The following is a 115,343-nucleotide window of genomic DNA, read 5'->3' on the forward strand; positions in this document are numbered from 1 at the left end:
TGGGAGAAGGGGTTAGGGGATGAGGGCTATCAAGGTTTTTGCACATTTGGGATGCTCCCAACAGTCACTTACTACCAATCAACTACGTCGCGATCTCAAAATTCCCAGGGGCGATGTTTTTCTGACGACTTCACCGAGTAGTCATCTCGTGAAAAAGAATGTAGAGACGTTGCATTGCAACGTCTCTACAATGCCAAAAAAAATATTTAAGAAAATACGGTAATGTGTCAGGATTACCGTATTTTAATCTTATACAATGCTCAAATAGCATTATTACTTGTTTGTATAATTGGAAACTAAAATAACTGCTGATGTCTGAACAATATCGTTTTGAAACCCTGCAAGTTCATGCTGGACAAGAACCGGCTCCCGGAACTAATGCCCGTGCTGTACCCATTTACCAAACGACTTCCTACGTTTTTGACGACACCGAACATGGAGCGCGGTTATTTGCTCTTCAGGAATTTGGCAACGTTTACACCCGGATCTCAAACCCAACGACGGATGTATTTGAAAAGCGGATTGCTGCACTAGAAGGGGGTGTAGCAGCATTAGCAACAGCTAGTGGTCAGGCGGCGCAATTCTTGGCAATCAGTACCATCGCTCAGGCTGGGGATAATATCGTTTCCACTAGTTTTTTGTATGGGGGAACATATAACCAGTTTAAAGTATCCTTACCACGTTTAGGCATTAATGTCAAGTTTGTCGAGGGAGATGAGCCAGAAAGTTTCCGTCAGGCGATCGACGATCGCACCAAAGCATTATACGTTGAAACCATTGGCAATCCGCAATTCAACATTCCTGACTTTGCTGCGTTAGCTGAAATTGCCCACGAAAACGGCATACCTTTAATTGTGGATAATACCTTCGGTGCTGGTGGGTATCTAGCTCGACCAATTGAACATGGTGCAGACATTGTAGTGGAATCTGCAACTAAATGGATTGGTGGTCATGGTACTTCCATCGGTGGCGTAATAGTCGATTCGGGTAAATTTGACTGGGGTAACGGCAAGTTTCCCTTGTTTACTGAGCCAGCACCCGGCTATCATGGGCTGAATTTTCAAGAAGTGTTTGGCCCTGGCGGTTCCTTTGGTAACATTGCCTTTATTATCCGCGCCAGAGTTGAGGGGTTACGGGATTTTGGCCCGTGTTTGAGTCCATTTAACGCCTTTCTTTTACTGCAAGGATTAGAGACTCTTTCTTTACGTGTAGATCGGCATGTGAGTAATGCCCTAGAATTGTCTCAGTGGCTAGAGCAGCAAGAGCAAGTATTATGGGTTAATTATCCCGGACTTGCCAATCACCCATATCACGAACGAGCGAAAAAATATCTCCAACATGGCTTTGGGGGAGTTTTAAACTTTGGCATCAAAGGTGGATTGGAGGCAGGTAAAGCTTTTATTAATCATGTGAAGTTAGCGAGTCATTTAGCAAATGTTGGTGATGCTAAAACCCTCGTGATTCATCCCGCTTCCACAACCCATCAACAGCTAAGTAATGACGAACAGCTTTCAGCAGGCGTGACACCCGATTTAGTGCGGGTATCAGTGGGAATTGAACATATTGACGATATTAGAGAGGATTTTCAGCAGGCATTCCGGCAAGTTAGGATTTAGTTCTTAATTGGGCATTGGGCATTGGGCATTGGGAATTGGGAATTGGGAATGGGGCATTGGGAATTGGGCACAAGAGGCAGAGGTGCAAAGGAGCAGAGGGGCAGAGGGGAAAATACTTACTGCAACTTCTCCCCTGCTCCCCTGCTCCCCTGCTCCCTCATCTCCCTCATCTCCCTTGTCTCCCTCATCCCCCTCATCCCCCTCATCCCCCTCATCCCCCTCATCCCCCTCATCCCCCTCATCCTCCTCATCTCCCTCATCTCCCTCATCCCCCTCATCCCCCCACTCCCCACTCCCAGATATGATCTACTCAGATTTCATCTCACCACAAACCCAGTTTTACCAGCTTACAGTCCCATTTCAACTTGAAAGCGGCGAAGTATTAATTGGGGTTCAGGTTGCTTATCGCACCTGGGGACAGTTAAATGCTCAAGGCGATAATGGAGTACTAATTTGTCATGCCTTAACTGGTTCGGCTGACGCTGATGATTGGTGGGAACCTTTGTTTGGTTCAGGGAAAGCCTTCAATCCCGATCGCAATTTTATTGTGTGCAGCAACATTTTGGGAAGTTGTTACGGTACAACAGGGCCAACTACTATCAACCCAACAACCAGAAAGCCTTATGGTGTATCCTTCCCTAAGATTACAATCCGAGATATGGTTCGCCTGCAAGCTGTACTACTAGAATACCTGGGTGTTCAATCTCTGCGGTTCGTAATTGGTGGTTCACTGGGTGGAATGCAAGCACTGGAGTGGGCATTATTATATCCCGAAAAGGTGAAAGGGATTGCACCTATCGCTGTTTCTGGCAGACATTCCGCTTGGTGTATTGGATTAAGTGAAGCCCAAAGACAGGCAATTTATGCCGATCCAAATTGGCAAGGAGGGAACTACACCCTGGATGCGCCTCCAAACCAAGGACTAGCAGTAGCGAGAATGATGGCGATGTCTACCTACCGTTCTTGGGATAGTTTTACAACCCGCTTTGGACGGCAGTATGATGCATCTGAGAAGTTTGCTATAGCGAGTTACTTACAGCATCAGGGTCAAAAGCTGACAGAACGATTTGATGCTAACACTTATATCACCCTCACCCATGCAATGGATGGCCACGATATTGCACGCGATCGCACAGATCCTAATTTATCAGATTATGAATCTGTTCTGGGAAGCATCCAGCAACCAACTCTAGTTGTCGCCATTGACTCTGATATTCTCTATCCGCCAGTAGAACAACAAGAATTAGCAAATTTAATCCCTAATGCTCAACTGTCGTGGTTAAAATCAACCCACGGACATGATGCATTTTTAATTGATATGGCTGCATTGAATGAAATTATTCAACAGAACCATGAGTTTGTTCTTTTTTGAACCGTCGGAACCCCTTTTTTCCTGGCTTACCTTTCTTGCAACAATAACCAATCGTTATGCAGATGTTCGGTATGTCCGAGATAGCGATTCTCCGAAGGAAAGTGCCAAGGGTGAACCGATGAGTTGAGCAACTCGAAAGGCAGATGCGATCGCTCCTTCATGCAATCCATCTCCTAGATAAGCGCCCGCATAGTAGGTATTGTTCTCTCCATTGGTAGCAACTACTTCGTCTCTATATCGAAAAGATTCAGTGGTATACAACGGAGTGTGATGTTCTTGAGTGTGAATAATCCGATCTTTGCCAATCAATCCTTCTAGTTGAAACGATAAAAAATAATTCTGTGGCGATGAGATGCCGCAAAGCTGATTTAAGTAACTGTTATATCCCCATCGGGTGTCTGTCTGGAAGAAATCAAATTCCGAGGGATGCCGGATGTCATAATTTTCATACATGGAAGTATCCGTATGAACTGTAGTGGTTATATAATTGGCTTTCCAAGCACAGAAGCGTTTAATTTCAGCCTCGGTTGGGTCAGCTAACAGAGCCATCACTTGGTCGGGTGGTGTAGCAAACACGACTTTATCAAACTCTTGGATCTCACCCTGCGATAGCGAAGCGCTGCCGCCAGAGGCAGATCGCTCTATTTTCACACCATCTGGACTTCTGGAAATATTGGCAATCTCCACATTCAAAAAGACTTCACCCTTAAATCGCTCCAAAATTTTTTCAATATAGGAATATACACCACCTTCAATCCTGAGCCATTTGACTGCGAGGTAGTCGCGTAACATCGGAATTGCCATCTCTGCGGGAAAGTTGTCAATGAGTTCAAAGGGCATTGAGTAGCTATACATCGTCAGCAACTTTAGCCAGGTATTGCTCATACTATGGTTATTCAAATATTGAGACAGTGGGCGATCGTAAAAATCTTTCATCTGGGCAAATCGGGTTTCCAGCCATAATCCAACGGAACGGGTATGGAGGATATCGAACCGCAGATATTCAATCAGGCGGTGGATACCTGTATAGTTATTCTCAATCGTTACCCCCGATAAAAAGCGATTACCATCTTTGGGGAATAAAGCTGAACCTACACGGATGGGTTCTAGTTTCACTCCTAGTTCTTGCATGAGAGCAACAAAGTGATGAAATACGGTAGGAAATTCTAGCACTCCAGTTTCCAACATTTCATTGCAATCGGATTGGTTAGGCTTCACATTCTTATTGAGTGTGCGAATATGTCCGCCTAACATGGGCTGCCGTTCAAACACGGTGACATGATGCCCTTGTTTATCAAGTAGGTAAGCTGTAGCCATACCACTGGCTCCACCACCGATAATTGCAATTCTCATAACTGACCTCTCAGTTGTTGAATATGAGTAATATGTATGACTGTTTGTTTAGCTATTGCCTAAAAGCACGTCACCAGATAATCTTTGATACAACAATGCTCCAGTCCAGAATGTGGGAGCAAAGCCCGGATAGCCTGATGAAGCATTGCAGAAATAGAAATGGTTGAGTGAGGTTTCGTGATTCAACCGTCCCAAACCCATGTTGCGCGGTGTGAGACTGGAGCCGTAGGAATTCCCGTTGGGACACCAGCAAAACCGTTCATTGGTGGTGGGGCTACCCGTGATCTGAAAGACTATATGCTTTCTAAAATTCGGCACATATTCTTTTTCCACGATATCCAGGATAGAATCTAAGATTTCTTGCTTTTTCTGGTTGTAGGTTTTGCGTTCGCTTTGTCGCAATTGCTTAAAGTAGTCGTAATTAGCAACGGTAAGGAATTCGACAATTTGGCAATCTTCTGGACAATCCCGACTCGCTTGTGTCAATAAAGTGGGCGTTGTCATGGCAAAGCTGGGATTGGAAAAGTCATTGCGTTCATACATCTGAGCAAAGGCTTCATTCAAATCCTGATGACCTGTGTGGAAGAGATTCCACTTGCCAAATCCATAGTCTCGGAGGTTGAGGTCTTTGACGACGCAATAAACCATGTAGTTGGATGCAGAATACTCATAGTTGAGTTTTCGGCGCACGGTTTTAGAGAACTTTGACTCACCAATCATTTTGGCGGCTTTTTTGGGGTCAATGTTACAAATCACGGTATCACCTGTAAATTCGTGAGTTTGATGGGTGTTTAAATCCATCGCCTCAACGCCCGTAACCGTTTTGTCTATGACTCTAAAATTCGTGACTTCATGGTTTAGCAGTACCTGCCCTCCGTGTGATTCAATCACTTTAACTAACGAATTGATGACATGCTCAAAATGCTGGGTTGGATAAAATGCACCTGCTTGATAGCCCTTGAATAAAGCGACCCAGGCATAAAACGAGAGTTGATTTGGAGGCAGTAAAAAATCAGGCCATTGCAGAGCTAATAAGGTTTGGGCGGCTTGGGGTAGCTGAAATTTATCGAATACATCCTGAAGTGTGCTGTTGAGATATTGGACAGTACAAAACACTTCATCTGCATGTTTTAGCAGTTCAATTGGCTTAACTGGAGGAGCTAGTCTTTTCAAACCTGCGCCCGTTTTTTCAACATCGTTAACAAATTGGCGAATGCAATGGCTATATGCAGGAAAGAGCGCTGATAATCGTTGGATCAGTTCCTCTGGTTCCGAAGGAATATCCAACGCATACCCCGGCATTCGCATGTGGTCAAAACCATCAGGCTCGTACCGCTCAAAAGTTACTTCCCGATCCAAGCCCAATTTTTTGAGTACCCGATTCACCGTTTGTCCTTCACCACAATCCCAAACATAGTGGAATTGGGCATTAAACGTGTATTTTTTAGCCATCGTAAACGTGTGACCAAAGCCGCCTGGATGCTCATGGGCTTCGAGTATTTGCACGGTCTTGCGGTCGTTTGCCATCAAAGCGCCAAAGACCAATGCTGATAAACCACTGCCTACAATTAGGTAATCCGGTTTCATAGGAGGTTTCCTCAAACAATAAATGTCTTTCGATCGATAATAATTTTTTCTATGCTTCAACCCGTGCCACAATGGTTGGATGGTAATCTAAGTGGTTCGGCAAACAAAATTAAATATATATTCGTGATTGTAAATTGAGTCAAGCAGGTTGATATCGATCTTGCTTTCATTTACACTATTTCGACGACTTTATCTTAATTGCCGTAATTTCTCATCCCTCTACAGGATGGGGAGCGTCAATTAACAATTCGTAATTCGTAATTACTAATTCGTAATTCCGTTATGGATAGGAATTTAGAACCCAAACATAACGGGGCGACCTGTAGAGGCCTCTTACTCTGACCCGTTTTTTAATTACGAATTACGAATTATTTGTTGAGTTACCCCAATATCGGGGGTTGTGTCTTACCAAATTTCCAGGTAAGGAGCGATCGCAAGCCCAACAGACTCACAACAAACACCACAATTCCGCCCACAATGCCGGATTCACCATCAACTCAGGAGTGGAATCAATGGAATACCAATTAGATTGTAACTAAATCGCTCCTATTTACTCAAAAACAGTTGCACTATGCGGTTTTGGGTTAGACGTTCGCGTTGTCCGACCTGGCTCATCACATTTCCTGCATTGTCTGAATCACGGATTGATATGGATTACTAGATTACACGGTTGATTAAAATGAAGTAGATAGGTTATTGATGAGATTCTTTGGTGTGCAAGTTTTTTCAGTGTCATCCTTTAATCTGTCTAATCCGTGTTCTACATTACAAGCCTTTTGAAGGTTAGGCTTTTGCTACCAAAGTTTATCAGTAATCCAACTTCTAATTTATAGGCTTTTAAATAGTTGAGGGCTTGAGCTAGGTGGACATCTTCGAGTTGGATGACTGCTTTTAGTTCTACGAGTATTTTGTTTTCAACTACAAAGTCGGCTCTGCGTGTACCAATAGGTTCGGGTAGGTTTTTATAATAAATCTGCTGTTCTATTTCGCGGGCAAATTCTAGTCTTGCTTGACGCATCTCGTGGGCTAGGGCTCGTTGGTAGATGACTTCTTGGAAGCCGTTACCTAAAAATTTATGGACTTCAAAGGAAGCTCCGATAATTTTTTGGGTGATGTCAGCGTATTTTAGGCTATTCATTGTCTGAATCACAGATTTTCACGGATTCAAGGATGGCACAGATTCTAACTCCGTGTCATCCTTTAATCTGTCTAATCCGTGATTCAGACGTTTGAGGGATTACTGGAACAATCACGTCTCACAATATTTCGCCGCTACCCTTCATGGCTCCAAATGCTGGGCGCTGGTGTTGAGCGGTGGCGGGATCGGACAATAATTATTTAAAAATGATTTGATTGCTGAAAGCCTCGAAAATACGTAACTTCTGCCCCTGAACTTGGAAAAAGTGGACATTAATTCTTTAAAATAGACAAAAATTATTTAATGGACAAATGGAGAATAACGGATTTGAACCGATGGCCTCTGCGGTGCGATCGCAGCGCTCTACCAACTGAGCTAATTCCCCAAAATCTGTGCTAAGTCAAGAGTAATATTACTCATTAACTCAATACACTATCACCATAGAGTATTTTAACATTCAGTTGCCGATGGTTGAGGCTCTTTTTGAGAATAAATCTTCTGCACGCGTTCGAGTTCTAAATCACTGAGATAATCAACAGTCCAGTTACAGCAGCGTTGAAGCATGTGGAATGGGTAAGTATTGGCTACACCAACAACTTGCATTTGCGATCGCTTCGCTGCGGCAATACCTGCTGGGGTATCTTCAATTGCCAGACACTCGTGTGGTTGAAGGTTTAATTCCGGATATTCTTTATTTAGGCGTTTTACTGCCAGTAAATAACCATCAGGTTCTGGCTTACTGGTGGTTATGTCATCACCCGCAACGATAATTTTAAAATGTTGAGCTAGTTTGGCGCGATGGAGTACCAATTCTATTTCTTGGCGAATAGCGCCACTGACTAATCCTAATTTCAGATTCCGCGATCGCACCTGATATATTAAGTCTTCTACACCTGGATATAAAGGCAGTTTCTCTATTTTCTCTAATTCCACCGTATAAGCTTGGGCTTTGCGGTACAACAACTGAGTTAAATAGTTTTCGTTAGCTACTCTACCACGATTAGCGAGTAGTTGCCCAAAACAAATGCGATCGCTGCGTCCAAGAGAAGCTTGACGCTCACTCACCTTTTGGGGTTGGAGATTTTCTTGAATGAGAATCTCATCGATCAGTTGTAGGTGGATTGGCTCATCGTTAATAATGACACCATTGAAATCAAAGAGAACTGCCTTTAAACTCATGCGATTATGCCAAATGCTGGAGATCCAAGTCCCTCCAAATCATTATTATCTACTGATGTGGGAGTATAATGACGGACATTTTCAGTTGCGATCGGTTTAACGCCGCTAGTTACCTGATTTATCCACCATACATCCTGCGATCGCACAGCTTCAAATCCGGCTGTACCCATATTCGCATCTATACTACCAGCAGCATACTCACGAATATATGGCTCTTCAAAAACATCATTAAGCCATTCTAGCTGCCGCAGAGTCTTCTGATTCCCATCTAGAATTAGTACTTGCCCTCCAGTTACTAGCAACCGAAAGCTTTCCCGCAAAATTGCTAAGGATACTGCATCCGGTGTTTCGTGGAATAGCAAAGAAGCTGTCACCAAATCAAATGTTGCATCTCTGAAACTGCTTTTTTCAGCATTTCCATGTCGCCAGACTATCTCTAAACCAGCATTTCTAGCTTTATCTTCTGCCCTTACCAGCATATAGGGTGATAAATCCAAACCAATGACTTCCGCTTCGGGGAAAGCCCGCTTTAACATCAAAGTAGTGGAACCTGTGCCACAACCTAAATCAAGTATGCGTCGTGGTTTTACCTTAACGGCATCAACTAAAGCCTGACGGACAATAGTTTCATTCGGTGGCACAACATATTGGGTAATCGGATCGTAACTAACTGCGGCACCAGCATTGAGATATCCGCCTGTAATCCCGTGAAAGTTTTGACTGCTGTAGTACGAGGGAATTATGACATCATCTCGTCGATAGCGATCGCTCTCTTTCTCCCAGTCAATACTATCAGCGTAACGCCGTAACCCGTCTTCATCAATCAAAAGACGCACTACAGGGGATAAAAAACGTTCCCAGATTGTATCTTGACGGACTGTCATATTGTGTCAAATTAAGGGGTTATTTAAGCAGAGTGATTTTCTTTACAAATTTTAATATATCTAGTAAACATCTGCTTACTCTCTGTGGTGTGAACTTGACGTTTGTAATCATTTAGGTTACAGTCGTAATACACCTATCTACTCCTTAAAAGTAGTTATTCAGCTTCACGAAGACTGAACGAGTCAAATGAAAGACAATAAACATTTAAATTGCTACAACTAACTAGTAGTATGTCAAGTTTAAATTCATGGGTAAACAAGTTAGAAAATAAGGACTAAAGTCCTGACTACAAACCCTGAAAAAGTACTAGATAAATTATCAGTGCCATAGACCCAATCCAAAATCGTTCGACTGAGAGACTTGTACTGAGCAAAGTCGAAGTAAGTCTAAGTCTAAAATTTAAAATCCAAAATAAATTATGCCCTACGAAAAGTTAGAAATTACCACACCAGCACCTGTTTTATCTTGGGCAAATCACTCATTGGGCCCAGAAGAAACCAAGATGGCAAAAAATGTTGCATCATTACCATTTGTGTTTAAGCACGTGGCATTAATGCCAGATGTTCACTTAGGAAAAGGTGCTTTAGTTGGTTCTGTAATTGCGACCAAAGAGGCAATTATCCCTGCTGCTGTCGGTGTGGATATCGGTTGTGGGATGAGTGCTATCAAAACATCATTTACCGCCGAACAACTAGAAGGTAAACTGAAGAAAATCCGCCTAGATATTGAAGCAGCAATCCCTACTGGATTCAACGAAAACAAAGACATTGAAAAATCTGTTATCAACTGGCAACACTGGGATGATTTTAAAGACTTGCATCGCGGCGTGCAAGACCTACAAACTAAAGCCATGAAACAAATGGGTTCTCTTGGTGGAGGAAACCACTTTATTGAAGTGTGCCTTGATACAGAAAATCAAGTTTGGCTGATGCTGCATTCTGGTTCGCGTAACATCGGCAATAAACTTGCCCAATGTCATATTCACACAGCTAAAGAATTAGCAAAAATGGCAGGTAATAAATTGCCTGACCCTGATTTGGCTCACTTTGTAGCTGGTACGCCAGAATTCCAAGCATACTGGCACGATTTGCAATGGTCACAAAACTATGCGCGTGTCAACCGCGATGTGATGATGGCGCGTTTTAAGCACATAATTGAGAAGCATTTAGTAGGTGGGAAGGCAACTAAACCTTTATTGCAAGTTAATTGTCATCACAATTACGCCGAAAAAGAAGTGCATTTTGACGAGGATGTATACGTTACTCGTAAAGGTGCAGTCCGCGCTCAGACTGAAGATTATGGGATTATTCCTGGTTCAATGGGGGCAAAGTCTTTCATTGTTAAGGGTAAAGGTAATGCCCATAGCTTCTGTTCTTGTTCTCACGGTGCAGGACGTTTGCTGTCTAGAAATAAGGCTAAAAATGTCTACACACTTGATGATTTGATAGAGCAAACAAATGGTGTAGAATGCCGCAAAGATGAGGGCGTGTTAGATGAGATTCCTGGTGCTTATAAGCCGATAGAGCAAGTTATGGAAAATCAAGCGGATTTGGTTGAAGTTGTGGCAACACTCAAGCAAGTTCTTTGTGTGAAAGGATAAATTAGGTAGGTGGGCAATGCTCACCTATTTTATTTTTTAAACGCTGAGGTAAAGCGAATAGGTATTGCACCAATAAGACCCAGACCGGATTGATTTACTCTTGCTGCGGCTGGTGCAATGTCGTTTTGGAAGATGCCAGCAGATAGTCTAGGGAAAGCGTGTCTGTATTTCATTATTGAGTCTGCGGCTGGTCTTGATACTACTCGGTTAAGAAGATTTGTAGTGGCATAGCAAGACTAAAATAGTGCATTAGACGTAGGTTTGGTGAAGCGGAGCGCAACCCAACATATATCAGAATGTTGGGTTTCGTTCCTCAACCCAACCTACCCTGGAGTGGTTTTTTAGGCATAACCTACTGGCGCGACAAGGCTAAAGTAGTGCATTAGCTTTCCTCTTGTGGTGTAGGCATCTTGCCCGTCCGGTGCAGGCAAGATGCCTACACCACAAGAAAATTTAATGCAACATTTTAGCCTTGCCACGCTACTACGCAGTATTAGAATTGAACTTAATTTTGAAGTGGCGCAGTCCATTTAATAAAGAAAATTGGGAGAGATGGGGGCGACCATTTGGGTAGAAGAAAGTAAAGTTTAGTTTCAAAGAAAATACCCTCTGCTGACAAAGTGATAACTTATTAATTGAAGCCTTATAGCTTCCCTGGCAGATTTAACAGCCAATATTCAATTTAGTTAAGAGGTGAAGACGCTGTTGGATCTCAATCTGTCTCGTAAAATAACAGCAGCACCCACCTCGAAAATTAATATTTCCTCTTAGTACAACGCGGCATAAATAAGCCACCCATTTGAAAGATGTGGAACGCTTGAAAAAACGTAATTACTTTCGCGGAGCGTGCCGGAGGCTCTATTACGAATTAAGGTTTGCGGTACTAGTGTGTAACCTAATGATTTGGTATTGTTCCTACCAAACTGTAATTTGTGGGATATCAAAATTCAGGTTTAATTGTTTGACATATTTTGCAAAATTGCCATTTACTCAAAATAGCATTAATAAGAGCCTGAGATGATTTATTGCTCTAACGTATCCGTTTTTGGTGTGCAGTTCGCAAGGCTATAGATATTTCTGAAAAACGTTAGACAACTATTAAAGTATTAAGCTGTTCCGCATTTAATTTGTATAATTAGGGCGGGCCAGATGCCCACCCCACAAGACTTTTATTTAATTTGATTATTCAACTTAGATGCTTTGCAGCTTACCAATAAACCCCTCAACAGGGTCAATCTTCATGCAAAACTGGTGTCGCTATGAGGCGACACAAAGTCTGCCAATATTGACAGCTTTCGGCAAATCATTAGTGCATTACAATAGCACTAAATGCCAATTAAAAACTTGAAAACTGTATAAAACTTTGATTTAAAGGGAGCCAAACTTATGGCAATTATCAAGGGAACAGATAACAAAAATTACATTGATTTTCTTTATGGTGGCAATGAGAATGATACTATCATAGGATTTGCAGGAGACGACAACCTCTATGGAGGTCTAGGTGATGACTATCTTTATGGTGGTGAGGATAATGACAAACTCTATGGAGGTTTAGGTAATGACTATCTTTATGGTGGTGAGGGTAATGACTATTTAAACGGAGAAGAGGGTAATAATAGTCTATACGGAGAAGCAGGTAATGATTCCTTCTATGCCGCCAACTCATCTGGGAACAACCTTTTAGATGGTGGAGCGGGAAATGATGAACTTTATGTTTATAGCTCGACTGGAAATAACACCCTCAAGGGTGGAAGTGGAAACGATACCTTAGATATTTCTTTCTCTTATGGAAAAAATATCTTAGATGGTGGTTCTGGGGATGATAGTCTTTCTGCTCGCTATGCCGTAGGAAACAATACACTTCGGGGTGGAACCGGAAATGATTATATTGGAGCTAATTTGTCTGCTGGTAATAATGTTCTCGACGGAGGTGATGGAAATGACATCCTTGACATTAATTATCAATGGAAAGGCAAAAATATAGTTTCAGGTGGAAACGAAGCAGATACTTTTTATGCCTATGGAGTTCAGGGTGCTAACACTCTCAATGGTGATAGTGGTGACGACTCTTTCTATATTAGTAGCCCAGAAACTGTTCTCTATTCTTTGGTAACTCAAACAGTTGATGGAGGGACAGGTAATGATTACTTGTACATTGACTATAGTAATGCGATCGCAGGCATCACCTCAACGTACAACCCTACCACTAACCAAGGTTTAATTACTGCTGACACAAATCAAGTCCGCTACAAAAATATTGAACGATTAGAGGTCAAAGGTACAGCCTATGACGACAATATTGTAGGCAGCAATGGCGACGATACACTCAACGGCGGTAATGGTGGCAATGACACCCTCAATGGCGGTGCAGGTAACGATCTCTTACGTATTAGCGACAATTCACGTAATAATAATACCGTCTATGGTGGTATAGGTAACGACTCTTTATATGCAGAAGCTACAGGTGGAACGAGCCTACTAGATGGTGGCGATGGCAATGATTATTTATCCATTGCTAATAGCTACTCCGGCTTCTTTGGCAGGAGTAATACCCTGAATGGTGGTGTAGGGAATGACACCTTAAATGCTAAATCTACCTATGGTGGTAACTTCCTGAATGGCGGTGCAGGTAACGATCTTATTTACGCAGACTATTCGTCTGGTACGAATATACTCGATGGTGGCGATGGAGATGATTATCTATCTGCTACTGGCGCTACCTTCCACTTCGATAACACCTTTTTTACTTTGAAGGGCGGTACAGGTAATGATACCTTAAATGCTAACTCTTCATTTAGTACCAATACACTAGATGGTGGCACAGGTAGCGATCGCTTGACTGTTGAGAATTCATATAAGAATAACTTGCTAAATGGCGGCGATGGTAATGACTATCTATCTGCCTTTGGTGGTGATGGTAGTAGTACTCTCAACGGTGGTAATGATAATGATACTCTAATTGGTGGTGATGGGAGTGATGTATTGATTGGTGGTGGTGGTAATGATTTCCTGACTGGTGGTGCAAATCAAGATACCTTTGTTTTCAATAGTTATAATCAAGGGCTTGATATTATCTACGACTTCAGTACCATTGACTACATTCAAGTATCTGCTGCGGGTTTCGGTGGCGGTTTATCACCAAGTTCAATCGTTCCTAGTCAGTTTACCCTTGGTACAACTGCAACAACAACAGCTCAACGATTTATTTTCGATAGTAGCTCAGGGGCGCTTTACTTCGACCAAGATGGCAGCGATAGCCGATTTACTCAGATAAAATTCGCACAATTAGATGGTGTATCTTCACTAAGCGTCAGCAACTTTGTAGTTGTTTAATCAAGGGTTAAATCAAGGAGGCAGGAGGAAACCTCTTCCCTTTATGGGAAGAGGTTTAAGTAATGACGTATCTTTTCTCGTGCTATGCATCTCGAAAAGAATCAACTCGTAAGGGTTGCTTTGTATCCCAAAATCTTTGTAGAAGTGAGAATGTCACTCTACAATTGACTAATGACTATTGAACCATTTGCACCACTTGTAGGACAACAGCAAGCTATAGAATTACTCACTCAGGCTGTCAGACAAAGCCGGGTTGCTCCAGCGTATTTATTTGTGGGGCCAGATGGTGTAGGAAGAAGTTTAGCAGCAAAGTGCTTTGTAGAATTGCTGTTTTCTAATGAGATGGGAGTCACTGCGGCTTTACAAAACCGTTTGCGTCAGGGGAACCATCCAGCTTTGTTGTGGGTGCGACCAACGTACCAATACCAAGGACAACGATTAACAGCAGCAGAAGCGGCTGAAAAAGGACTGAAGCGTAAAGCACCACCTGTAATTCGGCTAGAGCAAATTCGGGAAATTACCGAGTTTTTAAGTCGTCCACCCTTGGAAGCGCCAAGGAATGTGGTAGTGCTGGAAGAAGCCCAAACAATGGCAGAAGCCGCAGCTAATGCTTTACTTAAAACTTTGGAAGAACCGGGACAGGCGACGTTAATTTTAATTGCACCTACACCTGAGTCCGTTTTGCCAACTTTGGTGTCACGCTGTCAGCGCATTCCTTTTTATCGCTTAGATGCACAGTCTTTGGCTGTTGTACTCACACAAACAAATCATCAAGAAATTTTGCAAAATCAGGCAGTGCTGAGTATAGCATCTGGCAGTGCTGGAAGTGCGATCGCATCTTATGAGCAATTACAAACTATTCCCCCGGAGTTACTCGAAGATTTGAAAAAAGCTCCTGCTTCCTACCGCAAAGCCTTGGAGTTAGCCAAGAAAATTGATAAGGATTTAGATATAGAAGCTCAACTGTGGTTAGTTGATTACCTTCAGCAATTCTACTGGCAGCGTTGGCATCAATCCAGTATTATTAACCAGCTAGAACAATCTCGTAAATACTTGCTTGCTTACGCTCAACCAAGGCTAGTTTGGGAATGCCTGCTTTTATCTATATGTCAAAAATAAAAAATGTCCGAAAACTGATGCAACAATTCTCTCTATTTCTCCTCTCTCTGTATTCTCTGCGTCTGGAGTGGTTAGTTTATTTGGATAATTTTTTGGAAATCCCTTATCCACAGCTTTGAGACTGCTGGTAGCGACGTAAAACAGATTGGATATTTTTTTTACAAACCTCTTCACCAACTACCTGAGAAAGCGATCGCCACAACTGAGAACCCACTTGTTTGATATAGTCGTGTTCATAACTTATCTGCTCCGCAATTTCCGCATAGGTGCGTCCCAGCCAACTTTCCAGCAAAACCGCAGATTGAAGATCATTGAGTCTTTGCCCAAAGGTAGAGCATAAAAGAGTATCGACTAGATTCAGCGCCTCTTGTGCCGTCATGGGTGAGCCTGCTTTATTCATTCGTTGAACTTATGAGATTTCTCCTTAAAATGAGATATTTACGTAAAACGTTACATTTGTTTACAGTAATAACTCACTTTATCTCACCGACAGAGCGCTTATATTTAGGCTAATAATTAATACAGTGTAATTAAATTATGCTTACCTCTCAAAGTATAAAAAGGAAATCAGCAAGATGAAATTTGGTATTGATATGGGGCATAATTGCCCTCCAGATACAGGAGCAACAGGCATCAAACAAGAAGATGCTTTAACTAAAGCAGTTGGTACACAATTGATACAAAAACTCAGAGCAGCAAATCATACCGCCATCGATTGCACTCCTACGAGCGCTAGCAGTGTAACCGATTCTCTGAGACAACGAACTAATAAGGCGAATGCTAATAACGTTAATGTTTATGTTTCGATTCACTTTAATAAATTTAACGGTATAGCTCATGGCACAGAAGTTTACGCTATTAGTAATGCATCACAAGGTATTGCTGAATCAGTTCTCAAAGAAATTGTTCAACTTGGTTTTTATAATAGAGGAGTGAAAGATACAGGTTTCTTTGTTCTGAAAAATACTCAAATGCCAGCTATTTTAATTGAGTGCTGCTTTTGTGATGCCAAAGTAGATATGGATCTATTCGATGTTGAAAAAATGGCGGAAGCAATTAAAGATGGATTAATAGGTCAGCCAAAACCCAAGGAACTTAAATCTGATAAGAAATACGTTTTGGAAATTACAACGAAAACCTTCTTAAAGCCTTCTACAGAGCAGGCATCAGACTTACCAAAAGATTCTATATTTGAGATTGAACCAGGAGATTACCCAATTTTGGATGTCCGTTTTGAAGAAAACCATTATTGGGTTAAGTGGCCTGATAAAAGTCAAGGAAACCGAAACGAGCATTTTGTTTATGCTGGACATGCCAAGGTTATAGAAAAAGATTAACTAATTCGTAATTCGTAATTCGTAATTACGTTTTGTGAGGGGGATTTAGACATCGAAACAAAACTTTCTGCATGTAGAGGCTCTTTACTTAAACCCCCAAACTTTGTTAACTAATTCTATTTCAATCATTTGTTAACATCTTTAACCCCGACTTATCTGATAAATCGGGGTTATGCAAATAGTTTTTAATAGGAAAAACCCATGCCATTACTAGATGATTTAGTAAACAGTTATTCTAACAAAGATTTAGTAAAAATATTTACACAAGTGGGTCTTGAAAGTGCAAAAATTACCGATATAAATCGGCAAATTTTAAAAGAAGTTACCCTCGCTCAATGGTTACTAGAGTCTACCAGAGCTAAAAGCGATCTTGCTGTCAATGCTAATAATTTTGCGGGATTAAAATGGCGAATTCCTGATATGAAAGGGTTCGCCGAACCATTGAAAATCAAGGTTCCTTCTGAGCTAGAAGAAGTTGAGTTCTGTAAATTTGCAGATATAGACGCTTTTATTATTGGTTATTGGAAGTTTTTAACTCGCACTCCGTATAAAGGTTTAGAGGAATATACCAATACACCAGAAAATTTCCTTGGCTTTCTCAAGGCTAAAGGCTATTCATCCGATCCTAAATATGTCAGTAAAGTTGTAGACTTGCTTCCAGAGGCACAAAAGTTACTGGCTAATGCAGGTGGAGTTACCATTCCCGCTTCAGTGGAACAACTTCAGTTAATTCGTGTGCCAAAAGAAGTTGAATTAGGGCAAAATTTTAGGGTTGAAGGTGTAGCACCTTTAACCGACAGTGGCAAAGTTTTGTCGATTATAATCGACGATAAATTTCCAGTCCCAAGTGTAGCAATTAGTCAGGATGGCAAATGGCAATTTGATTTCGTTTTTAAGCAAGAAGGCGATCGCCGCATCATCATTGCTGTTGACGATCAAACTCTAGAGATCCCCATTAAAGTTGTTGTTCCTTTTGATCACAAGGACGATGAGAACACTCAACAACCTACAGCATCCAGCTTACCAGGAGCGAAGGTAATTAAACTCGATGGTAGTGTGGGAATTGGCGGAGTCAATAAAGCTGACGATGTTAAGGCTATTAAGGCGCGATTGTATGAGCTAGGCTACAAATGGGTGGGCGATCCTGACAGTGCAGACAGAGACAGAGGACTATTTGACGCGATCAAACTATTTCAATCAATTATCGCTGGTCGCAGTACTCTTAATGGTGATGGTCGAGTTGATGTTGGTGGAATAACTCATCGATGGTTGCAAGCAGCTAATGCACCACGGTGGGAGTTGATGCCAAAAAGTGACCCTAATAATGGTTTAGTTAATGGTGAATTGGAAGATACTCAAGATAACCACGATTTTGGCACACATTGGTTAGCTGATGTGATTAAAAAAATTGCCCAAAATTATCAAAACAGTTATCGTAACACTCACCCCTTAGCTGCTCCATTCGCAATTAACGATGTTAGTCTTCCTCATGGAGGCGATACTCCCGATCATCATGGACATGAAACTGGCATGATGTGCGATATTTACTTACCCCAAAAAAATGGAAATTTTGGTGGTATTGTTTGGTCAAGTTCTAACTACGATCGAGATGCTGCACGAGCTATTCTCAAGTCTATTACTAATCAAAAGCTGGTACGGGCAATCTTTTTCAACGATCAACAGCTAATCAATGAAGGACTTTGTGTTTCTCTAAATGGTCACGACAATCATATTCATTTTGAAATTAACCCACCAGTCAGGAGCTAAGGGACTTCCAAATAAATAACTGTCCTATCGCTTTTAAGGCAGGGGAGCAGGGAGCAGGGAGCAGGGGGAGAGAAAGTCGTTTTGAGTCGGTGAAATTGGATAATTTATTTCTTGGAGTTCCCTAATTTTTGGTGAGTTAGATGCCTTGGATTTTACAACTTCTGCCCGGCGTAAATCGATCGCACTTCACCGTTTCGGCGGATGACTGCTTCGCCATTACTAACCTCTACCAGTGTCCAACCGCTTTGGCCAATGCTTTCACCCATATTGATGCGGCGAGTTACGCCGTCAATTTTAAACAAAGCGGCAGATTTGTTACCTAACTCTAGCAATCCTTCTAGGGTATTACTCGGAGCAACTGCGATCGCAGTTGGCGGATATACTTGTTCTTGGGTAATAGTTGGTTCTGACTCTGGCGCAAGTGCTGCACGTAATGGAACCACTGGTAATGCAGGGAGAGGCTTAGGTGTTTGCCGCACGGTAATAGGTGCAGTTCGTCCAGCCACAGGTTTAAGTTCTGCTCGGACAGCCGCCGCTAACATATTTACGGTTACAGGCTTGGCAGCTTGTCGCACCGTATTTAGGGCACTTTTCACCACATTAGGTTGAGATGCCTGCAATGCACTGGCAACTCGTGGTAGAAGTGCGGGACTACCAGGAATTGCTGGCAGTGCGTAGCGCATTGGCGACGGCGCTTGATAAACAGGAACATATATCCGCTCAACAACGCTTCCAGAACGGTTGGGGGCTGGTGGTGTATTATTTGCCAGAAGTGGCAGTGGTGGTAAATTACCAGTTGTTTGCCCGCTACCAAGGGCTATTTGATTAGTATTTGTCTGATTGGAGAATCTCGAAATGAAAGACTTTTGATTGCTTTTTAATTCTTGCTTGTCTATAACTGCCAGCGCTCCCAGCATATAGTCAACCAAATCTGCCTCAATTTCTGTTTTTACAGGTAACTGTGATTGTGGCACTAGAAAAGCTTGCTGGGTCAAGTTGGGATTTAAAAGATATACGACTCCAGATTGTACCAAGTAGATAATACCAGCGATCGCCACGCCTAAAGTTGTTCCGACAATTAGCAGTTTGCCCAAAGTCCGACTGCTTTTTTGCCGCTTTCTACTAGCTGGTTTAATGGTGGCGTTATCAAAGACAACGGTACTCAAGTGCTTGTGGTTATCTTGAGTAACTGACTGTCCGTTTGGTAAGATAATCTGCGGTATAGTAACTGTTTGCAGAGGCACGTATTCTGGAGGCGAGTGGCGTTGAGCTTGGAAAGACTGGTTCGATTTGTTCTGCCTACCATACCTAACGGTTTGAGAAGGCAGATTATCACTAACATCCAGAATGTAGTCGATATCGGCAAAGAGTTCATCCATTAGACCATCAGCATAGTTTTCTATCGACCAAGGCTCGTTGGCGATTAAGTCTTCTGATGGTTCTGGTACTATAAGACGGGTACTGGCTTCTTGTAACATAGACGTTCTGGGTTATTGCTAGGACGAGGAAACGCCGCGCCTACTGCCTGGGAGTTAGGATTACAGATGAGATATCCAATCCGCCGTCTTATTGAGACGAGTTGGTTGAGCGTTGGTATTAAAATCAACTTGAATCTGGGAATTGATGATGATAACAGTACTAATATTTATGTCATCTATCATACCAATCTCCCTCCCTACTACTATACTCAGTCTTTATCAAGTTTGTGTTAAGCTAACGCCGGAAACTCATGCTGGCTCTTGGTTCTACGCAATTCTAAATATAATAATAAAGCGTTGATATCGGCTGGGTTTACACCACCTATACGTGCAGCTTGCCCAAGAGTGAGTGGTTTTACGTAATTCAGTTTTTCCCGCGCCTCTTTGGAAAGGGTATCAATTGTTGTATAGTCCAAATCCGCAGGTAACTGGCGGTGGGCTTGGCGGGCAATTTGGTCAATCTGATTTTGTTGCCTAGCGAGATAGCCAGAATACTTGATGTCAATTTCTGCGCCTTCTTTCTCGGCGCGGTTGAGGTTGGGGTTTCCTAGTCCGAACCTGTCGAGGTCAACGTAATGAAATCCCGGACGGCGCAGTAAGTCGTTGAGGGTAATTGAACCTTTAATTGCTTGTTGGGTATCAGATGCGATCGCTATTCCCATTTCATCATGTTCTTTGACTCGTGTAGCTTGCAATCTTTGTTTTTCTGTGATAATATTCGCTTGTTTTTGGGTAAATAGATCCCATCTGCGATCGTCAATTAAACCAATCTCTCGTCCCAAGGCTGTCAAACGTTGGTCGGCATTGTCAGAACGCAATAATAAACGGTACTCTGACCTACTGGTAAGCATCCGATAAGGTTCCCGTAAATCCTTGGTACACAGGTCATCAAGTAGCGTTCCAATGTAACTTTGCTCGCGGGCAAACACAATCATTTCTTGAGAACGAACAAATCGAGCGGCATTAATTCCCGCCACCAGTCCTTGGGCTGCCGCTTCTTCATAACCTGTAGTGCCGTTAATTTGCCCAGCACAAAACAGTCCGGCAACCTTTTTGGTCATCAGTGTGGGGTAACACTGAGTTGCAGGTAAATAGTCATATTCCACAGCATAAGCCGGACGCAGCATCACACATTTTTCTAAACCGGGGAGAGTCCGTAACATTTGCAACTGCAAATTTTCTGGCAACCCTGTAGAAAACCCTTGGATATAAAGTTCGGGTATATCTCGTCCTTCTGGTTCAATAAAAATTTGATGGCTTTCCTTATCGGCAAAGCGCACAATTTTATCTTCAATACTAGGACAATAGCGCGGCCCTTTCGCTTCCACCCAACCGCCATAAACTGGCGACAGGTGCAAATTATCTTGAATTAGACGATGGGTTTCGGCGGTGGTGCGGGTGATGTAGCAAGGTATTTGTTCTCGTTCTATCCACGCCTCTGGGTCAAAGCTAAACCAGCGTACATCCTCATCCCCTGGCTGGATTAGCATTTTACTATAATCCACCGATCGCTTGTCTACTCGTGCCGGAGTTCCAGTTTTAAGCCTTCCGGTTTCAAATCCCAGGCGATTTAGGGTTTGTGTCAATCCCTCAGCCGCAAATTCTCCAGCACGTCCGGCTGGCATTGATTTGTTACCAACCCAAATTTTGCCCCCCAAGAAAGTGCCAGTTGTCAAGATGACAGCTTTACATTGGAACCCGACACCAAAATAAGTTTCAACACCGATGACTTCATCATTAGCACCCAGCACCAAATCTGTCACCATACTTTCGCGGATTGTCAAGTTTTCTTGGTTCTCGACAATATTCTTCATCACTGCTGCATATTCGCGCTTGTCCGTTTGGGCGCGTAATGCCCAAACAGCAGGCCCCCGTGAAGAGTTGAGGATACGTTTTTGCAGGTAGGTGCGGTCTGCTACTTTACCGATTTCCCCGCCGAGAGCATCTACCTCATGAGTCAACTGAGATTTGGCCGGGCCACCCACTGCTGGATTACAGGGTTGCCAAGCGATTCTATCCAAGTTGAGCGTCAATAGCAGGGTACGACAACCGAGGCGTGCAGAGGCAAGAGCCGCTTCGCAACCGGAGTGACCTGCACCGACGACTATGACATCAAAAGCGTCTTGGAATTCAACGGAATTGTGCATGGTCATACTTACAGGATCGGCAAGCTTAGAGTTCTTTTCAATTTTAGCTGTTCCAGTGGTTTCAGGGATGTAACTTTCTAATAAAAAAGTTATCAAATTTACTAGTACTCAATCAGAGACAAGTTTCTATTTTTAAACTTGAGTATTCAATAAAAAATATTATATTTTTTAAAATTTGTGACAACACTCCGGGTTGTTTATTACAGCTATTGTTCACATAGTTAGCCATTAACACTAATTATTTCCTTGTTTATATATATTAAATACTTTGCGTAAATGTATAAAAATATAGTTCGACTCTAATAAATTGTTTGTAGTTTTAACTCAATACGGTTCAGTTAAGAAAATTGTAGGTTGGGTTAAGCAAAGCGCAACCCAACAAAGTCCCAGAAATGTTGGGTTTCGTTCCTCAACCCAACATACATAGATTAAGATTTTTGGCGCTAACTGAACTGTATTGGATTTTAACTCATCAATAGTAGATATTTAAATAAGGCTGTTATGTTTAGATTTGAATCAACTAAGTAATTATTTAAAAATGAAACTTACTATCAGAAATCAAAAAAATATTACTAGATTTATTAAAAAGGCAAGTTTCATCAGTATAGTTATCGGGATAATTTTTGTCTTAGTAGCTAGTAATGAGATTACCCACCACCAATTTGCTAGAACTTCCCAACCATTAAATGTATGCTCTACTACTGTTTCATTACCTTGTATAGATACCTCTAAAGAGATAACATCAAAACCATTTATTCCCAATCCAGAATTAAATAGTAAACAGCGTTTTTTATCTGCGATTAGCCAGAAATTACCTACAATCCCCCAGCCTGGTACTTATGAATATACTTTGCTGCGAACTTATGGTGCAGTCTTTGTAAATCAAGATATCGGAATTAAACTGCCGCCAAAAGATATCTTTGCTAATGAACAAGAAACCCAAGAATTTCAAGCTACTTTAACAATGGGTCATGTTGATGGCACTAACGATTGTTATTTACAAAAGTCGGCGGCTGATGCTTTAAATAAAGCGCGAATTCAACAACATATTCCGCTAAAATCTGGTTATGGTTCTGGTGATTGTACCCGCACTTTCAATACGAATTTAAGATTTTGGCAAAAATATGCTAATAATCAAATTTTAGCTAAAGTTCAACAGGGTAAAGAAACCAAAATTCTCGGTTTAGTTGCACCTCCCGGAACTTCACAACATCTCTGGGGATTAGCAATTGATTTACGGGTAGGTAATAAAGAACAAAGAAAAGCTCTTAATCAAAATGGTTGGTTTCAAACTGTAGAAAATGATATTCCACATTGGACTTACGTGGGCTTAACTGAAGATAATTTACCTCTGTTTGGTTTTAAGAAACAAGTTGTTAGGGGTATTACTTATTGGATTACACCACTTTAATTGTTATACAGTATAGAAAATTGGGAATACTAACTTAAAAGATGTATTGTCAGGGATTTAGCTATGCCAAATGAAGCTGCTAACCAGGAGCAAAACTTCCTAATTGATTTATTAAGAGCAACTTATCAAAATCAGGAAGTATATCCAATTCTGCAACATAACTTAAGTAAACTCAACGATGATTTAGCTTTAATATTGCGAAAATGGGTAAGCGATCGCTTTGCTAAAGAACCTGCCATTGCTATTAATTTAGCGAGAGTCATTATCAAACTGAGTACTATTATTCAAGAGTTTGAACAAGGGAACCTTACGAGTAATTTGGAAATTGCCATTGCAGGTTATGAAACAGTTCTACCGATTGTTACCCATGAGGCTTTTCCCAAAGAATGGGATATTGTTCAGCAAGCTTTGGTAACAGCTTATCAGCAACGCCAGCAAATTTTCTCCAGAACCATTGGTGAACTGCGAGAGCAGACTGTCCAAACCCAGAGTCAGATTAATACATTAACTGAGCAATTACAAGAAGAATTAAAACAAGCAAAACTACAAGTTAATGACTTAAAAACAACAATTACACAGTTAAAACAGGAAGTAAGCAGCTCCAAGTCAACGCAAGAGATAACGTCTTTAATAGCTGAGTTACAAGAGTTAAAGCAGCGTCAGATTCGTGTAGAGCAGTTTACTAGCACGGCTCATATATCACCTAAAACCGAACAGTTTAATACAGCTATAAAGAGATTGTAATAGCTGGTAAATCTTAGTACTAATTATTTGTGAAGCTTTATAAAATAAAGCTTTTTGAGACAAGAAGTTTAAGCCCCTTATTTAATACTTTTAAGTCAAAGACAGAGCAGCTTGTTATTAGACATCGCAACCTAAATATCAGAAATTACGCAACAATAGCAAAAACATTAATTTTCAGGTAGGAGCAATTCATGAATTGCCCCTACCGCATGTAGTTTTGCTTCTCTGGTTTTAGCAAAATATTAATTGAAAGGTCGATTTAGTATTACTTCACTTCGCTGGGTTCAAACTTTGTCACTTTACCTTTCTTAATCGCTACAATCACATCGTAGTGAGAACAGTAAGCGAATGTGACATCATTGGCTTTATTATAAAGGTTAACTACATGACCTGCACCACCTAACTGGATACCAATTGGCTCCAAGTCAGCAAAAAAGAAACGACGCAGTTGATCGCCACTACCAATCTGACCCTTACTCTTGGTAAGCAAATCTAGTTTCTGCGCTACAGACATCTCTTCGGCTGCTGATGCCTGCACTAATGAGGGATTGATCGCTTTTAATGGTACGTCCCAAACTGTGAAAAAACCAACCAAAGCAAAACTTGTAAGTAAGGGTGCGAGTTTCATTTGTGACTTCTCTTTTTTGTTTTATCCTGAACATCTAAAGCATCTCAGGTGGGAGTGAGAACTTATTGAAACTAAGCCACTATTTTCATGAATTTATCCTTTGAGAAAACTTAGTTGATTCTCAGCACTTTCTCAGACAATGATGGTAACTCTAAGTCACAGCATAATTTAAGTATTTTCTCAACAAAACCTCATTTTGAACTGCGTGACGGCAACTTATAATGAGCAATGCTTTTATTGCAGTGGTGTTAGTGTGAGTAGACCCAAAAAACCACATCGCTTAATCCATAGAGTTTCAGGACAAACATATCTCTGGCTAGCAATGCTAATTTTTGCTGCATCTGGCGCAGTTACTCGGAAGCTAACAGAAATCGGTGCTGAACATTTTATCGGCGATCGCAATCCGATTTCTTTGTGTAATGTTTTATTTGTAGGAAACCTTTGCGCCTTGATACTTCTGATCCTCATTTATGGGCGACAGTGGAACAAAGCTACTTTGAAACAACTATCAAGGACGGATTGGGTTAGTCTAACAGCAGTAGCTATTTTATCGGGAGCATTGGCCCCTGGCTTAGTTTTCCAGGCGCTTGCACTCACACAGGTAAATAATGTCATCTTGGTAGGACGCTTGGAACCACCTCTAACTCTGGCTTTATCTGTCTGGTTATTGAAGGAACGGGTAAATATTTGGGAATTTACCGGAGCGATCGCAGCCTTTATCGGTGTTATCCTAACTATCACCCTTCAGCCTGCAACAGATACGATGATAAATATGGGAGGTTTCAGTTTAGGCATAGGTGAACTGTTAGCAGCAGTAGCATCTATAGCTGGAAGCGCTTCCACGATTGTTGGTAAGAAATACCTTTCGCAGATCCCTTTGGGAATCTATAGCATCTTTCGCACTGCACTAGGAACTGTAATCTTTTTCTTCATTGCTTTAATCCTCTATGGCAAAGATCATTTTGCTGATGTCCTCTCACCATTCTTGTGGCAGTGGATGTTTTTCTATGGTGGGTTGATAGTGGTAGTAGGTCAGTCTTTTTGGATTAAAGGCTTGAAAACTTCTACAGTCTCTACAGCTTCCTTAGTTAGCTCATTTAGCCCAATTGTGGGCATCATAGCAGCCTATTTAATTTTGGGTGAGACCCCTACTGTACCTCAATATATTGGCGGTAGCTTGATTTTAGTAGGCGTATTCTTTAGCCAAGTTGGAATTTGGCGTGAAACTTCTAGAATTGCATCTAGCAAAGCAAGTTCTATTCCGGCACAGCAACAGGTAGAAACTGGTATGGGATTTAAGGGGATTTGAAAAAGGCGGAAGAATTTTAGATTTTGGATTGAACTTCTATTACCGCAAATCAAAAATTGAAGGGTGGGGGACAGTAGGGAAGAAAGCTTATGCCCTAAGCTTTTGGGTTATTTTTAACTGTACAGTTATTATTGCCCTGCTGCACTAGTATGTCAAAATAAAAATACAGATATATCAAGGTGAGCGATCGCTCCCAAAGCTAGATTAAAGGATTGACCTGAGCAATGGCAGACCCAACCAATCACAATCAAGCGGGAGAAGTAGCTCCCAGCAGTGTTGACCAGCAAGCTCCCAGTGTGGCTGAAGAACACGCTCCTAGTACAGACTCACCCGAAGCTACAGACATTCCTACTGCCAACACGCCAGATCCGAAAGCTGCTAAACCAGCTGCTGCATCACCGAAGCGAGAAAAACCCGCCGCCGCCGCAACAGAAGAAAAACCCGCAGCCGCAGCTAAAGCCGCCAAAAAGGAAAAAGCTCCATCTGTTGAAGATAAGCCATTTGTAGAGTTCATCGAGCAAGACTACTTGCCAGCTTTACAAAAAGCGATCGCTCAACAAGGTGTGCAAGATTTACAGGTGTCTTTTGCCAAGCAGAAATTGCCAATTACTGGCTTTGAATCTGCTGAGGAATGCTGGCAAATTATTGGCAGTTGGAAAGAAAAAGGTGTGCGTCAGTTTAACCTGTATTTCCCCGAAGAAGATATTCAAGGAAAAAAGGGATTTTCCTGTAATGAAGGCAAAAAACCTAGCACTCTTGAGTCATTCTTAATCGATGAGCGCAAAATTACACTTGATTTGTTAGTATTTGGCTTAGTTCAGCGCTTGGACGGTCAAAAGTGGCTAGGTATAAATTAGTCATTAGTCATTAGTCATTGGTCATTGGTTTTTAACAAAGGACAAATGACCAATGACAAAGGACAAATGACAATTGAATGATTGTTGCAACTCTTAATCTTTTGCTTACAAATTTCTCACCCGCACCTTGGTAGACTGAACTTTATACAATTGGATTATTGTGGGCTGTTACGTTTTAACAGAACATTACCCTTGGCTTTCTGGTGAGGCAGCCGCTCAGGGGGGCTTTCCCCCATAAGTAACTGCGGAACCCGAAGGGTCTACTTAAGATAATAAAGACGAAAGAGCAATCAAGACATGGTAGATTCCCTCAAAAAACCAGGCTTTGAAGAGATCCGGCCAGGAATTAAAGTCCCGGCAAAAGAAACCCTGTTAACACCTCGGTTTTATACTACCGATTTTGATGAAATGGCGCGGATGGATATCTCCGTCAATGAAGACGAGTTACAAGCCATTCTCGAAGAGTTCCGCACGGACTACAACCGCCATCACTTTGTTCGGGATGCCGAGTTTGACCAATCCTGGGATCATATTGACGGGGAAACTCGCAAGTTGTTCGTTGAGTTTCTAGAACGTTCTTGTACAGCAGAGTTTTCTGGCTTTTTGCTATATAAAGAACTTGGCCGTCGCTTGAAAGGCAAAAGCCCTGTCTTGGCAGAGTGCTTTAACCTGATGTCACGGGATGAAGCACGTCACGCTGGCTTTTTGAACAAAGCTTTGTCGGACTTTAATCTGTCCCTAGATTTAGGGTTTTTGACTAAGAGTCGCAATTATACCTTCTTTAAACCGAAATTCATCTTTTACGCTACTTATCTTTCTGAGAAGATCGGTTATTGGCGCTACATCACTATTTATCGCCATTTAGAAGCACATCCCGAAGATCGGGTTTATCCAATCTTCCGGTTCTTTGAGAACTGGTGTCAGGATGAAAACCGTCACGGCGATTTCTTTGATGCCATCATGAAATCTCAGCCGCAAATATTGAATGATTGGAAAGCACGGCTGTGGAGTCGGTTCTTCCTGTTGTCGGTATTTGCGACAATGTATCTCAATGACATCCAACGCAAGGACTTTTACGCCACCCTGGGATTGGATGCACGAGAATACGACATCCATGTAATTCAGAAGACTAACGAAAACGCCGGTCGGGTTTTCCCTCTGATGCTGGATGTAGAGAATCCTGAGTTTTATCAGCGATTGGATACTTGTATCAGCAATAATGAGAAGCTGGGAGCGATCGCTAATTCCAACACTCCCAAATTCCTGCAATTCTTCCAAAAACTGCCACTTTACATCTCCAATGGCTGGCAGTTATTGCGGCTGTATCTGATGAAACCCATTGATACTGTTTCTGCTCAAGGGGCAGTTCGTTAATTTATAACAAGTTTGCGAAAGCTTTAGTGGTTCTGCTGATGGCAGAGCCACTTTTTTTGTCCTAAATATTAGAGGTTAGCCGATTAGTACTGCGATCGCTAAGTTGCTAGCAGGCAAAAATCGTAGCTGAGAAAGAAATTAGCTTAATAATTTTATCTTTTGAGTATGCTGTTACTCCCAATATGTCTTTGTCTACAAATATTCAAAACTCAGAATGGAAGACAGCATAAAGATAGTTGGGTAGGTGTAGTTTTGTATTAGATACCTTGAGTTAAGCTGATTTTTCCATTCTGATTACATCCGGGGTGAATGTTTAATGCTTGGCTGCTTCTGTTTCGTAACATCTGAGAATCAATGGTGTCAGCTTATCGAAATCACTAATGGAGGAAATAATTACTTTTGATGCAGCATCCCCCAGAGAAGCTGTTACTTCCTGCACTTCAAAGTTTGAAACTAGAGACTTTACTTCATCTAGACTTAGCCGAGTAATCAAACTTTTTTTCTGCGAAGACAGATACAGTCGCAAAAACCACCAATTACTTTTGCCAAGATTGATACCAAAGTATGAAGCTGTATCCTTATATTGGAGTTCAAAATTGTAACTCATTAAAGTTTTCGTAATTGCTTTAATTTTTTCAAAAGCTTCGATTTCTTCAGCCGTTGTTACTATTTTAGATTCTTGATATTCTTGTTGTTTTTCCTCTTCTTCAATCTCTTGTTCTACTTCAATTTCAACAGGCTGAGTTATTTCTTGGCTAAGTGAGCGAGTCATTAACTCTACTAAACTTCCCTGAATTGACTTTTTAACAATTGGTCTGAATTTATCAATAACTTTACCAGTAATTCGACCTTGAATTTCATAACTAGGAGCAACAGTACCGAGTTCAGCCACTAAAAAGCGAACAAATTCTTCAGAAGGAGAACGTAAAAGATTTCCTAGAAGCTGAGTCATACCTTTTACATAAACCATTTCTTCAGCATGGTTGGTAATAGCTGTAACCTCAAAATTATCACGATGAAAAAATTTGAGGTTATCAATATCTTTGGAATCATATTCAAGGATGTTAAAAGTAAAAAATGGCTCCTTGTCCATGATATTTTTATCACGCAAGTCTGTAAAGAAACGGTACTCAATCCCATTAGTGACAATAGCTACTTTTGTTGTCAAAAGTGCATTAAAGTATTTGCTCAATTGCCCATCATGTGCCTCAGCTTTTTGACCACGGGCTTTTGCCTCTACGAGCATAACTTTAGTACCGTTAATAGCTAAGGCGTAATCTACTTTTTCAAACTGTCCCGCTCTTCTAGTAGCAAAATCTGCTACATATTCTGGCATGACTTCGCTAGGATCATAGACATCATAGCCAAGAGCGCTCAAAAAAGGAACAATCAACGCCATCTTAGTAGCTTCTTCGCCAACAACTTGGTCAAATCGCTTACGCACTTGTTCAGACAGCTTGACAATATCTTCAGTAAATCCCATCTTAGTTAGTCCTGGTAGATTAGTGAGTATTGATACGTCTTTTTTGTAAGATAGGAGTGGTTATAAGGTGATATAGTACATTTGAATTAAAAGTGTTAGCGCGATCGCCTTCCTTATCACTCCTAATTCAGAGTATTCCCAAATAAGTACCAGCCTGTAACACTCATAACCTGTATACAAGTGCAATGGCATTAGAAATTTATCGCATCTGAGTATGGCAAAGCAAGACGCTCCACTCACAGGAGAAGCGCTGATTAAAGAAGTCTGTCGGCGGATTCGGGTAGCCCGTAGCTATTGGGATGCTCACAACAACGCTGCTTGTCGGGGTGAACGCGATCGCGCATTAGCCCTTTATAATACCCTGAGCAAAGAACAAAAAGAGCAGATTCCGCAAGTGTTGCGGGTGTGGTTGCGCTATCGCAGTGAGAAGTACTTTGGCGCACACCGAACACCGCCCAAATCGGCACGAAAATCAAAATAGAAATAAAAACTAATGGAAAAACAGCAAATTATAAAATTGCTAATTGGTGATTTTACTTGGCAAAGACTGCTTAAATCTTTCATATTTATTTATATATTTTTTGCTGGATATATATATTTTCGGGCAGATAGTATGATTTTTCTGTCTCGTCCTTCTAGTTATCAGGATAATCCAGAAATTATTAAGTTAAAAAGTGGTAAAAACACAAATATCTCAGCTACATATTTATTAAACAATCAAGCTAATTACACTATTCTTTATGCTCATGGTAATTCTGAAGATTTAGGAGATATCAGACAGATACTAGAAAAATTACACGCATGGGGTTTTAGTGTTTTTGCTTATGATTATCGTGGTTATGGTACAAGTCAAGGAAAGGCGACAGAAAGCCACGCATACGAAGATATTAATAGCGCTTACAATTATTTGACCGAAAATCTAAAAATATCACCTGAAAGAATTATAGTTTTGGGGCGTTCGGTTGGCGGTGGTTCTGCGGTAAACTTAGCAATGCAAAAATCGGTAGCTGGCTTAATTATTGAAAGTTCGTTTATTTCTGCTTTTCAAGTAATAGTACCTTTTCGGATTTTACCTTTTGATAAATTTCCCAATCTGGACAATATCAAAAAAGTAAAATGTCCGATACTAGTGATTCATGGCAAAGCAGATGAGATAATTCCTTTTGCTCATGGAGAAAAGTTGTTTAATGCTGCAATATCGCCAAAACTTTATTTGTGGGTTGAGAAGGCAAATCATAATGATTTATTCTGGGTAGCTGAAAAAAAGTATCAGAAAGCTTTGCAAGAGTTTACTAATCTTATAAAAGCAAATCACTAATTATCCCCTCATTCTATTCTCCTTTAACCCTCCTTAATCACTCTCGTCATCATAAAATTTAAAACCCTTAGTACTCAAGGAGGGGAACTGGAATCAAAGTCCCCCAATTTATCGGGGGATTTAGAGGGATATAAAACTTTTGATACCGACAAGAGGACTTTTCAAACATCCTCTGAGATTGCATAAAAAAAGTCCGCTTTCGCGGACTGTGGACATTGGATAAGGTTAAGTTGTCACCAAGAGTGTCTACAAGATGTTAGACTCAATATTCATTCTTTCTTAGTACACTTTAAAAATCAAGTTCCTCAGACCAAATATTAGGACATAACTCCTGAATTTTAGTCTTCAAAAAATGCTCTTTAAAAAGATATTCTTCGTAATTACAAGAATGTATATAGTCTAGATAGAAGCTATTATTGGTCAAATAGCACTATATTTTAATCGAAAAATAGTAATATAAATCACTAGTTAATCAGACATAATTAAGATATTTTTGTCGGTACTTCTATAAAATCAAAGCATTTTCATTTTCAGGCTTAAACCAGGTTTTTGCAATGATTCATCTTCAAATTTAGCAACGTGGAAATTTCACTTAGTTTGAAAAATATTTTGTACCATTTTTTTGTCTACATTCGCCGCCGCCTTATCTAACTCTGCAATCTCGCTGACATTTAATTGCCAACCTAACGCACCAATGTTTTCTCTTGCCTGTTCCACGCTCTTTGCTCCAGGGATAGGAATGGTTTCTTTACAGATGCACCAATTAATTGCTACCTGTGACATGGTTTTGTTTCTGGACTGTGCCACTTCTCGCAAACATCCCAAAAGCGATGCCTGCGGCTGGCTACGCCTACGCATTCCTGGTAATATTTGCCTAAACAGCAGACCTCGGATGCCTTTGGGCAAAGGGCCTTGCTCAGAGTATTTTCCTGTCAGTAATCCCAAAGCTAAAGGGCTGTAGGCAATCAATTTAATTCCCAACTCATCACAAAGGTCTTTAAGCCCTAATTGGGTGACAGGATATGTAGACAACAAAGAGTATTGAACTTGCAGAGTAGTAATAGGAACGCCTCGTTCAGCAAACTTTTTCTGCACTTGCTTAAGCCGTTTAGGCCCATAATTGGATAGTCCCACTCCTTTGACCAGTCCTTGCTCATATAAATCGGCAAGACCATCTAACAGCCCTCCCTCTTGCCAAGGAGCATAATTTGCTGTAGACCAGTGCATCTGTACCAAATCGACGTTTTTTCCCAGGCGTTGGGCAGATGACTTGCAAGCCTTTACCATTGATTGACGTGTCCATCTCCACGGGTAAGCAGCAAGCTTAGTCGCAATACAAATATTTTCTTTGTTTGAACCTATATATTCTCGGTTGAATTGTCCTAGCAGTGACTCGCTTCGACCATTCAATCTCCCAGTTCCGTAAGAATCACCCGTATCAAATAAAGTCACACCGTTGTTTACACAAAGGTTAAACACCGCTTGCAACTGGTCATCCATACTTTCGTCATATCCCCAAAGCAGTTGGTTGCCCCAGGCCCAAGTCCCGCAGCCCATGCTTGGGAGGGAGAGTTTTTGGAGAGTCTGCATGTTTGCTCTCTGTAGATTGCCTTATTAATTATCAGGCATTAAAATAATTCGTAATTCGTAATTCGTAATTCGTAATTAAGTTTTGCGGGATTTTAGCCCCACCGCAAAACTTGTCGCGCAATATAAGCGAGGGACTTAGAATCCTCAAAATGTCAAAGCACAATTAGCATAATTAGCTGATAAATGAGGAGAATCTTTTAGCACTCGTGCAAACTTGCCTATTTTGTTTTAAAAATTGACAAATATAGCGCTTCTCGAATGGAAGCAATACACTTTGACCTCTCTCCTAAAAGGAGAGAGGCTTTGAATTTTACTCCCCTTCCCTTGTAGGGAAGGGGCTGGGGGTTAGGTCTGTATTGCACTCAACAGAGAAGCGCTATATTTTGGACATTCACCAAAGTAGGCTCGCTACTTTTTTATTAAATAATATATATTTTTAGTTGTTTTTAGCTAGTAACTTAAGCACCAAGTATTAAGATATTGTCGAATTTGAAAGAAGCCAAGCTTTCTGAGTCCAAGCGTTATTCAAGAAACCAACCTCTGGCACTTTTAATTCAAACGAATGAGGTGGCGATTGTAGCAATAAGGACGAACCTTTGTCATGAGCTTCAACTAAGTTAACTATCCAGGGAAGAAAGTCTAAGATTTCTTTTGGTAGCACAGTTAATTCAAAGTCCCACATCAAATTAAGACCTCGGCAAACTTGTCCTTTTCTGAATGTCGCCACTCTCCCAGCACTCTTGTTTATAGCTAGTCGAAGAATGAACGGACGGAATGGGACAAATTCATCAGGTGCGGTATAAGCGTATACATTTACATAGTTCAGTCTTTCCCTACGATCCATCCAAGATGCGATCGGGGAATTACTACTATAAGATGTACCAGTTATGATCACCGGCATATTCATAGAAGCAGCAAAGTTAGAGTAGAACTTATGCCTTAGTTCGCTAACTATATGTTTAGCTTCTGGGTTCATGGTTGCTACACCTATTACAAAAACGATACCTGCGGTAAGCTACGCTAACGCATGGCTTCAGAAAAGACAGTTATAATCAATTGCAGAAACTTCTCTTAGCCAGTCAAACAAAGCAAAAAAAGGCAGACGCTTTATCTGCCCTCAAGACTTCAGAGCTAAATTCTTAGCTTTAGACCTTAATAGCGGCGAGAGGAACCACCATCACCACCCCTTCTACCGCCAGAGGAGCCTCCATCAGTCTTGGGTTTGGCTTTATTCACTTTTAAGCTCCTACCCATCCACTCAGCATTATCAAGGGCTTCAATTGCTGCTGTTTCTTGTGCGTCTGATTCCATTTCTACAAAGCCGAAACCTCTCATTCGACCTGTTTCTCGGTCGATAGGCAATTGAACATTTTTTACCGTTCCGTATTCTGCAAAAACTTGCCGGAGGTCATCTTCTTTAACCTCATAAGATAGATTACCAACGTAAATTGACATACAATATCTCCAGAATCAGAGGGTGCAGAGATTTAGATGCGGAGAGGTCTGTAATACAAGTATATATAAAAACAAACTACACAGCCGAATTTAATCTTCTATGCATACTTTATCATAAATTGAAAACTTATGTTCATAAGCAACATTATACTTATTCTGTTGAGCTAAATACTCGGACAGTTGGCAAAACTCTTTGAAAATGAACCTACCAGCGATCGCACTAAATTGGAAGTCACGACAAAAATTCAATTACTGATACTTGTTTCTCTTCCAAAAGGATTAGTAATTTTTCAATTTTATTCATTCAAAATTTCGAGAGAGTGTAATTAAATAAAATCAGTGCGATCGCTTGTAACGTAAAATTAGTTTTCATCCGGCATTTGCTAACACCTTGACACCCATGTATTGCGACTACCTCATCCAAATCCTGACTGCCCGTGTATATGATGTTGCCCAGGAAACACCACTTGAGTATGCACCAAATTTGTCTGCGCGGTTGAATAATCAACTGCTGTTGAAACGTGAGGATATGCAGTCAGTATTTTCCTTTAAACTGCGGGGTGCTTATAACAAAATGGTGCAATTGCCACCAGATATATTAGCGCAGGGTGTAATTGCAGCGTCTGCGGGCAACCATGCTCAAGGAGTCGCCCTTGCAGCCAATCGCTTGGGAACCAAAGCAATTATCGTCATGCCAATAACCACACCTCAAGTCAAGGTGGACGCAGTTAGAATGAGGGGTGGAGCAGTCGTGTTACATGGAAACACCTACGACGATGCTTATAGCTATGCCCGTGAATTAGAAGTGGAAAAAGGTTTGACCTTTATTCATCCCTTTGACGACCCTCATGTAATTGCTGGACAGGGAACTATCGGGATGGAAATTTTACGACAATATCAGCAACCCATCCATGCAATTTTTGTCGCAATTGGAGGTGGCGGATTGATTTCTGGGATTGGGGCTTATGTGAAACGATTGCGTCCTGAAATCAAGATTATTGGCGTTGAACCAGTAGATGCTGATGCGATGTCTCAATCGCTAAAAGCTGGACATCGGGTGCGTTTGTCTCAAGTGGGGTTATTTGCTGATGGCGTGGCAGTGCGAGAAGTAGGTGAAGAAACCTTCCGTTTATGTCAGCAGTATGTGGATGAAATTATTCTGGTGGATACTGATGATACTTGTGCTGCGATTAAAGACGTGTTTGAGGATACGCGATCAATTTTAGAGCCAGCCGGTGCATTAGCGATCGCAGCTGCCAAAGCCTACGCAGAACGAGAACAAATTGAGGGACAAACCTTAATTGCTGTAGCCTGTGGTGCAAACATGAATTTTGATCGTCTCCGCTTTGTGGCAGAACGCGCCCAGTTGGGCGAACGTCGGGAAGCGATCTTTGCAGTTACAATTCCTGAAGAACGGGGAAGTATTCGCCAGTTTTGTGAATGTATTGGCAACCGCAATCTTACCGAGTTTAATTATCGCATTGCCGATGAAAAAACAGCCCATATTTTTGTAGGTGTGCAAATTCAAAACCGTGCTGATGCTGCAAAGATGGTAGAAACCTTTGAAGCTCAGGGATTTGAAACCCTTGATTTAACAGACGACGAACTAACCAAATTACATCTGCGGCACATGGTGGGTGGGCACTCTCCCCTGGCTCACAATGAATTGCTCTATCGTTTTGAGTTTCCCGAACGTCCCGGTGCATTGATGAAGTTTGTGACTTCCATGAGTCCAGACTGGAATATTAGTCTTTTTCACTACCGCAACAACGGCGCAGATTACGGACGAATCGTTGTTGGTATCCAGGTTCCTCCTTACGAGATGGAAGAGTGGCAAGCTTTCCTCGACAACCTGGGTTATCGCTATTGGGATGAGAATAAAAATCCGGCATACAAGCTGTTTTTGGGATAGGCGAGGGGAAGGGAGCAGAGGGGAAAGAGTAATTTTGTATTCTCCCCCTTGCCCCCTGCTTCCCTGCCCCCTGCCTCTTTCCCAATGCCCATTTAACGAGCCTTCAATATCAGATTGGAGTCCCAAGTATAGAAGCCGATTTCGTTAGGAACCCTAGAGAATCTGCCTGTCCGATAGCCTCTAGATAATTCATTCAACACCTTATTTTTGATCTCTCTAATTTGCTGAGAATCTAGTTCTCCATAAATTCCGGCGATGACTTCAGCAACGCTGAAAACTTTACCTGGATTTTCTTCAAACAGAGAGGTGAGAGCATCAATTAAGAATTGACCCTCAAAGGCTTTGAGCATCGGTACTGTTTTTGCCGGCGGTACAAAATTCTTATTTTTGTTTCTAGAAGCACCATTGCGTTTACTGGGGGCTACCAAATTTAAATCCAGAGTATAACAACCTGGCTCATCGGGAATAGTTACCCAGTAATTCCTTTCTCTACCTTGGGTAAGGGAAGATTGAACCCTACCTTTAACTACTTTGAATAAATTGGAATCTAACTCTCCATAAAGCGATCGCACGATAAAATCGATATGGCAGACGGTGCCTATCTGCTCTTGCAATAGCTGTTTGATGGCTTCCATTCGGGAGATTGCGTGATTATACTGGGGTAGCATGGGGATTTCTGCCACCCTCGTTGAACTATCGTTGTTCTCTGGGACTATCTTTGCATCTGGCGATGTAGTTGGAAGTTTTCTTTCTTTTGTATCAACAGCAGCAGAAAAGGAATTATCGATCTCAACCCGATCCGAATCTGTGGGTTCTGACTGTAGAGACTCCACCAAGTTGATTTCGTCGATGTCATCAAGGGGTGCTAAAAACAGCAGAGGGCTTTCTTGGGAAACATTTGAGGCTTCGTCAACCCCCGCCAGTCTTGATATCTGCTCGTTAGCATCAGAAAAAGACCAGTTAGACAACAACGCTTCTACATGATCGAGTTGCGATCGCGCCTGCACAAAAAGGCGTTCATACTCTTCTGTGAGGCGAGCATAATAGTCTCGTAATTCCAACAATGGGGAGAGAAAAGTGCCCGGAGGTGGTTCTAATTGTCCATTTTGAGTCATAAGGCTTCAATCAATTTAAATCGATGTCACTTTTGTAAGACATTGGTCTGGGTTTTGCTTTCTGAGATGTTGGTTGGGATTTCTTCGGTGCTTGGGGAGGGCGACATCTCTCACAATATAAAGGTCGAGGCCCGAACGTCTCGCGTTTTGTCAGATCGTTACACTCTTTACAGACAAACTGGAAAACACGAGTATGAATCTGTCTTTTGTGCGCCCTGACAGTGTATTCCCTAACATCAATGAATTTACTTGCCATAATCAGGATTGTGAATTGCCTTCGGATCAATGTCCAATATAGCTATTCAAGCAAATCAAACTGCATCAGTGTGTGTTTATGTAGAAGTTTTATTCAAATCAGTGAATTTGACATTGAACATAAAGTACAGACGAGCAACTTGAGAGTTAGCCATTGACTATCATCTCAGCATATAGTTGATGATCGGCAAAAACTACCACCATTCCTATGATGCTTGATTGTGAACATAATTCCCACTGCCTATAACTAGCTGCTTTTGCCTGACGTGATGCACTTTCGATATTTTATTGATGGGAAAATCAAGTTATTACCAGTGTGTATAATTGCCAATTATATAAAGTAGACCACTTTTAAGCCCTCTTCCCCATAGTAGAGGGGTGAGGAGTAGCAAAGCAATTTATGTATAAAGAAGAACCGCCTCCCGTTTTTCAGAAGGCGGTTCTCATTGCTAATCAAAATAGAAGAGAAAGTCCAAAACTCATGAATGTTTAATTGAATTAACCCAGATTGATTTTGACGGCTTTATGTTTTTCTGATTCCGCCTTCGGCAAAGTTAAGTGGAGAATACCATTTTTATACTCAGCTTGCACTTTGTCATTTTGAATTTGGGAAGGTAAGGGGATTACCCTCTGAAATTTACCATAACGGAACTCAGACCGAGTAATACCGTTTTCTTCAGTCTTGATTTCAGTCTTACGCTCACCGCTAATCAAAATTGATTCGGGAGTTGCTTCTACATTGATATCTTTTGCTTCTAGACCAGGTATTTCTAGTTTCAAGTGAATTGCATCATCAGTTTCTTCTAGTTCAACAGCAGGACTAAATATAAATCCAGACCTTTCACCACCATCAGTAGTTGGGATCAATCTGTCAAACAAGCGATTCATTTGCCTTTGCAAGGTGTCGATTTCTCGGAATGGTTCCCAAGGTTCACTATCCCGAAATGGTTCTAAACGTTCAATATCCCGGAATGGGTTCCAACGCATCAGTGCCATAATTCTTACCTCTAAGATGAACTATTTAGTCTTAGAAGGCTCAATCTCAAGCTTCTTAGGTTGCGAACAGCCGATCAAATGAGTTGTTAAGCAATCTGAAATTGCACAAAGCTTAATCTCAAGCTTCCTAGTTATTAGACTAAATCAACCTTCAAGTTGAGTAGGTTCGGTTTTATAGCAATGTGCGATCGCAATAACCGTACCTTCTAAAATGCTCACAAAAAATTAGGAAATCCTACATCCTTCTAGAGACATAACACTATTACATCTCTACTCCTGACTTGTAACAGGCGGTGCAGCAGGTTGCGATTGAGGTTGTGGGCGTAAACGGCGCAAAGAGTCCCGCAACTTGTTCTGGCTATTATCTCTTCGCCGCCGCCTATTTGCGGTTGGTTGTGGCTTTTGTGATGAATCGTTAGCAGTTCGCTCACGCCGGATGCGGCGTAAAGATTCTCTAGCAGTTCCTTGATTGCGATTTGTGCTAGCAGTACTTTCCCCTGTTTGAGGTTCCAATCGTCTACTAAATCCAGATATTGCTGGTCTTGTAGCTCTAGCTTCATTAGATGAAGGTGTCAACTCTCTACGCCTACGTTTTGGCGCTTCTTGTGTGGAGTTAGCAGCCGTTGTCTGTTGAGTTCTCTCTTCTGCTTCTCTTTGTCTTTTCCGTTCTTGAACTTGGCGCGATCGCCGTGAACCTTGTATGGCAAATTCAGTGGCTATTGATACCCCTTGTCTACCACCTTCTGCGGGTTTTAATTTCCACTCACGCGCTTGTCTGGCTGTTTCTTCGTCCAAATCCCGGTTTCCACTGGAGCGAGCAACCCGCACATTAGTAACATTACCTTGTGCATCAGTATCGACAGCTACTTCTACTCTGCCTTCAACTCCTCGCCGTCTTGCCGCCTCTGGATATTTGGCATTACATTCGCGGCAGGCTGCACGACCATTACCATTACCTGAACTGTTAATTTTTGGAGGTGTTGGCGCTATTGGCGCTGTTGCTACTGCCTGACGATTTCCTGTTTGATTGCCAATACCACTGCCAGTACCAGAGCCAATACCATTACCGATGCCACTGCCAATACCACTACCAGTGCCAATACCACTACCAGTGCCAGAGCCAATACCACCGCCAGTGCCAGTGCCAGCTCCTCCACCAGTGCCACTACCACTGCTTGTACCTACAGCAATACCACTACCTGAGCCTAAACCAACACCAGAGCCGCCACTGCCACCTCCACCACCACTCTGAGGAGCAACAGTTGTCACAGGGATTTCTGGTTTGGGAGCAATTTCTCTATTTGCTGGCTGTGGGTTTTGAGTAGTTTGTTGTGGTTGTTGTTGAACTGGCTGTGGGTTTTGAATAGTTTGTTGCGGTTGTTGTTGAACTGGTTGAATTGTTGATCTTTCAATAAATTCTTGTACTGGTTTTTGTACTGGTGTAGTTTCTATAGATTGTTTTTGAACAACTTCAGGTTCTTTTTTGGGTTCTTCTGGAATTTTTTCAACTGATTTTTCTGGTTCCGCAGTCGGAGAATCCACGATCGCTACTTCTATCGCTTCATCCTCTCCTTTCGGCACTCTCGTCAAATAATTACCTATGCCTGATGACAGTACGCCGATATGCAGCGCCAGTGAACCGATCAGACTGTAAGTCAGAAAAGACTTGAGAGCCTCAACTTCTTTGGAACGTTGCTCGACAGTAATGCCAGAAAAGCTCATAGCTATTGCCACCTATTCTCACTAACTTAGATATCTTAGAATGCAAGGTTACAAATATCAAGTAAACAATTAAAATTATTTGGAATATCGTTACGGAACCCTGTACTAGCAAGAATATCTGGCGTTGCATATTTGCAGGATGATTTTACTATTTTTGTGGGATGGGCAACATGAGCGTCTCTTGTATTTCCGGGCGGGCAGGATGCCCACCCCACAAGAATCATCCCTTAATTCAGCAACGCCGAATATCTTTTTGTATCATGGTTTTTGGACAAAATTAATTTTTATTTCAATTAAATTAATTTATATAAAACGAACAAACAATTAAATAAAAATCATGATATGCACATTTGAAAAAATTATCATTATATTTTATATTTTATTGAGAAAAAGTTTCAGTTTTGAACTAGATTCTGGTAGTCTGATTTTGTATTGTGGATGACGTGATAGAGGCACTACATGGGAATTCAGAATTTGTTTGCAGCAGGCGGTGTGGTCATGTGGCCCCTGTTGGCGTTTTCAGTATTGGGTGTGGCACTGATTATCGAACGGATCAGTTTTTGGGTACGGATTAATAAGCGTCAAAACCGGGTGGTGAGAGATGTTTTGAATCTCTACCGACTTGATAATGTTGTCGGTGCAATGGATAAACTTCAGAAAAATGCAGATTTGCCACTCGCCCGCATTTTTCTTGCCGCTTTAGAATTGGAAGAGCCAAATCCAGAGGAATTTCGTTTGGCGTTAGAAAGCGAATCGCAGGCTGAGATACCTGTGTTAAAACGTTTCCAAAACATTTTCGAGACAATCATTAGTCTGGCACCACTGTTGGGTCTTCTCGGCACAGTATTAGGATTGATAGCCTCCTTTGCTTCTCTAAATCTTGGTGACGTAGGAGGTAGCAAAACGACAAATGTTACCTCTGGGATTAGTGAAGCTTTGGTATCAACAGCATCAGGATTGATAGTTGCTATATTCATACTCATGTTTGCCAATACCTTCCGGGGATTGTATCAAAGGCAAATTGCATTAATTCAGGAGTATGGGGGACAGTTAGAATTACTCTACCGCCGTCGTTATGAAAGAGGAGAAAAAACTTATGCGTCTACCAGATGAGCCAGAACTTCCATTACAGATCAACATCGTGCCGATGATTGATGTGATTTTTGCAATTTTGACATTTTTTATCATGTCAACTCTGTTTTTAACTCGCTCAGAAGGTTTGCCAGTAAATTTACCGAAGGCCAGTACAGCGAAACAACAGCAAGTTCCCACTAAAATTACCATTACGGTAGATGACAAAGAACAGATAAGTCTGAATCGTAAACCAATTGCAGTTGATGATTTGACAGAGCAAATACGCGCTTTAGTTGGTTCTAACCCAGATGTGTTGGTGATTATTAATGCCGATGAAAAAGTTGATTATGGTCGAGTAGTAGCGGTAATGGATCGGGTTCGTAAAGTTGAAGGGGCAAAGTTAGCGATCGCTACCCAAAAATAAAAAGTAGAAATATTGTACATCAGAAGTTCAGAGAGTCAGGAAAATTCTATATTCTGACTCCTAACTCCTTTTTATCTAATGACTAAGTAAGTTATAGCAGTTCTCGTTCACGTGAGGTACAGCCGTAGGGGCAATTCATGAATTGCCCCTACACTTTGCGATATAATTTTGTACCGCATCTGAGTGGGAACCGCTATAGCGCGAAAAAATCAAGTTTTGTAGGTTGGGTGCAGCGATAGCGTAACCCAACATAAAATTTGGTGATAATGTTGGGTTGCGTTTCACTCCACCCAACCTACATAAATATATCTTTTAAAAAACTCTAGGTTTCAACATAGATGAGGTTTAATGACCAATGACAAAGGACAAATGACAGCCTTAGCCAGTTTTTAATTGCGCCGACCTACTTACTATCAGCTACGCTTACGCATCTGCAATTCTTGAGATATAAGTTTAAATAATAATTCTTGGTGTGAATGGATAAAAAAGTGGTCGCCGTTGAACTCATGTAATGAGAATGCAGCGATAGTCTGTTCTCTCCATGCTTGCAAAGCTTCATGACTAACGTCTTGGTCTTGCAAACCACCAAAAATAGTAATAGGAGACTCCAGTGGCTGCTTTGGAGTGTAAATATAAGTTTCTAGAACCGCAAAATCTGCCCGCAAAATCGGGAGAAATATCTGCATTAGTTCTTCGCTTTCTAGCACGGCTTTGGGTGTACCGTTAAGACTGCGTAGCTCGTCCTGCAAATCATGGTCTGATAGGATGTGGAGGGGTGGTTTGATGGGTGGCAATTGCGGAGCGCGACGAGCGGAGAAGAAAAGGTGAAAGGGAGCAAGATTATATTGAGAGCGAAGTAGACGGGTCAACTCGAAGCTAACTAATCCGCCCATACTGTGACCGAAGAAGGCGAATGGTTTGTCTAAGTATGGCATGAGAACTGGAGCGATCGCTTCCACAAGAGGTTCCAATCGCGTCAAGGGTGATGACTTAATCTGTCTTCCCCGTCCCGGATATTCCACAGCACAGACTTCGACATTACTCGGTAGATTATTAGGCCAAGTGCGAAAAATTGCCGCGCTACCACCAGCGTAGGGGAAGCAGAATAAACGCAAGTTTGCTTGCGGATTTGGTTGGGGACAGATAACCCAGGAATTGAAGCTTGATGTAGTTGTCATAATAGAGCTTAGAGTTGGATAATACGACTTTGCTTTAATTTTTAAACATATTTACTGATAATCTTATGACAGGAATAGAATCTTTCGCCGCACAAGCCGTTAGCGGTTTAGCAGTTCCGATTTTCCAAATCCTTTGGGGAGGTGGCGGTAAGGTTCTAGGAATATTTGGTAAAACCCTGGACGAAAAAACTAGGGAGATAATTTTTACCGCATCAAAAGAATATGTCCAGAACTACGAAAGACGGCATGGCATTCTCAAAGTATTGGGAATGCGTGAACCTGTCAAGCTGGAATCGGTCTATACAGCAGTACAGTTTTTAGGTGATGATGCTATCCGTAGTTTTGAATCTATTGAGAATTTAGAAGAAGTCTATCGCCAAGCTAAAAGCCGAAGTTTTCAATATCACGATGGTAAAAAACAAGCAGGAATTAAAGTTGCTAATGATAAGCAATATCTGATGGTGCTTGGTGGCCCTGGTGCAGGAAAATCTACATTTGTGCGGAAGATGGGACTAGAAGCGCTCAAAGGTAAAAAAGGAGGGTTTAAACACGCCTGCATTCCAGTTTTTATCGAATTGAAAAGGTTTGCATCTGGCAATATCGATATTAAAACGTTTATTGCTGAAGAGTTTCGCATCTGCGGTTTTCCATCACATGATAAATTTACAGCCAAAGCTTTAGAAGAAGGTAAGTTACTAATTTTGCTGGATGGTTTAGATGAAGTACCAACAAAAAATTTGACTGAGGCAATTAGCGAAATTCAGAACTTTGTTGATAAGTACAATAAAAATCGTTTCATTGCCTCCTGTCGCACGGCGGCTTATCGCAGCAGTTTTCGCCGCTTTAGCGATGTGGGAATGGCAGATTTTGATAACGATCAAATTCTGCAATTTATTTATAGCTGGTTTCATGGTGAAGCAGACAAACAGGCGAAAACAGGCGAGAAATGTTGGGAGTTACTGCAAAAGCCAGAACATGAAGCTGCAAAAGAGTTGGCGCATACACCTTTATTGCTGACATTTCTGTGTTTAGTTTATGACCGTTCCCAAAGTTTTCCAGATAATCGCAGTGTTCTTTACCGAAAGGCACTGCGGATATTGCTAGAAGAGTGGGCATCAGAAAAACGAATTCTCAGAGAAGAGATTTATCAAGGACTGCATACAGAATTAGAAGAGTTATTACTATCAGAGATTGCTTATACAGGTTTTGAGTCTGACAGGCTATTCTTTTCACAACGCGATATTGTTCAGCAAATTAAAACATTTTTAGCAAGTAATCTGAATGCACCTCAGCATTTAAATGGAGAATCAGTGCTGGATGCGATCGCTATTCAACAAGGGATTTTGGTAGAACGGGCCGAGGATGTCTTTTCTTTCTCTCATCTGACTCTACAAGAATATTTAACAGCACAATATATTGATGACCATCGGCAAGTTGAGAAGTTAGTTACTGAACACCTGACAGATCAACGTTGGAAAGAGGTGTTTTTGTTAGTAGCTGGGTTAATGCGCGGTGGTGCAGATAATTTGCTGTTGTTGATGGAAAAGGAAGCGCAAAAGTATATTAACACTCCGAAGTTACAAGCTTTATTAAGCTGGGCAGAACAGGTAACAGTTGGATCGCCAGGGGATTTTAAACCTGTGGGTAAACGTGCAGTTGCGATCGCCATCGCCGAAGCCAACGCCATCGCCAACGCCATCGCCAACGCCATCGCCAACGCCAACGCCGAAGCCTACACCAACGCCGAAGCCGAAGCCTACGCCGAAGCCTACGCCATCGCCAACGCCTACGCCGAAGCCTACGCCATCGCCAACGCCATCGCCAACGCCTACGCCTACGCCGAAGCCTACGTACGCCTACGCCTACGCCAAAGCTATCAACTACTCTCGTGAACTGGAAAAATTAAAAATCTTCAACAACATCAACTTTACTGTGCTGATTGCTCAACTAGAAGCACTTAAAGCTACACTTCCTGATGATAAACAGCCAAAGGAAGTACATCGAGCATTTGCTAAACGCCTTCAAGAAACCTTACTCAATGCTTTCCATCTCACCCCAGAAATGATCAACTTATCTGAGGAAGAAGCAAAAGCACTCGGCGATTATCTCTACGCAAATCACCTCATCATCCAGTGCAAACAAGCAGCAGTGCGGGTGTCGCCCCAAACCTGGGAAGCAATTGAAGCGCGGATGTTGTTGGTTCCAGATAGTTAAGCAACAATAGAAAAATGAAAAGATAGCCAGATAAACGCTCCATGAGTTCATTACAACAGGCTAAGGATACAAAAACTCTAACCTTTACAGCAATCTTGCACTGGGAAGAGGATGTTTATGTAGCTGAATGTCCAGAGGTGGGAACCGCCAGCCAAGGAGAGACGATAGAAGAAGCGAAGCAAATTTGCAAGAAGCAGCGGAACTTTATTTAGAAGAATTCCCACTTTCTGAGACAGCACCTCGTCGGTTGCTAACCACATTTGAGATAACCAGTGCTTAAGCTCCCAAGAGTTAGAGCTTCTGAAGTTATTAATGATTATTCTGGAACGCTTAGTACAGTTTTCCATATAAAGCGTAGCGTTTTTAATGCAGGGGGATGCATTGGCATTGCAGAAAGACGCATTAACAATGCATCGGAATGCATTGGCATTGCAGAGGGAGACATTAACAATGCATCGGGATGCATTGGCATTGCAGAGGGACGCATTAACAATGTATCGCGATGCATTGGCATTGTAGGATATTGCCAAATTTAATTTGCTAGGAATTAATGAAATGCTCTACTAAGTTCTGTCGTTATCACACTAAGTTTTGTGGTTAGGAATGCAAAAGCTGTGGTTTTTTCTCTTCACCCATGTATATGTCATGTTCTTTGTGAATGAACACTTCAGATAATGCCTGATAAGCTTCAGTCCAAGCTGCCATCACTTCTTCTGTAGCAGCTTCTCCCAAAACATCTTTCATGGCTTGCAGTAAACTTTCTCCGACAATAGGATATTGCTCTGGTGTAACATGAGTCTGCACATGGCGATGGGCAATCTTCTCTACCATCGACTTTAAAGCAGGCAAATTATCAATTTGGTTAGCATAGCTATAAACTGCTGTAGCTAATCTCGCAGGCTGAGAACCATCTGCTTGAGCAGACATACTAAATTGTTCTTTGATTTCTGGATGGTTTTGAAACATAATTTCATACATCCGAGTTGTGATTTGCTGACCGTTCTTTTTCAAAATAGGTACTGTAAATTTGACGATATCTATTGTTTGTTGGCTAACCATAGTTTTTTGAACCACTTAGAATGTTGATTGACTTCACTTTAGTGATTATTCCTATTGGTTACTATGAGCTAGCTCAGTTAACGAGTAATATCATTTAAAAAACTGCATCAAAGATGAAAATGTAAGAATGCAGGTATGTACATCGATAATTTATCAAGCAATAATTTAATATGCATACCATTAGCCAAAAGTCAATAACAAAAGCGTGGGCAGGTGCGATACCTTCGGTGAGCTTCGCTAACGCAGAACCAGCAAAAGAATTTCCCCCTACGCAACTGCCAATTATCTCTGGCAAAATCCCAGATGGCTTGCGTGGCACACTTTACCGCAATGGCCCCGCACGCCTAGAACGTGGTGGCATTTACACAGGACACTGGTTTGATGGAGATGGGGCAATTCTTGCTATAAATTTTACTGATGCAGTTGCAACCGGGGTTTATCGCTACGTGCAAACCTCTGGCTATCAAGAAGAAGCCGCAGCAGGTAAACTACTCTACGGCAATTATGGCATGACTGCACCAGGGCCAATTTGGAATCAATGGCAAAAGCCCATTAAGAATGCTGCCAATACTTCAGTGCTAGCACTTCCAGATAAACTTTTGGCACTCTGGGAAGGTGGTAAACCCCACGCCCTCGATTTACAAACTTTAGAAACTTTGGGCGAAGATGATTTAGGGGGGTTAACTAAAGGATTAAACTATTCTGCACATTATAAACGTGACGAGCAAACAGGGGAGATTTTTAACTTTGGCATCAGCCCTGGACAAAATGCAACGCTGAATATTTATAAAAGCGATTCGACTGGGCGAATTATCCAACAAGCCGCATACCAGCTAGATGGTGTACCATTTGTGCATGATTTTGTTTTAGCAGGACAGTATCTTGTATTTTTCCTTCCGCCAGTGCGGTTGAATGTCTTACCCGTGCTAATAGGGATAAACAACTATAGTGATTCGCTAGAGTGGCAACCTAAATTAGGAACTCAGATTTTAGTTATTGACAGAGAAACCTTATCTGTGGTGAGTCGTGGAGAAACCGAACCTTGGTTCCAATGGCATTTTGCTAACGGTTATGTAGATGCTAGCGGTTCAGTAATTGTAGATATTGCCCGTTATGAAGATTTTCAAACTAACCAATATCTCAAGGAAGTAGCTACAGGTGAGACTCACACCCCAGCAAAAAGTACACTAACGCGAGTTCATCTGCATCCCCAAACTGGCAAAATTACGTCAATTCAGCAACTATTAAACAGACATTGTGAATTTCCGAATGTACCACAGCAAAACGTAGGACAAGCTTCTCGGTACACATATATGTCAACATTCCGTTTAGAAACAGATATTAGCCAAGAAGTAGTAAATGCGATCGCTCGCTTCGACAACAAAACCGAAACCCTCACCGAAGCAGACTTTGGAGAAAACCGTTATCCTTCAGAACCCATCCACGCCCAAAACACCCAAAACCATTCACAAAGTTGGGTACTAACCGTAGTCTACGATGGTAATTCTCATAGTAGCGAAGTTTGGGTATTTGATAGCGATCGCCTGGATGCCGAACCCCTTTGCAAACTAGCATTACCCAGCGTCATCCCTCACAGCTTCCACGGCACTTGGAACTCAGCCTAACAAACCCTCCGCGTTTCCTCTGCGTTTCCCTTAGCGTTCCTTTGCGTTAAAAAAACAACCCTATTGATCAGACATAAATTTTTCGCATCTGGTCAATGCAAAATCAAAAATCCCAAAGAGCCTTGCCCTATGCAATTACAAGAAAAACGCCATTATTCTCCTACAGAATACCTAGAACTAGAAGTCATTTCCGAGTATCGTCATGAATATATAGATGGTCAAATTATACCAATGACGGGTGGAACACCAAATCACAACCAAATAGCTCTTAATCTGAGTGCAACCCTCAATTTTGCCTTAAAGCGACAACCTTATCGAGTATTCGTCACCGATCAACGTCTATGGATTCCCAAAAAGCGAATTCATACATATCCTGATGTCATGGTTGTTGCAGGTTCATTAGAATTTTCTGAGGGACGTACAGATACAATTACTAATCCCTTAGTGATTTGTGAAGTGCTATCCAAATCTACCAGAAGCTATGATAGAGATGAAAAATTTGCGGCATATCGCACCATCCCCAGTTTTCAGGAATATGTTCTGATCGATCAGTACAAAAATCATGTTGAACAGTATTCTAAAACTGACGAAAATAAATGGATTTTTTCAGAGCATGAAGAAGAGACTAGTATCTTAACACTATCCTCTGTTCAATTTCAAATCCCTCTATCAGATATTTATGATAAAGTTGACTTTGAGGCTAAAGAATAACCTCACTCTAACTGGTTAACTAAGCAACATGACCACTTCTAAACGCCATTATCACATCACTACCTTCGGTTGTCAGATGAATAAAGCTGACTCAGAGCGCATGGCTGGCGTTTTGGAAGATATGGGCTTTGAATGGTCAGAAGATCCAAATAATGCAGATGTGATTCTCTACAATACTTGCACAATTCGAGATAATGCCGAGCAAAAAGTATATTCTTACCTTGGCAGACAAGCGAAACGCAAGCATGAACAACCTGATTTAACCCTCATAGTTGCTGGTTGTGTTGCCCAGCAAGAAGGTGAAGCGCTATTGCGACGAGTTCCAGAATTAGACTTGGTAATGGGGCCACAACACGCCAACCGCCTCAAAGATTTGTTGGAGTCGGTGTTTGAAGGCAACCAAGTTGTTGCAACCGAGTCAGTTCATATTATTGAAGATATCACCCAGCCGCGACGGGATAGTAAAGTCACAGCTTGGGTAAATGTAATTTACGGCTGTAACGAACGCTGCACCTATTGCGTGGTTCCCAATGTGCGCGGTATCGAACAATCTCGCACACCGTCAGCGATCCGGGCTGAAATGGAAGAATTAGGACGGCAAGGTTACAAGGAAATTACTCTACTCGGTCAAAATATTGACGCTTACGGTAGAGATTTACCAGGAACAACAGCAGAAGGCCGGCATCTGCACAACTTCACAGATTTACTTTATTACGTCCATGATGTGCCGGGGATTGAAAGGTTAAGATTTGCTACTAGCCATCCCCGTTATTTTACAGAGAGATTAATTAAGGCTTGTGCTGAGTTGCCCAAAGTCTGCAAACACTTCCACATTCCCTTTCAATCTGGGGATAATGAGCTTTTGAAGGCGATGGCGCGGGGTTATACCCATGAAAAATATCGCCGGATTGTCGATACTATTCGGCGGTATATGCCAGATGCTTCCATTAGTGCTGATGCAATTGTCGGTTTTCCTGGGGAGACAGAAGCACAATTTGAAAATACCCTGAAACTGGTGGAAGATATTGGCTTTGATATGTTGAATACAGCAGCATATTCACCGCGTCCAGGAACACCTGCTGCTTTGTGGGAAAATCAACTAAGTGAAGAAATTAAAAGCGATCGCCTCCAAAGGCTCAATCATCTAGGAAACTTGAAAGTAGCAGAGCGATCGCAACGTTACTTTGGACGCATTGAAGAAGTTTTAGTAGAAGACCAAAATCTTAAAGATCAAACTCAAGTGATGGGACGGACTGGCGGTAATCGTCTGACATTCTTCAGTGGCGACATCAAAGAATTGAAAGGGCAGTTAGTGAAGGTAAAAATTACCGAAGTTCGCCCTTTTAGTTTGACAGGTGAACCAGTTGAAGTCAGACAATCCATGCCAGTATAAAAAAGACGGGGAAAGGTTAAGGGGGAAAGGGAACCTTATATTTAACCTTTTTTCTTTCTCAAAGCTACTTCACCTTAGCGCGGAAGCGAACAAAGCCGTAAAAATCTTTGACGAGATTGGGTAAATCTGGACTCCGCGTAATATTAACCACCACTGCTCCATTAGTGTTAGTACCGCAGTATGATGGGGCTGTCTCGTTAGCAAGATAAAAGCGTCCGCGATCGGCATCTTGGGCATTAGTCAAATAAACCGTAGGAGTGCTAGAACTAAGCCCAAGAGCAATACCTTGATCTGCTCCTGGTATCCCACCATCATTAGGAGTCATACCATTAAAAGCAGTGGGAATAAAAGTAGTATTGACAGGAACTAAATCACAGATTTGGACACTAGTTGCATTACCTAGACCATTGGAGAGGAAGTAGATAGTGTACTCTAACTCATCTCCTGGTTTGACTATCCCAGCGTTAATCAATCCGCGCAAGTAACTACTAGGCCAGGTGTTACTAGTATCATCATCAGTGTCACGTGGAGATGCTACGTAGTTAGCAGCATTAGGAGAAACGTCGCTGCGACCATCTACAATGTTAGTCAAATTCTGGCTGTTAATCCGGGTGATGCGTTTAACTAAAATTAACTGAGGTTTGCCAGCTAATGACGCAGTTAATGGCATAGTTACCGTAGCAGGTGTTGGATCTTCCTTGCGTGCTTTGTCTACTGCTGCTACAGTAAAAATAATGGTTGTAGCGCCATCTATATTCGGATCTACTGTTAATTTGGTCGGATCGTAATTAGTAATAACTTGATTCGCTGTCACAGCTACACCGTTGTAGTATAGTGTCCCATTAGTTGGCAGACTAACAATCTTGAAACTGTTGCCAGAACCAAGGTTCCCATCTTCCGGGTCAGTGCCAGATAGTGTTGGAACTTGTACAGTATTGGTTCCCCCTGGATTTGTTGTTGTAGATCCACTGACATTGTTAGTATCGGGCAACTGCTCAATTCCAAAGTCCTTACTAGAGATGTTTGTAGAAGTATTAAAAGTAGCCGTCGTTAGTGGGCTAGTGTTGACCCAGTTAGAGGGTAAAGATGGCGCAGGGGCAGTATTACCTACTGTACCAGTAGTTGTACTTAAGATAATTTTAACGTTGCTTTGATTAAAGGGAACATCGAGAAAAGTATAAGTCCCATCTGCGGCGACAGGTGTTGTTTTTAAGACCTTATTATTAGAATCCACCAGAATAGCATTTAATAACCCACCTGCATTAGTGCCAGTTTCCGAACCAGTATTGATATTAGTAAAAGTATTGTTAGCGCTATTATCGGCATCATCCCAAACCTTACCACTAAGGAAATCATCATCATAGATTGTGTAGCTAGAAGCGATCGTTGGGGAGCCACCACAAGTCGTTGTTGAACTGGCGAAAAAACTAGTTGAAGGTTCTATATTGAATACAATAGTCCTCACACCTTGAGGAACGTTGTTATTAATAACAGTAAAAGGAATGGTAAAGACACTAGTAGCATCACTGCCGTCGTAGTTGCCCGCAGGAATAGTGATATTAAAAGTGGATGTGTTTGATATTGTATTGTAGTCTGTACCCAAAACTGCTGTACCAGAGACAGAAATTGGAACACTGATCCCTCCAGTTGGCACTAAACCAACAATCCTAAGTTTGGGGGGGTTGGTAGTAGGGTTAGTTTCCGATTCTGCTGCACCACCCGAACTCGCTGTAAACTCAACCACTGGTTTCCCGGCGAATTGCACCTCATCAAGAAAGTTACCTATAGTATTGTCCCCGCCCGCTGTGGAAACAGCTGCAAATCCTACAGGCTGAGTGGCAGAATTACCAGTGTAAGGAACAGTGCCAGTGTATCGTACCCAGCCATTTCCGGCATTATTGTTACTTACAGTAGGAATAGTTGCACCATTCTGTGCAATTGGTTGTACCGTAACTGTCCCATCGTTAGTTGTTGAGAATCTGCCAAAAACAGTTGATGTTGGATCAGTATTTAGTCCAATTAAAAAATTGGTAACATCAGCCACAGATGAGCTTGAGCGCCCGCGATGTAAAAGAGAGAATGTGATCGTTTCATTTTTAATTAGGCATATATTCTGATACAACTCAGAAGCTTGTTCAGCATTTAACTCAGCAAATTGATTCCCTGCATTAGTGGCTGTACTAGCACCCAAAAATCCTGAAGTCCAAATCTCAATGAGCGGTACTAACCCTGGAGATGTATAACCAGTACAGTCACCTGTTCCTGCTTTTACTGACCCATGAGTCGTACTCCAACCAGGAATCAGGCTTTGATCCACTTGAACATAACATTGTTGACCAGCAGAACCAAAACCAGGTGACTCAAAGCCGGGATTTAAGAACGATCGCTGGATATATTGAGCTTGCGCTACTGTAGGTTGAAGTACTAATGTCGCACCGAGCAGTCCCCAGCTAAAAATATTAAAATTTTGCCATAAATTCTTCATTAGTAAATCACCATAAAATAACCTTTATAAAGATGCTGATTACCCTAACCATAATCATCAATGAGGGCTGATTAACCTCAAACAAATCTTCAGTCTTTAGCTTTCCCAAAGTCGTAGATAATCTACCATCTGTATTCAGATTCACTGTGGCGATCGCTTTTTAATAGATGATTTGTAAAGACGTTGCACTGCAACATCTCTACAAATAACTGTTTTATATTTCACGCTTTTGCATCCCCTTCGTTGCAGCCTTGAGTTTACCAACCAAAGTTTTCATTGCAGATTCCTGTGGCTGACGTGGCACTGGTTTTTGCTGTCCAAAGCCATCAAACAATTCATTGAGTTTGACGCTGATACCCAAATACGCCCCACCTGCGGAACGTGTCCCGGAAAAATCCCGGTCATCAACTTTACCAAATACATATCCAGCAGAAAGGCGCAGATTAGGCGTGAGGTAATAGCCTGTTTCTACAACAAAGCCTGTTTCGCTGTAGCTAGACTGACTAATTACACGAGCTTCACCCACCAAATCCCAGCTATATCCCAAACGATAGGTAGCGCGTAATTGACCCAGATTAACCATACTTGTACCAGCTAAATCGTTAGCTAAATAAGAAGTACTGTTACGCAAAGCATACTTACCGTAGAATTCCCATTGCCAGTTAGGGGCGTAAATAGTTTCTAAAGCAAAAGTATGGTCTTCGGAACCCGTACCACTACCTAAGAGGATGGTGTCAGGGATAGTTGATGGATTTTTACGATATTCATAACGCAATAAGGCATTAAATTTATCGCTATTAGGGTCACGATAAGCTAGTCCCAACTTCAAAGTAGCTGTATCTCCCAGTCCTGAAAGCTTTTGATTGGATGAACCAGCTTGTTGATAACGTACCAAGGCTGTGAGAGCGGGAGAAATTTTACCCGCAGCACCTGCGGTAATTACTGTATTGCTACCCCCAGAAGAAGAACGATGTTCGTAACGAGCGCTGGCTTGGAACTGCGGATTATCGCTGTATTCTAGCCCCACGCTGTAACTATCGCCACCATCAAATCCGATCGCAGATGCTGATTGACCAAAAGCGAAGGGTTGGGCATATTGTTGACCCGCCGCAGTTCGTCCGAAGAAGTTGCCAAATACGTGTTCATAAGCAACATTTAGCCGCAATCCAGAAGCAATAGTCCAACGGTTATTTAGACCAATTGCTCCTTGGGTAGTCATTTCGTTAGCACCACCCAAAATTGAGTAACGACCAGTCAAGGTGGTATCAGTACCGAGTTTGTGTTCACCGTTGACACTCAAGCTGGTGATGGAATTACCCGAATATTGACCGCCACTATAAAACTGTTGAGCTAGACTGACATTTACACCAGGAATTACTGCCCAATTCAACCCTAAGATAGTCCTATCTGGGTAAACAGTATCTTTTTGGGAAGATAAGCTGAGTTCATTTTGGGCTTGGAAAGTCAGGTTTTTAGCGATGGGAACTGTAAAATGCGATCGCAATTGATCGGAATTACTACTTAAGGCGCTGTCAGGGATGCGGTCTTCCCGACGACGATGAATCCAATCTACATCAATAGTGGCGCTACCCAGGCGTTGTTGAATCCCGGCGGAAATCGTCGTTAGGGAATTATCAACCTTGCTACCAGGTATGGACTCATAACGGGGTGCAAACAGTTCTTCAAAGGTATCTAAGGGTTGGGGAGCAATGCCAAAATTGTCTTCGTGGTCGTACTGCGCCCTAACATTGGTACTTGAGGTCAGTTTAGCTGTAACCTGCGCTCCATAACGGGTTTGTCCTGGGACAAAGCTGATGGTGGCATTATTAGCAAAACCTGTATCGGCAAAGCGATAATAGGCACGACCTTGAATCCCATTAGTAATTTGTCCCTCAGCTTCTAATCGGTACGCTTCACCACGAACCTTTCCCACAACATCAGAATCGTTAGTGGAATGGGCATATTCTGCGATTAACCTACCTTGATTACCCAAAGAAATCAGCGCATCTGCACCGTAGAGTTGAAAGTCACGCACTCCCTGATTTTCTTGGACATAAGTCGCTCCTATCCAACTTTCCTGGTTAAGTTTGCGGGAAAGGTTATATTGCAAACGACCAGCATAGATATTGCTATCAGAATCTTCGCTGTCATATTGATAGCTAACAATAATCCGGCGTACCAATACTTGTCCGGTTTGATCGATATCGGTACGAAGCATGGGTTCGCGGAATAATAAGGTACCGCGATCGTAGTCGATTTCATAGTCTGGGCCGCGGTTAAGCTGTTTCCGTTCTAGTACAGTCCCAGGACGATTGAGTTCTTCTAACTCAATAAAGACATTTTCACTACCAGGTTGTAGTATTCTGCGAGAGAGGAAGTAATAACCGCTAGTGCCATCGGGAGGAATAGTATCACGTTGAAACCCTTCTAAATGGTTGCCATATAAACCTGTAATTTGTAAGTTACCTATGTTGTAATTAGCTTTAAAACCGTGGAGTTGACGGGTGATAGAAGTAAATTGCTGCGATCGCCGCGCAAATTCTTGTGTGTTGTAGTCACCCCACATGGCATAATCAGGGTCGGAGCCAGGGATACCAGTTGAACGCTCAAGACGCAGATATAAGCTGTCAATGGAAGGAGCGACGGCATCAACTGTGGAACTATCGCCATAGACAGGATAATTTTGCTCACTAGATTGGTAAGTTTTAAACAGGCGATTATCACAGTTGCAATCTTCATTGAGGTTACGAGAACTGTTGTATGCGCCTGTAAATAACCATTCTCCGATCGCACCAGTGGCAAATATCGCTGAATGGAAATCTAATTGCGTTCCGTTATCTTTGTCAGGCGGGAGAAAATCACGGAAACTGCCGTAATAATCTGTACCTCTAGCACCCAAACGTAAATCTATTACCCCTGTTACCAAACTCGGACGCAGTGCCGTTTCAAATTGTAATTGGGTAAAGGCTTCTAAATTATTAGCAATGGCGCGAATTGTGACAGTTTCTGCTTTTAGTTGCGATCGCAACGTAGCTATAAATTGCCCCCCTTTTACCTCCACTTGAAATCCGGGTTCATCGGGTTTGAAGTCTTTCTCAACAAACTCGCCAGCAGTCGGTATCAAGGTGATAACAGCATCACGATTAGAGCGATTACCACTTGCATCGATGAGTTGACCCCGGATTGTAGCCGTAGAACGTCCATCTGCTGGGATACGGGACTCAACAGTTTCTAAGGTTAGTTTCTGTGGCGCTCCCCGGACTGCGACTTGCACCGTTATAGGGGGTTCTGTCCCTCCTACTACTTGTGCAGAAATGGTGTTATTACCTTCTTTTAACGAGACACCAACCCATGTCTGCGTTACTAAGTTAGTACTGGCATCGCTTTCTGTTCGTCCAACTAAAGAAGGGTCTACTAATACACCATTAGCCCGTAATTCTACTTGGCTTCCAACAGGGAATTGCACAATCACTGTGGTAGCAGGGACATCCACAATGTTGTTAGCCGTTGGCATCAGGAATTTTATTCCTGTGGAGATCGGGGAAGTAGGAGGAATTTTTTCAGTTGGCTGAACATCTGGAATTGAAGTATCAGTAGAAGTTGAGGTAAGTTCGTCGGAACTTACCAAAATATGGGGAGAATTTGAATCCATACTTTTTTCAAGCACTTTGTCCCGATCTGCTTGAACTTCGATCTGATTTTTCACATCATCTGCAACAGCCAAAGCGAAACCTAACCCCCTAGCCCCCTTCCCTATAAGGGAAGGGGGAGAATTCAAAGCCTCTCCCCTCTTAGGGGAGAGGTTTGGAGAGAGGTTTTCCAGATTCCTTGAAAAGTCAGGATCTTTGACATTTTTGTCTGCTTGCGAAGGCGAATCGGGTAAAAAAAGATTTTCATTTGTAGGTTCTGCCTTAACTATGGCAGGATACAAAACAAGGCTGAGAGCTAGCGGCATCACCCCCATCATCTTCAGATTAAAAATAGTTGCATGGTGCAGTCTGGGTTTCATTTCTTGACTGGCTCCTGGAAGGCGGGGGTAACAGCGAAATTCATGCGTACCAAGCCACCAGGCTCTAAACGCACTAGACGAGATTGGCTATTCCGTTCACGGAATTTTTTGTTAGGAGCTAAGGTGTAACCCGGTACACTACTGAGGTCTAGTACACCCGTATGACTTCCTGGTAAGGCATTGGCTAAGGAGAACAAACCATTAGGATCAGTGGTAATCCGGTTGCCGTCCTCCAGAAAAATCACTGCATTTGGTACTCCAGGCTCACCACGCTGTTGTTCACCGTCAAAGTTTTTATCAACAAACACGCGACCGATAATAGTGCCACAATCAGAAACGATTCCTGGACGAATTTTTAACTGGTGCGTTGCGGGGCCATCCTTGGTGCTAAAACGGTTATCAGTTCGTTGGGCATTCACGATCGCACTATTACGACCATTACCACGCACCGCATCGGCTGTTAGTTGAGCAGCGTAGACAATATTCAGAATTTTCTCTGTGGGAATCGTTACATCTGTGCGGAATGTCACTGTATTACCATTGCGTTCTGAGGTGATAGTCACTGGTTGACCGTCCAACTCTCCCCGCACAGATTTCGGCAAAAACTGGAATCCTAAAGGTAGGTTGTCGGTGACAAATACATTATTCAAACCAGCATCAGCAAGATTTTTTACAGACAGGCGGTAGATTACTGTATCTCCAGGTTCAGCAGCAGCGCGATCGCCTGTTTTGACGAGCTGCAACTGGTTGGCTTGGCACAAATTTGTACTAAATTCAAAGGCTAATAAGTCCAGTCCTACTACTTCTGCATTAGGAACTAAAACAACTGTTTGCTCTACCCTGGTTTCGCCTGTCACACTGATTGGTTGACCATCTAGAGAAGTAGCAACATATCGCACGACATTATTACCTTGTGTGCCAGTGCTACCAAGGATTTCAATCTTGATCCGCCGTTGTTTATAGATAGAATTTGGCGGTGCATTAACTACAAAAATATAGGTTCTACCTGGATCAGTTTGACCCTTACTCGGATCGAGTAAGAAATTATAGACACCCGCAGGATTATTTGTAACGAAATAGGGGTTACTATTCTCGGTATTTGGCGACTTACCGCCAGGAACGTTGTTATTAGGAATATCTGGGAACTCTGTTCGAGTCAAAACAACCAAGCTGCCTAATTCTGTTCCCGTTGGGTCGCTTGCGTTAGGTTCGTATACCCCAACCGAAAAACCTGTATAGTCAGGTAAAATAGTACCAGCGCAACCTAAAATCCGTCCCAATGGGTCAACTAATGGGTTAAGACTAACATTCAGCTGACTAGAGGTTCCTTGATATTTATCATTAGTAGCAGAGTCTGTATAAGTATAAGTAGCTTGATTTATTAATGGCAAAGACGCACCCAGACTGTTAGTCTGTTGCGCGATCGCTGGCATAGATATAGCAGTATGCAAAAAACTTCCCAGAAGAACAGTAGCTGTTAACCGTCGCCACCAGCTACTGCTAGAAGTAATTTGCTTTTGGTTTTGAGGACGGCTCACTGCACACATCTCCTCTGAAATGTCAAGCTTGTTGTTAATAAAAGCACTTATTTATTTGTGGAAATTCAGTTAAGCCAAAACTCTCTTAAAATCTCGTTTCCAGGCGAAACCTGCAAATGCGGTTCATTGCGGCTCTTTTGCGAGTCAGGGACGCGCGTGTCCCTGCGTCCCAATCAGCGCACTTGAGTTTGATAAGTCGCCTTAACTGTTGTCTTGGCTGCAACTGATGGAATCTGCAAACGGATATGGGTATAAGCAATGGCTGGCGCTGGTTTTGTTTCCACTTTGCCGCCAGGAAGAGTAACTTTAACAGTGGGATTTTCGACAAAGCTGCGTCCGCCATCAATGCTGTAAATAACTTTGGTATTGTTGGCGGCAGAAACGGATTTTAGTATGTACACCATTCCTTTGGGAATAGGTTGATTGAGAGTCAGATTTTTAACTGGGCGATCGCTCTTATTTTCGCCACTCAAGGTATATCGCAACACATCTCCAGGTCGCACCACAACTTGACCTTTCAAAGGTTCCCATTTCTGGCTTTGCTTACCTTGTTGATCCTTTACCAGCACTTGCTTTTCTGCTTCTAAGCGCAATTGAACTTGCCCTTGAGTTTTGATATTCTGAGCGACAGCACTTGTAGAATGCCAAATATTAGCCACTCCTGGCACTTGACTGACAAATGGTACTGTAGCAATGAGTGCGATCGCTCCTAAACCTGCAAAAGAAACACGCTTCATATAAATAACCTCAAAAAACTTTCACAATGTCGATTGTTGACTTATCTTTCCCTGTTTTTGCTAAGAAATAGTCACTCCCCCTCTTTGCTTACAAAGAGGGATTGGAATGAGGTCAATTGCTTAAGGCAATAGGGGATTTCCAAGAAATAAATTATCCAATCTTGTGGGGTGGGCAACATGAGCGCCTTCAGTTATTGGGCGGGCAGACACCCACCCCACAATAAATAATTGGATATTTTTTATTTGCAAGTCCCTAGCGCAATCTCTTTTCTACAAGAGACTGCGCTCTAAGCGTAGCTATGCCGCAGGCTTTACGAGTCTGCAAACGTCGGAGTCCCCAATCTCAGCGAATTAGTTCACCTTGCGTTGGAAGATAAATGTTCTTTGAATACCCGGTGCAACCTGTCCAGTCACAGCATTCACATACTTCGTCACATCTGTGTTTGCCGTAGTTCCAGTTTGGTCATTACCAGAGGTAGTGGCTGGATTACCACTGAAGAATTGAATAGTTGATGTCCCAGAATCCTTCGCTGAACTAACAATGTTGCTAGTATCAATTTGACTGTTGCTATCGTTGTCTTTCGCCCAGTTGTTGGGAGTTTGTGTACCATCTTCAGTAATCACAATCTTGTCAGCACTCAGAATTACATTTCCGGTTCCCACTTGAGGACTAGAAATATTTTTGTAACTAATCCGATACTCAATGATGTTTCCTGGGGCTGGTTTTTTGGGTGTAACACTAAATGTGCCATCCGTACTACCTGCTGGCAGCGCTGGCCCAGTTCCTTGTAAGACTCGTGACTCTTTCAGCAATTGTAAGAAGCCAGTGTATACACGGTCAATGCTGATGTTAGTAGCTGTGTCATCAGGTAAACCATTACTATTCGCATCAATAAAAGCGATGATTCGTGTGGGGAAGCCGCGTTCTATAGTAGTTGTGACAGCTGCACCTTGAGCAGTAGTATCAGTTGAGAGTGGCGTACCAGAAGGCAGGTCAACGCTTACACCATAGTTAGCTTTACCACCATTAGCTGGAACTGCATCAATTCGCACTGGATTAGTGGCACTAATTGGGTTCCCCCCGACAGTACCCGCACCACTTCCTGGTACGAATGTAAAGATTGTGCCATTGTAGCTGTAAGCGGCTGATAAACCTTGATAGGATACCGTCACCACTGTACCCGTAGGCAAATCACCTAGATTTGCTGGTGGTGTAGGTACAAGAGAAATATTGGCAGCTGCTATACCAGTATTCTGAACTGTGTTAGTGAAGGATACCGCAGCCGGATCAACACCAGTACCAGGAGCAATATTGGGTGGAATTAATGCTGATTTATTAGTGAAGTCATCATTGTTGTTGGTTGGCCCAACAGCATCAGGCAATCCATTTGGGCCATTAAAAAGAGAGATAGCACTGGGGACTGATAGGATAGTTGCGTTTAAAGCCCCTGTGGTACTATTGGTAGCAGTGTTATTATTTTGTGTGTCAGTCGTCGCACTAGTAATACCAGGGTCTGGTGCAGTAGGAAAGGTGCTATTGGTGGAGTTAAAGTTACCTGGGTTTTGGTCTCCTGAGTTGTCATAGACTTTGATGGTCGCGTTTCCAGCAGTTGTACCGGCCACTTGAGCGATGTTGTTAATGGTTACTGGGCCACTTCCAGTTGCACCAGTAGCCTGAACTTGGATACTAAAACCGTTAACAGTTGTCCCAGTAGCAACTGAAGAAACAACGGTAGTATCGTTAATAAAACCAACCCGTGTAATTAAATTCAAGGCTGGTTGGACAGTTGTCCACGTAGCTGCCTCAGCATTTGTACCAGTAGAAGTGGTGGTGTAAACTACTTTCCAACCCGCCGGAGCAATTGGAACACTCTTAAGGACTGTATTTGCGGGAATCGCATCAGAAACTAAGATGTGGGGGGATGAAGGTTGAAAATCAACGGTGATATTTGTACCAGCCAAAGCTGCGGGGGTAATACCAGTATTAGTAACGTCGTTACTCTCAACCCGTAAGCTCAAACCATAAGTTAGCAAGTCATCAGTTAAAGTACCAGAAGTGCCAGCATTATCATAGGCTGTCTTAGTTTTGAGGATAGTTGCTAACGCCCGACTTTGAGCAGTAGTTCCTACTTTAATCTGCTGGGTAGCGCTGGCTTCTCTCACACCATTGACTGGCGTTCCTGCTGGGTTGTTATTATCTACAGTGTAAACGTCGCCACCATCAGCAATCCGGGGTTGGTTTTGAGCATCACCAGGAGTTTGCCCTAGTCTGACAGTGATAGTATCGCCTGTTTGAGCGCCAGCTTGCACGGTGACTGGTACACGCACCAACACAGTACCATTAACTGGGATTGCGCCTGTAGTTAGTCCACCAGCAGGGATATTTGTCCAGGTTGCACCGCCATCAGTACTGTATTGCAAGTTACCAGATGTGGTACTACCAGGTAATAGACCCGAAACTGTGGCTGGGCCTGTTGTTGTCGCTAAGTTAGGAATCTGGAATTTTGTGAGGTCGTTACCGACGTTGGTTACGGTGTAAGTGTAAATCAGTGTAGTGCCAGGATTAGCAGTACCTGTAATCCCAGAACCTGTAACAGTAATACCAGCCACCTCTGCTACAGTCACGGTGACAGTGTTAGATGTGGAATTTATGGGACTCCCTGGCGCGTTGGGATCTTCGTAGGTTGCTGTCGCGGTGTTACTGATAGATGTACCCGCAGTAGTTCCGTCAGCCAATACAGGTGCAATAAATTGGAAAAAGCTACCAGTTAATAATGCTGTTGCTATTAGAGACTGATAGCACTGGCGCTGCTTGTTGAGAGATTTATTTCGGTTTACCATGAAAGTAGTTTGTTTATTTGCTGAACTTGTATCTTGGGTTTTGAGACAAGATAAAGTTCGGCAATTCCTTAAAGAATTACCGACTAGACTTGCCCAAAACCTAAATGTTTGGGAGGTATCTATCTGAGGAGTTAACTTATTGACACTCCTGAAAAACTAGATTGAGGCAATAAAAATAAATTGCCCGCTTGTTTTACACTTACGGTTGATTATCCAAAGCTAGCGATCGCAAATATGGGTTACTTATTATTGTGTCCTGCTGAATTATCTATGCAAGTAGCAATGTAGCTTTTGCAGCAAAAAAAATCTTCCGTATAAATAAGTAACTTCTCTAGCGATGAATAAGTGCATCAAAGCTGAAAAATTAACTTTATTTTGGCAACACGCATAGCAATTTTAGTGGTTTAATCCAGATCCTAACAACACCAAAACTTATATCTAAAAATACTTTTGAGCCTTTGCTGTCATATATCCATACTACCCTGTAGAGTCATTGTAGATATCAAAATAGCAGGTTAACGAAGTGATTTAGATCACTTGAATTGGATAGCGATTTACTTAAATGCAAATTCATCATATATATAATGCAATTTAATCATATTAGTCCTCAGTGTTAAGACTGAGTACCTGAAGCTCTTATCTAATTTTGCAATAAAGAAAATATAAGTGTAAATACTAAATATAACGATTACGGATATAAAAATTTTACAGAAATCATTTTTTTAAATACTAACAATACCCGACTATTTTTATCGGGTATGTTTGACTGGTATTTTTGCTCGTGTTAGTATCAGGCGACAGCCGACAGACAAACAGGGAAAGCTAGTTTATGACTCAGGCAATCAAAACCCAAACCCAAACTCAAACCAGCACTGCCTACTTTCAAGCCTTAAAGTGTAAAGAATGTGGTGCGGAATATGAACTCAAAGCCACTAATGTTTGTGAGTCATGTTTTGGGCCGTTAGAAGTCAAGTATGACTACAGCGCCCTCCGTCTGACTGTCACTCGTGAAACAATTCAAGCCGGGCCTAATTCAATTTGGCGCTACCGTCCCTTTTTGCCTGTCGCAACTGACAATGTTATAGATGTGGGAACGGGGATGACTCCCTTGGTTCCTTCTCACCGTCTTGCCCGTCGCCTCGGTCTAAATAAGCTTTATATAAAAAATGATGCCGTTAATATGCCTACCCTTAGTTTTAAGGATCGGGTAGTGTCAGTTGCTCTATCAAGGGCGCGGGAGTTGGGTTTCACTACCGTTTCTTGCGCTAGCACAGGGAACTTGGCAAATTCTACAGCTGCGATCGCAGCCCATGCAGGTTTAGACTGTTGTGTGTTCATCCCCGCAGATTTAGAAGCGGGTAAAATTATCGGTAGTTTGATATATAGCCCAACGCTGATGGCTGTCAAAGGCAACTACGATCAAGTAAATCGTCTTTGTTCAGAAGTTGCCAATACATACGGCTGGGGTTTTGTCAATATTAACTTACGCCCTTATTACTCTGAAGGTTCCAAGACGCTAGGTTTTGAAGTTGCAGAACAACTAGGATGGGAACTACCCGATCATGTAGTTGCTCCTTTAGCTTCTGGTTCACTATTTACAAAAATTTATAAGGGTTTCCAAGAATTTATCGAAGTTGGTTTGGTAGAAAACAAGAAAGTCCGTTTCAGTGGCGCTCAAGCTGAAGGTTGTTCACCCATCGCCCAAGCCTTTAAAGAAGGACGCGACTTTATTAAACCAGTGAAACCAAATACAATTGCGAAATCCCTAGCGATCGGCAATCCAGCAGACGGTATTTATGCTGTAGAGTTAGCTCAGAAAACTGGTGGTAACATTGAATCAGTCAATGATGCAGAAATTATTGATGGCATCAAGTTGCTGGCAGAAACCGAAGGCATCTTCACAGAAACGGCTGGTGGTACAACCGTGGCCGTGCTGAAAAAACTGGTAGAAGCTGGCAAAATTGATCCAGATGAAACTACCGTGATTTACATCACCGGCAATGGTCTGAAAACCCAAGAAGCAATCCAAGGCTATGTTGGTGAACCCTTGACTATTGATGCTAAACTAGATAGTTTTGAACGCGCCCTAGAGCGATCGCGTACTCTTGATCGCTTGGAATGGCAACAAGTTCTCGTTTAGTTAGCAGTTAGGAGTTATGAGTTTTTTATTCATGACTCCTAAGTTTTAACTGTATTCCTAACTCTTCACTTTGTACTTTTATGGCTGTAACAGTTTTAGTTCCTACGACTCTTCAGAATTTGACTAATAATCAAGCTACTCTAGAATCCAACGGTAGCACCATTGCTGAATTGTTGGATTCTTTAGAACAAAGCTTTCCTGGTATTAAATCCCGGTTGTGCGATGACGAAGGCAAGCTTCGTCGGTTTGTAAATTTTTACGTCGATAGCGAAGATATCCGCTATTTAGATGGTATTAACACAGCCCTAAAAGATGGCGATGAAGTAAGTATTGTCCCTGCTGTTGCTGGTGGTTAATACAGAAAACACCAATTGAAGAAGAATTCAGCTATTCTGAATGGGCTAAACGCCCCGCTATCGCTAACAGGGGCGGAGCCTTTAATAAAGTAGAAGACTTACTAGACAACCCTTTGAGAGATTACCTCGTTCCCAGTCTCAGAGGATGCTTGAAAAGTCCTTTTCTCGGTAGCAAAACGTTTTAGATCCCCCTAAATCCATGCCACCTGCTCATGGGGGAAACCACGCCAGATGCTCCACTACAGCGCTTCGCGCATCCTGCGGCGGGGGAGACCCCTGTTCCCGCAGTGGCTCCCCGATAAATTGGGGGACTTTAATTGCGGTTCCCCCCTTTTTTAGCAGGACTGTTTCATCCCCTAAAAGGCGCTGACTTAGAAGCGTTTCAAGTACAAAAATCAGGTGACTAAAAAATCTGATTGGATAATAAAATAGCGATCGCACTTAAATTTATTTGTTGAAGTGGTAATTTTTATTTTTCCCACTTCCCCAAATTTCCGCTTAATACTCTTGAGAAAATCACGTTAGAGAAAAGTTTAACGCACCCTAATTTATTACAATTTCAACTTCTCACCCCGAATTGAATAATCTAACAACTCCATCGGGTGAATAACTGAAATCTTCTTACCTTGCAACTGCAAATGTTTAGTAATTTGCAAAGTACACCCCGGATTAGCAGAAGCAATTAACTCAGCCCCAGTATTCAACAAATTCTGCACTTTTTGCTGGCCCAATTCCTCAGCAACTTCCGGTTGCAGCATATTATAAACCCCAGCGCTGCCACAACATAAAGCCGCATCTACTGGTTCTCTCAACTTCACCCCTGGAATTTGCCGCAATACCTGACGCGGTTGCACGCTAATCTTTTGACCATGCAATAAATGACAAGCATCTTGATAAACTAAATTCAAGGGTTTATCAGTCAGTGGCGACAGTTTGGCTGTTAATCCAACAGTTGCCAAAAACTCTTGAGCATCTTTAACTTTAGCTGCAAAATCCTTTGCCTTTTCTCGATATTCGAGGTCATCTTCTAAAATATGACCGTATTCTTTTAAAGTATGACCACAACCAGCAGCATTGATAATTACAAAATCGACATCAGTGTTAGCAAAACTATCAATCATCTGCCTTGCTAAAGCTTTCGCTTGTTCTGTTTGTCCTTGATGTTTGGGAAGCGCTGCACAACAACCTTGAGATTTGGGAATTACAACTTCACAACCATTTGCTGTTAAAACCCGCACCGTTGCTTCATTCACTGGGGAGAAAAACAGCCGTTGCACACAACCCAAAATTACCCCAACTCGATAGCGCTTCTCACCTTTAGCAGGAATGACACTAGGCAGATTATCTTGAAAAGATTTGAGGGTAATTTCTGGCAGAATTGATTCCATTGCTGCCAATCGGGGCGATATTTTATTGAGTAAACCTGTAGCGCGAAAGAATTTAGCAAACCCCAACTTTTGATAAACCAACAACGGAACTAATAAAACTCGTAAAAGATTGGGATAAGGAAACAGAGAAAATATCAGTTTACGAAAAAATTGGTCTGACAAACTGCGGGGATAATTTCGTTCAATTTGGTGACGAGTTGCAGAAATCAATTTGTCATACTGCACACCAGAAGGACAAGTACTCACACAAGCAAGGCATCCCAAACAAGAATCAAAATGTTCTACAGTTGCTGTATTTAAAGCAATCTCACCCTCGTTAATTGCATCCATTAAATAGATACGTCCTCTAGGAGAATCCATTTCCTTGCCAAGCACCCGATAGCTGGGACAAGTCGAGAGACAAAATCCACAATGTACACAACTATCAATTAACTTCGGGTCAGGCGGATGACTCTCATCAAACCCCTTTAAGTTCTTTAAACTAGCCGTATTATTAACAGAATTTTCTGAAACTTGCATAATTAATTCTTCTTTCCTCTTCCTTCGCGTGCTTCGCGCCTTCGCGGTTCGTTAAAACTAAATCCCACCTACAAACCGACCAGGACTTAAAATATTCTTACTATCAAACTGTTCCTTAATACGGCGCATTAGTGGCAAAGCGTTGCCAGTATAACCCCAAACATCTATTTGTTCTTTAACCGCCATTGGTGCTGACAAAATTGTTAAAAAACCTATATTAGCTTGAGTGCGTAGGCGCAGCCCGCCGTAGGCATCGCTTCCAATAGAGCGTAACTCATCCCGCACTTTCAAAACCTGATTTTTATCCTCTAATTGTAACAAACCTAAACCACTACTTATATGAATTAAACCCAATTCCACCTGAGTCAAAATCTCTACAGCAGCAGTAGGTAACACTCCTATCTTGCAGGTAATTACAGATTCTGTGACAGTAGTATGTATTCGTTCTTGCAATCTCTGCCATAGACTAGCCTCATCAACATCTGCAAAAATTGCCCCATTTAAACCTAACTTTTGACCTACTTCCAAAACTCGGTTTGACTGTTCTTTAACACTCTCACTAATACTTTGAAAGCGGGCAATTAATCCCAGTCCTTGACCCAAACCTAAGCTAGACACCAATTTAGTTGATAACAAATCAGCCTGAACTGGTGTTAATGCCGAACCTCGAAGGATATCAGCCGCTTGGGATACAGCCTCGGCACTACCAGTTAGTACCACCGTCCCCGATGCCTCTGATAGCGGATACACACGGAAAGTTAGTTGACTAATAAAGCCTAATGTGCCATAAGACCCAGTAAGCAACTTCATCAAGTCATATCCGGCGACATTTTTAACTACTCTTCCCCCAGCTTTGGCGATTTCTCCATCAGCACGGACAAAGGTAATGCCCAGTAACTGGTCGCGCACACTACCATAACGTTGCCGCAGAGAACCTGTATCACCTGTGGCGACAATACCGCCAATGGTTGCTGATCCTGGGGCTGCGGGGTCAAGAGCGAGAAATTGCCGCGATTTTGCCAAAAGTGCTTGGAGATCCGAGAACTTCATTCCAGCTTCTACTGTGACAGTCAAATCGCCAACAGCGTGTTCAATCAGTTGGTTGATGCGTTTTGTACTAACTACAACATCAACGCCCTTAGCTAAACCACCCCAGCTAAGTTTACTGCCACTACCACAGGGTAAGACGCGCCAGTTGTGACTGTGAGCTTTGGCGATGACTGCGGCTAGTTGTTGTTGAGTGCGGGGATAGACGATACAAGTGGGAGGTTTTCCTGAATCTATAGTCTGTTGGATACGTTTTTGCTGGTCTATTTCGATATTTTCCCAAAGGCAAACAGCATTTTCTTCGCCGATAATAGATGCAAAATCAGTAGCGCACACGCCTTGCGGCTTGTCGTTAGATATCGCTTTCATTGAGTTTATTTCTTTACGCCCTACATCTAATTTACTGGTTAAACTGACCAAAAAAGCGTATTCCTATTTGAAGGAGGCAGAAGGAGTGAAATCAGTAGGGGATTCGACCCCGGATGATTTAGAGCTACGGAACGAGAGTTCAGTGTTCTTGTCTTAAACCCAAGACCTGTCTCCTGCCCTCAGCATAGGGATAATGCCAAAAGGTCACTTGACGATTTGGGAACCAGCCTTAACTTGACAGGGTGGTTTCATACAACCAGAGAAAAACTAAAACTGGGTTTCAAAGCCTCTTGACCTTTCGGGAGAGGAATGGAAGCGGGTTTTATAGTATACTTAACGACTTTTTAAATATCCTCTTAAACCCATACTAAATAAGTCCTAGAGCAGCAACTAATTCAAAGATGCAGGGATACTCAACACTCTTTGCAAACGCTCTGTAAGAAGGCTCAGTTGGTCATAGGTTTGAATGAGGCGTTCGCCCTCAACCTCAACTTCTGTGGACGGATAATTTTGAATAATTTCAATCAATGAAACTTTATTGTCTTTGTTTGCTGATAAAACAAGAGATGAGCGCAAAGCTTGTCTGTTTGCTTGATTTGAAGGTGTATGAATTGACTGACTTATACGGTCTAGTAAAAATTCACCAATCTGGTTATTGAGTGCGCGATCTAACACAACAGGTGTCACATTTACCTCGCGTGTCAAGACATTGCGGACTTCTTGAGGTTCTTTTTTAGCTTGACTCAAGAAGAAATTGAGCCTTTGTGAAACTTCTCCTGTTTCGGCTAAAGATGTTAGTTCACTTACTGGTAAGGCTGCACGAAAGATACCATATTTGAAGACAACCTTTTCAGATGCGATCGCACTGTTACTATAAAATAAAACACTGAAAGTTGCGATTAAAAAGAAAGTACATTTAAGTATAGAAAGTTGATATTTCATTATTGATAAACCTTAACAATAAATTTGTCAGCTTAAATAAGTAAAAGAATATGCTTAAGAAGCTTTAAACACTTTCTTAAGCAAAATAATTTGTGAGTTATTTTTTTATCTTAAAGTATGTTGTCTCATAAACAATCTCCTGTAAGTTGTATTTAAAATACCACCTTTACTCCTTACATATATAACTTATGACTGCCGTAAAAAATAGCCAATAGCGGTTTTATCGCAGTAGTTAAGCTGTATTGACATTTAATTTTAAGGGGATTGCCACAGTACATTCAAGTAAGTACTCCATTAGATGTAATCGAGGATTTATATCTTAGGGTTAGTAAAAGTGAGAATAAGGTAGAGTACTGTTAAGGTATTCATCATTAACTCGTTCAAAATCAACCAAAATAATTTTTACCATGTTTCTTCAAGAAAAGCAGACTGATAAATTAATAGAAATACACGACATAGAGACATTGATTAGCCCTTTAAAACCTACCGTAATGGGTCAATATCAAGTAGGTGAGGAGGAACAAGATCCTGAATCTTTTGAAAAAGAAAACTTAATTTTTCCTTCTGGTGAAAACCTGCCACGCTGTTGGGTAAATAAAGATTAGAGAAATGCCTGATTTATTCAACAAAGCAGTAACTAGCAAGAAAGGCTGGTTATTGCCACCTTTGGCTGCTGGTTTAGCGTATTATACAGTTTTCTCCCTAGCACCCTTGCTTGACAAAAAAACCACAAAAGGAATGGTAGATATCGCCCTTTAACTTCTCCACGGCAAGATGCGGCTTCCAGAAAGTAGTCATTTTTCCCAACAAATGGAAGGTACTTTCAGCAATATAATTAATAGTTTGCAAGCTTGAGCTATGTAGAGTTTTTAAATAATGTAAATTACCTAATTGAGCGGTGTATTTGTAGAGAAATGAAACAGTTAGTAAAAACGTTATACAGTAAACTTATATATCTATTTCAGCAGGTACGAATAATTAGCATCTTCCGTACTCATAAGGGAAATAATATTGCTGAAAATGAAGAATTCCTGGAAAAACCGACTGCTCAATTAGCAAAGCAAATTCCTCTTAAAGACAGAGTTTACAAAGGTGCTAAAAAGTTACTGGCTAATAACCAACAGTATCCGGCGAAACCTCAACAATTTAAAAAAGCTTCCTTATTTCCTGACAGTAAAACTAGTGTTGCTGCGTTGTCGCTAGTTTTGCATGGAGTTGCTGAAGTCTTATCTCAAAAAATGAATCTGTCATGGGAAGGTCAAGTAAATAGTACTTTCAGCTACCAAAAAGAAGTTGAAAGTGGAAAAGGAAAAATCTTTTACTATGTAACAGATAATCCCGAAACTCCACAACCAGAAACTCTGGCAGAAGAGGCTGCTCTAGTTGTTATAGACCAATTTGATCCAAGGGCTTGTGCAATTCACCTGATTTATTGTGGCTTAGTAGCCAATTTAGATAAACCTTGGGAAGGCAACTTTATCATAGATGGTAAGCAATTACTTGAATACACAGGGTTTGTCAAACGCAGGGACTTATGCAAGCATGAAAAATTAAGTACTTTGTACGACTTGTTACGGCAACCGGCTCAGGTACTAGCCTGTATTGCATGGCCTAAACAAGGCAAAGTAGGAGCTTTTACTGTTGCTGATTTAAAGATTTGGGACATTAGTATAATACGAGATTTTGAAACAGATAAAGCTGGTAATAACAAGCTAGTTGGTTTAAAGGTGATAGGTAAACCAGGGGTATGGACAAAATACTTCCTCAATAAATCTAAATATCACTACCACACTGGAATTGTTACTAAGAAAACCGTACAAAAACTATTTAGTATTGGTAAACAAAATGCTGGCGCGGCTAGAATGCTAGTTTGGCTAACCTTCCAAATCCAATCGGAATTCCAGGATTGTGTAATGGGCAAGACTCTAATGGAGATTGCTTACGGCGCAGACAAAGTTTCAACAGCAGAGCAAGACAGACAGATTAGAAGGCAAATGGCTGATGATTTGGAAACCGATTTGAAAGTTGTCAAAGAAGCCGGATGGCAAGCGGAACTTGAAACTGGCCCAACTTGGTTAACAAGCAGCAAAAGCACTAAAAGACCTATAGGTTACTGGAGTGAAATACTGAATTCTAGATGGCGTTTTCATCTACCAGCAGAAGTACAGGAACGCTTGACCCCAGACTCGAATCAACTAAGCGCAAACAATATCCAGCCTTTATCAGGTAATGTTATCAGAGAAGCTAGAAAAGCAAAAGGCTGGTCTAGGGCATTTTTCGCTACAACGATGGGGAAAAGCGTTTCTTGGGTTGATGCAGTCGAGACGGGTACACGCAAGGTTTCTCAGAAGGACTTTCCTAAGTTGCTCAACACACTGAAACTAGACCTTAACAGGTGTTAATTTTAACTAAACTTTTAGCGTTTGTGTGAGGTAATTTTTATTAGATATTAGTAGGGTGTTTGCCAAGATAAAGTTTAATTGATATAGACAAAACAAGCTTTTTCTCTGTTTTTTGGAGTTATAGAACGCTTTTTTAGCAAGGGTTTCAGCCGTCGCGTGGCAGACAATTATTTCTTTGCCACTTTTACCATCACCATGCGGTTATGACATTATCTTATGAATCGTTACTCGTTAGCAAAACGATGTTTGGCGGAAGCTCTAGGTACAGCTTGGTTGGTTCTGATGGGTGTGGGTACTGCGGTTATCTCTGGTGCAGTCCCTTGGGTTGGAGTGACTGGGGTGGCGATCGCTTTTGGCTTAAGTTTGTTGACTGCTGCCTATACTTTTGGTTCTATCAGTGGATGTCACATCAACCCCGCAGTTACGATTGGTTTTTGGGTAGCCAAGCGGCTTTCTTCTAAAGACGTTTTGCCATATATCGGCAGTCAGGTTCTCGGCGGAATTTGGGGGACTACTATCTTGTTTTTGATTTGCCTGGGCAAGCCTGAGTTTACAACAGCCAACTTTGGTTCTAATGGGGTGGGAATTAACTCCCCTGGTAACTATAGCTGGTGGGCTTGTGCATTAGCCGAATTTACCGTTACCTGTGGCTTTGTGCTGCTGATCTTGAGCGTAACATCTTCACGCGCTCTCAAGGTGTCTGCACCCATTCCCATAGGTTTTGGGCTTACCTTGGCGCATCTGATCCTCATTCCGGTGACAAATGCCAGCGTCAATCCTGTGCGATCGCTAGCCACAGCTATCTTTACTCGCGGTTGGGCATTAGCTGACCTTTGGATTTTCATCGTGTTCCCAATTTTAGGTGGAGTTGTAGCGGGTATGGTCGCCCGATGGCTCCAAGAACCAGACATCTAATCCGAATCACAGGCACATTTTCACTAATTAAAAAATAGCGCTAGCCTAATCACAGGCTGGCGCTATTTTTTGATGTTAGTTCACAATAGTTAAATGAATTTAGTAAATTCCCTTCACTCATTATCCGGGATTTTGCTTTTATACTGCACTGCGATTTGTTAATAAATTCCACAGGAAAACCGCAACAATTGCACCAAGAACTGCTACTGCAATACCTGGAATGCTGAGAGTCGGGGCTGCTAAACTTAACGTTCCTGTACTGAAAAACACTCCTAGACTACCACCAACAAAAGCGCCGATGATTCCTAATAAGATTGTTCCTAAAATACCGCCACCTTGATGACCGGGGTAGATAGCTTTTGCGATCGCACCAGCAATTAGACCTAAAACAATCCAAGCAAGAATATTCATTGTTATTAATTCGCTAAACGTTTTTCACTCACGAATACATACTATCAATCTGGATATTTTGAATCCATCTACCATCAGAATTAATTATTAATATCCATAAGGAATAGTTTAATTGCAACTAGGCTTTTTTATATATGTCGCGCCTTCAGAGAGATAATCACTTAAAAAAAGTCAGTTAAAAAAAGCTCCTAATAGGTCTTTAATTAGGAGCCGATCAAACTATTGCTTGGTAATTGCAGTATATGGCTTTTTAATTAGCTCTCTCCTCTACTAGAAGAATTAAGCTGAGTTTTTAAAGACTGTCTCTAAAGTAATGCAAAGGACGCAAAATCAGGCAATTTCTACTAGGAGCGTAGTTTTAGCAACTTTATTACCAGCATTCCACACTTGGGCATCGCCAGGATACCCGTCACATCGCATTTCTTCGGGATGGAGGATTAATTATTAGTTTGGACTTACGATGAGTCACCGAAGACCAAAAGCACAGCGTCGAACAAGTTGGACATTGCCCACCCTAAGAAAACAGGCTGTCTCCCCGTTGTAGCAACTGGCGCGACACAGTGTAACTAATATGTATAAAGTGATCTGGAAAAACTTAGACTACTTTTTGATACTATTTAATGGTAAGATAATCGGTGTCTTGACCATCAATGCCATAAGCGAAAACCAAGCTAATAGGTATATGTTGCAAGAAAAACATTTGGGTCTTGGGAACCAGGACTCCTGCCCTTGGAGGGAATGTCAGACTTTCTAGTACTACGAAGTCCTGGAGGCTATTCCCAATGAATTGGGAAGCCCCGTCTGTCTATAGGTTGGGGTAGTTCACGACCGCACTCTTGAAATCATTGATTTAAGTATGAGCAAAGGTACCCTGTTTGATAAAGTTTGGGACTTACACACCGTTGGTACACTTCCCTCTGGGCTGACGCAACTATTTATCGGGCTTCACCTAATTCATGAAGTCACTAGCCCCCAGGCCTTTGCTATGTTACGCGAGAGGGGTCTAAAAGTACTGTTTCCAGAGCGGACTGTCGCTACGGTAGATCATATTGTGCCGACAGAAAATCAGGCACGTCCCTTTGTTGATAGTTTGGCAGAGGAGATGATTCAGGCGCTCGAAAATAACTGTCAAGAAAATAACATAACTTTTTACAATATCGGTTCTGGTAGTCAGGGTATAGTTCATGTAATCGCTCCAGAACTGGGACTGACTCAACCAGGAATGACGATCGCTTGTGGAGATAGCCACACTTCGAGTCATGGGGCATTTGGTGCGATCGCATTTGGTATCGGTACTAGCCAAGTCCGAGATGTTCTCGCTTCCCAAACCCTGGCCCTTTCAAAACTGAAAGTCCGCAAAATTGAAGTTAACGGCAGCCTGAACCCAGGAGTTTACGCCAAAGATGTCATCCTGCATATCATCCGCACCCTTGGCGTTAAAGGTGGTGTGGGCTATGGCTACGAATTTGCAGGTACGACATTTGAGAAAATGAATATGGAAGAGAGGATGACTGTCTGCAATATGGCGATCGAAGGCGGTGCTAGATGCGGCTATGTCAATCCAGATCGAGTCACCTACGATTACCTCAAAGGCAGAGATTTTGCGCCCATTGGTGCAGATTGGGATAAAGCAGTGGCTTGGTGGGATTCCATCAAGAGTGATGCTGATGCCCAGTATGATGATGTAGTCGTATTCGATGCTGCGGAAATTTCTCCTACTGTCACCTGGGGGATTACTCCCGGTCAAGGTATCGGTGTCAACCAGTTAGTGCCTCAACCAGAAGAACTGCTCGAAGAAGACCGATTTATTGCCGAAGAAGCTTACCGCTACATGGATTTATATCCTGGTCAACCCATCAAGGGTACCAAAATAGATGTCTGCTTTATTGGTAGTTGCACCAACGGCAGAATTAGTGATTTACGGGAAGCCGCGAAAATCGCCAAAGGTCGCCATGTTGCAGAGGGAATCAAAGCCTTTGTTGTCCCCGGTTCTGAAAGGGTGAAGCAAGAGGCGGAAACTGAAGGACTGGATAAAATCTTTGAGGAAGCTGGATTTGAATGGCGTGAACCAGGATGTTCCATGTGCCTAGCCATGAACCCCGATAAGCTACAAGGAAGACAAATCAGTGCCTCCTCCTCCAACCGCAACTTTAAAGGAAGGCAGGGTTCCTCATCCGGTCGGACATTGTTGATGAGTCCGGCGATGGTTGCTACTGCTGCAATTAGAGGCGAAGTCTCTGATGTGCGCGAGTTGCTGTAATTTTTTTGTCATTTGTCATTGGTCATTTGTCATTTGTAGAAATTAACAGGCTGTCATTGAAAAAATAGATAAAGTTTATGGTGAGTGAAGTTAAAACAGTTTCAGGGCGTGGTATACCCTTGGTGGGCAATGATATAGATACCGATCGCATCATTCCCGCTCGTTATTTGAAAGCCGTTACCTTTGATGGGTTAGGTGAAGGCGTATTTATTGATGATCGGACAGCACTTAAAGGTGAACATCCCTTTGACCAACCGCAGTACCAAGGCGCAAAGGTTTTAATAGTCAACCGTAACTTTGGCTGTGGTTCATCACGAGAACATGCACCCCAAGCGATCGCAAAATGGGGAATCCAAGCTTTAATAGGTGAAAGCTTCGCAGAAATATTTTTCGGTAACTGTGTGGCAATGGGTATACCTTGTGTGACAGCCGACGCTGTTACTGTTAAACAACTGCAAGAGTTAGTAGCCGCTAATCCTGAAGCCACTGTGGCAGTGAATCTGGAAACTTTGCAAGTGCAAATTGACGATTATACTGCCCAAGTTGCGATCGGTGAAGGTACAAGAAGCACATTTATTTCTGGAACTTGGGATGCTTGCGGTCAGTTGGTGGCGAATGCTAGCCAAGTTCGGACAACATCTGCAAAATTACCCTACATAGGTTGGGGCAATGTAGCCACGAGTTAGTAATAAGACATCTCCGAAAACGTTCAAAGCCTTTATCTGGCTAGGCTATAGTCCGTAAATGCAATCATCCTAAATTAGCTAGTTTGTACGACAGAATAAGGCTTTGAGATATTTACTGTTGATAATTAGGCAAAAACATCTAGTTATATGCATTAATTTTAACCTAATGACGTAGCAGATATTTCTAATGGTAATATTAGCGCTCTAATTCGTAATCTGACTAATCCACAACTTGTCAAAATAACTTGTTCATACTTTTTTGGATTTAACCTAAATCTGTCTTGAACAACTCGAAAGATTTTCACTGAACGGATTCGATGTTCGACAAATATTCGTTTAGAGGAAAATTCCTTGTTTGATTTTTTCTGGTCAGTTGTTAACTCTTTATTTCTTGGTTTCTTAATTGGAGTATCAATTAAATCTTCTCCTCTATAACCTAAATCTCCCTTAAAACTTTGTTTTGGGTCAAAATTATCACGATTTTCTCGGAACAAACTTATATCGCTTTTTGGACCTGGTTCTCCTGCCACAACATCAACGATATCTCTACCATCTGGCATGATGATTATAAGGCTAGTAAATGTATGATTACTTTTCTTGCCTGAAAAATATTTTTCTTGCTCCTCATTATCTCCAGGTCTTTCCCTGACTTGTTCATAGCTGTCTACAATTAATTCATCCTCTGTAAGTATTTCTTGAACTACCATCAAGTCAGACTCTTAAGTAAAGTGTAAGGTGGGCAATGCCCACCCCAAATTGTTATCCCATCACCTCAGCAGTCTTCTTCTTATCCAACTTGAGAATCAACACACCCAAAGGTGGCAAACACAAATCTAGCGAATAAGGACGACTGTGCAAAGACCAATCATCTGTCCACTTACCACCTAAATTGCCCATATTACTGCCGCCATACTTACGTGCATCACTATTGAACAACTCAGTATAAAAGCCCTTTTGCGGTACACCAATGCGGTAGTGAGAATGAGGTTGTGGTGTAAAATTGCAAACCACGATCGCAAAATCATCAGAATCCTTGTCACGACGCATGAAAGAAACTACACTATGGCGATTATCGCTACAGTCAATCCATTCAAACCCAGGTTCAGCAAAATCCTGGGTGTACAAAACTGGTTCAGAACGGTAGAGATGGTTCAAATCCTGGAAAAACGTTTTTAACTGTTGGTGTGCTTCATGCTGCAATAAATGCCACTCCAAATCTGCCCAAGCGTTCCATTCACTCCACTGCCCGAACTCCATGCTCATAAACATGGTTTTCTTGCCTGGGTGAGCAAACATATAGCTAAATAAACAACGGATATTAGCTAACTTCTGCCATGTATCCCCCGGCATTTTACCGATGATATTGCTCTTACCATGCACCACTTCATCGTGGGACAGAGCCAGCATGAAGTTCTCGCTGTGGTTGTACCACATACTAAAGGTGATGTTGTTTTGGTGGAACTGGCGGAACCAAGGGTCCATGCTGAAGTAATCCAGCATATCGTGCATCCAGCCCATATTCCACTTCAAGTTAAAGCCCAGTCCGCCTGTGTAGGTGGGCCAAGATACCATTGGCCAGGAAGTAGATTCTTCAGCAATTGAGAGAATGCCAGGGAAATAGCTAAAGATAGTGTGATTTACCTGACGCAGAAAATCTGCGGCTTCTAAGTTTTCTCTACCGCCGTACTGATTGGGCAGCCATTCTCCTGGTTCGCGGCAATAGTCGTTATAGAGCATCGAGGCAACAGCATCGACACGAATCCCGTCAATGTGGTACTTGTCAAACCAGAAGAGGGCATTGGCTGCTAGGAAATTACTAACTTCATGGCGACCATAGTTAAACACCAAAGTACCCCATTCTTTATGTTCGCCCTTGCGGGGGTCAGAGTGTTCGTACAAGTGGCTACCATCAAAGAAAGCTAAACCATGTCCATCTTTGGGGAAGTGACCGGGAACCCAATCTACAATTACCCCTATATCATTTTGGTGACATTTGTCAATAAAATACATGAAATCTTCGGGGCTGCCAAAACGGGAGGTGGGAGCATAGTATCCAGTTACTTGATAACCCCAAGAACCATCAAAGGGATGCTCCGCAATGGGCAGTATTTCTAGATGGGTGTATCCCAATTCTTTGATGTATGGAATGAGTCGGTCAGCTAGTTCTCGGTAAGTAAGGAAACGTGCGCCCGGCTTAAGTTCAGAAACGACAACTATCGGTTCAGTTTCACCATTTGGCAGTCTAGCAGGTTCGGCACTGGAAGCGTGTAACCAAGACCCTAAATGCACTTCATAAACTGAGACAGGTTGGGTAAGGGGGTCACTGCGCCGCCGCTTTTCCATCCAGTTTTCGTCATTCCAAGTGTAAGCATCTAAATCAGTGACAATAGATGCCGTTTTCGGGCGGGGTTCTTGCTGGAAACCATAAGGATCGGATTTTTCGTAAATGTGTCCTTCAAAATTTTTGATTTCATATTTGTAATGCTCTCCCACACCGATTTCAGGAATAAACAACTCCCAAACCCCGGTGGGCCCTTTACGCATCTGGTTTTTACGCCCATCCCAAAGATTGAAATCTCCTAGCAATGAGACATTCCGGGCATTGGGTGCCCAAACTGCAAAATAAACGCCCTTAACGCCGCCTATTTCCGTGGGGTGCGCTCCCAGTTTTTCGTATATTCGGTGATGGTTCCCTTCACTAAACAAATGCAAATCAAAGTCTGTCAAATTGGGAGAACGGAAAGCATAAGGATCATAAGTAACACGCTCATGTTCCCCTTCTTTAATCCGTAACTGGTAGTTTGCCAGTTCTGCGGTTTCAATGGTGCATTCAAAAAAGTGAGGATGATGCACTGTTTGCATTGGGTATTCTTTCCGTTGTTCAGGAAGAACAACCCATACTGCACTGGCATTTGGTAGGTAGGCCCGCACAGCCCAGACAGTTTTGCCGTCTTGTTCTATGGGATGAGAACCTAGTATTTCAAAGGGATCGTTATGCTGATTCCAAACGATGCTGTTAACCTGCTCAGGGGCAATCGTGGTCATGGACATGAAGCTACCTAAGTAAAATAACGTGATTAACTAAATCTACTTTTTTAAATCTATATATAGCTTTTCCTAATCAAATCAGGTACTTCATAGCCCCCTCATCGCTTGCGGGGATGGGGTTGGGGTTTTTGTACCTTACTCAACTGGGAACCGCTATATATTCTTTACATTTATTTGCAATTTTGTCGCCACCGTTATCCTACATCAGAATGGGGACTGGGGTATTGGGAATGGGGCATTGGGCGGACAACCAATGACCAATGACAAATGACAAATTTATCAAAAATTTAAAAATGGGAAAAACTGAAGTAACGTTTTACGCAGGCGAAGCAAGAAAATCTGTTCCCGAATTTTGGGGTCTAGTTTTGGTGGTGGGACTTTTTGAAGCTGCGCTTGTAATTGAATATATTCGGCAGCTGTTAGGAAGCTTCCATCAATTGGCGATCGCGCTTCTATGATAATCTGTGTCCGTAATATTTCTTCTGGTGTATCCTCTGGTGGCGGCAATGCTATGACTAGTGATGATCCCCAATAGCTACTTAAAATAACCAAAGTTACACTAATTACAACTAAGCTCAGTAATTTTATCGCCTTTATCGCTTTAACTTTCCCCATACCCCAAACTCCTTTCACAACGCCAGATGCAAATCTGTTTTCCCATGCCCCATTCCCCATTCCCAATACCCAAATTTATCCAATAAAAATCTGGCAAGATCAAGGGACATCACTAGGTCTTTCCTATTACAGGATAGACTACAGGGAACGCTCTTGAGCAATTGCCAGCGATCGCAATGAATTCTTTTGTCCTCTCAAAATTCAGGAGTTTAAGCTATTCCAAACACTAAATCGTGGAAGTATTTTGCCCACAAGATGGCTTAGATTTACGGAACTAAACTCATTTTTTACTTGGAATAAGGTTCGGTCAGGCGAGAATTTCAGGCGGACACTTGGTTGACGAGGTAATCCTCATCACCAGTGTCCTTTTATTGCTGCCCTACTTAGCTGATATTTGAGCAAACTTTAGGCTCTGAGACACCAACAGAAAGTTGAAGAATTCAGAAGTCAGAATGGGCTAAACCTTAGCTATCCGCTAACAGGAGCGGAGCCGGAGACGCTCCGCCTCCGGTCAGAATGAATCAGTGGGGGATTCAGACCCACCACTGTCTTGTTGACCACTAAATAAGCAGATTTAGTGGGGGTCTTAAACCCCTGGATTCATCCACTTTTTCGTTCAAAATTCATTCTGTTCGCGGAGCGTGCCGGAGGCATTATTCTGGCTCCTGACTCCTGAATTCTGTTTCGATAAAGGTTTCTAGATGAACCTCATTAATTCAAGCTATGTAGTGACGGGCGTTGTTGCTAAAGCTGTTTTGGGTATGATTTCAACTAAAGCTTTAGCTTAAGATGCCTTATTTAGGAGTAGCAGCAGGTGTCGTAACAGGTGTAGTAACAGGTGTAGGTTTAGTAGCGGGAGGTGCATCAGTTGGTTCACCTGTAGCAGCAGGAGTAGCAGTAGTACCACCACCATCACCACCGCCTTCACAGGCTCCCAGAATTGTAGCTAGACTTAAGATTACAGCCAAACCAAAGATTTTTGTTTTCATAACTCCTCTTTCACCAATTGTGGCTAGAAAAATTTTTCGCCTGTTCAATACGATACCGTATTTATTGCTTTTTTTTAAATACTGTGAGATTACATACTAAAAAAAAGAATCCTTTGGGATATTCTTTTTGACACTATGTATCATACAGCTATCTGATTAGTTTCTCTTAACTCAGAAGCAAAAAGGAAATTACCAAATTTTCTAGCAAACCGAGCTATCATAACAAAAAATTTTATTTTTTTCACAGAGTATTGCACCTTGCTGGCCCGTGTTGCCATACTTTAGGTGCTATGTCTAAAGGGTAAGCTGTCCAGTTGCTAATCGCTGATTGCAAACATTGCAATTCTAGAGGATGCAAACATTGGTACAGCTACCTATCAGAACAGTTAAAAGGGTGTAGTCTGTTATATGTGCTTGTTGCACAGAAGCAAGTTTTAACCCTATCAAAAACAGACAATCAAGAAAATCAATCTAAAGTACAGTATTTTTCATCTAAAAAAATTTATGGTAGTTGCTCGTAAATCTGCTATTTCTGGAAGGGGTAATTGGTTCTGGCGAGATTCTATGCTTTCTTTAGGGAGGCGACGCTCTGCACGTATAGAGTCGGTAGCACAGAGTTCTACAGCAGCGACCCAAGCCACACCCTTATCTTCTCAAAGACAACAGCGTTCCTCAAAAGATTTAGCGGTTTCTGCCACAAATAAGGCAGTTATGCCCAAATCGGTGAAAGAGTCGGGTAGACAAAAGTTACCAAATCTCAATGAGCAGTCCAGCGCGACTCAGAAGAGTTCAGGGGTAGATTTTCTTGGACTTCCCGCAATGCCTAATTCTGGAGCCGTACCTTTATGGTTGCTGCGCTTGTACACATTTCATCGTTATTCGACAGTTTTGGCGTTCTTGGTAGTAGCATCGACACTTGCTCTTTATGGCTGGACAGTATATTCTCAAGAGCTTTGGAGTAAGTCATATCGCAGACTGCAAAACCTTCAACGTCATGAGCGGTTGCTAACGACAACCAACGCCACGCTGACAAACAAAATGGCTAAGGAAGCAGAACAACCAACAGCAGGGCTAGGATCGCCAACCCCCCAAGGAATGATTTTCTTGTCTCCAGCACCTCATACTCCTAAGCCAGCATCGTCTAATAACATAACGCCAAGTTCGGAAACGCAACAGCAAACGCCCTCACCACTTGGATATTAAGAGAGACGCGATTCATCGCGTCTGTACGGGAGTTATGGAGTAACTAACTTTAAGTTTGGACTTTTGACTCCGAAAAGTAATTTGCTACTGAGTAGGCAATGCAAAAATTACCAAGCAGAACAAGATTAAGAAAGTTTCGGAATCCAGCATTCAAAAAGCAGCAGAAGGGTTCTAAACGAGGGTTGTTGGGGACACTTGCCTCTAATATCCAAAACCAAACATCCAATACCAAGTCCCGACTGTTCATCGTATGGGGCGTATTAATGGCAGCAGGATTGGGGTTAGGTATCAAACTGTATAACTTGCAAATTGTCAAGGGGCAAAAATTAACAGAGCAGGCGCGAAACCAACAAATGGTGGATTTGCGACCTTTTATGCCCCGTCGCCCGGTGGTAGATCGCAATAGTGAACTGTTGGCGATTGACCGTCCTGTGTATACTTTGTACGCTCATCCCAAGCTGTTTGATAAGTCTAATGAAGATATGGCAGAGCTACTTGCCCCAATATTGGCAAAAGATACTGCTGAATTGGTGAAAACTTTTCAAAGCAAAAGAAGCGGAATTATACTTGCCCCAGCCTTACCGGAAGAAATTATCGATCGCGTCACTTCTTTGCGTTTAAATGGCTTAGAGTTAATTCAAAAATACTCCCGATATTATCCGCCAGACGATTTGGTTTCTGATGTGGTGGGTTATGTGAATATTGACCGTCGTGGTCAAGCAGGTGTGGAATATTCTCAAGAGAAGTTGTTAGAACGTCCTGTGCAAACGGTGCGGCTCAGTCGCTCTGGGAATGGAGCCGTGATGCCGGATCATGCACCGGAAGGTTTTCTGCATTTTGATGATTTGCGGCTGCAACTCACAATCGATAGCCGTCTGCAACGGATTGCTAGCCTTGCACTCAAACAACAAATGGAGAAGTTTGATGCTAAACGTGGGGCGGTAATTGTAATGGATGCGTTGGATGGTTCCTTACTGGCCCTGGTTTCTCAGCCTACTTATAACCCTAATGAATACGCTAAAGCTAATATCTCGCTATTTAAAAACTGGACGGTGGCGGATCTTTATGAACCAGGTTCGACTTTTAAGCCTTTGAATGTGGCGATCGCTCTGGAAAATGGTGTCATCAAACCAGATGATATGTTTAATGACTCCGGTTCTATTAAAGTAGCTAATTACACCATCAAAAATGCGATGAATAATGGTAATGGGCGAATCAGCATCGCTCAGATTTTGCAATATTCCAGCAACATTGGCATGGTGCAAATTATCCAACGCTTAAAGCCTTCAATTTACTACAACTGGCTAGAACGCTTGGGATTAGGACAAAAAGTTGATACAGATTTACCTTTTGAAGTTGGCGGTCGGCTCAAAAGTCAAGAAGAATTTATTGCTTCGCCAATTGAACCAGCTACTACTTCCTTTGGGCAAGGCTTTTCTATGACACCGATACAGCTAGTGCAAATGCACGGTGCTTTAGCCAATGGCGGTAAATTAGTTACACCCCATGTAGTTCGAGGGCTGATTGATACCAAAGGGCAGATGCATGATTCACCCACTCGCACTATATCACGTCAAATTTTCTCAGCCGCAACAGCCCAAAAAGTTGTGGAAATGATGGAAACTGTTGTTAATGAAGGCAGTGGTAAGGCGGCACAAATTCCCGGATATCGCATTGCTGGTAAAACTGGTACAGCCCAAAAAGCTAGTCCTAATGGCGGCTACATCAAGGGTGCTAGAATGACGAGTTTTGTGGCTATTTTACCAGTAGAATCTCCTCGCTATGTAGTGTTTGCACTGGTGGATGAGCCAAAAGGAGAAAGTGCTTATGGTTCTACTGTTGCCGCACCAATTGTTAAGTCGGTGATCGAAGCACTGATTCCTCTTGAGGAGATTCCGCCCAGTAAGGCGATTGAGCAACGGACGGGAGTGCCATAGGGAGTGGGGAAGAGGCAGGGGGCAGCAGGGGGCAGGAGGCAGGGGGGACAGGGGGGACAAGGGGGAATTATTGAACAAGTCTCTCCCTTGTCTTCCCCCTCTTCCTTGTCTCCCTTGTCTCTTCTTCATGCCCAATTCCCAATTCCCAATTTCCCTTGCTTTGAAACTTAATCTTTCTTTATAACCAGGGAAAGAGGTACAGAAAGCTACTGGTGTGGAAACCTAGATATTAGAGGTGAAACTAATTTCTCACTTTTCCAAAGCTATCAAAGATTCCATGCAAAGCAATTTAGTGATATTTCCTAATGCTGGGACTGCGAAAAAAAGCACCCAAACAGAAGAAAGAACAATTACCAAGTACGACCGTGCTGAGGAGCAATTTATAGAACTGCTAGCAATGGAGGATTTGGATCGTAAGCTGGATGTAAAACCTGCAATAGCTAGTGAGTTTGAACAGGCGCTCTCAACAGCAATTCATGCCGCCTATAAAAACGATCGCTCTGATGAACAGGCTCACCGTTTTCTGCAACGGATACTTTATCGAATTAATCGGCTCAAACTGTTTTGGTATGACGATTTGCAGAATTATAACAATGAGCGATCGCTTTATTTATCCTCATGTCGTAATCAAATTGAGGCTGCTTGGCAAAACTGGGAACTGGCACAGATAGATTTACCGGCGCTGCAACAATTAGATGTCAAACACGCTTTAATTGAGCGTGCATCTGCCGATTTAATTCCGCCTTTGTCGGAGAGTAGCCGCTATATTCGTGAGGAAATGACTGAAGCTGGGTATCGTCACTTGCTAGCGATCGGTTCCTTTGATGGCTTGGTTGAAGGTAGTCGTCTTTGCTACGTATTGGGTGGTGCTGCTAATGAAGTGCAGTGTACGCTGGTGCGAGTACTACTAGAAGAATACGGCAATGGTCGTTTATCCCGCAAGCACTCGACATTTTTTGCCCAAATGCTGGCTGAATTTGGGATGAACACTGAACCAGAAGGATACTTCGATTTAGTGCCTTGGGAAGTTTTAGCTTGTGCTAATCATAACTTTTTGACCACCGATCGCAAACGCTATTTTCTCCGTTACAGTGGCGCGTTGACATTTTTTGAGGTGGCTGGCCCTGCGGCTTATAAAAATTATCTGGCGGCGGCGCAACGATTGGGACTGTCAGAGGCGGCGATGGGTTATTGGGAACTGCACATCAGGGAAGATGAACGCCACGGTCGTTGGATGTTAGATGATGTTGCTTTGTCTTTAGCAGAACGATATCCCAACAATGCGTGGGAACTGCTGCTTGGGTATGACCAGGAGAAACTAATGGGCGATCGCGCCGCTAATGCTGTTGTGCGATCGATACGCGAAGTAAAACAATTCGTCTGACTCGTATGTAAAGAGAAATCCCAAAAATTAGAAATTAAAAATAGCAGGTTATTCTTAGCATTTTAATTTGACATTTTTAAGTCATTTTATATGTAATTTTCTTGCAAAAAGATTTCTTTAGCAATACCTTGCTAAAGGAATAGTTTCTTATTGCCTTAATACAAGGTAATAAATAATTTCTTTCGTGTTTAATATACATTACCAAAATGAAAGATATCTTTTTTTGCCCTGAAGAATCTAATTTCTACTCAAACTGTTTAGAAAGCTTTGTAATTAGAAATTGTAAAAACTCCGAATCTATTGTGGAGTTTGGTTCAGGAGATGGCAGCCCTGTAATTAATTCTTTATTGAGAAACAAGTTTAATGGCGTAATCCAGGGATTTGAATTAAATACTTCTGCATGGAAAGTTGCCAATTCAACCATTGATGAATACAATCTCACAAATAAATATATAATCCATAATTCATCTTTGTTTAATTCTTCTCAACCCGATGCCGAGTATCTTGTAGCCAATCCACCCTATCTACCCGCACCAGATGACGATATTTATATACCACTTTTATTTGGGGGCGTAGATGGAGCCACAGTTACCAACGATCTTTTGTCGTTAGATTACGAAAATGTCTTGCTTTTAATATCTAGCTTTTCTAATCCAATCAATACGTTGAACATAGCAAAACAAAATGGGTATTGTGTTCAAAATTTCATGGTGTTACCTTTGCAGTTCGGCTACTATAGCTCGGAGCCTAAAGTAAAAAAACACATAGAAGAACTCCGAAAAAACAGAATGGCATTTTATTCTGGCGATTATTATTTTTTAGCTGGGGTTTTATTTACAAAATTCCAGGATTCTGTAATTGATTTATCTAATCAATTAGCTCAGGTTCTAACTAGTTTGTGAAAATTAAGAGTTCAGATTTCCGACTTCTTTGAGAAGTCGGAAATCTGATTTTTCATGACTAAAACTTTATCTGTATAAGTCTTAGTAAAAGCGATCGCTAATCTCAACTAGATCAATCCTAAATCCCCCTTAAAAAGGGGGACTTTGACTCCGGTTCCCCCTTTTTTAAGGGGGGTTAGGGGGGATCTAAAGGCTGTAAGGCAACTCTCAAAAACTTGTGTGTACACGGTAGCCTAAAAGGAGAGAGACTTTGAATTTTCCCCCTTCCCGCGTCGGGAAGGGGGTTAGGTTTTTCGTAGGCTTTTCCACATGACGTGAAAAGTCAGGTTCAAGACTGGCGATAGCAGGCAAACTCCATTGAAAAATTAGCCATGCCAGAAGTGAGCGATCGCAATTCTGTAGAATACCCGAACATTCGCGCCAGTGCTACTTCTGCCCGAATCACTGTGTATCCCTGCATTGTCTCGGAACCTAACAACAAACCCCGACGAGAGGATAAGTCACCCTGAACTCTTCCCATAAACTCGTTTGGTGTTTCCACCTCTACAAGCATGATCGGTTCGAGGATGTAGGGTTTGGCTTTAGCGATCGCACCCTCAATTGCTTGATGGGACGCTGACCGGAAAGCCAATTCTGAAGAGTCAATTGGGTGATAAGAACCACCATCCAAAACAACTTTCACCCCAGTTACCGGATAACCTTCTAGCTTTCCTGATTGCATCGCCTCAAGGAAACCCTTTTCGCATGCCGGGATATATTCTTTAGGAATCGCACCCCCAACCACGCGATTTTCAAAGACAAACGGCTCATCTGTGGGTTCAATCCACCCTGTAATATGGGCGTACTGACCGGGGCCGCCTGACTGTTTCTTGAATCGATAGTCAAATGTAGCTTGTTGTCCAATGGTTTCTCGGTATGCCACGGCGGGATTACCAACGTAGACCTCGGCATTATATTCCCGTTGGATGCGTTCGAGATAGATTTCCAAATGGAGTTCGCCCATCCCAGAAATCAAAGTTGCACCTGATTCAGGATCGATACTCAACCGAAAAGTAGGATCTTCCCTTTGAAAGCGATTGAGTGCCTTAGAAAGGCGATCGCTATCTTCCTGCTTTTTAGGCGTAATTGCCAGTGTAATCACTGGTTCCGGCACAAACATCTTCTCTAAAGATACCAGTGGTTCCCCAGAACAGAATGTATCACCAGAAGCACAATCCACGCCCAACAGAGCCACAATATCCCCTGCTATGGCAACTTTTACCTCTTCTCGCTTATTGGCGTGCATTCTCACCAAGCGACCAATTTGCACCCGTTGTTCAGTCCGTGAGTTGTAGACGCTATCACCTGGTTTCAATGTCCCAGAGTAAATCCGGGTATAGGTCAACTGCCCAAAGGACTCAACGGTGAGTTTAAATGCCAATGCCACCAAGGAAGCATCGGGGTTAGGGTAGACACTCACCAACTCTACGGTTTTTACCACTTCTCTATCTATGGGAGATGGTAAATAGAGGACAACTGCATCCAATAAGTTTTGCACTCCTTTATTTTTGAATGCCGAACCCAGCAGTACAGGTGTAAATTCTAGACTCAAGGTTGCCTGTCGGATGGTTTCCCAAATTAATGCTTTGGGAATCTCTTCACCCGCCAGTAGCATCTCAGTCATCGGTTCTGAGAACAATGACAAAGCATCTAGCAACTTCTCCCGTGCCTGTTGCGCCTCATCCCTAAGAGCTTCGGGAATTGACTTTTTCACGCAGTTTTCACCGTTTTCACCCTCAAAGTAGTCAGCAGTCATTTCTACCAGGTCAATCACTCCCTGGAATTGGTCTTCACTGCCGATAGGATACTGGAGCAACATTGCATTTAGTTGCAAGCGATCGCGTATTCCCTGTACTACACGAAATGGATCTGCTCCCGTCCGATCCATTTTATTGATGAATGCCAAACGCGGCACACGATAGCGCTTCATTTGCCGATCCACCGTAATGGACTGGGACTGCACACCCGCTACAGCACACAGAACCATCACTGCCCCATCCAATACCCGCAGGGCGCGTTCCACTTCAATCGTGAAATCTACGTGTCCTGGTGTATCAATCAGGTTAATTTGGGTATCGTCCCATTCACAGGTAGTAGCAGCAGAAGTAATGGTAATGCCATGTAGTTTTTCCTCCGGCATAAAGTCCATCGTTGCACCCTTGCCGCCTCCCCGCACTTCCTCAATAGCGTGGATTCTGCCCGTGTAGAAGAGAATTCGCTCTGATAGCGTAGTTTTACCAGAGTCAATGTGGGCAGAGATACCAATATTTCGGATACGTGTTCGGGGAATCATAAAATTTCCTTTTGTTTAAGCGACAAACAGTCACTACCTGAGTAGTGATATATCTTGTATTATATATGTAATACAACTAAAAGACAAGGCTGATAATACAGAAAAACCGTTGATTGTTGCCCTAGCTGACGTTTAAAATAGGTATTCAAGCGGAGAAAATAAAAGCTTGAAATTAATATTGGTAGCTCCCGACTCTTTGTTATGTGCAGCCTTTCAACAGAATTTTAATTACTTACCCAATATAGAAATAGTGAATAACTATTTCGAGTGGTTGCCAGATTTTGATTGTATAGTCAGCCCTGCTAACTCTTTCGGCATGATGGATGGTGGCATAGACGCAGCAATTATCCGTTTTTTCGGTCGGACTTTAATGGCAAGAGTCCAGCAGCGTATTCTTGAGGATTATTTGGGTGAACAGCCTGTGGGAACATCAATGATTGTGGAAACAGGTCATCACAAACATCCTTTTTTGGCTCATACACCTACTATGCGAGTTCCCATGATTATTGCTGGGACAGATATTCCTTATATTGCGATGTGGGCGATGCTGCTGACAGTTCGCCACCATAATCAACATAGGCAAAAAATTAACACAATTGCCTGTCCTGGATTGGGTACAGGAATAGGACGAGTGCCATATACTGAGGCTGCTAGACAGATGGCTTTAGCTTATGACCATTTTCTGTATCCACCCAAGCATCTCAATTGCATAGTTGCAGCTGAAAGACAACTTCAGATATGGGAAGGAGGAGATTGAAAAGAGGCAGGGGAGCTCTTAGCTGGGAGGAAGGGGGATAGAACAGAAAGGGGATTCGACCCACCTGAACGAGAGTTACTTAATAACTTAATAGAAGTGGGGCACTCAGACCCATGTTTCGCTCTGCTCCACGGCTCTCGATTGGGGCCATTTCCCCTGCTTCTTCGTTGGAGTAAAGCAGGACTTTGGATAATAGTCTGAATTCATTCCGGGGAAAATATGGTGTTCCCTATGGTGTGAAAAATTTAGATGCAATTTATCAAATATTTTTGGAATGCAAAGAGAAACACTATTAATTAAGGGATCGTTATGTCGTTATTAAACTTCATAAAAGAATGTTAATTTTTAATACAATAAATTGATTATATAAGTCTCAATTCTACCAATTTAAGCAGCATCAGTGAGTGACAAATCCTTGATTTTTTAGGGTTTGGAATTTATCGCAGATCGAAATGGAAAAACATGAGTATTTGGTTTTATCATAATTTGATATAACTAAAAATTTAAGGAATACACACATGACTTCCAGCATTCCAGACAATATCCAAAGACATACTCCTTTAGGAGTAGATGTGAATAACAAAAACCGAATTGCTTACCAAGCGAACCGCACAGCGATCGCCGCATTCAATGCAATCGTAATGGCAGGAGCAGAAACTTATATCAATGGGCTAAAAATCCCCGATCCTCTGCTCAAATCCCTTTTGAATCTCTCCACGCAAATCAGCTACAAATATTTTCCTTCTCTTTTAGTTCCCTATGAATGGCTGTTGCAAGAAAGCGATCGCCTTGCAGAAGGGTCACACGAACTAATGAAGATTCAATACGACCTACCCGAAGAAATGTTCAGTCTGATGTTAAAAGAGACAGAACTTTTATATCCCAAATACACAATGGCTTTATGGGAAAAAGGAGCATCCAACCTTGAGCAAGCTCAAATGCAGATGCTTGATGATTTGATTGCAAAAGCAGGCATCGAAGACGGAGACGAAATCTTAGATTTGGGATGCGGTTGGGGTTCTGCATCACATTACATTCTTTCCCGGTTTCCGCATGTAAAAGTAACGGCTCTTAATTTGAGCCACAAGCAATGCGAATATATGCGTAAAAAAATGCAAGACCCCACCAGTTACCTCCATTCAGATAGATTCACTTTATATGAAGAGGACTTTAATGATATTGATTTTGAGAATAAGTTTGATAAAATTATGGCGATCGGCCTGTTTGAACATGTAGGTAATTTAACGAAATCATTTCAAAAACTGGCTTCTCTCCTCAAAGATGATGGCCAGGTCTTAATTCACATAATTACGACCAGATTGCCTTATAATATAACCCATCCTTTTATCAACAAATATGTTTTTCCAAACATGCGGGTGTGGAGTTATGATGCCATCCCAAAGATTAATAAAGACCTGAAAACTATTAATCAATGGTATTTAAATGGTGCTAACTACTCAAAGACCCTGATAAATTGGTTGATGAATTTTGACCAAAATCAAGCAAAAGTCAAAGATTTAAATTATGGCATGAACTATGGCAAGTTCTGCCGGATGTGGAGACTTTATTTGCTCTTGTGCATTTCGTATTTTGACGGCTGTGATGGTGAAATTCTTGGCAACGGTCAATACTTGTTGGTTCATGCGTAACCTTTGTAGGCAGGGGAGCAGGGGGACAAGGGGGAATTATTGAACAAGTCTCTCCCCTGTTTCTCCCTTTTCCTTGTCTCTTTTTCATGCCCCATGCCTGACTGGGTTTCAGAGCAAGTAAATTTATTTATGCCCAGAAGTAAAAATATTTATTACAGCTATTTTCAGGTAAATAGACCATACAGGTAGTCGTCTGTCCCATTAATTTTGCGGGGATCTAGGTATACTTATAAAGCTACTAGCAGCGATTCGATTTCTGAAGATTTCAAATCACGTCCGATAAAAACTAAGCGCGTTTGCCTAGCCTCTTCCGGTTTCCAGGGGCGATCGTAAAATTTATCAAATCGAGTTCCCACGCCTTGCATCACCAAACGCATGGATTTATTTGGCACTGCGACAAAGCCTTTAATTCGGTAAATTTCTTGTTCTTGTGCTAATTTTTCTAACTCCTGTTGCAGCTTTTCTGGATCAAAGGTACGATCCAAAACTAAATTAGTAGAAGTAATTTCTTCGTCGTGATTGTGGTCTTCTTCAGTATCGTGATGACTAGGACGAGAATCTAAATTGTCTTCGACTGCGGCTTGGAATCCTAATAATATAGATGCGTCTAGTTGAGAATTATCGCTCTCGACAATCTTCACCACTCTGGGTAACTCTTGCTTAATCAATTCCTCAACTCTGGCTTTTGTCTCGGCATCTACCAAGTCAATTTTATTTAACACCACCAAGTCTGCACAAGCAAGTTGGTCTTCAAACAGTTCTTGTAAGGGTGTTTCGTGTTCTAGATTATCATCTGCTTGTCGTTGGGCTGCGATCGCATCTGGATCGCTAGCAAATGTCCCTGCTGCTACCGCCGCACAATCTACCACCGTAATTACCGCATCCACAGTGGCGGCGTTGCGAATTTCTTGCCAGCGAAAAGCCTTCACCAATGGTTTTGGCAACGCTAAACCAGAGGTTTCAATCAAAATGCAGTCGATACTATCTCGCCGCTTGATTAACTCTTGCATCGTCGGGTAAAACTCTTCCTGCACGGTGCAGCATAAGCAGCCGTTGGTTAATTCAAAGATATTAGTGTCGCTACTACCATCTTCTGGGCAAATTTGACAAGATTTTAACAATTCGCCATCAATACCGAGTTCGCCAAATTCATTGACTACAACGGCAATGCGTCGTCCTTGGTTGTTTTGTAGCAGGTGGCGAATTAGGCTGGTTTTTCCACTACCTAAGAAGCCTGTAATCACTGTGACAGGAATTTTCGTAGCCATATTTTTGCCTGATTTCCTCAGTATGAGAAGTTTTACGGGTTACAAACTTAAATACTGGGATTAAGCTTGGTTTGAAGATTGACTTAGTTATTTTAAGCTGAAAGTCTATGGTTAGCCTGAAAATATTGCCGTTTTTGAAGCAGTTGCAATTTATCGTCAAGCGAGTAAAAATGATCCCAAAAATGAGGTTTATTATGAAAGGTTAGCTGAACTCTCACTAAAGCGCGGTTTTGTGAACGAAGCGATGCCTGCGGCAAGCCGCTTCGCGTCTACGCAGCCTACCGCCAACTAATTAAAATTGAGCCTGAGCCTTCAAGGTATGTAGAACTGGGTGATGTGCTGATGACACAAGAAAAACCAGAAGATGCGATCGCTCTTTACCGCCAAGGCGTTGCCGCAAAACCCACTGATTATTATTACTGAACCGTATTGCGATATAAACCTCATCTAAGTTGAGAACCGTAGTTTTCGCCCTCACCCTAAATCCATCTCCCATATCTAGGAGAGGGACTTTGAAATTCTAGCTCCCCGAATCCCATATCTGCTACGGTGTACACACATCTTTCTAGAAAACCAAAATCGTAGTAGATCCCTCTAAATCCATGCCACCTGCTCATGGGGGAAACCACGCCAGATGCTCCACTACAGCGCTTCGCGCATCCTGCGGCGGGGGAGACCCCAAGACCGCAGTGGCTCCCCTTTTTAAGGGGGACTTTGAGAGCTTTTTGCCCCCCTTAAAAAGGGGGGTTGGGGGAATCAAAAGCTTATGGGGCAACTCTCAAAGACTTGTGTGTACACCGTAGCCCATATCTGGGATTCGGGGTTGGGGGATGAGGGCAAATCCTTATTCATTAGAGTTGAACTACAGGTTTCAAGATAGACGTGGTTTAACTATGAATAAAAGTTGGGTTTTGGCAGTTCATCATTTAATGCCCACTTTCCTATCTCTTGAATTTTGTAATCTACAGGATCGTGCAGAGTGAATGTACGGAGATTACGCCAATAACGGTCAAAGCCATATTTTGCATTTGTAGCGCGTGCGCCCATAACTTCAAAAATGCGGTTTGTAATGTCTAAACCGACTTTAGTTGCGAAGACTTTGGCAGTAGCAACCAAAAGCGCACATTCTGCTCGTTGTTCGGCGGTAAGTGACCATTCCCGCTCCCAAGCTGCTTGTAGTAATTCTCCTGCCTGCTCAGTAAGATATACGGCTGCTTGGAGATCAACCCAGATTTTACCATAGTGCTGAAGGATGTAAGGATCTTGGGTTGCACTCTCTACACCTGATGTCAGCCAAGGTTTAGTATTAGTGGAAGTATATGTTTTAGCAGCTTCAAATGCTCCCTGGGCAATTCCCAGGTAGATATTAGCAAGATTCAATTGAGTTAAGCAGGCGCGAATAGTATTGAAGGGTTGATTGGGCTTGTCTCTACTACCAAGAATTTCTTCAGGATATACCAACACGTTTTCAAAAGTAACACTACCACTGTCTGTTTGGCGTTGCCCCATATTATTCCAATCATGATGAACTGTAACGCCTTGCTGTTGGGTGGGAATTACCAAAATATTCAATTCACCAGTTTCTTGATCAGTAGCAGTAATTGGCAATATATCTGAGTCTTGAGAGCCAGAGCAAAAACTTTTAATCCCGTTGAGACGAAAATAATTATTTTCTGGTGTGAGAGTAGTTCTTTTATCTAATGGGTTGAGGGCATTACACCAAAACCAATTGTTGTGGATAGTTTCTGAGTAATATCGCTGTTTTTGTTCTGCCGAACCAAAGATATGAGGAATAACGACACCTAGATGGTGGTAAGAAAAGACGTGAGCAATGGAACTATCAACTTTGGCAAACTCGCGGGTAATTTGCAGAACAGTAATCCAGCTTTGCCCTAAACCACCGTACTCTATAGGTATAATTAGTTTTAGCAAGTTGCTTTGACGCAAGCGATCGCGTTCATGCTTTGGTGTTCCCCCTTGAGCATCCCGCTCTACAGCAGTTTGGGCAAATTCCTTTGCTAAAGACTTAGCTAAATCAAGATAATTTTGAGATTTTTCAGTTTCAATTAATTGCATATATTGCAACTTCTCCCGCTAACCCTCTGTGAGGAGCGACTATAAATTTGGCTGGAAAATTTTTAATCTACAGTGTGTTGATATAACTACCGTACTAATAGAAATATAATTGCACATTTTAACTAATAATGCAAGTTTAAATTAAATTAATTTTGATAAATCTATAGGTTAATAGTGCAATATAAAAAAATATTTGGTTGAGAGTCAAAAAGAAAAAAAATATTCTAATCTACTTGTTTTTCAAGAACATATATGCAATATTAATAAGTTGAATCCACTAATCTACTTTAACTGGATGGGTAAACAGTGGATAAGTGCTAATGGGCAAAAAAGTCTAATTTTTGTCTAAAACTAAAATATTTTTACAGATAGATATTTCCTTAGCAAATAGACCAGCTTGTATAAGGATTATATTTTTGTAAAAACAAATCTTTTCTCCACTGAAATATGCAGATTCAAATGCCAGATATTCACTGATGTATCTGGAATTATAACGATATTAGTGCGAATTTCCGAGTGTTAGAGTAAATCAACTTTTTTCAGAGCTAGCCATAATTTTCTAGCTTAACAAGTCATTGAAATATCTGATGACTTGGACTAAATTTTTCAAACCAAAAATGTGAGGAGTGATAGAAATGTTCAATCGTCCATTTCAGAATTTATTCATGGAATCGATGATTGTGGGGGCTACTTTGCTAGCCAGCACATCAGCTTACGCCCAAGAAAGGAATTTAGCTACTGAGACTCAAACAAATATACTATCTTTGGCGCAGCCCGCCGCAGGCATTGCCACTGTCCCACAGCCAAACAGTATGTCTCAGGTAACTTCTGTATCTCAGTTTTCAGATGTGCAACCAACTGATTGGGCATTTCTTGCACTCCAGTCTTTAGTTGAGCGTTATGGATGTATTGCGGGTTATCCAAATAGTACTTATCGGGGAAACCGCGCCATCACTCGCTATGAATTTGCAGCAGGTTTAAATGCTTGTTTATCTCGGATCAACGAGCTAATTGCAACAGCTACATCTGACTTAGTTACCAAACAAGACTTAACTACTGTACAAAGACTGCAAGAAGAATTTACTGTTGAACTAGCAACTCTACGGGGTCGCGTTGATAGTTTAGAATCTCGCACTGCGGAACTAGAAGCCAATCAGTTTTCAACAACTACAAAGCTTTCTGCGGAAGCCATCTTTGTGATTACGAATGCTTTTCAAGGCTCAGTTAATGGTGATAACACAGTTTTTCAAGATAGAGTTCGCCTCGTTTTCAAAACTAGCTTTACAGGTAAAGACACTCTAAATACTCGTTTAAGTACTGGAAACACTACTACTTTGCAGCTTCCTGGTGGTTCAGCCGAAGGTTTGCAAACCTTCAATCTTGCTCCTAGTAACAACAACCTATCCGTAGATTGGCTCTCTTACTATTTTCCAGTTGGTAGCAAAATTGATGCTTACATAGGAGCAATAAACGGAGTATATTTTGATTTTGTTCCGACTCTGAGTCCCTATCTTGATAGTGCCACAGGCGGCGATCGCGCTTTGACAGAATTTGCTTCCTCTAGTCCTATCTACCGGATTGGTGGTGGTGCAGGTGGGGGATTCAATTATCGATTAAGTGACCAGTTGGTATTGAGCTTGGCTTACTTAGCAGGAGATCATGCCAGTCCTCAGCCAGACAGTGGTTTTTTTAATGGTCAATATAGCGCATTTGGACAAATAGCATGGAACCCAAACAATAACTCTGGCATTGGTTTGACTTATGTAAATGCCTACCAAAATCGGGGAGCAATATTTGACCTGGGTAGTGGTTTTACACTTGTGGGAACACAACAAGCCAATACTCCATTTGAACGGACGATTACCAACTCTTACGGAGTTGAAGCTTTCTATAAATTTAGTTCTCGATTTGCAGTCAATGGGTTCTTTGGCTACACCAACGTCAAGAATCTGGCAGGTAGTGGTAGTGCAGATATTTGGTACTACGCTCTGGGATTGGCATTCCCAGATTTAGGTAAACAAGGCAACCTTGGTGGTGTTCTTGTGGGTGCAGAACCTTATCGGGGTGGTAATCCAGCACCTGCAAACGATTTATCCTTACACATTGAAGGCTTTTATAAGTATCAGCTTACAGATAATATTGCCATCACCCCTGGCGTAATTTGGATTACGGCTCCTGCTCAAAATAATGACAATCAAGATGCGGTAATTGGCACTGTCAGGACAACCTTCACCTTTTAGATAATCAGCAAAGGTACAAAGAATAATTCATCGAAAGTCGGCGAGTTTTTTATGCTTATAATCAGCAATGCAGATATAAAAGCTAAAAAACTCTCCCACTGCTAAGAGGACAAAGGAAGCGAGATAACAGCATTACAACTAATTAATAATTCGTAATTCGTAGTTAAGAATTACGAATTACGAATTACGAATTATTCTGAAAAAGTTTCCTAATCCAAAATCTAAAATCCAAAATCTAAAATTGATTGACTCCAATAAAGAATGCCACAATTACAGCCAAGGATGGCGTGGGGGGTAGACACCATTGAGGAAGTAGTTACCAACAGCGTAGTACTTCCAACGTACAGGATCGTGGAGTGTGTGAGCGCGAGCATTTCGCCAGTGGCGATTGTAGTTGAATTCCTCCAATGTGGACTTAGTACCTGCTAGTTCAAATAACTTGTTGGTAGCTAGGATTGCTGCTTCAGTGGCTAATGCTTTGACTTCAGCAACTGCGATCGATGCTTCAACTACTTTGGGTTCTTCTAAACCTGACTCGTTGGCGGTGTCAAGAAATTCGCCTGCACGACGTAGCAATGCTTCTGAAGCGTGAACCTGAATTTGGACATTGCCTAAGTTGTACAGTGTCAGGGGATCTTCGTAGCCTTTTTCTAAGTTGCTGTCAACCCAAGGGCGAGTATATTTACGGACAAAGTGAATGGTATCACGAACTGCGGCTTTGGCAATTCCCACATCTACGGCGGCTTGGATGATTTGCGCGATCGCACCCATTGGTGTAGCTCGCTCAAAGGCTAAGTAGTGCGGAATCACGTGTTCTGCCTTAACTTTCACATTTTCAATAATGGTAGTGCCGCTAGCAGTGGTACGCTGTCCGAAGCTCGTCCAATCATCAAGTAGGGTTAGTCCTTCGGCATCTCTCTCGACAAATGCCACCACTGTTTTACCATCTGGATTGCTGGCAATGACGGGAACCCAATGTGCCAGTAATGCTCCAGCAGAGTAGTATTTGCGTCCGTTGAGTACGAAGTCAGATCCATCTGATTGTAACTTTGTCTGCACATCATTGACAGACTTAGTGCCTACTTCCGAGAAGGCATTACCAAAGCGTTTACCTTGTAGAACCAAATCAAAGAAGAACTTTTTCTGTTCATCAGTGCCATCTAACCGAACTGCTTCCACCATGTAGAGGTGGTTTTGGGGAATTTGACCGAGGCTAGAATCGGCTTCGGAGATGATTTTAATTACTTCTGCTAGGGTTGCATTGGATACAAAAGCCCCGCCATACTCTTTCGGGACTGTAATCCCCCACAATCCACTCTGGGAAAACTTTTCCACTTCCTCCGCAGGCAAACGCCGAGTTTGATCGCGTTCTGAGTCTCCCTTGGCAAACTCAGCTGCTAGTTCGTGAGCGATCGCGATCGCTTCTTTATCATCCCGAATAATATGCGCCTTCTGTTCTGTATTAATTACTGATGTCATCGTAAAATTCCTTGATTGTGATTAAGTGACTCATAATCGCCACTCCTATGAGACAACGCAAAATACTCATTTGAGGGATGGACATCTTGACCTATCAAAAGTTGCTAATGCACAAGATGGCCAAAGGGTAAAGGATGTATTCAAAACCTTTCCCCTTTAACCGAACCGTATTGTCTACACTCCAACCAACTCATCAGCTGTCCGACGATTAGCTTTCAGTTCACGCACAATCGGAATTACTGTCTTACCAAATGCAGGTAAATCATCCGAGTAGTGTAAGAAGCCACCGAGAATTAAATCAACTCCCGCTTCATGGAACTGGCGAATCTTTTCAGCTACTTGTTCAGCCGTACCAATCAAGCCTGAACGGAATCCATCGTTGTACTGCACCAAGTCTTCAAAATTGGAATTCGCCCACATTCCCTGACGTTCACGAGTAGAAGATCCCGCTTGTTTCACTGCTTCACCAAATCCTTTCACCGCCTCTACATCGGCTTGGGCAATAATATCGCGCAACACTTCATGGGCTTCTGCTTCCGTATCTCGCACGATGATAAAGGAATTCAAACCAAACTTAATTTTGCGTCCTTCAAGACTCGCTAATTCAGATACCTCTGCAATCTGCTCTCGCACCCCTTCTATGGTGTTGCCATTCATGAAATACCAATCAGATACGCGACCAGCCATGCGCCGCGCTGCTTTGGAGTTACCACCTTGAAATATCTCCGGGTGTGGATTCTGATTAACTGGTTTAGGCTTCACCCAACCGCCGTTAATGCGGTAAAAGTCGCCTTTAAAGTGAAACTCATCTTCAGTCCACAAACCTTTGAGAACGCGGATAAATTCTTCTGAACGACGATAGCGTTCGTCATGGTCTAACCAATGTTCACCATATATAGTGAATTCATCTTTAAACCAGCCACTAACTACATTCAGAGCAAACCGTCCGTTAGAGAGAAAATCAATACTGGCACCGATTTTGGCTACTACTCCCGGATGCCACAATCCAGGGTGAACTGCTGCAATTAGCTTCAATTTCTTGGTGACTGGAGCCAAGGCTGATACGGTTGTTAATGCCTCTAACTGATACTCAGCGCCATAGCTGGCGATAAATCTGGCTTGTGCTAGTGCATATTCAAACCCGACTTCTTCAGCCGTCTGAGCTAGTTGAGCATTATATTCATAAGTCCAATCTGTGCGTTGGGGAATTTTACTAACAACTAACCCACCGCTAACGTTAGGAATCCAGTATGCGAATTTAATATCTACCATAATTGTGTGTTTGTAATTGAAACTGCTTGGTTATAAGAGAAGGCAGGAGGAAATATGATGCAACAAAGCCTAATTTGTCATCATTAACTAATCAACTAAAACTTAGTCAAAATCTAAAGCTTGAGAGCGTCTGGAAACTACTCTGAGTTTACAAGTAGACAATTTCAGGTTCTTATGGTCGTAATATATCACAAGCCGACCGTGTTACCGTAGTTTTTGATGAATCAGACTTTATCACGAGAATTTTTCTAATGTCGTGACTCGATATACTTAAATTCCATTTCCATATTCCAAAATGGAATACTGCCCAATTTTGCTGAGTATTTAATTATTATTTTATATTTGCTGGGTATCATCCTGATTCAGTTAGAACAACCAGAAATCACCACTTAACAAAGTTTCGACACTATTCCAGATCGTGATAAGCAACTGATTTTCATGTGTCATCTACAACTATGCACAGCAGAAATAAATGTGGTAGTGTGAACTACTAAACTACGAAAAAAAGATATAGATACCGTAGTTAAATAGATGTCTCGTAAAAAAAGGCACAGGAAAAAGATTTATGGCACTTCAGTTTGGAATTTGGTCGCCGATCTGTGGTGGATGGTTGCGGGTTGTCAACCATGAGGCTAATTTATCCACTCAAGATTTGGTAAAACTGGCAGTTCAGGCAGACGAATTAGGTTATGAATTTTATTACATTCCTGAACATTACTTAAATGCAGTTCATGGGCCTAACTATAATGTCGCTGATGCTTGGATTACAGCAGCTTTAACAAGTTTGAACACCAAGAAGATCAAGATTGTTGCGGCTGTACAACCTGGTTTTAAATTGCCTGCGGTGGTTGCGAAGCTGAGTGCAAACATTCAAAATCAACTTAGTAACGGCAGATTTGCTCTGAGTGGTATTGCAGGTTGGTGGAAGTTAGAAGTAGAAAGCTATGGAGATATCTGGCTACCCCACAGCGATCGCTACGTGCGATTAGAAGAGTACATTGATGTAATTAAGGGGCTATGGACAGTCGAAGACTTTAATTATGTTGGCAAATACTACAATATTACGGGTGGTATTCTCGCAGATAAGCCGACACCAACACCACCCATTTTCATTGCCGGCGAATCAGACAGGGCGATTGACTTAGCGGCTCGTCAGGGAGATTATCTATTTATCAATGCTGATGAACCTGAAAAAACGGCAGCATTAGTGCAGAAAGTGAAAAGATTGGCTAGCGATCGCTACCAGCGTCAGATTAAAGTAGCAATGAGTGCGTTTGCGATCGTTGGCGAACATACCGCCGAAGCCGAAGCCAGATTAGAAGCGATTTATCGTTCTGCCAATCAGCAGCAAATCGAGTACTTTCAAGAACAAATCGATCCTAACGTCGTTGCCCACAACAAACTAGATATTAGTCAAACCATTGAAGCCAACCTCGGTTTATCTGCTCAACTCGTTGGCGATCGCTATACTATTATTAACCGCCTGAAAGAATACGAAGCTGTTGGCGTTGACTTAATAATACTCAAATTTGAATCTATGTTGGAAGACACTATTCGCTTCCACAAACTAGTGATTTCTGAATATACACAGCAGAATAGCTTAATTCTGTTGTAATTAAAAATCCTGCCTAAACTAGCATGAATAAGATTAAACTCGAAGATATTACCCTAAACCACATCAAAATTTTAAAAGCAGTAGATGACTGTGGTAGCTTCTCTAAAGCAGCACAAAAATTAGGTTATAGTCAAGCATTAATTAGTAAAAAAGTCAAACAAATAGAGGATTATTTCGGAGTAATTTTATTAAATCGCTCTCCCGGCTCTATATGCTTGACTAATAAAGGCAAGAAATTGATTTCCCAGACATTTAATGTCGTAGAAACTGTAGAAAATCTGCAAGAAGAATTTCAGGCAACATTTAGCGCTGAAGGTGAAGATTTGATATTGGGGGCTACTAATTTAATTTTAGAAGTCTGGCTAAAACAATATTTGCAGAGATTTCAGCTTTGTTTTCCAGGCAGAAAGCTCAAAGAAATTGCGGCTAAAGATAGCAGATTTTTTTCCAATTCTCACCTCATAGAAATCGATCTACTGCTCAACACTTGCTCTGGATATAAGGAAGAACACCACTGCACTAGATTAAAAACTCATAAAATGCTGTTGTTTTCCTTTGGAGCAAGTAAATATTTAAATGAGCATCGCTTAGTTCAAATAAATGATATTGATCTGGCTGATATTGTGCTTTTAGATGAGGTTTATCAAGAACTATCTAAAAATGGATTTTTGAAGAATAAATTAAGCGGGGTACACGTGCTAAACAGTTATCAAGATGTACTAGATTATGCTTCAAAAAACCAAAATCTAACGATTCTACCTGACTTTTGTCAAGCTGAAATAATAGCTCAATACCAAGTTTCAACTCTGACTATTGAAGATATTAATGAATATGGTATTTATCTGCATGTTCCTCGCTTTAGCGAGTTGTTAATATCCGCAGAGGGTTTGGTGAGAAGCTTTAGACTCGATCAAGACAATTTAGAAAGCTTGCCTAATATAAACCTAATTTTAGGTAGGTATTCTCCCAAAGAAGAAAATATTCTGAGGATCGGTATTCAGAGGGATTCCATAGGACAATTTATTGCTGGGTATGGGACTAAGTATATTTCTGATTTACAGAGAGCATCTTCATCATTTGAACAGGCTATTTCCAAAAATATTGAAATTAATCGAAATTTCGAGTTACAAATTCTGCCGTTTGACTCTGGGGAAAAAATGAACCGACAGATGAAGCGGGGAGAGCTAGATATTTGTATTTTAGATGATATTTCTCTCTTAAATAATGGTAGCCAATTCTTTGATGATTTAAGTTTTGGTTCTAAATTAATCGGGATTGCTTCATATAATCTTTTAGGTCAAGATATAAATATTGTTCTGCATAAAGATTCTTCCATAAATACTGTTCAGGATCTAAAGGGGAAACGAATTTCTACCTTATTTGGTTCCAATGCTCATAGGTTCATCATCACTCTTTTTGACCTCTATAATATGGATGTCAGTAAAGATTGTAAATTAGTGAATGAAGATCCTCGTAAAGCAAGTAAGAGTTTGGCAAATAAAACTATAGATGCTTACGTATGCTGTCACACTTTCGCCTCAATTCTAGAAGCTTACGCTTTTGTTAGAAAGCTGCCTTTATCTCAAACAAGTAGTTTAAGAATTCCATCAATCAGAGGAATTGTCTGTCGCTCACAGTTCATTAAAGAAAACCCTAAAATTGTAGTTGCTTATTTACATGATTTAGTAGTTGCTAACTATTGGTTTAATTCATCTCCAATCAAGGCAGCAGATTTATTAACTAAAGTGATTGATGTGAGAACAACTCAAGTAAATCAGTTTTTTCATCCTGTATTTGGGAACCGCATCGATCCCACCCTCAAACCTCAATGGTCTTGGTTACTAAAAACTTTAAATCGCAGGTTAGAAGGAAAATATGGTATTTCACTATTTGATGTAGATTTCTGGATCGATGATTATTTTTTAAGACTTGTCTACAATTTGCTGAATCTAGATTATCACTTTCACCAGGTTTCTTTTGCAAGTGAATTTTCTAGCAGCTATTTTGTCGAGGAACAGTTTAGCCGACATATAAAAGTTCTCTATGATAAATATGATTTACCGCTACAAGATGAAGATAGCAATCACAAAGCAATATCCAGTTTAGGATGAAAATCGTGCAGAAACTACCTAATTTTGAATTGCGGATTGAAAGAAAACCTTAAAATCTAAAATCCTAAATCTAAAATTGAATGACTCCTAACTCTTTTGATCAAAATTGAGGGGCAATTTCCCCATGCTTGCTTTCACGAATAGAAAACAGTCACAGGGCTATTGCCCCTTAATATTTTGATTTTGAGCTTGCTCGCTCTTTTTTCAGAAACACCTATGAATTATCTTTCATCAAGCTATCTAGACTTAGACTCCACACACCATACTCCGCAATGTCAATACCGTTACTCAGCAGTGACGAGTTCAGTGCTGCCGCGTGTCCGTCGCCGTGTGAGGCTGTTGTACAACATTACGCCGATCGCTTTAATCAAATTGCCTTCCAATTCCTGGAACAGCTTCATGTTCGTCCCAAAGGCGGCGTTTGCTTCATCAACAATGCGATCGGTTGTCGCATCGTCAAGGGGTAATTCATCCAAAATTTGGCGATATTTCGCTTTAAATCCCTTCTCATCAGTAATTTCTGGAAACTCATAAAAAGCTGTTCCTTGCCCATCAGACAAATTCATCGCCGTTACAGCAATATTTTTGAGAATTTGTCCCCCAGATAAATCGCCCAAGTAACGAGTATATGAATGAGCGATTAACAGTTCTGGTTCTGTGGCAGAGATTTCTCGGATGCGCTTTACATAAGCTTCACCTGCGGGAGATAGTTTGATTTGCTCTTTCCAGTTAGCACCAAAGTAATAACTTAGGTCTTGCTCTAAGGTATACTTGCGGTTTAGCTGGGGAAAGTTGATTTTAGAAAGAATTGGGTGCTGGCGGTGCTTTTCCATTTCTTCTTCCATCGCTGAGTAGACGAAGTAGAAGTTAGCAACTAGTTTCCGGTAAGAGTTTTTTTCTACTACTCCTTTTAAAAAGCACTTGACAAAACCTACATTTTCTGCCATCGTGTGGGCTTTCTTAGTGCCTACACGTAATTTGGTTGCTAAATTGCTGCTCATGCTAAATTTCTCAACTTTAAAAAGTTAACTGCCGGAGTTTTAATTCACTAACGGCTAAAAAAGCCATTAAAACGTTACCTTAAAACTATTTGATGAGAATTTATATTAAAATTTTTTAAGCTGCGATGATTTTGTAGTTTTTTACACAATAGCAAAACTATAAGAATATAACTTTACATACTGGTGTTTTGATTTTCTGTTGTTAAACCACGTTTATCTTGAAACCTGTAGTTCAACTCTAATGAATAAGGATTTGCCCTTATCCCCCAACCTATCCCCCATATCTGGGATTCGGGGAGCTAGAATTTCAAAGTCCCTCTCCCAGATATGGGAGAGGGATTTAGGGTGAGGGCGAAAACTACGGTTCTCAACTTAGATGAGGTTTATAAGCTAACTTTCGCTTTCATTCTTGGTTGTCCTAAAAAATATTCATGATGAAATCTAGGTAATATTTCTTACATTCTATTTTTTGTTAATATAGCGGTTCTCGAATGGAAGCAATACAGTTTGACCTCACTTCCATTCCTCTCTCCTCTTAGGAGCTACGGTGTATACACAAGTCTTTGAGAGTTGCCCCATAAGCTTTTGATCCCCCCAACCCCCCGATAAATTGGGGGGCAAAAAGCTCTCAAAGTCCCCCTTTTTAAGGGGAGCCACTGCGGGAACAGGGGTCTCCCCCGCCGCAGGATGCGCGAAGCGCTGTAGTGGAGCATCTGGCGTGGTTTCCCCCATGAGCAGGTGGCATGGATTTAGGGGGATCTACTACGATTTTGGTTTTATACAAAGATGTGTGTACACCGTAGCCTAAAAGGAGAGAGGCTTTGAATCTTACTCCCCAACGCTACAAGGGTTGGGGCTGTTCTTGTTAGGTCTGTATTTCACTCAACTGAGAACCGCTATAGCATTGCAAAATGTGAACTAAATACAGTTGAAGAAGAATTCAGAATTCAGAAGTCAGAATTCAGGAAAGGTCTTCTGACCGGAGGCGGAGCGTCTCCGGCTCCGCTCCTGTTAGCGGATAGCAAGGGTTTAGCCCGTCCTGAATTCTGTTCGATAAAAATCAAGACTCAAGTTAAGGGCATAAAAGGAATAATTAGCTAAAATGTGGAAACTTTACTAAGAATGTAAAAACTAATACTGGCTTCATGAAATATTTACAATTAGAAAGTCAGTGATTCAGTATAATTACGTAAAAATGGCTTAATTTAGAATGAATTTCTAAAGAGAAAAAGCATGTCAAAATTGCTGAATAAAGTCTTAAGTGCTATTTTTCAGTGTGATTGTGTGGAGTGTTTAAATATATGGTTTCATCTATAACTCGGATACCAGGCATTCCTGGGGATTCTGCTTCGGAAGTTGAAGGATTGGGCAAAGGGATTGAAAGCAGTTTTGGGCTAAATTTAATCTCACTACCAGCAAATCCTTTATTTGGTACAGATGGGATTCGCGGACGAGTGGGAGAATTGCTGAGTGCGCCCTTAGCATTACAAGTTGGTTTTTGGACGGGGATTGTTTTACGTAACCATGCTACTCAAATAGGCCCAGTCATTCTCGGACAGGACTCTAGAAACTCCAGCGATATGCTAGCAATGGCTTTGAGTGCAGGGTTAACAGCAGCAGGATTAGAGGTTTGGTATTTGGGATTATGTCCCACTCCTTGCGTTGCCTATCTCACCAGTATCAGTGATGCCATCGGCGGAGTAATGATTTCTGCCAGCCACAATCCCCCAGAGGACAATGGAATTAAGATTTTTGGTGCAAATGGTGGAAAGTTACCGCAAATATTGCAGGCAGAAATAGAAGCGGGACTGCGTGGGAAAATATCACCGATCGCTAAAGTCAGTAATTGCGGACGGCATTACTCACGTTTTGAGTTAGTGGGGCATTATAGCGAGGCGTTGAAAAAACCCTTAAACAGTGCCCTCAATCTTCAGGGAATGAAAATTGTTTTAGACTTGGCATGGGGTGCAGCAGTCGGGTTAGCACCGTCAGTATTTACAGAAATGGGGGCAGAGGTGATCTGCTTGCATAACGAAGCAGATGGCGATCGCATTAATGTTAACTGCGGTTCCACTCATTTAGATATTCTTGCCGCCACAGTCCAAGAACACAACGCCGACATCGGCTTTGCCTTCGATGGCGATGCCGATCGCGTCTTAGCAGTAGACAATACTGGCAGGCAAGTTAACGGCGATTACATTCTCTACCTGTGGGGACGGCATTTACAACAAAACCAACAACTACCAGACAACCTGATTGTATCTACAGTCATGGCCAACTTAGGCTTTGAAAAAGCTTGGCAACAAATTGGTGGTAAATTAATTCGTACCGCAGTTGGCGATCAATACGTGCAAGCCGAAATGCAGCGAACTGGGGGAATGTTAGGTGGCGAACAATCAGGCCATATCCTTTGCCGTCATTATGCCGTCACTGGAGATGGCTTGTTAACAGCCTTGCATATAGCAGCTTTGGTGAAAGAAGCGGGTGTATCCCTAGCAGAATTAGTAGATCAAAGCTTCCAGACATATCCGCAAATATTGCGAAACGTGCGAGTTACAAATCGCGATCGCCGTTTGGGATGGCAAGATTGCGAACCGGTGCAACAAGCGATCGCCCTTGCTGAAGCAGCAATGGGTGATTCTGGTAGAATCTTAGTTCGCGCCTCTGGTACAGAACCAGTAATCAGAGTCATGGTAGAAGCCGCCAATGCCGAACTTACCAACTACTGGACAAATGAATTAGTTTTAAAAGTCCAGCAACATCTGATGGACTAAGTTAGCTATTATCTCAGCTTTTAACAAACGCCAATTTTCTGTCACAGCTTCTACAAATTAACCATTGGTTATCTGTAGAAGCTGTGACATTTGTATTTGTATTGTTATATAATGTCTGCCTAATTACTTGTCAAAAAGCTCACCACGTCATGACATCAGTCTGAACGTGTTATTATTTACCTCAAGATTCTTAGCTATAGGACTCATATTTGATTTTTGAACAAACTCAGCAATACTCAAAAATGCTTCTTTGCCTATTGCCTCTTACAGCACTTTTCATGTATTTGAACCACATTGGTTGTAGGGGCAATTCATGAATTGCCCCTACCTGCATGGTCTATTTACCTGAAAATAGCTGTAAGTCAATTAACTTCAAAACTCAAAGCAGATTCCTATACTTGATCCAATGATAATGTCATGCTTGTTTTTGTTATCCCACTTAAAAGTGCAAAAGTTTCCAATTCCTGGGAACGTGTTACACAATTATTTGAAAGATGCATTAAATCAGTTTGCAATCAAACCTCACCTAACTTTCATGTTATTGTTGTTTGTCACGAAAAGCCAAAAATAGAATTTACCCATTCTCATATCACATACGTTACAGTTAATTTTTCTCCTCCCAACGAGACTAACCCTGTAGCTAAAGGAGATACAGATAAAGGGCGCAAAATATTAAAAGGATTAATTTATGCTCAACAATTTTCTCCTACTCACACTATGGCAATTGATGCTGATGATTGTGTTAGCAAAAAATTGGCCCAATTTATTCAACAACATCCTGATTCTGATGGATGGGTTATTAACAAAGGTTATAAATATCAAGAAGGCAGTAAATATGTATATATTAAAAGAAGGAATTTTTATAAAATGTGCGGCAGTTGTAACATTATTCGTTATGATTTGAACTATTTGCCCGAAAGTGCAGAGTATAATCGGGGCTACGGATACTATCGATATTATATAGATCACGGCAAAGTTAGGGATATTTTAGAGAATAAAGGAAAAGATATTAAATCATTACCATTCCCAGGAGCAGTTTATATCCTGGATACAGGAGAAAACCTTTTTGAGAATTCAAAAAGATTAAGATTTAGCATTTTTAATCGCAAATTATTAAATCAATCAGTTAAAGACGAATTCGGATTGTACAACTTACAGCAATCCCAAAAGATTTGTCAAGTATAATGTATTACCACGATTGCTGATAGGCGACAGCCCTACTATGCCGAAAATAAAGTCAAAATCCAAGACATCTAAAAAGCAGGCTTCTAAGGAAACTTCTACTCTTAGCCTCAAAGAACAGTTAGCCCAAAAACGCAAAGCAGCCCTAGCACGTAAAGAACTCACTAGTTTACTCACCACCGCCACTTTTGGCGGTATCTTCATTGGCATTGTGCTTTTTTTCGTAGGTGGAATTAAAGCAGCAGTCCCCGGTGTTTTAGGGATAATCATCATCTCCCTTTCTTACAAATACCCGCGCCAAGCGCTATATGCCTTTATCATTTACGTACCTGTTGGGGGTACTATCACCTACTACTTGGGCAGTAGTCCCATACTCCAATTAGCTAAAGATGCCTTTTATGTTCCAGCGCTAATTGGACTTTGGCAAACTTGTCGAAAGCAGGGATTACCTTTAATCATTCCCCAAGGCATTAAAATTCCACTTTATATTGTCTTGGGTTGCAGTGTACTAACACTATTATTTGTCAATGGTGGACAGCAGTTTAACCCGCCTAGTGTAGGACTATTAGAAAAAGTAGAGAAAGAAATACCTTTAGGTATGGGAATTTTAGGGCTGAAAGTATTTTTAGGCTATGTCCCCCTGATTGGTTGTGCTTACTATCTAATTCGGGATAAGCGGGATTTTCTCTTTTTATCGCGCCTCCAGATTGTTCTCATACTGTTTTGTTGTGTATTGGGATGTATTCAATACCTCTTACTACTAACTGGTATATGTCACGGCACTAGAGGTCTTGAAGGAAATGCCCTATTTGTCACATCACTAGAAGCCCGGTGTTATTTTGGTGGAGCGCTCTTATATAGTCCCGAAGAAGGAGTAATTCGTCTGCCAGGAACATTTGTAGCCCCTTGGCAATGGGCGTGGTTCTTAATTTCCAGCACCTTTTTTACCTTTGCCACCGGCTTCACCGACCCGTCTATAATTTGGCGGCTCGTCGGTTTAGGTTCTTTAGTGACAGTCTTTATCAATGCTGTAATTTCTGGACAAAGAATCGCCTTAGCCTTAGTACCAATTTGCTTCGGGATTTTGCTATTGCTGACTGGTCAAATTGGCAACCTTAAACGATTTATCCCCATAGGTATAGGACTGGCTATAGTTTTAGGAATTGTGATGGTAACTAACCCTACCGTCGTCCAAGAGAGAACCGAGAGCTTTACCAGTCGCTGGGACGCTTCACCACCTCAAGATTTTATCGTCCAGCAATTTGAAGAGAATTGGAAAAACGTAGATGGGCCTTTAGGAAGTGGCTTAGGTCGAGCAACTAACTCTGCTCGTGCAATGGGTAAAACTAAGCTGGTGGAAACCTACTACCCCAAATTACTTTATGAAGTTGGAATTCTTGGAGTACTAGCTTTTTTGGGTTTGGTAACAACTTTAACAATTATTGCCTTTAAAACCTATCGTTCCATAAAGAACCGTAATTTCCGCAGTTACGGAGCAGCTTTATGGGTGTTTATATTGTTTATTAGCTACAACACCTACTACTATCCTCTAGATGTTGACCCGGTTGCTGTCTATTATTGGTTTTTTGCGGGAGTTCTTTTTAAACTACCAGAACTAGAGAAACAAGATATAGAAGATGCCAACCCTGAGCAAAAAAACAAGAGAAAACGTCTAAAAACAATTTAAATGAAATAAAAATGGCAAAAGTTATTATATGTGGTCAAAAACACCTTAGCATTCCAAACCTACCTCGAAATTCTCGGCATACACTCATCCACCCCAAGTCTTTCCCCACAGGCAGATATCCTATAGAAAAAATTTGGTATCCTTTAGCCAGTTTTATGGCTTGGCAACCTGTATGGCAAAGATACCAAGCAATTCATTCTTTCAACAGAATTTTATACACAAATAAACCTTGGTTTCTCACCTTTGAGGATCATCGTATTTTATATAGAAATCCTCACAATCAAGTTGAAGCGGCAATTTATGAGTTATTAAATAATCGATTAGCACTAGACAATTGTCAAAAAATTATTGCAATTTCTGATTATGCCAAGTTGAGATTAATCAAGCGAATAGAAGGTTGGAAAATAGAAGAAAAAGTAAGTAAGAAAGTGGATGTTATTCATCCAAACTTCCCAATAAAAGTTAAGCAATCGAAACTTTATCAAGAACAACAAAATCTCCAGCTTGTATTTATCGGAAATCACATTGCCCGTAAAGGTGGAGTTGTTGCTTTAAGACTAGCCAAAAAAGCTGAAAAACTAGGTTTGCCTATTACTGTACATATAATATCGGGACTGGAACATGGTTCGGGAGTTCCAACTGATTTCCCTGACCGCAGTAGATATGTAGAAGATTTAAAGTTACTAAAGTTAAATAACGTTGTTTTCCATAGAAATATTCCTAATGACAAAGTTATTGAGCTATTATCGCAAAGCCATTTTCAATTAATGGCGACATTACATGATACTTATGGCTATAGTATCATCGAAGGTTTTTCTGTTGCAACTCCTGCAATTACGACAAATGTATGCGCCTTACCAGAGTTTGTTCGTAATGGTGAAAATGGCTATATTTTAGAGTTACCAATTAATGAAATTAGGCACTGGAGCAATTGGCTACATGGAGATAAAACTAAAACTGATGAATATTGGGAAATTGTCGATAGTACTTATGACTATTTAGCAGAACAAGCATTGCAACAAATCATGCAATTTCTTGATAGAAGTGATAAGCGAGAACATTACGAATTTTTAAGTGCAGGAGCATTAGCTCAGGCGCAACTTGTACATAACTCCGAAAAGCAAAATGAGTTATTTGATAATCTCTATGCAGCAGTGTGAATCTTGAGTTTTCAGATGTGCAGAAAAATCAATAAAGACCTAACTCCCCTAGTGCGTGTTTTCAAAGTCTTAGATCCCCCTAAATCCCCCTTAAAAAGGGGGACTTTAAGAGACTCTTTGCCCCCCTTTTTTAGGGGGGTTGAGGGGATCTAAAAAGTTAGGAGGCTAAACGAGCAGTTTGAAAACACGCCCTAGCCCCTTCCCTAGTAGGGAAGGGGGAAAATTCAAGGCAATAATAGCTTAGTGAAGTTAATGAAAATTAATTTGTATAAGGCTATTATCAAAGTAGAAAAATTACTTAATAAAAATCATGAATAATTGGCCATTAATTACTGTCGTTATCCCGACTTATGGTAGAGAGGAAGCGCTACGAGATAGTATTGTAGATGTCCTGAAACAGGATTATCCAAATTTTGAAGTTTTAGTTGTAGACCAAACCCCAACGCACCAACCAGAAATTCAAGCCTACCTAGAAGAGATGGCAGGGGTGGGTAAAATTAAATGGTTGCGATTAAATTGGGCAAGTTTGCCAGGGGCGCGAAATTATGCTGTGCGGCGGGCTTCTGGTGAAATAATATTATTTATTGATGATGATGTTCAGCTAACCCCAGAATTGTTATCAGCCCATGCGAAAAATTATTTGCAAAACCCAGAAGTGGGGGCTGTCGCCGGACGGGTGTTTGACAGAATGAAATTAGGTGATTCTGGAGGAGATTTAGAGATTGAATATCTGCCTCCCGAAGCTATGGACCCAGGAATTGCTTGGTATCATATTGATTTAGTACATACCATCAAACCTCAGCAAGTGCTGACAACGAGAGGTTGTAATATGTCATTTCGCCGCGAAATCTTTACTAAGTACGGGCTGAGGTTTGATGAGAGGTTTCGCGGTAGTGCGGTGCGCGAAGAGTCAGATTTTTGTTTACGGGTACGAAAGACGGGATATAAGATTTGGTACGATCCAGAAGCTCATTTGGTGCATTTAGGCGAAGAAACAGGGGGTTGTCATGATATTAGTATGCGATCGCTAAAATATCAACTCACTTTCTACCACAACCATTTCCTACTAGGGCTGAAAAACCTGACTGTGACTCAAGCTTTACGCCTATACGGCCGTTTATTTGACTGTCACGTTCTGGGACGACCACCTTGCCATAAAAGCGGTTCCCCCATCAAAATTGCCACTCGCGCTATTTTCTACACTTTGGGTTTTTTCAAAGCCTTGGGTAGTGTCATCCAATCACTATGGAACGATGGTCAAATTTACAGTCGATTGGATGAACAAGTCTAGGCATTAGTCATTTGTCATTGGTCACTTGTACTGAGCGACTTGTGCCGAGCGAAGTCGAGGTAAGTCGAAGTATTGGTCATTAGTGAATAACAAAGGATAAATGAAAAATGAAAATCTTAGTTGCTAGCCACACTTATATCGTAGACCTCAACTGTGAGAAATTACGCGCTTTATCTCAACTAGAATCGGGAGTTGAAGTGACAGTTGTAGTCCCAAAACGTTGGAAACCAGGCGGTGTACAAAACAGAATTATTGAAACTGAATACCGTGATGAAGGTAAATTTAGAATAGTTCCTGTTTCTAACTTTAGTCAAAATCATCAGGGACTCCTTACCTTTGGCGCTGATTTGATATCTTTGTTAAAAGAATTTCGTCCCCAAATCATCCAAGTTGAACAAGGGTCTAGGGGACTAGCTTATACTCAGATGATTGTCTTAAATCAGCTATTAGGAATCAAGGCAAAAAATGTATTTTTTACCTGGTGGAATTTACCATATAATCTGAAATTACCAGTTGCTTTGTTAGAAAAATATAACCTCAATCACAGCCACGGCATTATTTCTGGCAATCAAGATGGGGCAGAAGTTTTGCGACAACGAGGATATAAAGGGGCAATTAAAGTCATGCCACAACTGGGTGTAGATGAAAGTTTATTTACTCCCAAAGCTCAACCAGAGTTAGCAGCTAAGTTTGGCATTAACAAAGAAGACTTTGTGGTAGGTTTCGTTGGGCGATTTGTGCAAGAAAAGGGTTTATTAACGCTTTTACAAGCCTTAATTACATTGAAAGATAAACCTTGGAAATTACTGCTATTGGGACGAGGAGAGTTACAAAGCGAATTAATCAAAATCGCGGCAGAAAATGATATTCAAGAACGGTTAATTTTAATAGAAAGTGTTCCTCATGACGAGGTTGCAAATTATATCAATTTAATGAGTACTTTAGTATTGCCTTCAGAAACAACTTATAAGTTCAAAACCTTAACTTCTGCTGGCTGGAAAGAGCAATTTGGTCATGTGCTAATTGAAGCGATGGCTTGCCAAGTACCTGTGATTGGTTCCGATTCTGGTGAAATTCCCTATGTAATTGGTGATGCTGGTTTAGTATTTCCTGAAGGTGATGTTCAAGCTCTTGCTAATTGCTTAGTTCAATTAATGGATAAACCAGATTTTGCTCACACTCTGGGTGAAATGGGTTATCAAAAAGCAATGATTAAATATACAAATAAAGCTTTGGCTAAACAGCAATTAGAATTTTATCAAGAATTGGTTAATAGTCATTGATAGGATGTTTTAAAAGTCTAATTTATTACTAGCCCTGGCGACTAGAAGTCGCGGCTACACAGACAAAACCCACCTCCGTGGGTTAAAATCCCTTGATTAATGACAAAAAATGAAAATATTACAAATTGTCCCCTCAATTTCTCTAATTTACGGCGGGCCTAGTCAAATGGTACTAGGGTTAGCTCCGGCATTGGTAAAAGAGGGAGTAGAAGTTACAATTCTGACAACTGATAGTAATGGCGATAATGGTCAAACACCTTTGGATGTTCCTTTAAATCGCCCAATTAAACAAGATGGTTATGAAATAATTTACTTTCGTTGTGCGCCGTTTCGTCGCTACAAGTTTTCTCTAGATTTACTAAACTGGCTAAAACTTCATGCTCACGAGTTTGATATAGCACATATTCATGCTCTATTCTCCCCAATAATTAGTGCTGCTGCTATTGTGTGTCGTCAGCAAAAGCTACCTTATATTTTCCGTCCTTTGGGTACTCTCGATCCGGCTGATTTACAGAAGAAAAAACAATTAAAACAGCTTTATGTTGCAATTATAGAACGTCAAAATTTAGCTGGTGCGGCAGCTATTCATTTTACCAGCGCTCAAGAAGCTAAAATATCAGAACGATTTGGAGTATCTACACCAGATTTGGTGATTCCATTGGGTGTGATTCCCCGTCAATCTTCTATTAAAAATGTATGTAGTCAGTTAGAAATACCAAAGGATGTACCGTTGGTACTATTTATGTCACGAATTGACCCAAAAAAGGGGTTAAATTTGTTGATTCCGGCGCTAGAGAAACTGTTAACGGTTGGTTACAAGTTTCATTTTGTCTTAGCTGGGACAAATCCTCAAGATCCAGATTACGAACAAAAGATAATATCCCAAATTCAAAATTCACCACTGCGATCGCACACTACAATTACTGGCTTTGTGACTGGTGAACTCAAAGTTAGTTTACTACAAGCTGCTGATTTATTTGTCTTACCTTCATACTACGAAAATTTTGGGATTGCTGTAGCTGAAGCGATGGTTGCAGGTGTACCTGTAGTCATTTCTGACCAAGTACATATTTGTCAACAAATACGTGATAGTCAGTCGGGTTGGGTAGGCGCAACAGATGTGCAAGCACTGGTAGAGTTACTACAAGAAGCTTTGCAAAATCCCGCAGAACGCCAGCGACGGGGATTAAACGCCCAAAAATATGCATTGGAGAATTTTAGCTGGGATGCGATCGCAAAGCAAACAATCCAAGCGTACCAAAAAATTCTGGCGAAGGAATGAATTTAACCCAACGCAGACAACAGCAGTTTTTGCCAAATAGGTGCTAGAACTGCTTTGACAACGATATCCGCAATCACAAAACCAATCCCAATTAACATATAAGTTTTCGGAAAGGAAGACTTCGGAACTTCGCCTCTGATGCGAGTTATTAAATTTAATCCTAAAGCAGCTAAAGCTACCCCAGTGGCGATAAATCCGATGATTCGCAGAAGTGACCAAGGATACCATCCTAAAATAGCTGCTAACCAAGGTTTAGCACTAACTTTTACCAGTTCTGCAACATAAAAATTCATGTAGTTCAGCATCCAAGTGCCGAATATCAATGCCGCACTACTTAAGGTGACAACGCAGAGAATACAAAAAATTCCGTATTGCAATAAATGGTCTGGTAAAAATAAACGGATTGTTCCTTCCATACCTTCTCCCGTGCGAATCCAGTGGAACATCTCTGTAGTGTATGACTGTCCACGGAGAATGACTTTTGCTGCTGTTTGTGGTGCGATTGTTGTTGCTACAATTACAGCAATACTCTGCAAAACTCCCCACAGTAACATCCACCAAAAAGCACTTTTATATTGTTGACGACGTATTTGTAAAAAGAAAATGGGATAGGGAACAGTAGTACCTAAAATCGGCATTAACCAAGGAACTCCAAAAACAAAACTTGCAGTTGTGCTGAGGATAACACCAATAACCAAAAAGATTACTATCATCATTAATTCAAAATTCAAAAATAATAAACATATTTGTAGTCTTTATTCTCATTACTTGCTTTGTGACAATTAAATTTGTCATAGCTTATAAATTTCTCATAATATTGCATCTATGCGAAGAAAATTTATCGTAATTTTGCAATAATATGGAAATATGGCACCTCAATAAGCCTATACGTGCATTAGCTTGTAGTCAGCTATTGCCCTGATGCTTGCAATCCTCTATGTAAAGAAAAACCTGTAGGGAAAAAATAATAACTTCAAGCATATATTTGTACTTTAGTCAATAGTTCTTACCTCCTTTTTATCCCTTATCTGAGAGTGTTGACAACTTAAAATTTTGTTTCAAACCGCTAAACTCCGATTGGGAAATCGGGGTTTTATGTCATGATGGCATACTAGAATATATATGCCTTTCTAACTACAGGGAATCTCACATGGCTCTCCGTCTAGGTGACACAGTACCCAACTTTACGCAAGCCTCAACACACGGCGACATCGATTTTTACCAATGGGCAGGTGACAGCTGGGTTGTGCTGTTCTCTCACCCTGCTGATTTTACACCTGTTTGTACAACAGAACTTGGCACAGTTGCCAAGCTAAAACCAGAATTTGACAAGCGCAATGTCAAAGCGATCGCACTCAGCGTTGATGATGTAGAATCTCACAAAGGCTGGGTGGGAGACATTGAAGAAACACAAAGCACCACCCTTAACTACCCAATTTTGGCGGATGCGGATCGGAAGGTTGCTGACCTTTACGACATGATCCACCCCAATGCTAATGCAGCTGTGACAGTGCGATCGGTTTTCGTGATTGACCCCAATAAGAAACTCCGTCTCTCTTTCACCTATCCCCCCAGCACGGGACGCAACTTTGATGAACTTTTGCGAGTGATTGATTCTCTGCAATTGACTGATAACTACAGCGTGGCGACACCAGCTGACTGGAAAGATGGAGAGGATGTTGTAATTGTCCCCTCACTCAAAGATCCAGAAGTACTTAAACAGAAATTCCCCAAAGGTTACGAGGAAATCAAACCCTATCTGCGGCTAACTCCTCAGCCTAACAAGTAAATCTGAAAATGATTTCGGATAAAAAAACAAAGACGCAAAGTTATATCTTTGCGTCTTTGTTTATTTGGGTGAGAATATAGTCAGTGGGCTAGCATCCGAACCTGGAGGAAATCCCTATGTTCTCATCCCCTTTGGTTTTGCAAATTCCGTCATCAATGCAAATGACAGACGAACAATTTTTTGAATTCTGTCAGGTAAATCGTGATTTACGTAT

At 41.7% G+C, this 115,343-nt stretch carries 92 protein-coding genes and 1 tRNA gene (1 of these 93 running past the window's edge); 49 read left to right on the forward strand and 44 right to left on the reverse strand.

Translation table 11 applies throughout. The features are described from left to right. Window positions 1-311: 311 nt before the first annotated feature. Window positions 312-1,616: an O-acetylhomoserine aminocarboxypropyltransferase/cysteine synthase family protein gene (locus HWQ36_RS33045; protein ID WP_292711000.1), complete on the forward strand. Its 1,305-nt coding sequence runs from the start codon at window positions 312-314 to the stop codon at window positions 1,614-1,616. A 116-nt stretch (window positions 1,617-1,732) separates the two neighbouring features. Here the strand turns inward: HWQ36_RS33045 and HWQ36_RS33050 are convergent, their stop codons facing one another. Then, a complete protein-coding gene (locus tag HWQ36_RS33050) occupies window positions 1,733-1,885 on the reverse strand; it encodes a hypothetical protein (RefSeq protein ID WP_292711003.1) in 153 nt (50 codons plus the stop codon). A 32-nt stretch (window positions 1,886-1,917) separates the two neighbouring features. Here HWQ36_RS33050 and metX point away from each other — a divergent pair, with 32 nt between their 5' ends. Next, entirely contained in the window at window positions 1,918-2,988 is a 1,071-nt protein-coding gene (gene metX / locus HWQ36_RS33055) for a homoserine O-acetyltransferase (protein ID WP_292711005.1), read from the forward strand. Between the two features lie 54 nt (window positions 2,989-3,042). Here metX and HWQ36_RS33060 read toward each other — a convergent pair whose 3' ends face one another. The 6 genes from HWQ36_RS33060 to HWQ36_RS33085 form a co-directional block, all read right to left on the reverse strand. Then, window positions 3,043-4,341: an FAD-dependent oxidoreductase gene (locus HWQ36_RS33060; protein WP_292711007.1), complete on the reverse strand. Its 1,299-nt coding sequence runs from the start codon at window positions 4,339-4,341 to the stop codon at window positions 3,043-3,045. A 48-nt stretch (window positions 4,342-4,389) separates the two neighbouring features. Beyond that, window positions 4,390-5,928: an NAD(P)/FAD-dependent oxidoreductase gene (locus HWQ36_RS33065; RefSeq protein ID WP_292711010.1), complete on the reverse strand. Its 1,539-nt coding sequence runs from the start codon at window positions 5,926-5,928 to the stop codon at window positions 4,390-4,392. Window positions 5,929-6,688: 760 nt separating this feature from the next. Continuing rightward, on the reverse strand, window positions 6,689-7,066 hold the full coding sequence (locus HWQ36_RS33070) for a GxxExxY protein (RefSeq protein ID WP_292711013.1): 378 nt from the start codon (window positions 7,064-7,066) through the stop codon (window positions 6,689-6,691). Window positions 7,067-7,378: 312 nt separating this feature from the next. Then, window positions 7,379-7,451: transfer RNA gene (locus HWQ36_RS33075), tRNA-Ala, on the reverse strand. Between the two features lie 65 nt (window positions 7,452-7,516). After that, window positions 7,517-8,245 carry an HAD family phosphatase gene (locus HWQ36_RS33080; RefSeq protein ID WP_292711016.1) on the reverse strand — a complete coding sequence of 243 codons (729 nt, stop codon included), beginning with the start codon at window positions 8,243-8,245 and terminating at the stop codon, window positions 7,517-7,519. Further along, entirely contained in the window at window positions 8,242-9,129 is an 888-nt protein-coding gene (locus HWQ36_RS33085; protein WP_292711019.1) for a class I SAM-dependent methyltransferase, read from the reverse strand. Before HWQ36_RS33085 ends, HWQ36_RS33080 begins: the two co-directional genes overlap by 4 nt. A 419-nt stretch (window positions 9,130-9,548) precedes the next feature. On the opposite strand from HWQ36_RS33085, the gene HWQ36_RS33090 reads away from it, so the two are divergent. The 3 genes from HWQ36_RS33090 to HWQ36_RS33100 all read left to right on the forward strand — a co-directional run bounded on the left by HWQ36_RS33090 (window position 9,549) and on the right by HWQ36_RS33100 (window position 15,182). Continuing rightward, window positions 9,549-10,730: an RtcB family protein gene (locus tag HWQ36_RS33090; RefSeq protein ID WP_292711022.1), complete on the forward strand. Its 1,182-nt coding sequence runs from the start codon at window positions 9,549-9,551 to the stop codon at window positions 10,728-10,730. Between the two features lie 1,386 nt (window positions 10,731-12,116). Next, the gene (locus HWQ36_RS33095) at window positions 12,117-14,063 is read left to right on the forward strand and encodes a calcium-binding protein (RefSeq protein WP_292711025.1); all 1,947 of its coding nucleotides are present in this window, start codon (window positions 12,117-12,119) and stop codon (window positions 14,061-14,063) included. Between the two features lie 171 nt (window positions 14,064-14,234). Beyond that, window positions 14,235-15,182, forward strand: a complete 948-nt coding sequence (locus tag HWQ36_RS33100; protein WP_292711028.1) for a DNA polymerase III subunit delta' — start codon at window positions 14,235-14,237, stop codon at window positions 15,180-15,182. A 103-nt stretch (window positions 15,183-15,285) separates the two neighbouring features. On the opposite strand, the gene HWQ36_RS33105 is transcribed toward HWQ36_RS33100, so the two are convergent. After that, window positions 15,286-15,582 carry a hypothetical protein gene (locus HWQ36_RS33105; RefSeq protein WP_292711031.1) on the reverse strand — a complete coding sequence of 99 codons (297 nt, stop codon included), beginning with the start codon at window positions 15,580-15,582 and terminating at the stop codon, window positions 15,286-15,288. Window positions 15,583-15,757: 175 nt separating this feature from the next. On the opposite strand from HWQ36_RS33105, the gene HWQ36_RS33110 reads away from it, so the two are divergent. Together HWQ36_RS33110 and HWQ36_RS33115 are read left to right on the forward strand one after the other, a co-directional pair. Further along, window positions 15,758-16,519: an N-acetylmuramoyl-L-alanine amidase gene (locus HWQ36_RS33110; RefSeq protein ID WP_292711034.1), complete on the forward strand. Its 762-nt coding sequence runs from the start codon at window positions 15,758-15,760 to the stop codon at window positions 16,517-16,519. A gap of 201 nt (window positions 16,520-16,720) precedes the next feature. Continuing rightward, window positions 16,721-18,286 carry a glucosaminidase domain-containing protein gene (locus HWQ36_RS33115; protein ID WP_292711037.1) on the forward strand — a complete coding sequence of 522 codons (1,566 nt, stop codon included), beginning with the start codon at window positions 16,721-16,723 and terminating at the stop codon, window positions 18,284-18,286. Between the two features lie 152 nt (window positions 18,287-18,438). On the opposite strand, the gene HWQ36_RS33120 is transcribed toward HWQ36_RS33115, so the two are convergent. The 3 genes from HWQ36_RS33120 to mnmG are packed head-to-tail and all read right to left on the reverse strand — an operon-like array spanning window position 18,439 to window position 21,917. Further along, the gene (locus HWQ36_RS33120; RefSeq protein ID WP_292711040.1) at window positions 18,439-19,764 is read right to left on the reverse strand and encodes a hypothetical protein; all 1,326 of its coding nucleotides are present in this window, start codon (window positions 19,762-19,764) and stop codon (window positions 18,439-18,441) included. 60 nt (window positions 19,765-19,824) lie between these two features. Next, window positions 19,825-19,947 carry a hypothetical protein gene (locus HWQ36_RS33125; RefSeq protein WP_292711043.1) on the reverse strand — a complete coding sequence of 41 codons (123 nt, stop codon included), beginning with the start codon at window positions 19,945-19,947 and terminating at the stop codon, window positions 19,825-19,827. Between the two features lie 47 nt (window positions 19,948-19,994). Continuing rightward, window positions 19,995-21,917 carry a tRNA uridine-5-carboxymethylaminomethyl(34) synthesis enzyme MnmG gene (mnmG, locus tag HWQ36_RS33130; RefSeq protein WP_292711382.1) on the reverse strand — a complete coding sequence of 641 codons (1,923 nt, stop codon included), beginning with the start codon at window positions 21,915-21,917 and terminating at the stop codon, window positions 19,995-19,997. 532 nt (window positions 21,918-22,449) lie between these two features. Here mnmG and HWQ36_RS33135 point away from each other — a divergent pair. Both HWQ36_RS33135 and HWQ36_RS33140 read left to right on the forward strand, forming a co-directional pair. Then, a complete protein-coding gene (locus tag HWQ36_RS33135; RefSeq protein ID WP_292711046.1) occupies window positions 22,450-23,322 on the forward strand; it encodes a D-alanyl-D-alanine carboxypeptidase family protein in 873 nt (290 codons plus the stop codon). Between the two features lie 63 nt (window positions 23,323-23,385). Next, on the forward strand, window positions 23,386-24,066 hold the full coding sequence (locus HWQ36_RS33140; protein WP_292711049.1) for a hypothetical protein: 681 nt from the start codon (window positions 23,386-23,388) through the stop codon (window positions 24,064-24,066). Between the two features lie 265 nt (window positions 24,067-24,331). On the opposite strand, the gene HWQ36_RS33145 is transcribed toward HWQ36_RS33140, so the two are convergent. Beyond that, window positions 24,332-24,694, reverse strand: coding sequence for a hypothetical protein (locus HWQ36_RS33145; protein WP_292711052.1), 363 nt, complete (start codon window positions 24,692-24,694; stop codon window positions 24,332-24,334). A gap of 253 nt (window positions 24,695-24,947) precedes the next feature. Between HWQ36_RS33145 and HWQ36_RS33150 the strand changes: the two genes are divergently transcribed. From HWQ36_RS33150 to acsF, 3 genes are all read left to right on the forward strand, one after another. Then, window positions 24,948-26,003, forward strand: coding sequence for a DMT family transporter (locus HWQ36_RS33150; protein WP_292711055.1), 1,056 nt, complete (start codon window positions 24,948-24,950; stop codon window positions 26,001-26,003). Between the two features lie 224 nt (window positions 26,004-26,227). Further along, window positions 26,228-26,860 carry a DUF2996 domain-containing protein gene (locus HWQ36_RS33155; RefSeq protein ID WP_292711057.1) on the forward strand — a complete coding sequence of 211 codons (633 nt, stop codon included), beginning with the start codon at window positions 26,228-26,230 and terminating at the stop codon, window positions 26,858-26,860. Window positions 26,861-27,157: 297 nt separating this feature from the next. After that, on the forward strand, window positions 27,158-28,234 hold the full coding sequence (gene acsF, locus HWQ36_RS33160; RefSeq protein ID WP_163933073.1) for a magnesium-protoporphyrin IX monomethyl ester (oxidative) cyclase: 1,077 nt from the start codon (window positions 27,158-27,160) through the stop codon (window positions 28,232-28,234). 313 nt (window positions 28,235-28,547) lie between these two features. On the opposite strand, the gene HWQ36_RS33165 is transcribed toward acsF, so the two are convergent. Next, window positions 28,548-29,717, reverse strand: a complete 1,170-nt coding sequence (locus tag HWQ36_RS33165) for a type I restriction endonuclease (RefSeq protein ID WP_292711060.1) — start codon at window positions 29,715-29,717, stop codon at window positions 28,548-28,550. Window positions 29,718-29,931: 214 nt separating this feature from the next. Between HWQ36_RS33165 and HWQ36_RS33170 the strand changes: the two genes are divergently transcribed. Continuing rightward, window positions 29,932-30,198: a Precorrin-3B methylase gene (locus tag HWQ36_RS33170; RefSeq protein WP_292711063.1), complete on the forward strand. Its 267-nt coding sequence runs from the start codon at window positions 29,932-29,934 to the stop codon at window positions 30,196-30,198. Window positions 30,199-30,210: 12 nt separating this feature from the next. Further along, complete coding sequence (locus tag HWQ36_RS33175; protein ID WP_292711066.1) at window positions 30,211-31,035, forward strand: alpha/beta hydrolase; 825 nt, start codon at window positions 30,211-30,213, stop codon at window positions 31,033-31,035. Window positions 31,036-31,623: 588 nt separating this feature from the next. Here the strand turns inward: HWQ36_RS33175 and HWQ36_RS33180 are convergent. The 3 genes from HWQ36_RS33180 to HWQ36_RS33190 all read right to left on the reverse strand — a co-directional run bounded on the left by HWQ36_RS33180 (window position 31,624) and on the right by HWQ36_RS33190 (window position 34,080). Then, window positions 31,624-32,625 (reverse strand): aldo/keto reductase, encoded by a 1,002-nt coding sequence (locus tag HWQ36_RS33180; RefSeq protein WP_292711069.1) that lies wholly within the window; start codon window positions 32,623-32,625, stop codon window positions 31,624-31,626. Window positions 32,626-33,097: 472 nt separating this feature from the next. Further along, window positions 33,098-33,601: a hypothetical protein gene (locus HWQ36_RS33185; RefSeq protein WP_292711072.1), complete on the reverse strand. Its 504-nt coding sequence runs from the start codon at window positions 33,599-33,601 to the stop codon at window positions 33,098-33,100. Between the two features lie 176 nt (window positions 33,602-33,777). Further along, on the reverse strand, window positions 33,778-34,080 hold the full coding sequence (locus HWQ36_RS33190; RefSeq protein ID WP_292711074.1) for an RNA-binding protein: 303 nt from the start codon (window positions 34,078-34,080) through the stop codon (window positions 33,778-33,780). A gap of 400 nt (window positions 34,081-34,480) precedes the next feature. Here HWQ36_RS33190 and ilvA point away from each other — a divergent pair, with 400 nt between their 5' ends. After that, window positions 34,481-35,992: a threonine ammonia-lyase, biosynthetic gene (gene ilvA / locus HWQ36_RS33195; RefSeq protein WP_292711077.1), complete on the forward strand. Its 1,512-nt coding sequence runs from the start codon at window positions 34,481-34,483 to the stop codon at window positions 35,990-35,992. A gap of 92 nt (window positions 35,993-36,084) precedes the next feature. Here ilvA and HWQ36_RS33200 read toward each other — a convergent pair whose 3' ends face one another. The 4 genes from HWQ36_RS33200 to HWQ36_RS33215 all read right to left on the reverse strand — a co-directional run bounded on the left by HWQ36_RS33200 (window position 36,085) and on the right by HWQ36_RS33215 (window position 40,080). After that, window positions 36,085-37,107: a hypothetical protein gene (locus HWQ36_RS33200; protein WP_292711080.1), complete on the reverse strand. Its 1,023-nt coding sequence runs from the start codon at window positions 37,105-37,107 to the stop codon at window positions 36,085-36,087. A 10-nt stretch (window positions 37,108-37,117) separates the two neighbouring features. Then, on the reverse strand, window positions 37,118-37,363 hold the full coding sequence (locus tag HWQ36_RS33205; RefSeq protein ID WP_114083336.1) for a hypothetical protein: 246 nt from the start codon (window positions 37,361-37,363) through the stop codon (window positions 37,118-37,120). A 497-nt stretch (window positions 37,364-37,860) separates the two neighbouring features. After that, on the reverse strand, window positions 37,861-38,358 hold the full coding sequence (locus tag HWQ36_RS33210) for an Hsp20/alpha crystallin family protein (RefSeq protein WP_292711084.1): 498 nt from the start codon (window positions 38,356-38,358) through the stop codon (window positions 37,861-37,863). 270 nt (window positions 38,359-38,628) lie between these two features. Next, entirely contained in the window at window positions 38,629-40,080 is a 1,452-nt protein-coding gene (locus HWQ36_RS33215; protein WP_292711087.1) for a TonB family protein, read from the reverse strand. A gap of 459 nt (window positions 40,081-40,539) precedes the next feature. On the opposite strand from HWQ36_RS33215, the gene HWQ36_RS33220 reads away from it, so the two are divergent. Together HWQ36_RS33220 and HWQ36_RS33225 are read left to right on the forward strand one after the other, a co-directional pair. After that, window positions 40,540-41,193 (forward strand): MotA/TolQ/ExbB proton channel family protein, encoded by a 654-nt coding sequence (locus HWQ36_RS33220; protein ID WP_292711089.1) that lies wholly within the window; start codon window positions 40,540-40,542, stop codon window positions 41,191-41,193. Continuing rightward, window positions 41,177-41,578 (forward strand): biopolymer transporter ExbD, encoded by a 402-nt coding sequence (locus tag HWQ36_RS33225; RefSeq protein WP_292711092.1) that lies wholly within the window; start codon window positions 41,177-41,179, stop codon window positions 41,576-41,578. Before HWQ36_RS33220 ends, HWQ36_RS33225 begins: the two co-directional genes overlap by 17 nt. Window positions 41,579-41,991: 413 nt before the next feature. Here HWQ36_RS33225 and HWQ36_RS33230 read toward each other — a convergent pair whose 3' ends face one another. Beyond that, entirely contained in the window at window positions 41,992-42,756 is a 765-nt protein-coding gene (locus HWQ36_RS33230) for a thioesterase II family protein (RefSeq protein WP_292711094.1), read from the reverse strand. A gap of 65 nt (window positions 42,757-42,821) precedes the next feature. Between HWQ36_RS33230 and HWQ36_RS33235 the strand changes: the two genes are divergently transcribed. Genes HWQ36_RS33235 through HWQ36_RS33245 form a run of 3 tightly spaced genes read left to right on the forward strand, consistent with a single transcriptional unit; the run spans window position 42,822 to window position 45,182 of the window. After that, window positions 42,822-44,648: an NACHT domain-containing protein gene (locus HWQ36_RS33235; RefSeq protein ID WP_292711096.1), complete on the forward strand. Its 1,827-nt coding sequence runs from the start codon at window positions 42,822-42,824 to the stop codon at window positions 44,646-44,648. 40 nt (window positions 44,649-44,688) lie between these two features. Further along, entirely contained in the window at window positions 44,689-44,970 is a 282-nt protein-coding gene (locus HWQ36_RS33240) for a hypothetical protein (protein ID WP_292711099.1), read from the forward strand. A gap of 41 nt (window positions 44,971-45,011) precedes the next feature. Continuing rightward, window positions 45,012-45,182 (forward strand): type II toxin-antitoxin system HicB family antitoxin, encoded by a 171-nt coding sequence (locus HWQ36_RS33245; RefSeq protein ID WP_292711102.1) that lies wholly within the window; start codon window positions 45,012-45,014, stop codon window positions 45,180-45,182. 104 nt (window positions 45,183-45,286) lie between these two features. On the opposite strand, the gene HWQ36_RS33250 is transcribed toward HWQ36_RS33245, so the two are convergent. Further along, window positions 45,287-45,484 carry a hypothetical protein gene (locus HWQ36_RS33250; protein ID WP_292711105.1) on the reverse strand — a complete coding sequence of 66 codons (198 nt, stop codon included), beginning with the start codon at window positions 45,482-45,484 and terminating at the stop codon, window positions 45,287-45,289. Between the two features lie 83 nt (window positions 45,485-45,567). Then, a complete protein-coding gene (locus HWQ36_RS33255; protein ID WP_292711108.1) occupies window positions 45,568-46,029 on the reverse strand; it encodes a globin domain-containing protein in 462 nt (153 codons plus the stop codon). Between the two features lie 170 nt (window positions 46,030-46,199). On the opposite strand from HWQ36_RS33255, the gene HWQ36_RS33260 reads away from it, so the two are divergent. The 3 genes from HWQ36_RS33260 to miaB all read left to right on the forward strand — a co-directional run bounded on the left by HWQ36_RS33260 (window position 46,200) and on the right by miaB (window position 49,758). Beyond that, complete coding sequence (locus HWQ36_RS33260; protein ID WP_292711111.1) at window positions 46,200-47,654, forward strand: carotenoid oxygenase family protein; 1,455 nt, start codon at window positions 46,200-46,202, stop codon at window positions 47,652-47,654. A 129-nt stretch (window positions 47,655-47,783) separates the two neighbouring features. Then, entirely contained in the window at window positions 47,784-48,365 is a 582-nt protein-coding gene (locus HWQ36_RS33265) for a Uma2 family endonuclease (RefSeq protein WP_292711115.1), read from the forward strand. A gap of 28 nt (window positions 48,366-48,393) precedes the next feature. Continuing rightward, window positions 48,394-49,758: a tRNA (N6-isopentenyl adenosine(37)-C2)-methylthiotransferase MiaB gene (gene miaB, locus HWQ36_RS33270; protein WP_292711117.1), complete on the forward strand. Its 1,365-nt coding sequence runs from the start codon at window positions 48,394-48,396 to the stop codon at window positions 49,756-49,758. Window positions 49,759-49,822: 64 nt separating this feature from the next. Here miaB and HWQ36_RS33275 read toward each other — a convergent pair whose 3' ends face one another. The 5 genes from HWQ36_RS33275 to HWQ36_RS33295 all read right to left on the reverse strand — a co-directional run bounded on the left by HWQ36_RS33275 (window position 49,823) and on the right by HWQ36_RS33295 (window position 61,368). Further along, complete coding sequence (locus HWQ36_RS33275; RefSeq protein ID WP_292711120.1) at window positions 49,823-52,243, reverse strand: hypothetical protein; 2,421 nt, start codon at window positions 52,241-52,243, stop codon at window positions 49,823-49,825. A 214-nt stretch (window positions 52,244-52,457) separates the two neighbouring features. Then, the gene (locus tag HWQ36_RS33280) at window positions 52,458-56,252 is read right to left on the reverse strand and encodes a TonB-dependent receptor (protein ID WP_292711123.1); all 3,795 of its coding nucleotides are present in this window, start codon (window positions 56,250-56,252) and stop codon (window positions 52,458-52,460) included. Further along, window positions 56,249-57,799: a hypothetical protein gene (locus tag HWQ36_RS33285; RefSeq protein ID WP_292711126.1), complete on the reverse strand. Its 1,551-nt coding sequence runs from the start codon at window positions 57,797-57,799 to the stop codon at window positions 56,249-56,251. The genes HWQ36_RS33280 and HWQ36_RS33285 overlap by 4 nt, the downstream gene beginning before the upstream one ends. Before the next feature lie 164 nt (window positions 57,800-57,963). Beyond that, window positions 57,964-58,527: a hypothetical protein gene (locus HWQ36_RS33290; RefSeq protein ID WP_292711129.1), complete on the reverse strand. Its 564-nt coding sequence runs from the start codon at window positions 58,525-58,527 to the stop codon at window positions 57,964-57,966. 351 nt (window positions 58,528-58,878) lie between these two features. After that, entirely contained in the window at window positions 58,879-61,368 is a 2,490-nt protein-coding gene (locus HWQ36_RS33295; RefSeq protein WP_292711132.1) for a hypothetical protein, read from the reverse strand. An 829-nt stretch (window positions 61,369-62,197) separates the two neighbouring features. On the opposite strand from HWQ36_RS33295, the gene thrC reads away from it, so the two are divergent. Together thrC and HWQ36_RS33305 are read left to right on the forward strand one after the other, a co-directional pair. Beyond that, complete coding sequence (gene thrC, locus HWQ36_RS33300; protein WP_292711136.1) at window positions 62,198-63,508, forward strand: threonine synthase; 1,311 nt, start codon at window positions 62,198-62,200, stop codon at window positions 63,506-63,508. Window positions 63,509-63,588: 80 nt separating this feature from the next. Beyond that, window positions 63,589-63,864 carry a ubiquitin-like small modifier protein 1 gene (locus HWQ36_RS33305; protein WP_114083352.1) on the forward strand — a complete coding sequence of 92 codons (276 nt, stop codon included), beginning with the start codon at window positions 63,589-63,591 and terminating at the stop codon, window positions 63,862-63,864. Window positions 63,865-64,415: 551 nt separating this feature from the next. Here HWQ36_RS33305 and HWQ36_RS33310 read toward each other — a convergent pair. The 3 genes from HWQ36_RS33310 to HWQ36_RS33320 form a co-directional block, all read right to left on the reverse strand. Next, window positions 64,416-65,771 carry a (Fe-S)-binding protein gene (locus HWQ36_RS33310; protein WP_292711143.1) on the reverse strand — a complete coding sequence of 452 codons (1,356 nt, stop codon included), beginning with the start codon at window positions 65,769-65,771 and terminating at the stop codon, window positions 64,416-64,418. 57 nt (window positions 65,772-65,828) lie between these two features. Further along, window positions 65,829-67,187, reverse strand: coding sequence for an FAD-binding oxidoreductase (locus HWQ36_RS33315; RefSeq protein ID WP_292711145.1), 1,359 nt, complete (start codon window positions 67,185-67,187; stop codon window positions 65,829-65,831). 390 nt (window positions 67,188-67,577) lie between these two features. Continuing rightward, window positions 67,578-68,129 carry an alpha/beta hydrolase gene (locus HWQ36_RS33320; protein ID WP_292711148.1) on the reverse strand — a complete coding sequence of 184 codons (552 nt, stop codon included), beginning with the start codon at window positions 68,127-68,129 and terminating at the stop codon, window positions 67,578-67,580. Window positions 68,130-68,536: 407 nt separating this feature from the next. Here HWQ36_RS33320 and HWQ36_RS33325 point away from each other — a divergent pair, with 407 nt between their 5' ends. The 4 genes from HWQ36_RS33325 to aqpZ all read left to right on the forward strand — a co-directional run bounded on the left by HWQ36_RS33325 (window position 68,537) and on the right by aqpZ (window position 71,446). Further along, window positions 68,537-68,734 (forward strand): acetyltransferase, encoded by a 198-nt coding sequence (locus tag HWQ36_RS33325; RefSeq protein ID WP_292711150.1) that lies wholly within the window; start codon window positions 68,537-68,539, stop codon window positions 68,732-68,734. A gap of 4 nt (window positions 68,735-68,738) precedes the next feature. Further along, window positions 68,739-68,888 (forward strand): hypothetical protein, encoded by a 150-nt coding sequence (locus HWQ36_RS33330; protein WP_292711152.1) that lies wholly within the window; start codon window positions 68,739-68,741, stop codon window positions 68,886-68,888. Between the two features lie 155 nt (window positions 68,889-69,043). Next, window positions 69,044-70,531 carry a helix-turn-helix transcriptional regulator gene (locus tag HWQ36_RS33335; RefSeq protein ID WP_292711154.1) on the forward strand — a complete coding sequence of 496 codons (1,488 nt, stop codon included), beginning with the start codon at window positions 69,044-69,046 and terminating at the stop codon, window positions 70,529-70,531. Between the two features lie 216 nt (window positions 70,532-70,747). Next, the gene (aqpZ, locus tag HWQ36_RS33340) at window positions 70,748-71,446 is read left to right on the forward strand and encodes an aquaporin Z (RefSeq protein WP_292711157.1); all 699 of its coding nucleotides are present in this window, start codon (window positions 70,748-70,750) and stop codon (window positions 71,444-71,446) included. A gap of 138 nt (window positions 71,447-71,584) precedes the next feature. Here the strand turns inward: aqpZ and HWQ36_RS33345 are convergent, their stop codons facing one another. Then, window positions 71,585-71,857, reverse strand: coding sequence for a GlsB/YeaQ/YmgE family stress response membrane protein (locus HWQ36_RS33345; protein WP_012406985.1), 273 nt, complete (start codon window positions 71,855-71,857; stop codon window positions 71,585-71,587). An 856-nt stretch (window positions 71,858-72,713) separates the two neighbouring features. Between HWQ36_RS33345 and leuC the strand changes: the two genes are divergently transcribed. Both leuC and leuD read left to right on the forward strand, forming a co-directional pair. Further along, on the forward strand, window positions 72,714-74,117 hold the full coding sequence (gene leuC, locus HWQ36_RS33350) for a 3-isopropylmalate dehydratase large subunit (RefSeq protein WP_292711160.1): 1,404 nt from the start codon (window positions 72,714-72,716) through the stop codon (window positions 74,115-74,117). A 77-nt stretch (window positions 74,118-74,194) separates the two neighbouring features. Then, window positions 74,195-74,803 carry a 3-isopropylmalate dehydratase small subunit gene (gene leuD / locus HWQ36_RS33355; protein ID WP_292711163.1) on the forward strand — a complete coding sequence of 203 codons (609 nt, stop codon included), beginning with the start codon at window positions 74,195-74,197 and terminating at the stop codon, window positions 74,801-74,803. 158 nt (window positions 74,804-74,961) lie between these two features. Here leuD and HWQ36_RS33360 read toward each other — a convergent pair whose 3' ends face one another. The 4 genes from HWQ36_RS33360 to HWQ36_RS33375 form a co-directional block, all read right to left on the reverse strand. Then, the gene (locus HWQ36_RS33360) at window positions 74,962-75,510 is read right to left on the reverse strand and encodes a transposase family protein (protein ID WP_292711166.1); all 549 of its coding nucleotides are present in this window, start codon (window positions 75,508-75,510) and stop codon (window positions 74,962-74,964) included. 52 nt (window positions 75,511-75,562) lie between these two features. Further along, window positions 75,563-77,854 carry a 1,4-alpha-glucan branching enzyme gene (gene glgB, locus HWQ36_RS33365; protein WP_292711169.1) on the reverse strand — a complete coding sequence of 764 codons (2,292 nt, stop codon included), beginning with the start codon at window positions 77,852-77,854 and terminating at the stop codon, window positions 75,563-75,565. Window positions 77,855-78,130: 276 nt separating this feature from the next. Next, window positions 78,131-78,466: a hypothetical protein gene (locus HWQ36_RS33370; RefSeq protein ID WP_292711385.1), complete on the reverse strand. Its 336-nt coding sequence runs from the start codon at window positions 78,464-78,466 to the stop codon at window positions 78,131-78,133. A 794-nt stretch (window positions 78,467-79,260) separates the two neighbouring features. Continuing rightward, window positions 79,261-79,455 (reverse strand): hypothetical protein, encoded by a 195-nt coding sequence (locus tag HWQ36_RS33375; protein ID WP_292711172.1) that lies wholly within the window; start codon window positions 79,453-79,455, stop codon window positions 79,261-79,263. 504 nt (window positions 79,456-79,959) lie between these two features. On the opposite strand from HWQ36_RS33375, the gene HWQ36_RS33380 reads away from it, so the two are divergent. From HWQ36_RS33380 to HWQ36_RS33395, 4 genes are all read left to right on the forward strand, one after another. Continuing rightward, on the forward strand, window positions 79,960-80,658 hold the full coding sequence (locus tag HWQ36_RS33380) for a hypothetical protein (protein WP_292711176.1): 699 nt from the start codon (window positions 79,960-79,962) through the stop codon (window positions 80,656-80,658). A 98-nt stretch (window positions 80,659-80,756) separates the two neighbouring features. Further along, window positions 80,757-82,595 carry a penicillin-binding protein 2 gene (locus tag HWQ36_RS33385; protein WP_292711178.1) on the forward strand — a complete coding sequence of 613 codons (1,839 nt, stop codon included), beginning with the start codon at window positions 80,757-80,759 and terminating at the stop codon, window positions 82,593-82,595. Window positions 82,596-82,872: 277 nt separating this feature from the next. Further along, on the forward strand, window positions 82,873-83,979 hold the full coding sequence (locus tag HWQ36_RS33390) for an iron-containing redox enzyme family protein (RefSeq protein WP_292711180.1): 1,107 nt from the start codon (window positions 82,873-82,875) through the stop codon (window positions 83,977-83,979). A gap of 206 nt (window positions 83,980-84,185) precedes the next feature. Then, on the forward strand, window positions 84,186-84,881 hold the full coding sequence (locus HWQ36_RS33395; RefSeq protein WP_292711183.1) for an SAM-dependent methyltransferase: 696 nt from the start codon (window positions 84,186-84,188) through the stop codon (window positions 84,879-84,881). Window positions 84,882-85,209: 328 nt separating this feature from the next. On the opposite strand, the gene fusA is transcribed toward HWQ36_RS33395, so the two are convergent. Beyond that, window positions 85,210-87,213 (reverse strand): elongation factor G, encoded by a 2,004-nt coding sequence (fusA, locus tag HWQ36_RS33400; protein WP_292711186.1) that lies wholly within the window; start codon window positions 87,211-87,213, stop codon window positions 85,210-85,212. Between the two features lie 166 nt (window positions 87,214-87,379). On the opposite strand from fusA, the gene HWQ36_RS33405 reads away from it, so the two are divergent. Both HWQ36_RS33405 and HWQ36_RS33410 read left to right on the forward strand, forming a co-directional pair. Further along, entirely contained in the window at window positions 87,380-87,970 is a 591-nt protein-coding gene (locus tag HWQ36_RS33405) for a macro domain-containing protein (RefSeq protein ID WP_292711189.1), read from the forward strand. A 518-nt stretch (window positions 87,971-88,488) separates the two neighbouring features. Further along, entirely contained in the window at window positions 88,489-89,619 is a 1,131-nt protein-coding gene (locus tag HWQ36_RS33410; protein WP_292711192.1) for a class I SAM-dependent methyltransferase, read from the forward strand. A 227-nt stretch (window positions 89,620-89,846) separates the two neighbouring features. Here the strand turns inward: HWQ36_RS33410 and cobW are convergent, their stop codons facing one another. The 3 genes from cobW to HWQ36_RS33425 form a co-directional block, all read right to left on the reverse strand. Beyond that, the gene (gene cobW / locus HWQ36_RS33415) at window positions 89,847-90,887 is read right to left on the reverse strand and encodes a cobalamin biosynthesis protein CobW (RefSeq protein ID WP_292711195.1); all 1,041 of its coding nucleotides are present in this window, start codon (window positions 90,885-90,887) and stop codon (window positions 89,847-89,849) included. 292 nt (window positions 90,888-91,179) lie between these two features. Continuing rightward, entirely contained in the window at window positions 91,180-91,365 is a 186-nt protein-coding gene (locus HWQ36_RS33420) for a hypothetical protein (protein ID WP_292711198.1), read from the reverse strand. Between the two features lie 413 nt (window positions 91,366-91,778). Beyond that, complete coding sequence (locus HWQ36_RS33425) at window positions 91,779-92,963, reverse strand: acyl-CoA dehydrogenase family protein (protein ID WP_292711200.1); 1,185 nt, start codon at window positions 92,961-92,963, stop codon at window positions 91,779-91,781. 635 nt (window positions 92,964-93,598) lie between these two features. Here HWQ36_RS33425 and HWQ36_RS33430 point away from each other — a divergent pair. After that, window positions 93,599-95,203 carry an iron uptake porin gene (locus HWQ36_RS33430; RefSeq protein WP_292711202.1) on the forward strand — a complete coding sequence of 535 codons (1,605 nt, stop codon included), beginning with the start codon at window positions 93,599-93,601 and terminating at the stop codon, window positions 95,201-95,203. A 270-nt stretch (window positions 95,204-95,473) separates the two neighbouring features. Here HWQ36_RS33430 and HWQ36_RS33435 read toward each other — a convergent pair whose 3' ends face one another. Then, window positions 95,474-96,682, reverse strand: a complete 1,209-nt coding sequence (locus tag HWQ36_RS33435) for an SfnB family sulfur acquisition oxidoreductase (RefSeq protein ID WP_292711205.1) — start codon at window positions 96,680-96,682, stop codon at window positions 95,474-95,476. A gap of 174 nt (window positions 96,683-96,856) precedes the next feature. Beyond that, window positions 96,857-97,954 carry a dimethylsulfone monooxygenase SfnG gene (gene sfnG, locus HWQ36_RS33440; RefSeq protein ID WP_292711208.1) on the reverse strand — a complete coding sequence of 366 codons (1,098 nt, stop codon included), beginning with the start codon at window positions 97,952-97,954 and terminating at the stop codon, window positions 96,857-96,859. Between the two features lie 565 nt (window positions 97,955-98,519). Between sfnG and HWQ36_RS33445 the strand changes: the two genes are divergently transcribed. After that, entirely contained in the window at window positions 98,520-99,569 is a 1,050-nt protein-coding gene (locus tag HWQ36_RS33445; RefSeq protein ID WP_292711212.1) for an LLM class flavin-dependent oxidoreductase, read from the forward strand. A 23-nt stretch (window positions 99,570-99,592) separates the two neighbouring features. Continuing rightward, window positions 99,593-101,680, forward strand: coding sequence for a LysR family transcriptional regulator (locus HWQ36_RS33450; protein ID WP_292711214.1), 2,088 nt, complete (start codon window positions 99,593-99,595; stop codon window positions 101,678-101,680). 284 nt (window positions 101,681-101,964) lie between these two features. Here HWQ36_RS33450 and HWQ36_RS33455 read toward each other — a convergent pair whose 3' ends face one another. Further along, window positions 101,965-102,681 (reverse strand): heme oxygenase (biliverdin-producing), encoded by a 717-nt coding sequence (locus tag HWQ36_RS33455; RefSeq protein WP_292711217.1) that lies wholly within the window; start codon window positions 102,679-102,681, stop codon window positions 101,965-101,967. Window positions 102,682-103,982: 1,301 nt separating this feature from the next. Here HWQ36_RS33455 and glmM point away from each other — a divergent pair. The 7 genes from glmM (at window position 103,983) to hpsP (ending at window position 113,340) form a co-directional block, all read left to right on the forward strand. Then, window positions 103,983-105,455, forward strand: a complete 1,473-nt coding sequence (gene glmM, locus HWQ36_RS33460) for a phosphoglucosamine mutase (protein WP_292711220.1) — start codon at window positions 103,983-103,985, stop codon at window positions 105,453-105,455. Window positions 105,456-105,872: 417 nt separating this feature from the next. Continuing rightward, window positions 105,873-106,640 carry a glycosyltransferase family A protein gene (locus HWQ36_RS33465; RefSeq protein ID WP_292711223.1) on the forward strand — a complete coding sequence of 256 codons (768 nt, stop codon included), beginning with the start codon at window positions 105,873-105,875 and terminating at the stop codon, window positions 106,638-106,640. A 37-nt stretch (window positions 106,641-106,677) separates the two neighbouring features. Beyond that, window positions 106,678-108,324, forward strand: a complete 1,647-nt coding sequence (hpsL, locus tag HWQ36_RS33470) for a hormogonium polysaccharide biosynthesis protein HpsL (protein WP_292711226.1) — start codon at window positions 106,678-106,680, stop codon at window positions 108,322-108,324. Between the two features lie 11 nt (window positions 108,325-108,335). Continuing rightward, the gene (locus tag HWQ36_RS33475) at window positions 108,336-109,484 is read left to right on the forward strand and encodes a glycosyltransferase family 4 protein (RefSeq protein ID WP_292711229.1); all 1,149 of its coding nucleotides are present in this window, start codon (window positions 108,336-108,338) and stop codon (window positions 109,482-109,484) included. A 310-nt stretch (window positions 109,485-109,794) separates the two neighbouring features. Beyond that, complete coding sequence (gene hpsN / locus HWQ36_RS33480) at window positions 109,795-110,775, forward strand: hormogonium polysaccharide biosynthesis glycosyltransferase HpsN (protein ID WP_292711232.1); 981 nt, start codon at window positions 109,795-109,797, stop codon at window positions 110,773-110,775. A gap of 107 nt (window positions 110,776-110,882) precedes the next feature. After that, window positions 110,883-112,058, forward strand: a complete 1,176-nt coding sequence (gene hpsO, locus HWQ36_RS33485; protein ID WP_292711235.1) for a hormogonium polysaccharide biosynthesis glycosyltransferase HpsO — start codon at window positions 110,883-110,885, stop codon at window positions 112,056-112,058. A gap of 109 nt (window positions 112,059-112,167) precedes the next feature. Next, on the forward strand, window positions 112,168-113,340 hold the full coding sequence (gene hpsP, locus HWQ36_RS33490; RefSeq protein ID WP_292711237.1) for a hormogonium polysaccharide biosynthesis glycosyltransferase HpsP: 1,173 nt from the start codon (window positions 112,168-112,170) through the stop codon (window positions 113,338-113,340). Window positions 113,341-113,342: 2 nt separating this feature from the next. Here hpsP and HWQ36_RS33495 read toward each other — a convergent pair whose 3' ends face one another. Then, entirely contained in the window at window positions 113,343-114,056 is a 714-nt protein-coding gene (locus HWQ36_RS33495; protein WP_292711240.1) for a hypothetical protein, read from the reverse strand. 434 nt (window positions 114,057-114,490) lie between these two features. Between HWQ36_RS33495 and HWQ36_RS33500 the strand changes: the two genes are divergently transcribed. Further along, window positions 114,491-115,129 (forward strand): peroxiredoxin, encoded by a 639-nt coding sequence (locus HWQ36_RS33500; protein WP_292711243.1) that lies wholly within the window; start codon window positions 114,491-114,493, stop codon window positions 115,127-115,129. 116 nt (window positions 115,130-115,245) lie between these two features. Beyond that, on the forward strand, window positions 115,246-115,343 hold the 5' end (the start) of the coding sequence (locus tag HWQ36_RS33505; protein WP_292711246.1) for a Uma2 family endonuclease. It continues 487 nt past the right edge of the window; the window shows 98 of its 585 coding nt (coding positions 1-98); it begins with the start codon at window positions 115,246-115,248; its stop codon lies beyond the right edge, outside the window.

It is taken from the genome of Nostoc sp. NMS2 (assembly GCF_017115105.1).
In the GTDB taxonomy this organism is placed as follows: Bacteria; Cyanobacteriota; Cyanobacteriia; order Cyanobacteriales; family Nostocaceae; genus Nostoc.

What these genes read in the sequence shown, in the direction of transcription:
- HWQ36_RS33045 (WP_292711000.1), top strand. Translation starts at nt 312, where the DNA reads ATGTCTGAACAATATCGTTTTGAAACCCTGCAAGTTCATGCTGGACAA.
- HWQ36_RS33050 (WP_292711003.1), bottom strand. Translation starts at nt 1,885, where the DNA reads ATGAGGGAGATGAGGGAGATGAGGAGGATGAGGGGGATGAGGGGGATG.
- metX (WP_292711005.1), top strand. Translation starts at nt 1,918, where the DNA reads ATGATCTACTCAGATTTCATCTCACCACAAACCCAGTTTTACCAGCTT.
- HWQ36_RS33060 (WP_292711007.1), bottom strand. Translation starts at nt 4,341, where the DNA reads ATGAGAATTGCAATTATCGGTGGTGGAGCCAGTGGTATGGCTACAGCT.
- HWQ36_RS33065 (WP_292711010.1), bottom strand. Translation starts at nt 5,928, where the DNA reads ATGAAACCGGATTACCTAATTGTAGGCAGTGGTTTATCAGCATTGGTC.
- HWQ36_RS33070 (WP_292711013.1), bottom strand. Translation starts at nt 7,066, where the DNA reads ATGAATAGCCTAAAATACGCTGACATCACCCAAAAAATTATCGGAGCT.
- HWQ36_RS33080 (WP_292711016.1), bottom strand. Translation starts at nt 8,245, where the DNA reads ATGAGTTTAAAGGCAGTTCTCTTTGATTTCAATGGTGTCATTATTAAC.
- HWQ36_RS33085 (WP_292711019.1), bottom strand. Translation starts at nt 9,129, where the DNA reads ATGACAGTCCGTCAAGATACAATCTGGGAACGTTTTTTATCCCCTGTA.
- HWQ36_RS33090 (WP_292711022.1), top strand. Translation starts at nt 9,549, where the DNA reads ATGCCCTACGAAAAGTTAGAAATTACCACACCAGCACCTGTTTTATCT.
- HWQ36_RS33095 (WP_292711025.1), top strand. Translation starts at nt 12,117, where the DNA reads ATGGCAATTATCAAGGGAACAGATAACAAAAATTACATTGATTTTCTT.
- HWQ36_RS33100 (WP_292711028.1), top strand. Translation starts at nt 14,235, where the DNA reads ATGACTATTGAACCATTTGCACCACTTGTAGGACAACAGCAAGCTATA.
- HWQ36_RS33105 (WP_292711031.1), bottom strand. Translation starts at nt 15,582, where the DNA reads ATGAATAAAGCAGGCTCACCCATGACGGCACAAGAGGCGCTGAATCTA.
- HWQ36_RS33110 (WP_292711034.1), top strand. Translation starts at nt 15,758, where the DNA reads ATGAAATTTGGTATTGATATGGGGCATAATTGCCCTCCAGATACAGGA.
- HWQ36_RS33115 (WP_292711037.1), top strand. Translation starts at nt 16,721, where the DNA reads ATGCCATTACTAGATGATTTAGTAAACAGTTATTCTAACAAAGATTTA.
- HWQ36_RS33120 (WP_292711040.1), bottom strand. Translation starts at nt 19,764, where the DNA reads ATGTTACAAGAAGCCAGTACCCGTCTTATAGTACCAGAACCATCAGAA.
- HWQ36_RS33125 (WP_292711043.1), bottom strand. Translation starts at nt 19,947, where the DNA reads ATGATAGATGACATAAATATTAGTACTGTTATCATCATCAATTCCCAG.
- mnmG (WP_292711382.1), bottom strand. Translation starts at nt 21,917, where the DNA reads ATGACCATGCACAATTCCGTTGAATTCCAAGACGCTTTTGATGTCATA.
- HWQ36_RS33135 (WP_292711046.1), top strand. Translation starts at nt 22,450, where the DNA reads ATGAAACTTACTATCAGAAATCAAAAAAATATTACTAGATTTATTAAA.
- HWQ36_RS33140 (WP_292711049.1), top strand. Translation starts at nt 23,386, where the DNA reads ATGCCAAATGAAGCTGCTAACCAGGAGCAAAACTTCCTAATTGATTTA.
- HWQ36_RS33145 (WP_292711052.1), bottom strand. Translation starts at nt 24,694, where the DNA reads ATGAAACTCGCACCCTTACTTACAAGTTTTGCTTTGGTTGGTTTTTTC.
- HWQ36_RS33155 (WP_292711057.1), top strand. Translation starts at nt 26,228, where the DNA reads ATGGCAGACCCAACCAATCACAATCAAGCGGGAGAAGTAGCTCCCAGC.
- acsF (WP_163933073.1), top strand. Translation starts at nt 27,158, where the DNA reads ATGGTAGATTCCCTCAAAAAACCAGGCTTTGAAGAGATCCGGCCAGGA.
- HWQ36_RS33165 (WP_292711060.1), bottom strand. Translation starts at nt 29,717, where the DNA reads ATGGGATTTACTGAAGATATTGTCAAGCTGTCTGAACAAGTGCGTAAG.
- HWQ36_RS33170 (WP_292711063.1), top strand. Translation starts at nt 29,932, where the DNA reads ATGGCAAAGCAAGACGCTCCACTCACAGGAGAAGCGCTGATTAAAGAA.
- HWQ36_RS33175 (WP_292711066.1), top strand. Translation starts at nt 30,211, where the DNA reads ATGGAAAAACAGCAAATTATAAAATTGCTAATTGGTGATTTTACTTGG.
- HWQ36_RS33180 (WP_292711069.1), bottom strand. Translation starts at nt 32,625, where the DNA reads ATGCAGACTCTCCAAAAACTCTCCCTCCCAAGCATGGGCTGCGGGACT.
- HWQ36_RS33185 (WP_292711072.1), bottom strand. Translation starts at nt 33,601, where the DNA reads ATGAACCCAGAAGCTAAACATATAGTTAGCGAACTAAGGCATAAGTTC.
- HWQ36_RS33190 (WP_292711074.1), bottom strand. Translation starts at nt 34,080, where the DNA reads ATGTCAATTTACGTTGGTAATCTATCTTATGAGGTTAAAGAAGATGAC.
- ilvA (WP_292711077.1), top strand. Translation starts at nt 34,481, where the DNA reads ATGTATTGCGACTACCTCATCCAAATCCTGACTGCCCGTGTATATGAT.
- HWQ36_RS33200 (WP_292711080.1), bottom strand. Translation starts at nt 37,107, where the DNA reads ATGACTCAAAATGGACAATTAGAACCACCTCCGGGCACTTTTCTCTCC.
- HWQ36_RS33205 (WP_114083336.1), bottom strand. Translation starts at nt 37,363, where the DNA reads ATGGCAAGTAAATTCATTGATGTTAGGGAATACACTGTCAGGGCGCAC.
- HWQ36_RS33210 (WP_292711084.1), bottom strand. Translation starts at nt 38,358, where the DNA reads ATGGCACTGATGCGTTGGAACCCATTCCGGGATATTGAACGTTTAGAA.
- HWQ36_RS33215 (WP_292711087.1), bottom strand. Translation starts at nt 40,080, where the DNA reads ATGAGCTTTTCTGGCATTACTGTCGAGCAACGTTCCAAAGAAGTTGAG.
- HWQ36_RS33220 (WP_292711089.1), top strand. Translation starts at nt 40,540, where the DNA reads ATGGGAATTCAGAATTTGTTTGCAGCAGGCGGTGTGGTCATGTGGCCC.
- HWQ36_RS33225 (WP_292711092.1), top strand. Translation starts at nt 41,177, where the DNA reads ATGCGTCTACCAGATGAGCCAGAACTTCCATTACAGATCAACATCGTG.
- HWQ36_RS33230 (WP_292711094.1), bottom strand. Translation starts at nt 42,756, where the DNA reads ATGACAACTACATCAAGCTTCAATTCCTGGGTTATCTGTCCCCAACCA.
- HWQ36_RS33235 (WP_292711096.1), top strand. Translation starts at nt 42,822, where the DNA reads ATGACAGGAATAGAATCTTTCGCCGCACAAGCCGTTAGCGGTTTAGCA.
- HWQ36_RS33245 (WP_292711102.1), top strand. Translation starts at nt 45,012, where the DNA reads ATGAGTTCATTACAACAGGCTAAGGATACAAAAACTCTAACCTTTACA.
- HWQ36_RS33250 (WP_292711105.1), bottom strand. Translation starts at nt 45,484, where the DNA reads ATGCCAATGCATCGCGATACATTGTTAATGCGTCCCTCTGCAATGCCA.
- HWQ36_RS33255 (WP_292711108.1), bottom strand. Translation starts at nt 46,029, where the DNA reads ATGGTTAGCCAACAAACAATAGATATCGTCAAATTTACAGTACCTATT.
- HWQ36_RS33260 (WP_292711111.1), top strand. Translation starts at nt 46,200, where the DNA reads ATGCATACCATTAGCCAAAAGTCAATAACAAAAGCGTGGGCAGGTGCG.
- HWQ36_RS33265 (WP_292711115.1), top strand. Translation starts at nt 47,784, where the DNA reads ATGCAATTACAAGAAAAACGCCATTATTCTCCTACAGAATACCTAGAA.
- miaB (WP_292711117.1), top strand. Translation starts at nt 48,394, where the DNA reads ATGACCACTTCTAAACGCCATTATCACATCACTACCTTCGGTTGTCAG.
- HWQ36_RS33275 (WP_292711120.1), bottom strand. Translation starts at nt 52,243, where the DNA reads ATGAAGAATTTATGGCAAAATTTTAATATTTTTAGCTGGGGACTGCTC.
- HWQ36_RS33280 (WP_292711123.1), bottom strand. Translation starts at nt 56,252, where the DNA reads ATGAAACCCAGACTGCACCATGCAACTATTTTTAATCTGAAGATGATG.
- HWQ36_RS33285 (WP_292711126.1), bottom strand. Translation starts at nt 57,799, where the DNA reads ATGTGTGCAGTGAGCCGTCCTCAAAACCAAAAGCAAATTACTTCTAGC.
- HWQ36_RS33290 (WP_292711129.1), bottom strand. Translation starts at nt 58,527, where the DNA reads ATGAAGCGTGTTTCTTTTGCAGGTTTAGGAGCGATCGCACTCATTGCT.
- HWQ36_RS33295 (WP_292711132.1), bottom strand. Translation starts at nt 61,368, where the DNA reads ATGGTAAACCGAAATAAATCTCTCAACAAGCAGCGCCAGTGCTATCAG.
- thrC (WP_292711136.1), top strand. Translation starts at nt 62,198, where the DNA reads ATGACTCAGGCAATCAAAACCCAAACCCAAACTCAAACCAGCACTGCC.
- HWQ36_RS33305 (WP_114083352.1), top strand. Translation starts at nt 63,589, where the DNA reads ATGGCTGTAACAGTTTTAGTTCCTACGACTCTTCAGAATTTGACTAAT.
- HWQ36_RS33310 (WP_292711143.1), bottom strand. Translation starts at nt 65,771, where the DNA reads ATGCAAGTTTCAGAAAATTCTGTTAATAATACGGCTAGTTTAAAGAAC.
- HWQ36_RS33315 (WP_292711145.1), bottom strand. Translation starts at nt 67,187, where the DNA reads ATGAAAGCGATATCTAACGACAAGCCGCAAGGCGTGTGCGCTACTGAT.
- HWQ36_RS33320 (WP_292711148.1), bottom strand. Translation starts at nt 68,129, where the DNA reads ATGAAATATCAACTTTCTATACTTAAATGTACTTTCTTTTTAATCGCA.
- HWQ36_RS33325 (WP_292711150.1), top strand. Translation starts at nt 68,537, where the DNA reads ATGTTTCTTCAAGAAAAGCAGACTGATAAATTAATAGAAATACACGAC.
- HWQ36_RS33330 (WP_292711152.1), top strand. Translation starts at nt 68,739, where the DNA reads ATGCCTGATTTATTCAACAAAGCAGTAACTAGCAAGAAAGGCTGGTTA.
- HWQ36_RS33335 (WP_292711154.1), top strand. Translation starts at nt 69,044, where the DNA reads ATGAAACAGTTAGTAAAAACGTTATACAGTAAACTTATATATCTATTT.
- aqpZ (WP_292711157.1), top strand. Translation starts at nt 70,748, where the DNA reads ATGAATCGTTACTCGTTAGCAAAACGATGTTTGGCGGAAGCTCTAGGT.
- HWQ36_RS33345 (WP_012406985.1), bottom strand. Translation starts at nt 71,857, where the DNA reads ATGAATATTCTTGCTTGGATTGTTTTAGGTCTAATTGCTGGTGCGATC.
- leuC (WP_292711160.1), top strand. Translation starts at nt 72,714, where the DNA reads ATGAGCAAAGGTACCCTGTTTGATAAAGTTTGGGACTTACACACCGTT.
- leuD (WP_292711163.1), top strand. Translation starts at nt 74,195, where the DNA reads ATGGTGAGTGAAGTTAAAACAGTTTCAGGGCGTGGTATACCCTTGGTG.
- HWQ36_RS33360 (WP_292711166.1), bottom strand. Translation starts at nt 75,510, where the DNA reads ATGGTAGTTCAAGAAATACTTACAGAGGATGAATTAATTGTAGACAGC.
- glgB (WP_292711169.1), bottom strand. Translation starts at nt 77,854, where the DNA reads ATGTCCATGACCACGATTGCCCCTGAGCAGGTTAACAGCATCGTTTGG.
- HWQ36_RS33370 (WP_292711385.1), bottom strand. Translation starts at nt 78,466, where the DNA reads ATGGGGAAAGTTAAAGCGATAAAGGCGATAAAATTACTGAGCTTAGTT.
- HWQ36_RS33375 (WP_292711172.1), bottom strand. Translation starts at nt 79,455, where the DNA reads ATGAAAACAAAAATCTTTGGTTTGGCTGTAATCTTAAGTCTAGCTACA.
- HWQ36_RS33380 (WP_292711176.1), top strand. Translation starts at nt 79,960, where the DNA reads ATGGTAGTTGCTCGTAAATCTGCTATTTCTGGAAGGGGTAATTGGTTC.
- HWQ36_RS33385 (WP_292711178.1), top strand. Translation starts at nt 80,757, where the DNA reads ATGCAAAAATTACCAAGCAGAACAAGATTAAGAAAGTTTCGGAATCCA.
- HWQ36_RS33390 (WP_292711180.1), top strand. Translation starts at nt 82,873, where the DNA reads ATGCAAAGCAATTTAGTGATATTTCCTAATGCTGGGACTGCGAAAAAA.
- HWQ36_RS33395 (WP_292711183.1), top strand. Translation starts at nt 84,186, where the DNA reads ATGAAAGATATCTTTTTTTGCCCTGAAGAATCTAATTTCTACTCAAAC.
- fusA (WP_292711186.1), bottom strand. Translation starts at nt 87,213, where the DNA reads ATGATTCCCCGAACACGTATCCGAAATATTGGTATCTCTGCCCACATT.
- HWQ36_RS33410 (WP_292711192.1), top strand. Translation starts at nt 88,489, where the DNA reads ATGACTTCCAGCATTCCAGACAATATCCAAAGACATACTCCTTTAGGA.
- cobW (WP_292711195.1), bottom strand. Translation starts at nt 90,887, where the DNA reads ATGGCTACGAAAATTCCTGTCACAGTGATTACAGGCTTCTTAGGTAGT.
- HWQ36_RS33425 (WP_292711200.1), bottom strand. Translation starts at nt 92,963, where the DNA reads ATGCAATTAATTGAAACTGAAAAATCTCAAAATTATCTTGATTTAGCT.
- HWQ36_RS33430 (WP_292711202.1), top strand. Translation starts at nt 93,599, where the DNA reads ATGTTCAATCGTCCATTTCAGAATTTATTCATGGAATCGATGATTGTG.
- HWQ36_RS33435 (WP_292711205.1), bottom strand. Translation starts at nt 96,682, where the DNA reads ATGACATCAGTAATTAATACAGAACAGAAGGCGCATATTATTCGGGAT.
- sfnG (WP_292711208.1), bottom strand. Translation starts at nt 97,954, where the DNA reads ATGGTAGATATTAAATTCGCATACTGGATTCCTAACGTTAGCGGTGGG.
- HWQ36_RS33445 (WP_292711212.1), top strand. Translation starts at nt 98,520, where the DNA reads ATGGCACTTCAGTTTGGAATTTGGTCGCCGATCTGTGGTGGATGGTTG.
- HWQ36_RS33450 (WP_292711214.1), top strand. Translation starts at nt 99,593, where the DNA reads ATGAATAAGATTAAACTCGAAGATATTACCCTAAACCACATCAAAATT.
- HWQ36_RS33455 (WP_292711217.1), bottom strand. Translation starts at nt 102,681, where the DNA reads ATGAGCAGCAATTTAGCAACCAAATTACGTGTAGGCACTAAGAAAGCC.
- glmM (WP_292711220.1), top strand. Translation starts at nt 103,983, where the DNA reads ATGGTTTCATCTATAACTCGGATACCAGGCATTCCTGGGGATTCTGCT.
- HWQ36_RS33465 (WP_292711223.1), top strand. Translation starts at nt 105,873, where the DNA reads ATGCTTGTTTTTGTTATCCCACTTAAAAGTGCAAAAGTTTCCAATTCC.
- hpsL (WP_292711226.1), top strand. Translation starts at nt 106,678, where the DNA reads ATGCCGAAAATAAAGTCAAAATCCAAGACATCTAAAAAGCAGGCTTCT.
- HWQ36_RS33475 (WP_292711229.1), top strand. Translation starts at nt 108,336, where the DNA reads ATGGCAAAAGTTATTATATGTGGTCAAAAACACCTTAGCATTCCAAAC.
- hpsN (WP_292711232.1), top strand. Translation starts at nt 109,795, where the DNA reads ATGAATAATTGGCCATTAATTACTGTCGTTATCCCGACTTATGGTAGA.
- hpsO (WP_292711235.1), top strand. Translation starts at nt 110,883, where the DNA reads ATGAAAATCTTAGTTGCTAGCCACACTTATATCGTAGACCTCAACTGT.
- hpsP (WP_292711237.1), top strand. Translation starts at nt 112,168, where the DNA reads ATGAAAATATTACAAATTGTCCCCTCAATTTCTCTAATTTACGGCGGG.
- HWQ36_RS33495 (WP_292711240.1), bottom strand. Translation starts at nt 114,056, where the DNA reads ATGATGATAGTAATCTTTTTGGTTATTGGTGTTATCCTCAGCACAACT.
- HWQ36_RS33500 (WP_292711243.1), top strand. Translation starts at nt 114,491, where the DNA reads ATGGCTCTCCGTCTAGGTGACACAGTACCCAACTTTACGCAAGCCTCA.